The sequence below is a fragment of the Actinokineospora diospyrosa genome (assembly GCF_024171925.1).
Taxonomy (GTDB): domain Bacteria; phylum Actinomycetota; class Actinomycetes; order Mycobacteriales; family Pseudonocardiaceae; genus Actinokineospora; species Actinokineospora diospyrosa.
Genome location: NZ_JAMTCO010000001.1, coordinates 519,044 through 634,386 on the forward strand (window position 1 = coordinate 519,044; position 115,343 = coordinate 634,386).

General features: G+C 68.2%; 103 protein-coding genes and 4 tRNA genes (1 of these 107 cut by a window edge). 53 read left to right on the plus strand and 54 right to left on the minus strand.

The features are described 5' to 3' along the window. Positions 1-1,250 precede the first annotated feature (1,250 nt). The 5 genes from LV75_RS01970 to LV75_RS01985 form a co-directional block, all read right to left on the minus strand. Positions 1,251-2,006: an IS30 family transposase gene (locus LV75_RS01970; RefSeq protein WP_253884830.1), complete on the minus strand. Its 756-nt coding sequence runs from the start codon at positions 2,004-2,006 to the stop codon at positions 1,251-1,253. After that, positions 1,919-2,170 (minus strand): helix-turn-helix domain-containing protein, encoded by a 252-nt coding sequence (locus tag LV75_RS35775; protein WP_372504118.1) that lies wholly within the window; start codon positions 2,168-2,170, stop codon positions 1,919-1,921. The genes LV75_RS01970 and LV75_RS35775 overlap by 88 nt, the downstream gene beginning before the upstream one ends. A gap of 519 nt (positions 2,171-2,689) precedes the next feature. Next, positions 2,690-3,241 carry an NAD(P)-dependent oxidoreductase gene (locus LV75_RS01975; protein ID WP_253884831.1) on the minus strand — a complete coding sequence of 184 codons (552 nt, stop codon included), beginning with the start codon at positions 3,239-3,241 and terminating at the stop codon, positions 2,690-2,692. A 679-nt stretch (positions 3,242-3,920) separates the two neighbouring features. Then, positions 3,921-3,992: transfer RNA gene (locus LV75_RS01980), tRNA-Val, on the minus strand. Positions 3,993-4,042: 50 nt separating this feature from the next. Next, positions 4,043-4,423 (minus strand): TIGR02611 family protein, encoded by a 381-nt coding sequence (locus tag LV75_RS01985; RefSeq protein WP_301318557.1) that lies wholly within the window; start codon positions 4,421-4,423, stop codon positions 4,043-4,045. Positions 4,424-4,847: 424 nt separating this feature from the next. On the opposite strand from LV75_RS01985, the gene LV75_RS01990 reads away from it, so the two are divergent. From LV75_RS01990 to LV75_RS02005, 4 genes are all read left to right on the plus strand, one after another. After that, positions 4,848-5,273 carry an SsgA family sporulation/cell division regulator gene (locus LV75_RS01990; protein ID WP_018687187.1) on the plus strand — a complete coding sequence of 142 codons (426 nt, stop codon included), beginning with the start codon at positions 4,848-4,850 and terminating at the stop codon, positions 5,271-5,273. 112 nt (positions 5,274-5,385) lie between these two features. Continuing rightward, positions 5,386-5,458, plus strand: a tRNA-Gly gene (locus tag LV75_RS01995). Positions 5,459-5,514: 56 nt separating this feature from the next. Beyond that, a tRNA-Cys gene (locus LV75_RS02000) sits at positions 5,515-5,586 on the plus strand. Position 5,587: 1 nt separating this feature from the next. Further along, positions 5,588-5,662 (plus strand) — tRNA-Val (locus tag LV75_RS02005). A gap of 50 nt (positions 5,663-5,712) precedes the next feature. On the opposite strand, the gene LV75_RS02010 is transcribed toward LV75_RS02005, so the two are convergent. From LV75_RS02010 to LV75_RS02025, 4 genes are read right to left on the minus strand one after another with little or no spacing between them, the layout of a single operon-like run. Beyond that, a complete protein-coding gene (locus tag LV75_RS02010; protein ID WP_372504119.1) occupies positions 5,713-7,053 on the minus strand; it encodes a tyrosine-type recombinase/integrase in 1,341 nt (446 codons plus the stop codon). A gap of 35 nt (positions 7,054-7,088) precedes the next feature. Continuing rightward, on the minus strand, positions 7,089-7,418 hold the full coding sequence (locus LV75_RS02015) for a helix-turn-helix domain-containing protein (RefSeq protein WP_253838727.1): 330 nt from the start codon (positions 7,416-7,418) through the stop codon (positions 7,089-7,091). Beyond that, positions 7,415-8,308 (minus strand): TRM11 family methyltransferase, encoded by an 894-nt coding sequence (locus LV75_RS02020; RefSeq protein ID WP_253884835.1) that lies wholly within the window; start codon positions 8,306-8,308, stop codon positions 7,415-7,417. Before LV75_RS02020 ends, LV75_RS02015 begins: the two co-directional genes overlap by 4 nt. Next, complete coding sequence (locus tag LV75_RS02025; RefSeq protein WP_253884836.1) at positions 8,305-9,318, minus strand: hypothetical protein; 1,014 nt, start codon at positions 9,316-9,318, stop codon at positions 8,305-8,307. The genes LV75_RS02020 and LV75_RS02025 overlap by 4 nt, the downstream gene beginning before the upstream one ends. 487 nt (positions 9,319-9,805) lie before the next feature. Here LV75_RS02025 and LV75_RS02030 point away from each other — a divergent pair, with 487 nt between their 5' ends. The 10 genes from LV75_RS02030 (at position 9,806) to LV75_RS02075 (ending at position 22,511) form a co-directional block, all read left to right on the plus strand. Next, a complete protein-coding gene (locus LV75_RS02030) occupies positions 9,806-10,801 on the plus strand; it encodes a hypothetical protein (protein ID WP_253884837.1) in 996 nt (331 codons plus the stop codon). Further along, complete coding sequence (locus LV75_RS35370) at positions 10,792-11,202, plus strand: pilin (protein ID WP_308210832.1); 411 nt, start codon at positions 10,792-10,794, stop codon at positions 11,200-11,202. Before LV75_RS02030 ends, LV75_RS35370 begins: the two co-directional genes overlap by 10 nt. A 158-nt stretch (positions 11,203-11,360) precedes the next feature. Continuing rightward, on the plus strand, positions 11,361-13,658 hold the full coding sequence (locus tag LV75_RS02040; RefSeq protein ID WP_253884838.1) for a TrbL/VirB6 family protein: 2,298 nt from the start codon (positions 11,361-11,363) through the stop codon (positions 13,656-13,658). Next, positions 13,655-14,770, plus strand: coding sequence for a PrgI family protein (locus tag LV75_RS02045; protein ID WP_253884839.1), 1,116 nt, complete (start codon positions 13,655-13,657; stop codon positions 14,768-14,770). Before LV75_RS02040 ends, LV75_RS02045 begins: the two co-directional genes overlap by 4 nt. Continuing rightward, a complete protein-coding gene (locus LV75_RS02050) occupies positions 14,754-16,595 on the plus strand; it encodes a VirB4 family type IV secretion system protein (RefSeq protein WP_253884840.1) in 1,842 nt (613 codons plus the stop codon). Before LV75_RS02045 ends, LV75_RS02050 begins: the two co-directional genes overlap by 17 nt. A 50-nt stretch (positions 16,596-16,645) precedes the next feature. Further along, positions 16,646-17,398 carry a GP88 family protein gene (locus LV75_RS02055; protein ID WP_253884841.1) on the plus strand — a complete coding sequence of 251 codons (753 nt, stop codon included), beginning with the start codon at positions 16,646-16,648 and terminating at the stop codon, positions 17,396-17,398. A 41-nt stretch (positions 17,399-17,439) separates the two neighbouring features. Then, positions 17,440-19,830: a type IV secretory system conjugative DNA transfer family protein gene (locus tag LV75_RS02060; protein WP_253885010.1), complete on the plus strand. Its 2,391-nt coding sequence runs from the start codon at positions 17,440-17,442 to the stop codon at positions 19,828-19,830. A gap of 46 nt (positions 19,831-19,876) precedes the next feature. Next, positions 19,877-20,926, plus strand: coding sequence for a replication-relaxation family protein (locus LV75_RS02065; protein WP_253884843.1), 1,050 nt, complete (start codon positions 19,877-19,879; stop codon positions 20,924-20,926). After that, positions 20,923-21,870, plus strand: coding sequence for a C40 family peptidase (locus LV75_RS02070; RefSeq protein ID WP_253884844.1), 948 nt, complete (start codon positions 20,923-20,925; stop codon positions 21,868-21,870). The genes LV75_RS02065 and LV75_RS02070 overlap by 4 nt, the downstream gene beginning before the upstream one ends. Before the next feature lie 77 nt (positions 21,871-21,947). Continuing rightward, positions 21,948-22,511 (plus strand): P27 family phage terminase small subunit, encoded by a 564-nt coding sequence (locus LV75_RS02075; RefSeq protein WP_253884845.1) that lies wholly within the window; start codon positions 21,948-21,950, stop codon positions 22,509-22,511. A gap of 161 nt (positions 22,512-22,672) precedes the next feature. Here the strand turns inward: LV75_RS02075 and LV75_RS02080 are convergent, their stop codons facing one another. Further along, on the minus strand, positions 22,673-23,122 hold the full coding sequence (locus LV75_RS02080; RefSeq protein ID WP_301318450.1) for a Uma2 family endonuclease: 450 nt from the start codon (positions 23,120-23,122) through the stop codon (positions 22,673-22,675). A 602-nt stretch (positions 23,123-23,724) separates the two neighbouring features. Between LV75_RS02080 and LV75_RS02085 the strand changes: the two genes are divergently transcribed. From LV75_RS02085 to LV75_RS02100, 4 genes are all read left to right on the plus strand, one after another. Then, a complete protein-coding gene (locus LV75_RS02085; RefSeq protein WP_253884849.1) occupies positions 23,725-25,452 on the plus strand; it encodes a KAP family P-loop NTPase fold protein in 1,728 nt (575 codons plus the stop codon). 338 nt (positions 25,453-25,790) lie between these two features. Next, on the plus strand, positions 25,791-26,300 hold the full coding sequence (locus tag LV75_RS02090) for a Qat anti-phage system associated protein QatB (RefSeq protein WP_253885014.1): 510 nt from the start codon (positions 25,791-25,793) through the stop codon (positions 26,298-26,300). Next, positions 26,297-27,565 carry a hypothetical protein gene (locus tag LV75_RS02095; RefSeq protein ID WP_253884850.1) on the plus strand — a complete coding sequence of 423 codons (1,269 nt, stop codon included), beginning with the start codon at positions 26,297-26,299 and terminating at the stop codon, positions 27,563-27,565. The genes LV75_RS02090 and LV75_RS02095 overlap by 4 nt, the downstream gene beginning before the upstream one ends. Then, positions 27,549-28,313, plus strand: coding sequence for a TatD family hydrolase (locus tag LV75_RS02100; RefSeq protein ID WP_253884852.1), 765 nt, complete (start codon positions 27,549-27,551; stop codon positions 28,311-28,313). Before LV75_RS02095 ends, LV75_RS02100 begins: the two co-directional genes overlap by 17 nt. A gap of 222 nt (positions 28,314-28,535) precedes the next feature. On the opposite strand, the gene LV75_RS02105 is transcribed toward LV75_RS02100, so the two are convergent. The 9 genes from LV75_RS02105 to LV75_RS02145 form a co-directional block, all read right to left on the minus strand. After that, positions 28,536-28,841 (minus strand): hypothetical protein, encoded by a 306-nt coding sequence (locus LV75_RS02105; protein ID WP_253884855.1) that lies wholly within the window; start codon positions 28,839-28,841, stop codon positions 28,536-28,538. 156 nt (positions 28,842-28,997) lie between these two features. After that, complete coding sequence (locus tag LV75_RS02110) at positions 28,998-29,777, minus strand: M48 family metallopeptidase (protein ID WP_253884856.1); 780 nt, start codon at positions 29,775-29,777, stop codon at positions 28,998-29,000. Beyond that, positions 29,774-30,652: a DNA-processing protein DprA gene (locus LV75_RS02115; RefSeq protein WP_253884857.1), complete on the minus strand. Its 879-nt coding sequence runs from the start codon at positions 30,650-30,652 to the stop codon at positions 29,774-29,776. The genes LV75_RS02110 and LV75_RS02115 overlap by 4 nt, the downstream gene beginning before the upstream one ends. 22 nt (positions 30,653-30,674) lie before the next feature. After that, positions 30,675-31,961, minus strand: a complete 1,287-nt coding sequence (locus tag LV75_RS02120; protein WP_253884858.1) for a hypothetical protein — start codon at positions 31,959-31,961, stop codon at positions 30,675-30,677. 37 nt (positions 31,962-31,998) lie between these two features. Then, positions 31,999-32,391, minus strand: coding sequence for a hypothetical protein (locus LV75_RS02125; RefSeq protein ID WP_253884859.1), 393 nt, complete (start codon positions 32,389-32,391; stop codon positions 31,999-32,001). Positions 32,392-32,660: 269 nt separating this feature from the next. Continuing rightward, positions 32,661-32,972, minus strand: a complete 312-nt coding sequence (locus LV75_RS02130; protein ID WP_253884861.1) for a hypothetical protein — start codon at positions 32,970-32,972, stop codon at positions 32,661-32,663. Beyond that, positions 32,969-33,550, minus strand: coding sequence for a hypothetical protein (locus tag LV75_RS02135; protein WP_253884862.1), 582 nt, complete (start codon positions 33,548-33,550; stop codon positions 32,969-32,971). Before LV75_RS02135 ends, LV75_RS02130 begins: the two co-directional genes overlap by 4 nt. Positions 33,551-33,657: 107 nt before the next feature. After that, entirely contained in the window at positions 33,658-34,470 is an 813-nt protein-coding gene (locus LV75_RS02140; protein WP_253884863.1) for a class II glutamine amidotransferase domain-containing protein, read from the minus strand. Beyond that, positions 34,458-35,492, minus strand: coding sequence for an amidoligase family protein (locus LV75_RS02145; RefSeq protein WP_253884864.1), 1,035 nt, complete (start codon positions 35,490-35,492; stop codon positions 34,458-34,460). The genes LV75_RS02140 and LV75_RS02145 overlap by 13 nt, the downstream gene beginning before the upstream one ends. 1,702 nt (positions 35,493-37,194) lie before the next feature. Between LV75_RS02145 and LV75_RS02150 the strand changes: the two genes are divergently transcribed. Then, the gene (locus tag LV75_RS02150) at positions 37,195-37,623 is read left to right on the plus strand and encodes a winged helix-turn-helix transcriptional regulator (RefSeq protein ID WP_253884865.1); all 429 of its coding nucleotides are present in this window, start codon (positions 37,195-37,197) and stop codon (positions 37,621-37,623) included. Positions 37,624-37,640: 17 nt separating this feature from the next. Here LV75_RS02150 and LV75_RS02155 read toward each other — a convergent pair whose 3' ends face one another. The 11 genes from LV75_RS02155 to LV75_RS34710 form a co-directional block, all read right to left on the minus strand. Beyond that, positions 37,641-40,286 carry a BTAD domain-containing putative transcriptional regulator gene (locus tag LV75_RS02155; protein WP_253884867.1) on the minus strand — a complete coding sequence of 882 codons (2,646 nt, stop codon included), beginning with the start codon at positions 40,284-40,286 and terminating at the stop codon, positions 37,641-37,643. Positions 40,287-40,301: 15 nt separating this feature from the next. After that, the gene (locus LV75_RS02160) at positions 40,302-40,757 is read right to left on the minus strand and encodes a TadG family pilus assembly protein (RefSeq protein ID WP_253884869.1); all 456 of its coding nucleotides are present in this window, start codon (positions 40,755-40,757) and stop codon (positions 40,302-40,304) included. 2 nt (positions 40,758-40,759) lie between these two features. Further along, the gene (locus LV75_RS02165) at positions 40,760-41,200 is read right to left on the minus strand and encodes a TadE/TadG family type IV pilus assembly protein (protein ID WP_253884870.1); all 441 of its coding nucleotides are present in this window, start codon (positions 41,198-41,200) and stop codon (positions 40,760-40,762) included. Then, entirely contained in the window at positions 41,200-41,622 is a 423-nt protein-coding gene (locus LV75_RS02170) for a TadE/TadG family type IV pilus assembly protein (protein WP_301318452.1), read from the minus strand. The genes LV75_RS02165 and LV75_RS02170 overlap by 1 nt, the downstream gene beginning before the upstream one ends. Positions 41,623-41,630: 8 nt before the next feature. Continuing rightward, positions 41,631-41,816 (minus strand): hypothetical protein, encoded by a 186-nt coding sequence (locus LV75_RS02175; RefSeq protein ID WP_253884872.1) that lies wholly within the window; start codon positions 41,814-41,816, stop codon positions 41,631-41,633. Positions 41,817-41,834: 18 nt separating this feature from the next. Continuing rightward, positions 41,835-42,728 (minus strand): type II secretion system F family protein, encoded by an 894-nt coding sequence (locus tag LV75_RS02180; protein ID WP_253884874.1) that lies wholly within the window; start codon positions 42,726-42,728, stop codon positions 41,835-41,837. After that, the gene (locus LV75_RS02185; protein WP_253884875.1) at positions 42,725-43,612 is read right to left on the minus strand and encodes a type II secretion system F family protein; all 888 of its coding nucleotides are present in this window, start codon (positions 43,610-43,612) and stop codon (positions 42,725-42,727) included. The genes LV75_RS02180 and LV75_RS02185 overlap by 4 nt, the downstream gene beginning before the upstream one ends. After that, a complete protein-coding gene (locus LV75_RS02190) occupies positions 43,609-44,976 on the minus strand; it encodes a TadA family conjugal transfer-associated ATPase (RefSeq protein ID WP_253884877.1) in 1,368 nt (455 codons plus the stop codon). The genes LV75_RS02185 and LV75_RS02190 overlap by 4 nt, the downstream gene beginning before the upstream one ends. Next, positions 44,973-45,752, minus strand: a complete 780-nt coding sequence (locus tag LV75_RS02195) for a chromosome partitioning protein (RefSeq protein WP_253884879.1) — start codon at positions 45,750-45,752, stop codon at positions 44,973-44,975. Before LV75_RS02195 ends, LV75_RS02190 begins: the two co-directional genes overlap by 4 nt. Continuing rightward, a complete protein-coding gene (locus tag LV75_RS02200; protein WP_253884880.1) occupies positions 45,752-46,459 on the minus strand; it encodes a hypothetical protein in 708 nt (235 codons plus the stop codon). The genes LV75_RS02195 and LV75_RS02200 overlap by 1 nt, the downstream gene beginning before the upstream one ends. A gap of 100 nt (positions 46,460-46,559) precedes the next feature. Then, positions 46,560-46,688, minus strand: a complete 129-nt coding sequence (locus tag LV75_RS34710; protein WP_285469935.1) for a hypothetical protein — start codon at positions 46,686-46,688, stop codon at positions 46,560-46,562. Between the two features lie 97 nt (positions 46,689-46,785). Between LV75_RS34710 and LV75_RS02205 the strand changes: the two genes are divergently transcribed. Beyond that, positions 46,786-47,061 (plus strand): hypothetical protein, encoded by a 276-nt coding sequence (locus tag LV75_RS02205; RefSeq protein ID WP_253884881.1) that lies wholly within the window; start codon positions 46,786-46,788, stop codon positions 47,059-47,061. 307 nt (positions 47,062-47,368) lie between these two features. Here LV75_RS02205 and LV75_RS02210 read toward each other — a convergent pair whose 3' ends face one another. Next, positions 47,369-47,923 carry a hypothetical protein gene (locus LV75_RS02210; protein ID WP_253884882.1) on the minus strand — a complete coding sequence of 185 codons (555 nt, stop codon included), beginning with the start codon at positions 47,921-47,923 and terminating at the stop codon, positions 47,369-47,371. A gap of 283 nt (positions 47,924-48,206) precedes the next feature. Here LV75_RS02210 and LV75_RS02215 point away from each other — a divergent pair, with 283 nt between their 5' ends. The 3 genes from LV75_RS02215 to LV75_RS02225 all read left to right on the plus strand — a co-directional run bounded on the left by LV75_RS02215 (position 48,207) and on the right by LV75_RS02225 (position 50,300). After that, a complete protein-coding gene (locus LV75_RS02215) occupies positions 48,207-48,836 on the plus strand; it encodes a prepilin peptidase (protein WP_253884883.1) in 630 nt (209 codons plus the stop codon). A 124-nt stretch (positions 48,837-48,960) separates the two neighbouring features. Next, positions 48,961-49,464 carry an NUDIX hydrolase gene (locus tag LV75_RS02220; protein WP_253884884.1) on the plus strand — a complete coding sequence of 168 codons (504 nt, stop codon included), beginning with the start codon at positions 48,961-48,963 and terminating at the stop codon, positions 49,462-49,464. A 56-nt stretch (positions 49,465-49,520) separates the two neighbouring features. Then, positions 49,521-50,300 carry a transposase family protein gene (locus LV75_RS02225; protein WP_253884885.1) on the plus strand — a complete coding sequence of 260 codons (780 nt, stop codon included), beginning with the start codon at positions 49,521-49,523 and terminating at the stop codon, positions 50,298-50,300. A gap of 375 nt (positions 50,301-50,675) precedes the next feature. On the opposite strand, the gene LV75_RS02230 is transcribed toward LV75_RS02225, so the two are convergent. Next, entirely contained in the window at positions 50,676-50,900 is a 225-nt protein-coding gene (locus LV75_RS02230) for a DUF2188 domain-containing protein (RefSeq protein ID WP_253884886.1), read from the minus strand. A gap of 75 nt (positions 50,901-50,975) precedes the next feature. Then, the gene (locus LV75_RS02235; protein WP_253884887.1) at positions 50,976-51,221 is read right to left on the minus strand and encodes a DUF2188 domain-containing protein; all 246 of its coding nucleotides are present in this window, start codon (positions 51,219-51,221) and stop codon (positions 50,976-50,978) included. A 187-nt stretch (positions 51,222-51,408) separates the two neighbouring features. On the opposite strand from LV75_RS02235, the gene LV75_RS35780 reads away from it, so the two are divergent. The 3 genes from LV75_RS35780 (at position 51,409) to LV75_RS02245 (ending at position 53,030) form a co-directional block, all read left to right on the plus strand. Continuing rightward, entirely contained in the window at positions 51,409-51,792 is a 384-nt protein-coding gene (locus LV75_RS35780; protein WP_372504120.1) for a helix-turn-helix domain-containing protein, read from the plus strand. Further along, entirely contained in the window at positions 51,782-52,318 is a 537-nt protein-coding gene (locus LV75_RS02240) for an ImmA/IrrE family metallo-endopeptidase (protein ID WP_253884888.1), read from the plus strand. The genes LV75_RS35780 and LV75_RS02240 overlap by 11 nt, the downstream gene beginning before the upstream one ends. 244 nt (positions 52,319-52,562) lie before the next feature. Continuing rightward, complete coding sequence (locus LV75_RS02245) at positions 52,563-53,030, plus strand: hypothetical protein (RefSeq protein WP_253884889.1); 468 nt, start codon at positions 52,563-52,565, stop codon at positions 53,028-53,030. Between the two features lie 1,377 nt (positions 53,031-54,407). Here LV75_RS02245 and LV75_RS02250 read toward each other — a convergent pair. From LV75_RS02250 to LV75_RS02285, 8 genes are all read right to left on the minus strand, one after another. Next, a complete protein-coding gene (locus LV75_RS02250) occupies positions 54,408-55,235 on the minus strand; it encodes a class I SAM-dependent methyltransferase (protein WP_253884890.1) in 828 nt (275 codons plus the stop codon). Positions 55,236-55,251: 16 nt separating this feature from the next. After that, positions 55,252-56,166, minus strand: a complete 915-nt coding sequence (locus LV75_RS35375; protein WP_253884891.1) for a DUF2797 domain-containing protein — start codon at positions 56,164-56,166, stop codon at positions 55,252-55,254. 12 nt (positions 56,167-56,178) lie between these two features. Then, the gene (locus LV75_RS02260; RefSeq protein WP_253884892.1) at positions 56,179-56,874 is read right to left on the minus strand and encodes a dTMP kinase; all 696 of its coding nucleotides are present in this window, start codon (positions 56,872-56,874) and stop codon (positions 56,179-56,181) included. An 18-nt stretch (positions 56,875-56,892) separates the two neighbouring features. Further along, entirely contained in the window at positions 56,893-57,924 is a 1,032-nt protein-coding gene (locus LV75_RS02265; RefSeq protein ID WP_253884893.1) for a hypothetical protein, read from the minus strand. Continuing rightward, positions 57,921-58,739, minus strand: a complete 819-nt coding sequence (locus LV75_RS02270) for a hypothetical protein (RefSeq protein WP_253884894.1) — start codon at positions 58,737-58,739, stop codon at positions 57,921-57,923. Before LV75_RS02270 ends, LV75_RS02265 begins: the two co-directional genes overlap by 4 nt. Next, positions 58,739-59,356 (minus strand): GTP cyclohydrolase I, encoded by a 618-nt coding sequence (gene folE / locus LV75_RS02275; RefSeq protein ID WP_253884895.1) that lies wholly within the window; start codon positions 59,354-59,356, stop codon positions 58,739-58,741. The genes LV75_RS02270 and folE overlap by 1 nt, the downstream gene beginning before the upstream one ends. An 87-nt stretch (positions 59,357-59,443) precedes the next feature. Then, positions 59,444-60,148 carry a 7-carboxy-7-deazaguanine synthase QueE gene (locus LV75_RS02280; RefSeq protein ID WP_253884896.1) on the minus strand — a complete coding sequence of 235 codons (705 nt, stop codon included), beginning with the start codon at positions 60,146-60,148 and terminating at the stop codon, positions 59,444-59,446. Then, positions 60,145-60,819: a 6-carboxytetrahydropterin synthase gene (locus LV75_RS02285; RefSeq protein ID WP_253884897.1), complete on the minus strand. Its 675-nt coding sequence runs from the start codon at positions 60,817-60,819 to the stop codon at positions 60,145-60,147. Before LV75_RS02285 ends, LV75_RS02280 begins: the two co-directional genes overlap by 4 nt. A 226-nt stretch (positions 60,820-61,045) precedes the next feature. Here LV75_RS02285 and LV75_RS02290 point away from each other — a divergent pair, with 226 nt between their 5' ends. Beyond that, positions 61,046-61,579 carry a GntR family transcriptional regulator gene (locus LV75_RS02290; RefSeq protein ID WP_253884898.1) on the plus strand — a complete coding sequence of 178 codons (534 nt, stop codon included), beginning with the start codon at positions 61,046-61,048 and terminating at the stop codon, positions 61,577-61,579. Positions 61,580-61,609: 30 nt separating this feature from the next. After that, the gene (locus LV75_RS02295; RefSeq protein WP_253884899.1) at positions 61,610-62,335 is read left to right on the plus strand and encodes a GntR family transcriptional regulator; all 726 of its coding nucleotides are present in this window, start codon (positions 61,610-61,612) and stop codon (positions 62,333-62,335) included. A 7-nt stretch (positions 62,336-62,342) separates the two neighbouring features. Here LV75_RS02295 and LV75_RS02300 read toward each other — a convergent pair whose 3' ends face one another. After that, a complete protein-coding gene (locus LV75_RS02300; protein WP_253884900.1) occupies positions 62,343-63,701 on the minus strand; it encodes a helix-turn-helix domain-containing protein in 1,359 nt (452 codons plus the stop codon). 303 nt (positions 63,702-64,004) lie between these two features. Here LV75_RS02300 and LV75_RS02305 point away from each other — a divergent pair, with 303 nt between their 5' ends. Then, positions 64,005-64,346 (plus strand): hypothetical protein, encoded by a 342-nt coding sequence (locus LV75_RS02305; RefSeq protein ID WP_253884901.1) that lies wholly within the window; start codon positions 64,005-64,007, stop codon positions 64,344-64,346. A 537-nt stretch (positions 64,347-64,883) separates the two neighbouring features. Then, a complete protein-coding gene (locus LV75_RS02310; protein ID WP_253884902.1) occupies positions 64,884-65,927 on the plus strand; it encodes a DUF4238 domain-containing protein in 1,044 nt (347 codons plus the stop codon). 46 nt (positions 65,928-65,973) lie between these two features. Here LV75_RS02310 and LV75_RS02315 read toward each other — a convergent pair whose 3' ends face one another. The 4 genes from LV75_RS02315 to LV75_RS02330 are packed head-to-tail and all read right to left on the minus strand — an operon-like array spanning position 65,974 to position 70,475. Beyond that, on the minus strand, positions 65,974-66,843 hold the full coding sequence (locus LV75_RS02315; RefSeq protein WP_253884903.1) for a hypothetical protein: 870 nt from the start codon (positions 66,841-66,843) through the stop codon (positions 65,974-65,976). Next, positions 66,840-67,046, minus strand: a complete 207-nt coding sequence (locus LV75_RS02320; protein WP_253884904.1) for a hypothetical protein — start codon at positions 67,044-67,046, stop codon at positions 66,840-66,842. Before LV75_RS02320 ends, LV75_RS02315 begins: the two co-directional genes overlap by 4 nt. Before the next feature lie 40 nt (positions 67,047-67,086). Beyond that, positions 67,087-69,066, minus strand: coding sequence for a hypothetical protein (locus LV75_RS02325; RefSeq protein WP_253884905.1), 1,980 nt, complete (start codon positions 69,064-69,066; stop codon positions 67,087-67,089). Next, entirely contained in the window at positions 69,063-70,475 is a 1,413-nt protein-coding gene (locus LV75_RS02330; protein ID WP_253884906.1) for an AbiJ-related protein, read from the minus strand. Before LV75_RS02330 ends, LV75_RS02325 begins: the two co-directional genes overlap by 4 nt. A 623-nt stretch (positions 70,476-71,098) precedes the next feature. Between LV75_RS02330 and LV75_RS02335 the strand changes: the two genes are divergently transcribed. Genes LV75_RS02335 through LV75_RS02350 form a run of 4 tightly spaced genes read left to right on the plus strand, consistent with a single transcriptional unit; the run spans position 71,099 to position 77,269 of the window. After that, positions 71,099-71,764 (plus strand): TIR domain-containing protein, encoded by a 666-nt coding sequence (locus LV75_RS02335; RefSeq protein WP_253884907.1) that lies wholly within the window; start codon positions 71,099-71,101, stop codon positions 71,762-71,764. Next, a complete protein-coding gene (locus tag LV75_RS02340; RefSeq protein WP_253884908.1) occupies positions 71,761-73,410 on the plus strand; it encodes a tyrosine-protein kinase family protein in 1,650 nt (549 codons plus the stop codon). The genes LV75_RS02335 and LV75_RS02340 overlap by 4 nt, the downstream gene beginning before the upstream one ends. 11 nt (positions 73,411-73,421) lie before the next feature. Continuing rightward, positions 73,422-74,132: a hypothetical protein gene (locus tag LV75_RS02345; protein ID WP_253884909.1), complete on the plus strand. Its 711-nt coding sequence runs from the start codon at positions 73,422-73,424 to the stop codon at positions 74,130-74,132. After that, positions 74,129-77,269: an ATP-binding protein gene (locus LV75_RS02350; RefSeq protein WP_253884910.1), complete on the plus strand. Its 3,141-nt coding sequence runs from the start codon at positions 74,129-74,131 to the stop codon at positions 77,267-77,269. Before LV75_RS02345 ends, LV75_RS02350 begins: the two co-directional genes overlap by 4 nt. 58 nt (positions 77,270-77,327) lie before the next feature. Here LV75_RS02350 and LV75_RS02355 read toward each other — a convergent pair whose 3' ends face one another. Beyond that, on the minus strand, positions 77,328-78,296 hold the full coding sequence (locus tag LV75_RS02355) for a hypothetical protein (protein WP_253884911.1): 969 nt from the start codon (positions 78,294-78,296) through the stop codon (positions 77,328-77,330). Between the two features lie 233 nt (positions 78,297-78,529). Between LV75_RS02355 and LV75_RS02360 the strand changes: the two genes are divergently transcribed. Next, the gene (locus LV75_RS02360) at positions 78,530-78,706 is read left to right on the plus strand and encodes a hypothetical protein (RefSeq protein ID WP_253884912.1); all 177 of its coding nucleotides are present in this window, start codon (positions 78,530-78,532) and stop codon (positions 78,704-78,706) included. 105 nt (positions 78,707-78,811) lie between these two features. Further along, on the plus strand, positions 78,812-80,011 hold the full coding sequence (locus tag LV75_RS02365; protein WP_253884913.1) for a helix-turn-helix transcriptional regulator: 1,200 nt from the start codon (positions 78,812-78,814) through the stop codon (positions 80,009-80,011). A 37-nt stretch (positions 80,012-80,048) separates the two neighbouring features. Here LV75_RS02365 and LV75_RS02370 read toward each other — a convergent pair whose 3' ends face one another. Beyond that, the gene (locus tag LV75_RS02370) at positions 80,049-82,994 is read right to left on the minus strand and encodes an AfsR/SARP family transcriptional regulator (protein ID WP_253884914.1); all 2,946 of its coding nucleotides are present in this window, start codon (positions 82,992-82,994) and stop codon (positions 80,049-80,051) included. A 142-nt stretch (positions 82,995-83,136) separates the two neighbouring features. On the opposite strand from LV75_RS02370, the gene LV75_RS02375 reads away from it, so the two are divergent. The 3 genes from LV75_RS02375 (at position 83,137) to LV75_RS35785 (ending at position 85,491) form a co-directional block, all read left to right on the plus strand. After that, entirely contained in the window at positions 83,137-83,715 is a 579-nt protein-coding gene (locus LV75_RS02375; protein ID WP_253884915.1) for a vWA domain-containing protein, read from the plus strand. An 82-nt stretch (positions 83,716-83,797) separates the two neighbouring features. After that, positions 83,798-84,667: a hypothetical protein gene (locus tag LV75_RS02380; RefSeq protein ID WP_253884916.1), complete on the plus strand. Its 870-nt coding sequence runs from the start codon at positions 83,798-83,800 to the stop codon at positions 84,665-84,667. A gap of 377 nt (positions 84,668-85,044) precedes the next feature. Beyond that, the gene (locus tag LV75_RS35785; RefSeq protein WP_372504121.1) at positions 85,045-85,491 is read left to right on the plus strand and encodes a GNAT family N-acetyltransferase; all 447 of its coding nucleotides are present in this window, start codon (positions 85,045-85,047) and stop codon (positions 85,489-85,491) included. On the opposite strand, the gene LV75_RS02385 is transcribed toward LV75_RS35785, so the two are convergent. The 3 genes from LV75_RS02385 to LV75_RS02395 form a co-directional block, all read right to left on the minus strand. After that, a complete protein-coding gene (locus LV75_RS02385; protein ID WP_253884917.1) occupies positions 85,475-88,291 on the minus strand; it encodes an AAA family ATPase in 2,817 nt (938 codons plus the stop codon). The two genes, LV75_RS35785 and LV75_RS02385, sit on opposite strands and share 17 nt — an antisense overlap. A 139-nt stretch (positions 88,292-88,430) precedes the next feature. Then, positions 88,431-89,882, minus strand: a complete 1,452-nt coding sequence (locus tag LV75_RS02390; protein WP_253884918.1) for a trypsin-like serine protease — start codon at positions 89,880-89,882, stop codon at positions 88,431-88,433. Between the two features lie 135 nt (positions 89,883-90,017). Beyond that, complete coding sequence (locus LV75_RS02395) at positions 90,018-90,188, minus strand: hypothetical protein (RefSeq protein WP_253884919.1); 171 nt, start codon at positions 90,186-90,188, stop codon at positions 90,018-90,020. A 98-nt stretch (positions 90,189-90,286) separates the two neighbouring features. Here LV75_RS02395 and LV75_RS02400 point away from each other — a divergent pair, with 98 nt between their 5' ends. The 5 genes from LV75_RS02400 to LV75_RS02420 all read left to right on the plus strand — a co-directional run bounded on the left by LV75_RS02400 (position 90,287) and on the right by LV75_RS02420 (position 95,198). Continuing rightward, positions 90,287-90,565 carry a hypothetical protein gene (locus tag LV75_RS02400; RefSeq protein WP_253884920.1) on the plus strand — a complete coding sequence of 93 codons (279 nt, stop codon included), beginning with the start codon at positions 90,287-90,289 and terminating at the stop codon, positions 90,563-90,565. Beyond that, a complete protein-coding gene (locus LV75_RS02405) occupies positions 90,562-91,512 on the plus strand; it encodes a response regulator (RefSeq protein WP_253884921.1) in 951 nt (316 codons plus the stop codon). The genes LV75_RS02400 and LV75_RS02405 overlap by 4 nt, the downstream gene beginning before the upstream one ends. A gap of 321 nt (positions 91,513-91,833) precedes the next feature. Then, the gene (locus LV75_RS02410) at positions 91,834-92,787 is read left to right on the plus strand and encodes an acyl-CoA desaturase (RefSeq protein ID WP_253884922.1); all 954 of its coding nucleotides are present in this window, start codon (positions 91,834-91,836) and stop codon (positions 92,785-92,787) included. A gap of 117 nt (positions 92,788-92,904) precedes the next feature. After that, complete coding sequence (locus LV75_RS02415) at positions 92,905-94,329, plus strand: WGR domain-containing protein (RefSeq protein ID WP_253884923.1); 1,425 nt, start codon at positions 92,905-92,907, stop codon at positions 94,327-94,329. A gap of 458 nt (positions 94,330-94,787) precedes the next feature. Then, positions 94,788-95,198: an STAS domain-containing protein gene (locus tag LV75_RS02420; RefSeq protein ID WP_253884924.1), complete on the plus strand. Its 411-nt coding sequence runs from the start codon at positions 94,788-94,790 to the stop codon at positions 95,196-95,198. Here LV75_RS02420 and LV75_RS02425 read toward each other — a convergent pair. Together LV75_RS02425 and LV75_RS02430 are read right to left on the minus strand one after the other, a co-directional pair. Then, positions 95,185-95,964, minus strand: coding sequence for a TerC family protein (locus LV75_RS02425; protein WP_253884925.1), 780 nt, complete (start codon positions 95,962-95,964; stop codon positions 95,185-95,187). The genes LV75_RS02420 and LV75_RS02425 overlap by 14 nt on opposite strands. Positions 95,965-96,106: 142 nt before the next feature. Continuing rightward, positions 96,107-97,339, minus strand: coding sequence for an MFS transporter (locus tag LV75_RS02430; RefSeq protein WP_253884926.1), 1,233 nt, complete (start codon positions 97,337-97,339; stop codon positions 96,107-96,109). A 67-nt stretch (positions 97,340-97,406) separates the two neighbouring features. Between LV75_RS02430 and LV75_RS02435 the strand changes: the two genes are divergently transcribed. Further along, positions 97,407-97,985 carry a helix-turn-helix domain-containing protein gene (locus tag LV75_RS02435; protein ID WP_253884927.1) on the plus strand — a complete coding sequence of 193 codons (579 nt, stop codon included), beginning with the start codon at positions 97,407-97,409 and terminating at the stop codon, positions 97,983-97,985. 1 nt (position 97,986) lies between these two features. On the opposite strand, the gene LV75_RS02440 is transcribed toward LV75_RS02435, so the two are convergent. Beyond that, complete coding sequence (locus LV75_RS02440) at positions 97,987-99,753, minus strand: AfsR/SARP family transcriptional regulator (RefSeq protein ID WP_253884928.1); 1,767 nt, start codon at positions 99,751-99,753, stop codon at positions 97,987-97,989. Between the two features lie 156 nt (positions 99,754-99,909). Between LV75_RS02440 and LV75_RS02445 the strand changes: the two genes are divergently transcribed. The 8 genes in view from LV75_RS02445 to LV75_RS02480 are tightly spaced (at most 1 nt apart) and all read left to right on the plus strand, a layout consistent with a single transcriptional unit that may run on beyond the window. Then, positions 99,910-100,098, plus strand: coding sequence for an MbtH family protein (locus LV75_RS02445; RefSeq protein WP_253884929.1), 189 nt, complete (start codon positions 99,910-99,912; stop codon positions 100,096-100,098). Beyond that, positions 100,098-103,523: a non-ribosomal peptide synthetase gene (locus tag LV75_RS02450; protein ID WP_253884930.1), complete on the plus strand. Its 3,426-nt coding sequence runs from the start codon at positions 100,098-100,100 to the stop codon at positions 103,521-103,523. Before LV75_RS02445 ends, LV75_RS02450 begins: the two co-directional genes overlap by 1 nt. After that, positions 103,520-106,705, plus strand: a complete 3,186-nt coding sequence (locus tag LV75_RS02455; protein WP_253884931.1) for a non-ribosomal peptide synthetase — start codon at positions 103,520-103,522, stop codon at positions 106,703-106,705. Before LV75_RS02450 ends, LV75_RS02455 begins: the two co-directional genes overlap by 4 nt. Further along, the gene (locus tag LV75_RS02460; protein ID WP_253884932.1) at positions 106,702-111,192 is read left to right on the plus strand and encodes an AMP-binding protein; all 4,491 of its coding nucleotides are present in this window, start codon (positions 106,702-106,704) and stop codon (positions 111,190-111,192) included. The genes LV75_RS02455 and LV75_RS02460 overlap by 4 nt, the downstream gene beginning before the upstream one ends. Beyond that, the gene (locus LV75_RS02465) at positions 111,173-112,438 is read left to right on the plus strand and encodes an MFS transporter (RefSeq protein WP_253884933.1); all 1,266 of its coding nucleotides are present in this window, start codon (positions 111,173-111,175) and stop codon (positions 112,436-112,438) included. The genes LV75_RS02460 and LV75_RS02465 overlap by 20 nt, the downstream gene beginning before the upstream one ends. Continuing rightward, positions 112,435-113,940, plus strand: a complete 1,506-nt coding sequence (locus tag LV75_RS02470; protein ID WP_253884934.1) for a condensation domain-containing protein — start codon at positions 112,435-112,437, stop codon at positions 113,938-113,940. Before LV75_RS02465 ends, LV75_RS02470 begins: the two co-directional genes overlap by 4 nt. Then, a complete protein-coding gene (locus tag LV75_RS02475; RefSeq protein WP_253884935.1) occupies positions 113,933-114,841 on the plus strand; it encodes a TauD/TfdA family dioxygenase in 909 nt (302 codons plus the stop codon). Before LV75_RS02470 ends, LV75_RS02475 begins: the two co-directional genes overlap by 8 nt. A 1-nt stretch (position 114,842) precedes the next feature. After that, positions 114,843-115,343 carry the start of an amino acid adenylation domain-containing protein gene (locus LV75_RS02480; protein WP_253884936.1) on the plus strand. 945 nt of this gene lie beyond the right edge of the window, so 501 of the gene's 1,446 nt are visible here — the first part of the coding sequence; the start codon lies at positions 114,843-114,845; its stop codon lies beyond the right edge, outside the window.

Here is a 115,343-nt window from a genome sequence, read left to right on the forward strand (position 1 = left end):
CGCCAATTCCGGGCATGGGTAGAACAACACAAAGACGGCCTTCGTGTCCGATACAGATTCGACGAAACCATTTCACTGAGTCCGCTCGACCCAGATGTTGATCGATGAGTGGATCCGGAAGTGGTCCACGAACTCGGACCACCCAAGACCGCAGCCAGCGTCCAGACTGCTCACCTACCACCGTTCCTCGCCGACCTACTGCGACACCACCGCGAACGCAACCCCGACGCCCAGTCGTGTTCACCGGCGCCCACGACGGACTCTTATGCGCATTGGGGTCAGATCACGCTGCTCCCCACGTGCTCCCCGAAACGGTCAACACCCCACCAACGTGATCCGTTGACAGGACGCTGACCTGCAAATATACACAGTGGGCGATACTGGATCGAATCAGTGGCTCCTTCGGTGTGAAGAAATGTGCCACCGCCGTTGATCTGCGAACCCCTGCCCGTCAGTTGGGTCTTCGGTGTACTGAAGTCCGTAAGCGTTCGAGTGCGTTCGCTGCGGTTGTCACTCACTTTGTCGCTCACCGCTCACTGGACGGAGGAGGCTGCTGTTGGTCGGCGGCGAACCTCTTGCCGGTAGGGTTACGACATGGACAAAGTTAGCTACTTCGATGCTTGGGCTCGTTGGTTCGATGTCGACGACTCCCTAAAGCATGCGTACATGTGGGGAATGAAGATCGCCTGGTGGGGTCGCCTAGGAAAGGTTCTTGCGTTCGTATCAGGCGCATTTGTGGTCTTTGATCTGATTCGGGGTGAAACTATAAAAGAGAAGATGTCGGAGTCTTGGGTTAAGGATGAACGGAGAGAGATTCACGCTCACCTTATTTCCCCTTAGTCTTGTCTTTGGAATCCTATCTCAGGGATTACTGGTAAAACCAGGATTGGCCAAGACGCCGACTTTCCTGATCGCTATAGCAATTGTGCTAGCTGTCAACGCGTGGGTATTCTACGGGCTGGCTCATGACGTCAGGAAAACTCTTGCGAGGGGGGCAATTTCGTTCGATTCACCAAATCTTTCAGCCTGGTCCTGTTTGTAGTTGGGTTTCATTTTGACATGCTCTCCTCGTGAGATCGGCAGCACGAAAGTAGGCTGGATTTAAGTGGCAGTTGGCGAGGTTGGCAAGTTCGTGGACGTCCGTCCGGGTTCGGTCGCTCCCGAGGAGGTTATCACTCGCCTTATCGCTCAGTGTGAGAGCGAACTAGTCCCTACCCGCTTGCGCACCACAGCCCTAGCGCAGCTTGGTTTCAGGTGATGGGTGCGCCACCGTGGTTGATCAGCAGTTCGTTCATCTTCTCGGTGGGCGACGCCCACCCGAGGGTCCGTAAGAGCCCGTTGGTGTTCTCGTTCGTTCCTCGCTGCCAGGGCGAGTGCGGGTCGCAGAAGTAGACGGGCATGCCGGTGGCGATGGTGAACTTGGCGTGGTCGGCCATTTCACTGCCTTGGTCCCAGGTGATCGAGTTCTTCAGGAACCCGGGAAGGTGTGACATGCGGTGGGTCAACAACGCCGCGACCCGATCGGCGGCCCGGTCGTAGGGGACGCGTTGCAGCATCACGAACCGGGTCTGTCGTTCCACCAACGTCAGGATCTGTGATTTACAGGCGGAGCCGAGGATGAGGTCGCCTTCCCAGAAGCCGGGCACCGCCCGATCCTCGGCCTCTTTGGGGCGTTCGCTGATGGTGACCATGCCGACGATCGTGTCGTGACGTGCGGGTCTGCGTGACGGCGACACCCGCCGGGCCCGGCCCGACCGCAGCGCCTTGTACAGCAGCCTTCGGAGCTCGCCTTTTCCTTGGACGAACAAGGTTTGGTAGATCGTCTCGTGCGAGACCCGCATATCCTCGTCCATGGGGAACTCCGCTCGTATCTTCCTGGCGATCTGCTGCGGGGACCACAACAGCTCCAACCCGGCCATCACATAGTCACGCAACCGGCCAGCCGACTCCAACTTCCGCGGTTTCGGCCGAGCCAGTTTCTCTCCCGCTCGGCGCTCGGCCGCCACGGCCCGATATCCATCCCGCCCGCCATTGCGGGCCACCTCGCGACAACCACCGAATGATGCCGGCCCAGTATCAACGCAATCGACCGGAAAGACCGGCCCGACCGTAACTCCCGCGAGATCGTTTCCCGATCATGCGAACCCAACACGACATCACGCACAGACACAATCTCCGATCACTCCGACACGAAGATCATCCCACACCCGGCGCACTCACCACTGGAGACCAAGCAGTCACGGATGCGGCGGCAAGTCTCGGTACGGCAGCTAACTAGATCCAGCCCAACTTCCTCAGGTGTTCCTGCTCTTCTTGCCCGGCCGCGATTGCGTTGTGCGGCTTTGGTCCAGGCCCAATCCACTCGATCTGCTGAGGCCATAGCACCCCCACGGCATGCTGAAGCACAGGACCCAAATGTTCGGCGCACGTGCTCAACGTGGTGTCCGCTACGCGCTCGATTAGGAAGGAAGCTGGTTCCCAACACATCGTCTTTCCTGCTGGCCAGTCAAGGTAGGCTTCACATGGAAAATCATTCTTCATAGCAGGCGGCCCTTATCGTAATGGGAATCGAATGGTCGCGTCTACTCGCGGCTGTAACAGAGGGGGTCTCTCACCCCCGCTGTTACAGCCCATTGGAGGTGACAGGTGTGACACCGGCGCAGACACACTAGCGCGGCATCATGGCAGTTCAGAGGGCATCGGGTGACCGGCGTGACAGGTGTGACAGTGCGAACGCCTTGATCCGGGCGGCCGCAACCGAGTAACACAGGTCGTTGGTACCAGGAACGGTTCGAGCCGGGTGGGGGCTGATGGTGACGCCCAACTGCCTCCATAGCGGATGCTCGGCTGGCACGGGCTCAGGATCGGTGACGTCGAGGGCGGCTATCAGCCGCCGGTGCTGCAACTCGAACAGGAGGGCATTCGTGTCGACCACTTGTCCGCGGCCCGCGTTGACCAGTAGGGCACCACTGTCCATCCGCGCTAGGAAGTCGCGGTTAACCAGCCCCTTGGTAACCTCTGGCAGCGGAGTTACGACCACCACGACCTGGCGGCCTGGAAGCAGGTCGGCAAGCTCGCTAGTGGCGTGCACCCCCTCCCGGGCCGTGCGGCCCACCAGGGTCACGTGTGCGCCGAATGGTGCGAGCTTGGCCGCGGTCGCCTTGCCGATGTTGCCCGCGCCAACGATCAGGACCCGCCTGCCTGCAAGGGTTTCAGCGTTGAACTTGCGATGCGCCCACACGTGTTGCTCCTGGAATCTCACCAACGATGGCCACCGGCGAAGTTGCGTCAAGATGGCGGACAGAATCCACTCGGATACTGGGCCGGCGTGCGCATCACCAGCGTTGGACACCGGAATCCCTGCGGACACGTGCGGTGCCCACTCGTCAGCTCCGGCGGGTCGACAGTTGTACCAGTCGGAGCGCTGAGAGTTGGCGAGGCAGTCTGTGCTCTCTTGCTCTGCCCCGAGCGGTGTGTGGACGTGCTCAAGGAGCAGTGAGAGCGGCAGGTCAGCGCGAAGAAACTCGCCGGTGCCGACTGGGTTGAGGCCAGCCTGTTCTCACCACCGGGATCGGTACCGCACTCGACGCGCACAACCTCCGGCGGGCGTTCCGACGCATCGTCAAGGCCACCAAGCTCAACTCCAGGGATTGGACGCCGCGAGAGCTGCGCCACAGCTTCGTGTCGCCGCTGTCGGACGCTGGGACACCGATCGAGGTGAGTATCACGGCTAGTTGGACACAGTGGCCCTGCGGTCACGGACCGGATCCACCGCCACCAACTCCGACCGGTCATCGAGGAGGGAGCGCGGACCATGGACGGCATCTTCTCGGAAGAGTCTGCGGCTGAGTCAGTCACTATGTCACTCAGGAAGCAATCAGGCCCGGTTCGCAACCTCTGCGAACCGGGCCTGACCTGCGTGGGCGATACTGGGATCGAACCAGTGACCCCTTCGGTGTGAACGAAGTGCTCTCCCGCTGAGCTAATCGCCCGGTGCGGCCGGGGCCGCATCGACAGGGGAAAGAGTACAGGATGGTCTTGGTCAGGCGAACAGGGGGGACCCCAGCCAGGGCCAGTCCAGGCCGATCCAGCCGCCTACCAGGGCGAAGCCGTTGAGGAGCCAGATGGTGGCCACCACGATGACGCCGGTGAGGGCGAGGATCAGGAGGCGGACGGCGAGGTGCTGGCGGCGGAGCCAGTCGGTCCAGGCGTCGTACTTGGAGCGGGCGTAGGTGAGGGTGCGGTGGGCCCAGGAGAACTCCACGGCCAGGATCGCCAGGCCCGCGAACACCACCAGCCAGCCGGGGCCGGGGTAGGGGATCATGACTATTCCGGCGGCCAGGACCAGTCCACCGACCAGTCCAACCCCCACCCGCCAGACGGTCCGGGTCGTTGCGTTGCGGTTAGCCCAATCGGGGCGCATCGCACCTTTCTCGCGGGCCTCGTTCGTCACGTTGGTACCACCTCCCTCGCGCGCTTCCCCATTGTGCCGTTGGGCCGTTCGAGCGGCACGACCAATCGTCTTGACCCACCTGTGACCTGCGCGAAGGGTGGGTCACACCACAACGGTCGGGCAGCCCCGCAGGTCAGCGCGACATTGGCGCTGATGAGGAAAACAGGGAAGGAACATTCGTGCTCAGGGCGCTACCGGCGCGGCCGAAAACCAGCCAGTATGGAGACGCCTCACGCAGATTGGTCACGCTGCGCAGCGGCGCGACAGCCCTACGCACAGGGTAGTGGACCGGACGGGTGATGTGCACCTGATCCACGTCCCGCTCCCGGCGTGGTGCCGTCACATAGAAGGGACTCAGTCGTTTGGCTGGGAGGGGAGCAGAAGGGTAGCGACGATGCGAAACGATCACGTCACGCTGCGGTCAACCGCGGTGTTCGACCTCCTCGCGCCGAGGACCCCAGCGGTCCCGGTGAAGGTCGAGCTGCGTTACGACACGCGTGACCCGTACGCGGTCGTCGCGGCGTTCCGCACCGGCCGCGCGGGCTGGGTCGAGTGGGTCTTCGCCCGCGACCTGCTCGCCGACGGCCTCATCGCCGAGGCGGGGGACGGCGACGTCCGCATCCGCCCCGCCGTCGACGACCCCGAGGTCGTGGTGATCGAGCTCAGCTCCCCCTCCGGCCACGCCGTGTTCGAGGCCTCGGCCCAAGAGCTCGCCGACTTCCTCGACCGCACCTACGACGTCGTCGTCCCCGGTAACGAACACCTCTGGGTGGACGTCGACGAAGCCCTCACGCACTTGATCTCCACCGACCTGACCTGAGCGAACGCCGGGAACCGACCCCCGATTTGGAGCCGGGATCGGGCGTCCTATAGAGTTCTGCTCGCACCACGGCGGACGGGTTGGGGGTCCTGACCGGAAGCCGGGTGGGTGTGCGGATGTAGCGCAGCTGGTAGCGCATCACCTTGCCAAGGTGAGGGTCGCGGGTTCGAATCCCGTCATCCGCTCGGAAAGCGGTTCGGCCTCTGCGCCGGCCCCCCGGGGGCCAACCCCTTCGGGATCCGGCGGAGTGGCCGAGTGGCTTAGGCAAGGGCCTGCAAAGCCCTGTACGCGGGTTCGATTCCCGCCTCCGCCTCGGGCGATTAGCTCAGTGGGAGAGCACTACCTTGACACGGTAGGGGTCACTGGTTCAATCCCAGTATCGCCCACCAGTTATATACACTGGTCACAAGCCCCGTCCTCCACCTCGGAGGGCGGGGCTTCAGTGATCAAATGGGGTGGAAATGGGGTCGGTCGGATTTTTACCGTCCTGGACCCCAGCCTCCAGCCGCGCGAACACGGGCTTCAGATGCGGGAACCACGTCACTAGCTGTGACCTTTCCGAGGTCGTCAACGCGACCAGACTTCCCTCCCACCGAGCTTCCAACGCCTCGGTGATCTGCTTGCGCATGACCGCGGTCACATGGTCGTAGGTGCGGCCGATTCCCTTCATCTTCTGGCCCAACCGTGCCCGGCGGGCGACCTCGGGAACACCGTCCTCGGTTAGCCAGGTGGCGTGGCTGTGGCGGCCTTCGTGGAAGGTGAACCACGGCAGGATCGCCGGTACGTGATCAGCGGCGGCCGGGGCTTCGGGGTTCTTGCCGTCCCAGGCGGGTCGCCAGAAGCGTTGTCGGAAGTTGGACCGCCGCCAAGGTCGTCCCTCGGGGCTGGTGAAGGCGAACGCGTGGCGGTGGCTGCCGAGAAGCAGTTCGTAGAACACCGCGATACTCGGTGGCAGCTCCACTACCCGTGTACCGGCAGGCGTCTTGGTGCGCCCTTTCCGTGCCGAGAGCCCGCGGCGCCGTCGAGTGGTCGGTTGGGGCGCGGGTGCCGTGTCGAGCAGCGCCGCCCCGTACTTCTTCAACGTTCCGCCCACCTCCTTCAGCGGGGCTTGCACGCTGATCTCCTTGGTCTGGGTGTCGTACTCGTGCCGCTGTTGCCCGGCTAGCTCGCCCCAGCGAGCACCCGTGTAGACGTCCAGCAGGCAGAGGGTGAACCCGCCGACACCCAGACCCGACTCGTACAACCGCATCGCCGCCCGGAGTGCCTGCACCGGAGAGGCAACGAGTCGATCAGGCTCGTAGTCGCCCGAGGTCACCCGCACGCCGCTGCACGGGTTGGCCGGGATGGTCCGCTCCTTGACCGCCGCCTTCATGAAGGTCGAGAACGTGGCGAAGATCGACGACACCGTCGACTCCGCGTACTCCTCGTGCAGCTCCGAGACCCACTTCTCGATCTCGACGTAGCTGTTGAAGATCCCGATCAAAGGCCACTCGCCCCACTGCGGGATCAGATGGGTGTCCAGGTGCGACCGGTACTTCGCCGCCGTGCCCTCCGCGATCCGAGGCTTGATCGCGGCCAGGTACTCCTCGGCGAAGACACCGAAAAGCGTTCCGGCCTCGCGCGGATCGACCCACAGGTGCCGCCGGATCAGCGCCTCCTGCTCATCCGCAAAGTCCTGAGCCGCCTTCTCGGACGAGAAGCCCGACTGACTTCCCCAGGAACCGTCCGGGCGCTTGAATCTAGCGCGCCAACCGCTGCCGGTTGGTTCAGCGTGCGCCATCGGACCACCTTCCTTTCCTGTTTTTCATTGATCAGTCACCCGCTTCGACGGGTGCGGCTGTTGTGGCTCTGGCCAGCTCGCCGGATGATCTCGACGATGTCGTCCCGGCTGAACCTGTAGTGCTTGCCGATCCGGCGATGCGGAACGCGGCCGGTTGCGGCTAGGTCGCGCAATGTGCGCGGGGAAATCCGGAACAGGTCTCCGACCTGCTCGGCCGTAAGAAGTTCTTCCGCTTGAACGGGCGACTTCGGCACGAGAGCGCGGATTGCCTTCACCAGTTCATCAACGCTGCCCGCGAGAGTGCGGTCCTGGATGGCCTCGTCGCTATCTACTTTGGCCGGTGGATTCACTGCGTGTTCGGTCATGCAGCGGCTCCGACCGCGTCCAGGTCTGTACGGCCGATGTGTAGGAAAGGCGCTTCCCGAACCGCTGTGTTTCCGAGGTGGTGATGACCCGCGCCAGCGACCGCGGACACGGTCGCCAGTGCGGGCTGGAAGACCAGGATGTGGCGGTGGGCGGTCAGTGCGATGGGCTTGCCGCTGGGGTGGTTGTGGGCTCGGCGTCGTTTGGTGATGCCAGCTCGTGTGCGGACGCCGTCGTGGTGGAGAGCTGCGGTGAGCGCGACGGCGTGGTGGACGAGGACGAGTCCGGCAGCTTGCCCTGCAGCGAGGACGGCGGTGGGGAGATCGATAAGTTCGCCGTTCCGGTCGCGGGTGGGGGTGGCGACGATGGCGATGTGGCCGTCGGGGTGGAGTGCTTTCCGGGTGTGGGTGAGCGTGGTGGTGAGGTCGGTGGTTGCTGTCGAGCGAGTGGGGTTGCGGAGGGCGGTGATGGCGAGGGTGGCGGTTCCGCGGGTGCCCGCGGCGCGGATGTGGGTGAGGGCGGTGGCGGGGTGGTCGAGGATGCTGCCGTCGGACCAGGCGCCGGAGCGTTTGGCGGTGGTGATGTTGGTGCGGGCGAGTCGCCACGAGCGTGGGTTGGTGGTGAGGCCGAGGGCGGGGCGTCCATGGTGGAGGGCTTCGACGAGGGTGGTGGCGGGTCCGCAGTCGGGGTCGAGGACGAGTTCGCCGGGCCAGGTGTAGCGGGTGATGATTTCCGCGGCGATGGCGGGCGGGATGAGGTCGGGGTCGGTGGCGGTGCGGGGGTGGTAGCCGCCGTCGGCGAGTTGGGTGGCGAGGTCGGTCTGTCCGGTGAGCCAGACCGAGCCCCCGCCGGGGGCCGGATGATCGAACAAGTCGGGGGTGTTCGTGTTCATCGGGCCTCACCGGTGTTGGTCGTGGGGGTGGTGAACACGAGGAGGTCGGCGTGTTCGGTGGTGTCGGCGGGGCCCGCGGGGTCGAGGGTTCCGGGGCGGTGGCCGCGGCGCGCGGGCGCGCGTCGTGGAGCGGTCGTGAGGAGCACGACGCGGTCGAGCAGGAGCAGTCCGGCGCGGGTGGTCTGGGGGATGACCGTCGTGGCGGGGTCGATGAGTCGACCGCCGTGTCTGTGACTGTGGGTGATGACGGCGAGGATGCCGGTCGGGGTCAGCACGGGCGCCCAGTCGGCGGGTCGCAGCCAGTCGGTGGCGCTGGGCGGGACCGTGGTGATGATCAGGTCGTAGCGGTCGACGGACCTGTCGGTCTGATCTCCGGGGCGTTCGGTCTGGGGCTCGTCGTCGGCCCGAGCCGAGTTACCTCCACCAGTGCGGAGGAGGCCCGCAACGCGCGGTCCGGGTCCGCACTCGGACTCGCTCGGGCCATCCCCGGCGGAGGCTCGACGCGAGCTAGCGGCGCTGTGGCGGGTCGATGTCTCCGACCACGTCGTGAGGTCGGTAGAGGTCGGTCCGGCGAGGTGAGTCCGGGTGCCGCGGCCGAGCCGGAGGACGGTCCAGGCGGCTTCGGTCAGGCCCGACAACGGGCTCGGGCGGGACGGGCGCGGAACGCCGAGGTGGGCCGGGCCGGTCGGGTCGAACAGGTCGACGGTGCCGACGAGCAGGACTCTCTGGCCGGGTGTGGTGTAGGTGGTGACGATCTTGGCGGTGGCGGTCAGCAGCCACGGCGCCAGCCGCCCGAGATCACCCGTGGTGGCGGGGTGGGTCGGGCTGGAGGCGCAGGGCCAGACGGTCGCCGGGCGGGGCGCACGGACACGGACACGGCGTCGGTGTTCCGGTCGCCGCGACCCGGGAAGATCGGGAACGGCGTGGTTCCGACCGTCGGCTCGGGGTCTGCCTTCGGTCGGTGTGCGGCGCCAGCGCCGGGGGTGTTCGTTGTCGGACAAGGCGGTCATGAGGAGTCCTTTGCGGTGGGGTGTGTGAACGTCCCTGAACTCCGGAATCACGGCCGGTTTTGGACACGGAAACGACGAAAATCTTGAACTATTTCAACCACTGGTCACCTTGACCGCCCAAGCAGCGCTTAGCGCGCTCCCAGGCCGGCCGATCACGCCCGTGACAATCTCAAGATTCTTTACGACACCGACGAACGATCTTGCCCGGCTTGGTCGACTGGCGCGCTGGTGGGCACGTCGATGACGTACAGAGCGACTAGCAAGCTACTAGCGCCGCTGGTCAGCCCCACTAGTCGGCGCGGCCGGGAGGTCCTGCCCTCGTCGGCGAGGTGATCTTGCCCGGCCGTCCGCGGTGGTGGGACTAGTCGTTTGCTAGTCGGGCGCTAAGCGTCTGCTAGGCGATCGGTGGTTGTCGGCTAGCTGTTTGCTAGTAGTGGCCGTGGCTTGCTGGCGTCGTTGATTTCCTCTTCGACGCAAGGAGCCTCTGGTGTCACTCTCTCGACCTGGTTCTCGACGGCGCTCGGGTGAGCGCAATTCACTGGATATCGCCCGGGAGACATTCGCTGCGTTGACCGCCGGGCCCAGTCCGGTGTCGGTGGACTGCCGTGGGTTCCGCGGGTTGCCGGGGCGGTTGGTGCCGGTGGACGAGCTGCGGGACCTGCTGTTGGCGCGGCACTGCCCGCGGTCCACCCGGGACGCGATGTGGATGTACCTGGCGGGCCGCGCGCGCCGTGAGGGCGGCACGTGGACGGTGGTCGCCACGGGTGTCGCCCTGCCCGCGTTGACCTCGGTCGCCGCGACTCTGTCCCGGCGGTTCGCGGGTGACCCGAGCGAGATCCACGCGGAGGTGCTGCGCGGGTTCCTGTCCGCGCTGGCGGGCGTGGACCTGACCCAGCCGCGGATCATGGTTCGGCTCCGGTGGGCCGCCTACCGCGCCGGGCACCGCGCTCTGAGGGAGGCGCTGGACCGCCCGACCCCGGTCCCGGCCGGGCGCGGGTCGCGCCCACCGACACCGCCGTGGGGGCATCCCGATCTGGTCTTGGCGCGCGCGGTCGAGGCCGGGGTCCTGATCCGGCTCGAAGCCGAGGTGATCGGCGCGACCCGGCTCGACGAGATCCCGATCGCGGACTGGGCGCGCGAGCGCGGGGTCGGCGAGTGGGCCGCCTACAAGTTCCGCAGCCGCGCCGAACACCGCCTCGCCGAGTACCTGCGCGAGAGCACCGTCGCCACCGACTCGGCCGACCCGGTCGCCGACCTGGTCCTCACCCGGACCACCACCGAGCCGAAGCAGGACCCCGCCGACGCGGCCGGAGACGAGCCGCCGCACCCAGCCTCGCCGTCACGCGTGGTGACCGGCGGCGAGCGTAAGTCGGTCGAAAAAGTTGGACCCGGGCTGTCCAAAAACGACCCGAAATCCGGAGTTCAGGGCCGCGGCGAAAGTCCGCGCTCCATCGACTCCCCGGAGGTCCCCCGATGCGCTTGACCAACCCCACCAACACCCGCCCCACCAAGAGCCCAAGATCCACTCAGGACAGTGCACGCCCGACCGCGAAGCGCCGTCGCCTCGCCCGTGCCGCGGTCGTCGCGCTCGCTCTGCTCGTTCTCCTGGCCCCCGGTGTCGCGCACGCCGAGACGATGAACATCGCGCTGGCGGCGAGCTTCACCGACGTGCTCAACAACATCCGCAACTGGCTCATCGGGATCTTGGGCGGCATCGCCACAGTGTTCCTGACCCTCGGCGGTGTCCGTCGGAGCATGGCCGGGGGCGACCCGGGCGAGCACGAGAAGGCGAAGGACTGCTTCAAGGCCGCCGGTCTCGGCTACGGCCTCGCGGCGCTGGCGCCGCTGGTGGTCGAGGCGCTGAAGACCATCGTGGGGCTCTGACGATGGCCGATCCCGACAACCCCCCGAGCGCTGCCCCCGACGCGCGGACGATGCTCACACCACCGGCCTCGCTACGCGGACCCGTCCGTGGCCGACACCTGACACGGGCACTGCAGGGTCACGCTGGCACCCGCAGGCGGCGGTGGACGGCGCTGCTGGTGATCGTTCCCGTGGCGCTGGCAACGATCTTGCTGTTCTCCGCCGGGCAGGGCACCGCGGCCTCGTCGGCACCCGCGGTGAGTCTGGTCGCGGTCGCGCAGCCCGGTGGTCCCACCACTGCGCCCGACCCGTGCAATCCGTGGACCCCGACCTGCATGTTGCAGCCGCTGCCGACCTGCTCGCCGGACCTGCCGTTGCCGTCGGTCGATTGTGTTCAGCCACCGGCACCGAGCACCACGACTCGCCCGCCGTGCACTGGTCAGGACTGTATTCCCGACCCGACCGCGACCACCGCGCCGAGTGGCCCGAATCAACCAGGACAGCCCGGCACCGGCGAGCAACCCAGCGATGACTGCGGCATCACCGATATCGGCGCGTGCATTTCCGAGGCGATCGACGGGTTCTTCCGCGGAATCGTCACCGCCGCGTTGAACCCGCTACTCGACCTCCTCGGTCAGACGTTGTTGTCGACACCGACGCCGTCGTCGATTCCTCGGGTCGGGGAGCTGTGGGCGCAGTCCTGGGAAATCCTGCTCGCCTGCTACGTGGTCCTGGTGCTCATCGGCGGCATCATCGTCATGAGCTACCAGACCGTCCAAACCCGATACTCCATCAAGGAGATCGCGCCGCGGATGGCGGTCGGTTTCCTGATGGGCGCGTTGTCGCTGTTCCTGGCGACCAAGGCCATCGACATCGCCAACGGTCTCGCGGTCGCGATCCTGGACGGCGGCGTCGACCCCGGCTCGGCCGCGGGCACGTTGAAGACGCTGGTCATCAACAGCCTCACCGGCGGGCTGTGGATCATCCTGCTCGGGATGGTCCTGGCCGGGATCTTGATCGCGCTGTTGGTGACCTACGCGGTGCGGGTCGCGATCACGATCATGCTCATCGCCTCCGCCCCGCTTGCGCACATGCTCCACGCTCTCCCGCAGACCGAGAGCATCCCGCGTACCTGGTGGAAAGCCTTCGCCGGATGCCTGGCCATCCAGATCGGGCAGAGCTTCACCCTGGTCACCGGCCTGCGCGTGTTCCTCGCCCCGGGCGGGTTCACCGTGTTCGGCCCGACGGCGAGCGGGTTGGTCAACATCCTGGTCTGCTTGGCCCTGTTCTACGTGCTGTTCCGCATCCCGTTCTGGTGCCTGCGCCCCGCCCGCGGCGGTGGCGGCCGGTCGATGCTCGGCAGCCTGGCCCGCGCCTACGTCATGGGCAAAGCCTTCGGACTGCTCCGCGGCGGCAGCTCCGCTGGCGGGCGCCCGGGTCGACGTGGACCCGCACCGGTCGGCTACGGCAGACCGCGGCAAGCCGGTTCCGCGCGGACCAGCCCCGCCAAGGGCACGGCCCGTCTGCGTCGGGACCCGATCGAACGACTTGGTGCGCGGTTGACCGCGCAGCAGGCCCGGGAACGTCGCCGCGCCGGTCGACACACCGCGCCCGCGCAGCCGCGGTTCCTGCAATCCAGCCCCCAGACCCCGACCCGCGACCACGCCGCGTGGACACCGCACCAGGACGACACCGTGCTCACCTTCCGCCCCGCCACCCCCGACGACCCCGCCACCAGCACACCCCTGCCTCCGCCCACCACCACGCCGAAACCGGCCGGGTTCAGCGCCGAGGTTCCCGCCGAAGTCGCCCGCCGCGCGAACCGACCGGCCACCCCGCCCCGGTTCCGGCCGGAGCAGCCCTCGGTCGTGCCTCGCCCAGCCAAGGCCGACGGCGCACCCGCTGCGACCCGGTTCAGCACCGCCGTCCCCGACCAGGGGCGCGAGCGCCGCGGCCACACCGCCGAGGCGGCCCCGGTGCTGTTCCAGCCCCCGGGCGGCCAGGCACGCCTGTCCCATTCCCCCATCGGCCCCACTCGCCCGGCTCGCCGAGGCGCCGCACGCAGGAACCCGGCACCGCCTCCCGCCACCCCGGCGCCCTCACGGGCCGCGGCACCTGCACCGCCCAACTCGAAGCCCATCCGCCAAGCCCCCGCCGCACCGGCACGACCTGCGGCAACCACGGCCCGACGTACGCCCCAACCGACCAAGCCGCCAGCACAGACACCCACGCCCGCGGCCCCGCGGAGCCGACGGGCACCTGCCACACCTGCGGCAACCACGACCTGGAGCACACCCCAACCAGTCCAGCCCGCAGCGCGGGCACCCAAGTCCGTGCCCCGGAACCGGCAGGCGCCCGCGCCGCCCACCTTCAGTTCACCCGCTTCTGTCGCACCCACCCCGCCGCCACTGCACCCGGCACCCAAGCCCGCGCCCCGGACGACGTCGTCTCGCCCCACTGGAGGTGAATCCACATGAGCCAGGTCGTGCGTATTCCCGCTGATGTCGAGATGGCGGACAAGGTCCTCGGGCCGTTCACCGCTCGCCAGCTCCTGCTGCTGACCGTGCCCGGCCTGCTGCTGTATGTCGTCTATGGGGTCACGCGGTCCTGGTTGCCGTTGCCGATCTTCCTGGCGTTCGCCATCCCGGTCGCCGGGGCCGCGGCGCTGTTGGCCCTGGGTCGTCGGGATGGCATCGGCATGGACGCGTTCGTGTTGGCCGCGGTCCGGCAGCGGATGAGCCCGTCTCGCCGGGTCGCCGCACCTGAAGGGGTGCGCCCGGCACCGGAGTGGGTCACCGCGACGCAGGGGGACGACGCCGCGCCCGCGGTCTCGCCTGCGCCGCTGCGGTTGCCCGCCGAGGCGGTGACCGATACCGGGGTCATTGACCTGGGGCGGGACGGGTTGGCTGTGGTTGCGGTGTGTGGATCGGTGAACTTCAGCCTCCGTACCGGTACCGAGCAGGAAGCCCTCGTGGCCACGTTCGGCCGCTATCTGCACAGCCTCACTGCGCCCGTGCAGATCCTCATCCGTGCCGAGCGCCTGGACCTGTCCGGGCAAATCGCGGAGCTGCACGAGAGGGCGGGAGCGTTGCCGCACCCGTCGCTGGAGGCCGCCGCCCGCGAACACGCCGATTACCTCGCTCACCTGTCCGCGACCACCGACCTGCTGCGCAGGCAGATCCTCCTGGTGCTGCGCGAACCCCTGGGCGCACTCGCCCAGGCCGACACCGACGGCCGGTCCGTGCTCGCCGTCCTCGGTGCACAGCGGCGCAAGCGCTTGGCGCAGCAGTCCGAACAGGACGACGCGGTGCGCCGCGCCGCGGAGACGCGGCTGGCCCGCCGGTTGGCCGAGGCCGCCGAACTGCTCACCCCGGCGGGGATCACGGTGACGGCACTGGACGCGGGTCAAGCCACCAGCGTGCTCTCCGCCGCGCTCAACCCAGACTCGCTGCTCCCACCCTCCAGCGACCTCGCCGGAGCCGACGAGGTCATCACCACCGCCGCGGACAGCGACTGGGACGACCAAGCGCACGACGAGTTCGACACCGAAATCGATGCGGGGAGGTACGGCCATGACCAAGCGCACTAAGACCATGCGACAGCAGCCTGCCAGCAGTGCGAGTGCGTTCACCCCGGACGCCATCTCGGTCGGTGCCCGGCACCTGGAGGTCGGGGGCGGTGACTTCGTCGCGAGCTTCGCCATCACCGGCTACCCCCGCGAAGTTCACGCCGGATGGCTCTCCCCACTGTTGACCTACCCGGGCCGGGTCGACGTGAGTCTGCACATCGACCCGATCGACCCCGCCACCGCCGCGACCCGGCTGCGCAAGCAACTGGCCAAGCTGGAGTCCGGCCGACGGCACACCGCGGACAAAGGCAGGCTGCTCGACCCCTACGTGGAGGCCGCGACCGAGGACGCCCACGACCTGTCCCACCGGGTCGCGCGCGGTGAGGGGCGGTTGTTCCGGCTCGGGCTCTACCTGACCGTGCACGCGGCCACCGAACAAGCCCTCGCCACCGAGGTCGCCGCGGTCCGCTCCCTGGCCGCGTCCCTGCTGCTCGACGCCAAACCGACCACCTACCGCAGCGTCCAGGGCTGGGTCACCTGCCTGCCCATGGGCCTGGACCTGGTGGGCATGAAGCGCACCTTCGACACCGCCGCCCTAAGCGCAGCCTTCCCCTTCACCTCGCCCGATCTCCCGCCGCCGGACCCGACCTCGGTCGCCGCACCCGCGGGGGTGCTCTACGGCTACAACCTCGGCTCCTCGGGACTGGTCCACCACGACCGGTGGGCTCTGGACAACCACAACGGCGTCGTCCTCGGCCGGTCCGGCGCGGGCAAGAGCTACCTGACCAAGCTGGAGATCCTGCGCTCGCTCTACCGCGGCGTCGAGATCCACGTCATCGACCCCGAAGACGAATACGCCCGACTCGCACACGCCGTCGGCGGCACCTACGTCCACCTCGGCGCCGACGGAGTCCACGTCAACCCGCTCGACCTGCCCATCCACACCCGCGCCGACGGCAGACGCACCGCTCCAAGGGACGCGCTGCTGCGCCGGAGCCTGTTCCTGCACACGGTGCTGGCCGTGCTGTTCGGCGAGGAACTATCCGCGTCCGAGCGCGCCGCGTTGGACCGCGCGGTCGCGGCCACCTACCAGCAGGCCGGGATCACCGCGGACCCCCGCACATGGACGCGCCAGGCCCCTCTGCTCGCCGACCTCGCCGCCACCCTTGCCTCCAGAACCGAGCCGGGAGCGCACGAGCTGGCCGCGCGGCTGGCCCCGTTCACCGAGGGCGCGTTCTCCGGCCTGTTCGCCGGACCGACCACCACCCGCCCGGAAGGGCACCTGGTCGTGCACTCCCTGCGGGACCTGCCCGAGGAGCTGAAGCCGATCGGCACCCTGCTGACGCTGGACACGGTGTGGCGTCAGGTGTCCAACCCCGCCATCCGCAAACCCCGCCTGGTCGTGGTCGACGAGACGTGGTTGCTCATGGCCACCGAGGCAGGCGCCCGATTCCTCTACCAGATGGCCAAAGCCGCAAGGAAACGCTGGGCCGGACTTCTACTGGCCACACAGGACATCCTCGACTTCCTTCGGTCCCCACTGGGTAAAGCCGTCATCGCCAACGCCGCGACCACCGTCCTGCTCCGCCAAGCACCTCAGGCCATCGACGAGATCGCCGAGGTCTTCAACCTCAGCCAAGGCGAACGCCAGTTCCTCCTCGCCGCCGACCGCGGCCAAGGCTTGCTTTCCGCCGGCCTGCAACGAGTCGCGTTCCAGTCACTCGCCTCGCCCACAGAGGACTACCTGATCACCACCGACCCCGCACAGCTCGCCGCATTCACCGACGGCGATGCGGAGTCCGAGTACATCGACGTCGCCGACGACATCGAACTCGACGCCGCCTGACACCAGGCCACTTTCACACCACTCTGCTTGCTCACTCCCGGGAGAACTCCTTGCCACGCGACGCCGCCCCATCGCGGTTACTCACCCAGAACCGCCGCCTGCGCGCCATCGGCGTGCACAACTGGACCCTGCCCGCCTGGGCCGGGCGCCTGCCTGACGGGCGCACCTACAACACCTGCCCGTCCGCCGGGGTGTGCCGTCAGGTTTGCTACGCCCGCCACGGCACCTACACCTGGCCGGTCGTCCGCGCCCGCCACCAGGCCAACCTGGCGCTGTTGCTCGACGACCTGCCCGGGTGGGAAGCCCGGATGATCGCCGAACTCGGTCACCGCCGCTTCGCCGCGGGCGCGTGGGTGCGCATCCACGACTCGGGCGACTTCTTCTCCGACGACTACCTCACCGCCTGGCTGCGCGTCTGCCGCGCCCGGCCCGCGGTGACCTTCTACACCTACACCAAGGAGATCGATCGATTCCGCAGGCTCGTCGAACCCGACCCGCCCCCGAACCTGCGATGGGCGTACTCCCTCGGCGGCACCCAGGACGCCGCGATCGACCTGGATGCGGACAGGGTCGCCGACGTCTTCCCCGACGAAGCCGCCATCACCGACGCCGGATGGCACTCCCAGAGTTCATCCGACCTGCACGCGGTCCAAGGGCCGCGACTCGTCGGTATCCCGGCAAACCGCATCCCCTCAGCCGTGAACCGCATGAACCGCCGCAGGTTCAGCGACTGGCAAGCCGAATCAAGCACGGGACACCTGCGGACCGTCCCCACCGACAGTACCGAGCGGGAGGCCGCGTGAACTCCTGGATCGGGCGCTACCTGCGCGACCCGTTCGGCGCGATGCAGCTCGTGCTTGCCCACCTGCGGGCCTGGGCGATCGTGTGGGGGCCTATCGCCGGTCCCGCGTTGGTCATCGCGGTCACCGTGCTGGTCGCGGTCCGGCGGCGGATGCGCGAGCGGTTCCACCAACGCCTCGTCGCCGACGCCCGGGTGATCACCATCCTCGCGCCGCCCGTGGTCGACCCGCACGGCGCGACCGCCCTGTGGTCCAACCTCCTCGGCCTGATCCGCCCCGGCTGGCGCAGGGCCCTGCGCGGGCAACCACACCTCGCGTTCGAGTACCGCTTCCGCGCCGACCAGGTCGACATCCGCGTCTGGGTACCCGGTGTCATCCCGTCCGGCATGGTCGAGCGCGCGATCGAAGCCGCCTGGCCCGGCGCCCACACCTCCACCACCCCCGCGAACCCGCCGCTCACCCACGGCACCGAGACCATCGCCGCGGGCGGCGAGCTGCGCCTGGCCCGGCACGAGGGCTTGCCGTTGCGAGTCGATCACCCGGTGGACCCGATCCGCGCTCTGCTCGGTGCCCCGGTCGGCATGGCACCCGGGGAGCAGGCGTGCGTGCAGATCCTGGCCCGCCCGGTCGCCGGACGGCGAGTCACCCGCGCCCGCGTCCAAGCCCGCCGCCTGCACCCCGGACGCTCCACCAGCAGGGCAGGCCGCATCCTGGACCTGATCACCCCGGGCGCCCGCCACCGCCGATCCGGTGCCCGGTCGTCGAGCATCGTGGACGCACAGTCCCGGCTGGAGTTCGGCGCGCAGGACCGGGCGATCGTCGACAAGCTCCGCGGAGCCCAATGGGAAACCCGCGTCCGCTACGCCGTCACCACCACCGCCCCCAGCCACGACCCCGACACGGTCACCGCCGCCCGCGAGGTGATGGCCGGGCGCGCGCACGCCATCGCCTCGGCGTTCGCCGCCTACAGCGGCCACAACCGCTACCGCCGCGCCCGCCTCAACAACCCCGCCACGACGCTCGCCGCCCGCCGGATGAACCGCGGAGACCTCCTGTCGGTGCACGAGCTGGCCGCGCTCGCCCACCTCCCCACCGACGACGCCACCCCCGGCCTACAACGCGCCGGAGCACGAGCCGTACCTCCACCGCCCGGCATCCCCACCACCGGGGACCTGATCAAGCCAATCGGGCGCAGCGACTCCGGACACTCCCGCCCCGTCGGCCTGCACGTCGCCGACGCCCGCCACCACGTCCACATCCTCGGCGCCACCGGCTCCGGCAAGAGCGAGTTGATGGCCCGGATGATCCTCGCCGACGCGGAAGCAGGCCGCGGTGTGGTCGTCGTCGACCCCAAGGGCGACCTCGTCAACGACGTCCTCGCCCGGCTGCCCGAACACCTCGGGTCAAAGGTGACCCTGTTCGACGCCGATTCCCGTTCGCGCCCGCCGGTAATCAACCCGCTCCAGGGTGTCGACCGTGAGCGCACCGTCGACAACCTCGTGTCCATCTTCAGCCGCATCTACAGCTCATCCTGGGGACCCCGCACCGAGGACATCCTCCGCTCCGGACTGCTCACCCTCACCGCCATGCCCGGCACCCCCGGACTCATCGACCTGCCCGGCCTGCTCACCGTCGACTCCACCCGCGCTCGCGCCATCGCCCAGATCGACGACCCCGTCCTCGCCGGGTTCTGGCAGTGGTACGACAGCCTCTCCGAGTCCTACCGAGCACAAATCATCGCCCCGTTGATGAACAAACTCCGCGGCCTCCTGCTGCGCCCGTTCGTCCGTGCCGCCATCGCCGAGGGACAGTCCACAGTCGACTTCGACCAGATCCTCGACGGCGGCATCTGCCTGGTGCGCATCGGTAAAGACGCGCTCGGCATCGAAACCGCCCGCCTCATGGGCTCCATCGTCGTCGCCCAGGTCTGGCAGGCCGCCACCCGCCGCGCCCGCCTTCCCCAGCACCAGCGCCGGGACGCGAGCGTCTATCTCGACGAGGTCCACAACTTCATGAACCTCCCGTTCAGCCTCGAAGACATGCTCGCCGAGTTCCGCGGCTACCGAGTCGGATTCGTCTTGGCCCACCAGTTCCTGTCCCAACTCACCCGCGAACTCGAAGAAGCCATCAGCGCCAACGCCCGCACCAAAATCATCCTCAACTCATCCCCCGAGGACGCCCGCAAACTCGCCCGCCACACCGGCCCACGGGTCACCGAACACGACCTGTCCCACCTCGACGTCTTCCACATCGTCGCCCGCCTGGTCGTCAACGGTGCCGAGACACCGGCCTTCACCGCAGTCACCGAGAAACTGCCGCCCGCCATCCCCGGACGCGCCCGCGCCATCCGCGCCGCAGCACGCAACAACAACCAACCACCGGCAACCCGAACCGACGCTCCACAGAGAACTCACGATCCCCGCCACGCCACGTAAACCGACCACCTAGGAACACGTCCACATCACCTACCTGGAGAAACCTGTGATCACCAACGCGACACCCCAACGCGCCCTGCGCGGACACACGCCCACCCGCCCGAATCCCCGAGCCGCGGTCAGCGGCGAACACCACGCGGGGCTGGTCAGTCGACTCACCCACCGCGACCGGTGGCTCGCCCACATGCTGTGGGAGCACAAGGTCCTCACCACCCACCACGTCGTCGAACTGGCCTGGAGCGCCGCAGCCCGCCGAACGGCCAATCAACGGCTCCGCAAGCTCTACGAGTGGCGGGTCATCGACCGCTTCCAGCCGTTCGTCACCACCGGGTCGGCCCCCATGCACTACGTACTCGACATCGCCGGAGCCGCCGTGCTCGCCTACGAGAATGGCCTCGACCCCAAGGAACTCGGCTACCGCCACGACGCCGCGATCGGCATCGCGCACTCGCTGCGCCTGGCGCACACCGTCGGCTGCAACGGCTTCTTCACCGGCCTCAGCAACGCCAGCCGTACCAACCCCAACACCGGCCTACTCACCACCTGGTGGTCCGAAACCCGGTGTGCAAGGCACTGGGGCGACATCGTCCGCCCCGACGGCTACGGCCGCTGGGCCGAACACGGCATGGAGGTCGAGTTCTTCGTCGAGTTCGACTTCGGCACCGAGGCCCACCGCATCCTGGCCGCCAAGCTCCACGACTACCACCGCCTAGCGGTCAACACCGGCATCATCACCCCGCTGCTGCTCTGGCTGCCCACCGCACAACGCGAAGCCAACGCCCGCCGCACACTCGCCGACGCCCACGCCGCCCTGCCCCGGCCCGAACTCGTCCCCATGGCAACCAGCTCACCTCAGCAACCGGCCACCAGCGACGACCCCGCCGCCGACCGCTGGCTGCCCCTGTCCGCCACCGTCGGCTCCAGCAGGCGCGTCCGTCTCGCCGAGTTTGCTGGCAGGTGGCCCCGCCAAACGCCCGCCGCCGACCTGGTGCACCGCCTGACCACCGCCGTACCGAGCGCGACCCGATCACGCCTCGACAGCCCCTCACCCACACCACCGGACGGCCAAACCCGCCAGCAGTGGGGAGCCGCTTGAAACTGGCGCTCATCGGAGCTGCGGCTGTCATCTCCATCCCCGCGATCATCGGAGCCATCGGCAACGGCCTGGTCACCGCCCTGTTCGGTGGCGACGACCAGCCCAACCAGCAAGCCATCGTCGACATCCCGTCCGACTACCTCGATCTCTACCTCGCCGCCGCACCCACCTGCCCTGGGCTGAGCTGGAGCATCCTCGCCGCCATCGGCAAGATCGAAACCGATCACGGCCGCAGCCAACTTCCCGGCGTGCGAGAAGGAGAAGAGAACAACAAGGGTGCAGGCGGTCCGATGCAGTTCCTCCAAGCCACCTTCACCAGCGTCACCGCCCGCCACACCCTGCCCCCAGGAGGCGCCACCCCACCCTCCCGCTACAACCCCCACGACGCCGTCTTCGCCGCCGCCCACCTGCTCTGCGACAACGGCATCAACCGCGGCGACCTCAACGCCGCCATCTACTCCTACAACCACGCAGACTGGTACGTCGCCCAAGTCCTCGCCCAAGCCCAGACCTACTCCAGCACCATCGGCCGCGGCGCCGACACCTCACCAGCCTCCGCCGCCCAACAGGCCATCAACTACGCCACCGGACAACTCGGCCTGCCCTACCAATGGGGCGGCAACGGACCCGACGCAGGCGACGCCGGATTCGACTGCTCCGGCCTCACGACCGCCGCCTACGCCTCCGCCGGAATCACCCTTCCCCGAACCGCCGCCACCCAGTTCCGAGCAGGCCCCCGCGTACCCGAGGGTCAATCCCTCATCCCCGGCGACCTCGTCTTCTACGGCACCCCCAGCCGCATCCACCACGTCGGCCTCTACGTCGGCAACGGCCAGATGATCCACGCACCAGACTTCGGACAGAAGATCAAAACTGCTCCGTATCGCTGGCGAGGAGATGACTACGCCGGTGCTACTCGACCGCACGCACCAAGGCCGCTGTAGCTTCCGCAGCAAGATGACCAATCCCGTGCGGACTTGTGGGCAAGCGTGGACCCGCACCCAAGCCCACGTCGCCGCGCGTGCTGCACGGTGACCGCCCCGACCGGATCAACACCCGCGAGCCGGTCTCACCCGATGCCGAGGTCGAACCGCCGGACCGGCTGTCCGACTCGGCCCGCGCGATCCGGGACCGGCTCGCACCCGGACTGGTCGCCCGCAAGGTGCTGACCGTCTGGGGCGCCGACGCCTTCGCCATCCTGTGCCAGGCGGTGGCCCGCTACCGCGAGGCCACCACCCTCGGCACCGCCAACGACCTCGCCCTCCGACTACATGCCACAGGCGACCACCGGGCCGCGCGCGATCTCGACGAGGACACCCTCTGGCGCGCTACCGCCGCGTGCTGGGCGAGGACCACCCCGACATCCTGCGGACGGGGCGCAATCTCGTCTCGGTTCTCCGCGACCTTGATCAGCACGACCAAGCCGACGCACTACAAACATGGATCGACAACACCGCCAATCACGACGATCATGGACCAATCGCAGACCGGCAAGCACCACAGGACCATCTTGTTCGCGTCATCACGAACATCCGGTCATGCCGCAGACCGTGCGCACTACACAGGGCAGAGAACGCTCAAGTAGCGCGGAAACCGTCCACGGACGAGCCGCTCACATCGCACGGAAACACCAGGTCCAGCGATCAGGTTGCTCATGTTCGTCCGGAACGTACAGTCGACAAATAGGAATGGTGGCGATGTATATAACGAACTATCGCCAGTAAAGGTCGACGTCCTGTCACGCCGCTAATCGATATAAATAAGGTCCGCTGGATCGAATTCGACCACGACGGGATCGTCGATCCGTATCATCTCACCAGTCTTAGCTTTGCTCGCCAACTGGTACGTACCATCGATTAGTCTGTGGTAGTAGACGCAAGGAGAGTCAATGCCGGTTAGCTCCACGAGCAGGTAGTTAGGAATGCCCATTCGGGCATACTCTCGCCGCTTCTCAACCCAGTCTCGTCGCCTGCTCGACGGGCTCACGATCTCGACTGCAAGCTTGACCACCTCCGGTGGAACTGCCCGCAGAGCGAGATTGATTTTCAACTTGTGCACGACAGAGATGTCGCGCTGATAACGGGGTTTATGGTCGATTGCCAGATCAGCCATCACCAGGAGTTCCGGCGGACTTACCTTCGAGAGGAGTTCGTGGAGGCGAGACGCCACCAGTTGATGGAGAACCCTTGGACCCATATGTCCTTCTTACCACATGGTCACCCCTGCGGGGGTGTGGCTACCAGAGTCAGCCGGCTTCAACCCCTCGGGAGCGCGAATACGGCAGGGTTGATACTGCCACTTCATCAGTTGAATGACTATTATGCAACAGGGGCACACGCCTATGGTTTAATCGCGCCACTCCATCACTTACTTGACAGCTAGCGCAGCAGAATAGACACGCGAACGCTGCGGCTCGCGACTGGCAAGCGCAAAGAAACAGCACGCCAATCGCCGTCATCGAGATCGAAATCCACCGCCCCTCGAAGGTCGCCGGACTTGAGAAACAAGGACGCCATCGCTAGCTTGACAGCTGTGTCACCCGCTGACCGTCGCTCGTAAGAGCCGGACAATGCCAAACAGCTGGGGTTTTGTAGATTTTGTCAGCTTGCGGTGTTTGACGCGATGGTGCTGGTCCGGGGCCGCCAATATTTGTCGCCAACTTCTTCCGGCAGAGACCATCGGGCTCCCGCGCCGTCATGTGGGCGTGTCGCTCCGACTCCGAGCCGCGCCTGACTGCCATGCTCAGAAGATGAGGGGTGACCGAGTCTATGTCGGTCGCCGAGGATCATGGAGGTGCCGTGACGACCAGCCTTAACCCGGCCCGGATGGCCCTGTGGGATGACAACCCGTCGGCCGTTGACCTGCTGGGCTTCGACACGGTGGTCGCAGCTGTTGAAGGCGCCTTGGCGGTCGAGGGCCTAGACCCACTCACCATTGGTATCCATGCGCCGTGGGGCGGCGGGAAAACATCGGTACTCGGAATGGTTGAAGAACGCCTCAAAGGCCATTCGGGCTACGTAGTCGTCCGTACCGACCCATGGGAATATGACGACCACGACGATGTACGCGGCACTCTTATCGCAGAAGTCCTGCATGAGCTTGAGAAGAAATTCAAGGGCGATGGTGAGGTTGGCGCAAAAGTAAAGGACCTTGTGAAGCGGGTCAGTTGGTCCCGCGTCACCAAGGCCGTCGCCAAGGGTGCCATCACAATGCAATGGGATCCCGTAGAAGTAATCGAAGCTTTCAAGCCCAAAGCTCGTGAAACACCTGAATCAATGTCCGGCTTTCGGCCAGCGTTTGCGAACTTCTTGAAAGACAACCTGCCGCAGGTTAAGCGCGTGATTGTCCTCGTCGATGATCTTGATCGTTGTCTGCCGGATGCTGCGATGGCGACGCTGGAAGCTATCAAGCTGTTCCTGTCGGTGCCCAAGATGACCTTTGTCTTGGCGGCCGACCAGGAGATGGTCCGAGACGCCATCGCTGCGAGCCTCGATGCCAGCGGTCGGAGCGAGATCTTCGCGAATCGATACCTCGAAAAGATCGTCCAGCTGCCGATCTCCCTAGCGCGGCTGACAGCGGACGAAACCTCCAACTACGTCGCCTTGCTCCTGGCAGCAGGTTCCAGCCCCAACAATGAGACCTATACCAGCTTGGTTGAGCACTGCCGCGCACGCAGGCAGGCCGGTCAGACACCGCTCCTGGCAGACCTTGACCGGCTGGCTTGGCGACCGGATGAGTCCCTGCTCAAGCTGGCCGATCAGATCGCCACCGGACTGGCGTCCGACAAGGCCAGTAACCCGCGTCACGTGAAGCGCTTCCTCAACGCATTCGGTGTCCGAAACCAGATCGCCATGACGCAAGGGCTGACGATCGCGCCAGCCGTGCTGGCCAAGCTCTACCTTCTTGAAGATCGGTTCCTCAACGAGTTTGAGCACCTAGTGAGCCTGTCTGAGGCGGAACGCCAGGAGCTGATCGCGGAGTGGGAGGAGTGGGGCCGCAGGGAAACCGAAGACCGGCCAGGCAAGGTCAGTGAAGAGACACGAGACTGGGCTGCGGCCGAGCCGTGGTTGGCCGCGGAGCCGCTCGCGCCGTACCTCACGCTTGCCGCATCGCTCACCAGTCTGGTCGCTGGCGCTAACCTGACTGACGAGCAGGCGCAGCTGGTGGCCGACCTGTCCTCGCCGACGGAGACCATCCGGACCGACGCATTGGGCCGCATCGAGGGCAAGGCGCTCCCTGAGCAGCGAGCCGTCGTCGCCGGGCTATTCGGCCGCGTACGCAAGCTCGAAACCATCGTGGATCTTGTCAGCTCGCTGGTGGAGATGGCCAAGGCCCGGCCAGAGCTGGCGGACGAGATCGCCGATGGTATCCGGCAGAGCTGCTGGCATAGGCTCGAACTGCGCAATGCCCTCGAATTGGCCGAGAGCACCGTACCCGTCCTGAGCGGTCTCGCCGACCAGCTCGAAACCGACGAAAGCGTCGATCCTGCCGTTCGTGAGGCCGTCCGAATAGCGCGGGGACAGTAGTGGGTACCTCTGGATCGTACGGCGGCAGTGGCTCCACGAACTGGCAGAACGCCCGCCAGGCATTTGATGGTCTGGGCGGCGGAGGGGCCGGTACGGGATCCGATGCGCCACCACCGCCTCCCGACAACCCACAGCCTGCCCCAGATGCCGCAGCGGCAGCGGTCGCAGCCGCGATTGCCGCGGCACTGCTCGCCGATGACTCACAATCGCGACGACCCGCCAGTTCGGTTCCACTATCGACGCTATTGCCACGTGGTCGCGGGGGTGGCGGGAGCGGAGGAGGTACAACCGGCCGGAGCGGCACGTCTGGCCGAGCGGGAGGCGGATCGCGCCGGCAGGTGACGTCCGGCGCTCGTCGCGGGGGTGCCGCACTGGGTGGTGCGTACGCGCTTCGCCTTGGTGATGCCGCCGGCCTCCGCGAGCTGGGGCTCGATCTGGGCGAACTATCGCAGCTGTCGCCTCGTGTTCAGCTGGCCAAGATCATCGATGCGACAATCGGAGAGGCCGGTCACCCCGACGACTATGCCCTCAAGCGGGCTACCATCGAGCATCTCAAGTCGGTGCTACTGGCCGACACACCCCCACCGCCCGAGGTCAGCATCCGCAACTTCGTCGCGGAATGGATCTTTCAGCAGAGCCTGGTTGAACTCCAGGCTGCCCGAGCCACCCGTGGCCGCAACCAACAGCAGGTCGACAGGGCCGAACGCCAGCTGCGCGATTGGCTGAAGCGGCGCGTGCAGCGCATCGAGGTGTCGACGCAGGACCGACCGTCAGTGCAGAACCTGGCCGACATCACAGCCAAGATCACCGGTGAAGCGTTGCGACTGATCAAAGCGGGTACGCCATGAGCCAGTTTGAACTCCTGCCCACCGACGCCAGCCAATTCGATCCGGGCGCACGGCCCCTGTACTGGAGCCGTACGAGCGGAATGACGGGACCAATCAGCGGCAACCTCGACTGGAGCCTCACTCGGCTGGCAACGCCGCATCCCGTCGCAGCCGACCTGCTACGCATATGCGCTGGCGCCTACCTCGCGGACCGGCTGACCAGCCGAGGCCAGGCGTTCACCCGCACGATCGAGCTGACCGTGCATGTGACCGAGACGGCAGCCTGGACCGCGGACGCCGTCGAGCAGGTCGCGGACCTCCTGTGGTGGCTGACGGCCGACGACTGGACCATCCGAGTCGTACCCGCCGGGCCAAGCGAAGCTTCCGAGCTTCCTATCCAGCCGCCTGTCCGTGAGGTGGCTCTGCTCAGCGGCGGTCTCGATTCCCTGTGTGGCGCCGTGGATCAGCTCAACGACGGGACCAGCCGCCTCTTTCTGAGCCACGCGGACGGCACAACGGCCGTTAAGCACGCTCAGCGCCAGATCCGCGAGTGGCTTACCGAGCGCGCGACCAACCCGCCAGAGTTCCTGACCGTCACATTCACGCAGAACGGCGCGAAGGCGGAATCGTCAAGTCGGAGCCGGAGTCTGCTGTTCGCTGCCCTGGCAGCCGCCGCTGCGACCGCCCGTGGAGCGAGCCGTGTGGTGGTGCCAGAGAATGGCTACACCAGCATCAACATTCCACTCACGACAGCCCGTGGCGGTGCATTGTCAACGCGCTCAACGCATCCGACCACGTTCGCTCGCATCAACCGCCTTCTAGCCACGCTCGGCATCGGCGTCGCCATCGACGACCCCTACCTTGGGCTCACCAAAGGTGAACTCGTAGCGCAAGCAGTGGCCCATGTAGACCCGGCGGCGTTTGCCTCAGTCGTCGCCACCTCGCTGTCCTGCGGCAAGCTGGACGGGACGTACTACAAGGGCGGCGACCCCAACTACGGCTGCGGTCTGTGCGTACCGTGCATTGTCCGAAGGAGTGCAATATCCGCGGCTGGCCTCGACGATCGGACACCCTACTTGACTGACACTCTGCCAGCAGCTTCCCGTCCAAGGCTAATCAACAATCGCTCCGACGACGTCCAGGCGATCCAGGAGGCACTCCGCCGAGGCATCTCCGAAGATGAACTGCTGGCTTGCGGCCCCTGGCCGGACGACTTCGACCTCGACGCCGCCGTAGCCCTATGTGCACGCGGTCTGCAGGAGATTGCCCGTGTCCCTCTACCCTGACCTGCCCCGCCTCGACTGCCACGCCCACATCGCTCCCGACGTCACTACCGAGCAGATCCGACGACTCGGCGACTGCGTGGTTTACGCCGTCTCCCGCACCCTGGATGAGGGCTACGCCGCGCTGCGGCGACGCAACGACGATCGCCTGATCTGGGGTTGGGGTGCCCACCCAGCGGTGCCCGAGGCGCTCGACACCTTCACTCCGGAACGAGCAGCCACATTGACAAGCCGGCTGCCGCTCGTCGGTGAGATCGGCCTTGATCGCCGCGGTTCGAAGGAAAGACAGACCGCGGTATTCGCCGCTGCCCTACAGGCCGCGCAGGGGCAGCCGGTTCTGATCTCGGTACATAGCACCGGTCGCACGGCCGCCGTGATCGACACGGTTCGCACCCACACTCATCCCGGTCTCGTCCTGCACTGGTTCCTTGGCACCCCCACGGAAGTGGCCGCAGCCGTCGCCGCTGGTTGCTATTTCTCGGTCAACGCGGCGATGCCTATGGATGTTCTGCACCACATCCCTCAAGACCGGATGCTGCCAGAGACAGACTTCCCGGCCGGCCGCCGCACCGGTGGTGGTCGGATGCCAGGCGACACTGAGCCAGTCGAGGTCAAGGTCGCTGGACTACTCGGCGTGACGCCCTCGCACGTACGTCGGATGTTCTGGAAGAACCTGCGCGACATCTCAGTCGCGAGCGGAGCGTTGGAGCGCTATCCCGAGTTTGTGGCCGACATACTCCTAACACTCTAAGGCTGGCACTGCGAGCCCATACGTCAGCTTTTCGGGGATGCGAGTGAGGTTGAATACTGCTGCTCCGCCAGCGTATCGAAGCTACTTGTGGGCCGCGATTGGCCAATCGTAGCAGCGCGTTGATGAACTGTGTCTAGCGAAATCAGTTCGCCAAAACAGGTCCGCTTGCGTTAGATCAATCTTCAATCATAGAACATGGCTGCACAGCCTACTGGATCGGCGTCATTCGGAAGTCGTCGAGGCTTCATCATCGTCGTCCGACAGCTTGTAGTCACTTAGTAGTTTGTACAAGTTGGTGCGGTCCATATCCGAGGCGCGTGCGACTTGAGCTTTGGGCACGCTGTCGTCGATGGCGGCTGTCATCCGCCTATGCCGCGTGTCGCGGGCCTTCTTGAGCTTGCCTAGCTTCGCGACCCGCTGCTCTTGAAGCTCCGCTTCTTGATCACGAATCTGCTGGAGTTCGTCCTGGAGCCTTTGAATCTCGGCGGCGCTTTCCTGGAGCAGCTTGAGGTGTTCTGCCCTGTCCACGTCGTGCCTCCGAGTCTGCTGTGGGGTGAGTCGCACCGCTGTTCGACCACGTTGTACCACGGCGAAGACGACAACACCTCGACTCCACACCGGGTGGTGTCGTGCCAGGCTCACGTTCCTGGCACGACACCACCCGGACAAACCCACCGGCACCTTCTATGACCTGCCGCTCCAGTCGCCGAGCCACGCGTGACGGCCCACCTCTTCCAGCTCAGACTGGCGCAGTCGCCAGTCGGGCATCCACAGGCTCATCCGTCGTTGCCACGCGCGTCCGTGGGCCGTGCCTCCGGGCTGGGTGGCGTGGGCTTGTTCGTGGACCAGCACGTACTCGATCAGCCTGGTCGGCAGGCCGAACGCTGCCCAGTGCAGCGTGGTGGTGTGGACGGAGGGCGAGGTGTAGATGCCCCAGCGGCGGCGTCCGAGGTCGCGGACGGCGTAGCTGAGGCCGATGATCCGGCCGTCGACCTCGTAGCGACGACCCTCGCGACGCAGCCACGCGAGTCCGACCTGCCGGTACAGGCCGATGACCGCGCGACGCACCAGCTCCGGGCGCTGGTTCCGCGCGTACAGGACACCGTCCGCGGTGATCGCAGGGAGCTGGTCGACGCCCGGCGGTGGCGTTGTGACGAGACGGAGTCGGTAGCTGCGCCCGAGTAGGGCGAACTCCTCGCCGTCGACGAAGTCCTTCACCGCGTGGTTGGGAGCGAGACGCGTGGCCGTGTCGACATGCTCGGCGATCCGGTGGCGGTGCCGGTCGACGAACCGGGCGATGTCGTCCGGTTCGGCCGTCGGTGGGACCAGGATGACGACGGTGCCCCCGGGGTGGATTTGGATTGCCGCGGTGCGGCGTCGTGGGCGGATCGTCACGTCCATCCGCCATGCGGCGGGCAGGTCGAGCGCTGCTAGCGCGGTGTGGACGTGGTGGGGGTCTGTCATCGCAGGCCGTCCTGGTAGTTGATGTGTTCGACGGAGCTGGCCAGGGTCGCGGCGCCGGTGCGCAGCAGCTCGTGGACACCCACCGACGTGGCCGAGTTGATGGGGCCGGGTACGCCGTAGGTCCGGCGGCCGAACTCGTTGGCGGCTCGGACGACGGCGAAGGCACCGCTGCGCTGGCCCGCTTCGACGATCACGGTCGCCGCGGTGAGGGCGGCCAGCAGTCGGCACCGGGTGTGGAGTCGGACGCGAGATGGTCGCGCACCGATCGGGTACTCGCTGACCAGTAGCCCGCCGTTGTCGATCACGGACTGGAACAACCGGGCGTGTGCGGAGGGGTAGGTCTGGTCGACCCCGTGCGCCAGGACGACGATGGTCGGCCCGTTGGCTGCGAGCGCGCCGCGGTGGGCGGCGGCGTCCACACCGAACCCGCCGCCGCTGACGACGGTCACCCCTGCTTCGGCGAGGTCGTAGCTCATCTCCGCCGCGATCGTCTCCCCGTAGGGGGAGGCGGCGCGGGCGCCGGTGATGGTGACGGCCTGGTGGGTGAGTTCGGCAAGGGATGCGTCGCCGCGCGTCCAGAGGGCCAGCGGGGCGCCGCCACCTGGCAAGGCGGTGAGGCGGCCGGTGGGCCAGTCGTTGTCCTCGGGTGTGATGACGCGTGCCGTGCCCGCGTCGAGTGCGCGTAGGTCGTCGCCTATCTGCGCTCCCGGGCGGGTGATCTCGTTGAGGACCGCGGCGGGCGCGCTGCGATCCCAGATGTGTTCGACCGTTTCGACCACTCCGTGAACGGCGACGTACTGGTGAAGGGCAGGCGCCGGTGGTTCGGCGGCGCGGAGAAGAAACAGGCGGGCGCGTAGGTCGTCGAGGACGGTCATGATCGGTTCCTTGCTGGGTCTTTCAGGCCGCGACATGGCGGGCTCGATGTACGGCGGTGATGGCCGCCTCCGCGCGGTGTTCCAGCCGCGCGAGGACGGGGTCGGTGTGGGTGGCCCACGTGGCGGCGAAGGTGGACAGCTCCTTGTCCTGCGCGAGGGCGGGAGCGACGGTGTAGAACTCCTCCAAGGTGGGGTAGGTGCTCTCGCTGCGTCTGCGGAGCCAGAGGCGGGGGTGGATGTCGCGGTCGCCGTCGCGGACGGGTGCTCCGGCGATCTGTTCGTTCCTGGTCAACGCGATGCCGGAGAGTCGGCCGATCTCGGCCAGTTCGGTGTGGATGGTGCGGTGTCCCGCGAACAGGACCCGGTCGACGGATCGGATCGCGTTCGCGGGAGCGTGGTAGAGGCGGCGCACGCGGTAGATCGCCCACGGCATCGTCTTCATTCGCGCGACGGCTAGCGTGACGGGTTCGGTCACCTGGTCGCGGCGGAGCCGCGTGATGAGTGACCTACCGGGGCCGAACAGGCCCGAGCGCGGATTGAGGGCCAGGCACACGTACTCGTCGATGACGTGCTGCGCCGCTTCCTCGGGCAGGGCGGCGAACCGGGCGCGTTGTTCGGGCCAGCCGAGTCGGTTGCCTGCGTACGGGCAGTGGCGGCAGCAACTCTTCGGCCACACCACCCCCAGCTCTCGCAGGAGGTAGTCGACACAGTCCTGTCGGGTCCATCCCCACTCGTGAATCGGGTAGGTCGGGATGCGCCGTCCGCCCATGGAGTACGCGGCATCGCGTGTGATCCTGGCGCCTTCATCGGCGTTGAACCCGATGGCGTGGAGGTAGGGCTGGTCGCCGAACTCGCGGGCGCGCCAAGCGTCCAGCGGAGCGCCCTTGGCCTTCTGGCTACATTTCCGGACCCCTCCGAGCTGAGGCATGGTGCCGGTGACGCGGTTCTCGCGCGAGAGCTTGTAGACCCCATCAAGGTGCAGCCGGTAGGGCTGGCGGGTGTCCTGGAGAACTGCGACACCGTCCGCCCTCCTGGGGCCGCTGCGAGCAACCTCGACCAGACGGACGTGGTGCCGGCGCAGCAACGGCAGGATGTAGTGCTGCACGAGCCTGCCCGTGGTGCTCCACTCGTCGCCGGTTTGGGCGATGACGATGATCAGGTTCGAGAAGTCCGGAGCGATCGTGTCGGGCCGCGCAGCGGGGTCGGTGAGCATCCGCAGGAGGCCCGCTGTCGATTCAGCGCCCATCCCGTAGGACCAGACGTAGAACATCGGGTAGCGGCGGCTGACAGGGGTTCGTGTCTTGGTCATGCCGCTCTCCGCGGTGATGTTCGGTGTGGTGCAGCGGCTAGAGACTCGGCGGGAACCGCCAGGTGATGGGCCGGAGCCGCAGGGGTGTGGTGCCCGCGTAGGAGGCGGCGAGGTTCCCGTGGTCGGTGATCACGCGGTATCCGGCGATCCACACCGCGAACCACGGTTCCGCGGCGGCGCCGTGGCGAGCCGCCGCGTCGGGTGCGGACACCATGTTGGGGTCCAGCCGGGGCGCGGTGGAGCGGTAGTGGTTCAGGCGGCCGTTGATCATGGGGCAGGCTTGGATGGTGTAGGCCGCGCACCAGCGATGTAGGGCGGGTTCGCTGGAGCACTGGCGGGCCACGTCGGACATGCGCATCATCAGCACCGCGCGGTGTTCCAGCGGCAGGCCGCAGACCCCGCACAGCCGTCCGTGTAGGGCTTGGTCCACGCGGTCGCGATCGACCGATCCGAACAGGAATCGCCCGTCGGCTGTGCGGGGCGTGACCCAGGGAACAACCAGTCCGCCCACGGTGGGGAGCTGTCGCAGGGGCTCAGGGATGGGCGGTACGGCAGAGGCAGTCATGATCTTCTTCTTGCTGTGGTGTCGGGCGATCATGTGCGCTGACGCGGACGGGACCGGAGCGTGTCGGCTCAGGTCTGCGACCTGACCCCGGTGTTCGACACACCTGGGGCCAGACCGCAGAACGCGGACCTGTGTCAGTCGGGCCAGGAGGGTTGGAACTCGCGCGGTAGTCCCTCGAATCGCCACCGGCCGGAGATCTCGTGCCGACCGTCGTGCCATCGGACATGTGCGCGTGGCACGCAGTAGTTCGGCCCTGAGGTCGTTTCGTCGCCGCGCTGGTGGCCGCGTCGGGTGGCGGTGATCGTGATCTCGATGTTGCCGTGAGCCGTGTAGCCGGTCACCTTGGCGGGCACGAGACCGACCAGGTACGCGTCAAGGAACACCAGGTCCCCGACCCGCACCACGGTGGGCTCGACCGGCCCCTCGCCGCGATCGGGCGCGCTCACGGAGTTTCCTCCGCTCGCTGGTGGGCGAGCATGAGGTACACGACGGGGGACTCCCCTACGTGGTGCCGCTCTCCGGTGTCATCTGTCCAGACAGGACCATCGAACAGCGGGGCCGCGCCGTGCCTGGTGATGTGCGAGGCGAGCGCGGATAGCGTCGCCTCGAACCGCTCCCACGGCGGCAGGTAGCCCTGCGCTCTGCGCAGCAGCAGGTCATACCGCGCCCGCGTGCCCTCATCGAGTTGGTCGTACAAGCCCATGAGCCGGAACCGGGCGTCAGCGACCGGCGTGATGTGCTCGGACACGTGGAACGACCGGACGTGTTCCTCGGAGTTCAGGAACATGACCACCAGGTCGGTGTAGGTGCTGGCTTTCGGGTTGTTCCAATACAGGTAGTCCCGTCGGGGGTCGGTGGTCTGCGACATGAAGCGTTGCAGCCCCCGATGCTTGCCTCTCTTCCCGTTCTCGACCCAGTAACGGATCTGGCACCGCAACGTGCGTCCGTAGGGGTAGTCGTCGACCAGGTATGCGGTGTCCGGGCTGGTGTGGCCACGGAGAATGGTGACGCGCTGGATATCCATACTTGCGACTTTCTTTCTAGCGGCGTGTGCCGGACGCCCCACGCACGCGGCGTCCGGCACACGATTGCAACACTATGGGAGGAGCAGGGAGGTCCTATGAGGACTGGCTAGTGGGCGGCCCAATCGAAGAGGGACGGCGGCTGGTCGAAGGTCTCCCACACCTGGCCGCCCACATCGTCGGATCTGGTCGCCCAGCCGACGGGGAGGTAGCACACGCAGTGGCCGTCCAACTCTTCGCAGTCCATACAGGTTCCGCAGACCCGGCAGAAGCCGGTAACGAAGTCCACGGAGTCAAGTTCAAGGCATCCTGTGCACTGGCCATCCAACAGGAACGGGTGGTCCGAGACCGGTTCCGCCTGATAGCTGCCGTTCGAGTACCAAATGCCGCCATCCCACATCCCGCTGTCCTCACCGAGGATGTAGGCGGACCGGCGGTACCGTGGGTTCACGGTCAAGATCACGACCTTGTTGGACGCGCCTAGCCACCGTTGGAACGCCGTTCGCCCCTGCCGGGTGGTCAACGATCCGAACGGTTGGCGGGGTAGGAAGTCCTCCGCCGCGATCCGGGTATCGCACCGCCGGTCCCGGCCCCGCGGCCATAGCTCCGACGGAAGAACCCCGTTGTGGGCCAAGACCGTGCGGGAGTCGTCTCCCAGGGTGAAGGGGTGACAGTTCCGGGTGCTGGTCGTCCCGCCGGTCGACAGGCGCGAGTGGAACAGCGCCGGCCCGTCGGGGTGCTGCTCCCGGTCGCTCTGGAACTGTCGGATGAGGGCATCGGGTTTCATCCCGTGGCGCACGATCAGGTGCCGATCGGCGGTCACGATCGCGTAGCCGTGTCCGTCCTCGTTGGCCAACGCCCCCCGCTCCAGCGCGGCGACGTTGGGTTGGACACCCTCCGGGAAGAACGTCAGCAAGCACACGGCAGGGCCTCCATCTGGTCGGCCAGGTCGGGGTAGATGCCCTGTGCCGCAACCCAGCGAGCGAAGGACTCCCAGCCCCACCCGCCCCCGGTCGCGATGTCCCGAACGGTCAGGGCGCGGGTGTACTCCACCGACGCGGCTGCCAGTGCCAGCGCGGCTTTCACCTCGGTTTCGTTGACCGTGCCGGCGAAGATGCGCAGCTCGAAGGTGTGTTCGTTCTGCACGTTGATCGCCTGGTACCGGTTGGTGCACTTGCCGCCCTTGGCTGCGTGCTTGGCGTACCGGCGCCCTTCAGGAGAGAACGGCGCCCACTGGTTCGACTCTCGGCGCGCGATCTCGATGACCTCGGTTTGGTTGCGGTAGAAGAGTTTCAGCCACCGGAACACGTGAGCCGGTCCGTCGAACGCGGCGCGGCTGACGTGGACGTGCAGCCCGTTCCCGTCACCGCTCGCACCCAATGCGGCCAGTTCGTCCAACATGCCCCACGGAAAGTGGCCAATGGCCCAGTCGTAGGACATCGGGTGAGTCACGATCTCAAAGCCGCGACCGATCGAGCAGTCTTCCTTGAGGTAGCCCACCGACCCGAGATGATCAGTCGCGGTCTCGGCACAGTAGCCAAGATCCGGAGTGTTGATCTCCAGCTCGACCCCGAGGTACAGCGGTCCGGTGCCGTGAAACTCCGGCGCCGGACGGTAGTCGTAGCAATGGATGTAGTCGGACGCGTCGTCTGCCTGCTCCGGCTCGCACGACTCGCAGTAGTCGCCATTCCGGGTGAGGATGTAGCAGTTCTCGCACGACCAGTACGCGTCACTGCACGAGTCGCAAACCTCGCCACCATTGTCGGTCGAGCGCGAGTCCTCGGAGAGCGTGTCACATTCGACGCATGTCGACATGCCCCACGCGCACTCATCGCAGACCGAACGGTCAAAGTCCGTCTCAGTCAGCGACGATGCGTATTCATCGCATCGGCCGCACTTTTCATAGCCGGTGAGGCAATCGGCACAGACTTCGCTGCCGTCCATCGTGACGGTGGTGCAACCGGTCTCAACACCGCACCCGTCGCACTGGACTACGGGCACGGGCGGGGCGAAGGGTAGAGTTAACGTAGGCATAGCGGGCTTACTCCCGTGGTGCCAAGAGGCCGGTAGTGGGCGGCAACCCGCTACCGGCCTCGCCAACGCAAGCAAGGGGCCGAAACGCGCCCCCGACGACGGCGGGCAGCCAAGACACGGCGTGCCTGCCGGTCTGGCATCAGGCCAGACCCGTATATGCATGTGTTCGCCTAAGCAGGCGTGGCCACGCACGGTCACCTGCAAGGGAAGACCGTGCATGACCACGCGCACTCAGAAGTGCGTGAATCAAGAGATAGAGAAGTGACGTTGTGTCTAGCGCGCAATGCAGGGAACCATGCCCGTAAGGGTGTGGCGTGCTATGGGCACGTGAGAGCGAAGCCCTCAGCATCGAATGCCCAATGTCGGCAACCGCCTGAGACAACCCCGAACGCCCACGCATCGCGACGTCTGTCGGTGCTAGACCACCATGGAGTTATCTTGGGACACACCTGTAGTAGGTATGCGTTTATGCGCGCTACTCCGCTCTATAGCAAGAGCTTTACGTAGTGAAGCTGCAAGCGCAGTTACTACACACCCCAGACTAGGGATGCGCGTTTGGCTACGCGTCGTTCTTCACGCTGCTCTGCACGGTTTCGCTGCTGTCCGCACGGCCCAAGCCGTTGCCCGCGCTTTGCGGGACTTTCGTCGTCCGAACGTCAGAGGAAAGAGGATCAACCGGTTCGCAAGAGCTAGGGGGCAACGCCCCCGCCCTGTCGACTGGCCTTCCCGTTGACTCCGACTGTTGGGGTGACATGTAGAAGTCAACAGCAAGGGTCAACACTTTTCAACCCCACTCCTCCTCTCGTTACCTTTCCGTGACCAAGCGGCGGGGGGCCGCATATCGCGGACAGGGACGTCGTCGAAAGAGTCCGGCCGCCTAGCTGGGCGATCGAGCGACGCTGAGATGCCGGCCGTCGGCCGCAATGGTGTGAACGAAGGGCGGCAGACACAGAGGAACGGGCTTCTACGCCCGACAACAGTGCGCGTCGACGAAATCATCGAGCGGCAGCGAATCCTACGGGGCATTCCACGGGCCGCAAGTGCGCCATTCGGGGCCGAAACGCGGAGGTGCGCACGGGGTGGCGTTGCTGTTTCTTCCGGTGCTTTTTGCCGGAAGAAACAGCAACGCTGAAACCTGTAGACCCGCCAGGCGGCAAGCCGGAGCCGCGGACCGCGGACCGGCACATGCACAGCCAGGCCGACTTGCACCTACCCGGCTTGCTGCCGAGTTGGCCAACACGCGGGAGGATCTAGGACCCCCTCCCATCAGCGGCGACCCGACTTGCACCCTCCTCCCGCCTAGCGGGAGGAGGGACGGGCGCAGGCGTGGGAGGAGGAGGTGCGTGGACAACTGCCCGGATTCATACGGTTACGTTCCGTCGAGATTCCCCTGCGCCAGCCACTCTGGGAGAGCGAGCGTCTACACAGGTAGAGATTGTCCTCGGAAAGGATCATTATTCATAGTATGTTGGCGGCCACGCCCGGTGAGGATGCATCTCGCAACCTTGTTGAACCGGCGCCAGGGAGGAGATGTCGATATTGAGACTGTCACACTCGTCAGCGGTCGACCGATCGTTGAGGTTGAGCGTTTACTGATCACGGAGTGAGAGAGATGACGATGGGGGATGTGGATATTCTGCGTAGGTCGAGAGACCTCAAGCATATCCTGGAATACGATTGGCTGAGTGATGTTCTTGTCGCGCTCAAGCCTGGCCAGCTCAACTATTCGGTGTTGTTGAAGCGTATTCAGGCGGATGCGCCGTTCGATCCGTGGTCGGGGCGGAAGGCGGTCATCCAGCCGCGGAGCTTGGCGCGGACGCTGCAGCGAATGGTGGATAACGGGTTGATCGTCCGCCACGAGGTGGAGCGGACGTTCCCGCGGTCGGTGTCCTACGAGCTGACGCGGGCCGGGGACGACCTGCTGGCCGAGTTGAGCGCGCTGGCCGGATGGGCGGTCAGGCATGACGAGGTGATCGCCGAGGCGCGGACGCGGTACCGGCAGCGTCGAGGACTCGTCGACGACGGCAGCGAAGCCTGCTGACGCAACCGGGTACTCGGTCAGCTTGCCGCTGTGTCCGGTTGGGCGCGGCGTTGCTGGAGGAACCGCATCAGGTTGAGCGTGTCGGGGCTGGGGCGTTGGTCGATGTCGGCGAGCGTGGTGCGTAGCAGGGCGAAGGTGCGGGCGACGGCGTCGTGTTGGCCGAGGGTGGCCTGGAGGCGTGCGATCTGGCAGTACAGGGCTTCGTTGACCGGGTCGAGCGTGCGGGCTTGTTCGAGGGTGGCCAGTGCGGTGTGGGGCTGGTCCGCGTGGTGGAGTGCGCGCCTGCTGAGGGCGTCGAGGACGTCGCGGCGGAGGCGTTCGCGGACGGGCTCGATCCAGTCGGTGCCGATGTCGTGGGCGAGGTCGCCGCGGTAGAGGGCGGCGAGGTCGGTGTCGGGCTCGGGGTGGGCCAGCGCGTGCTGGAGCTGGTGGTAGTCGACGTGGACGAGGGCAGGGTCGAGTCGGTAGCGGCCGTCGTCGGTGAGCACGAGCTGGCCGAGCTGGTCGTCGCTGGCCTCGACCAGGCGTTTACGCAGGGTGGACACGGCGTTGTGCAGGGCGTTGAACGGGCGGGCGCGGGGAGCGTCGGGCCATAGGGCGTCGTTGAGGATGTCGCGGCGCACGCCGTCGGGGTGGATGGCGAGGTAGGCGAGGATTTCGCGGTGTTTGGGGCTGATGGCCGGGACGATTGCGTTGCTGGCGGTGTGCAGGCGTAGGTCGGTGTTGCCCAGCACGGTGAGCTGCCACCCGGCCGTGAAAGCGTCGAGTCGTTGGTGCGCGGGGAGAGCTGCCAGTGGTGGCGGGGTCGCGTGGGTGAGTGGTTCGGATGGTGGCCTTGTTTCGGTGGCGGGCTCCTCGGTGAGCTGGTCGGGCTCCTCGTCGTCGAGTTCGTCGGCTGCTTCGGTGAGGAGCTGGAGGAGGTCGGCGGTGTCGGTGGGGTCGAGGTGGTAGAGCCGGGTGCCGGTGAGCGTGGTGGCGGGGCCTGTGCTGGTGGCGCCTACGGTGCCGTCGGCGTGGACGCGCAGGGTGATGCCGGGTCGCCAGTGGCCGATGAGGATGGCCGCGATCCCCACGGTGGCGCCGAGGTCGATGATGTTCTGCGCGCGCCGATTGTTGTGCGGTGCGGGGGTGGCTAGCAGAACCAGGGGCGGTATGTCGGCCCGGTCGTCGGGGTGTCGGTGGGTGCGGCTCAGCAGTTCGGTCTCGGCTTCGTCGAGGACGTCGTCCAGGGTCGGCAGCATGCACAGCGAGGCAGGTGCCGCGGCAGGCGGGAGGCCGAGCAGGGCCAGGTCGGGCTCGGGGATCAGGACCCTCGTGGCGCGCCCGCGGTGCTGGGCGAGCAAGTGCAGCAGCATCGCCCGTGCGGTCGCCGCCGCGCCCGGCCCGGTCAGGCCGATTCCGCGGGTTCGCGCGAGGTCGATGGTGAGGTCCAGGCCGCGGCCTGGCGGTGCCGTCCGGGCTGTCGGCACGAGCACCGCCGTTGACGGTGCGGACTCGTCGGGAACCGCGGGCAGCAGGCCGACCTGGGCCTCGGCGGCGTCCGGCCCTGGAGACAAGTCGTCGTGGTGGGCGCGCATCGCGCGGACGACCGGGGCGATGGGGCGGGCGAGGTCCGAGCGGTCCCCGCTGCCGGGCCGGTACCGGCGTCGACGAGCCATCCGGAGCGCCACCACCAGTGTGCTGATCGCGGCGATCAACCCCAGGCTGACGTAGGCGCCGGTGGTCAGGGTGCCGACAGGTTCAGTCGACTCCGAGGATTCGAGGTCCGCAGGCGGGCGTTCAGGCGCGCGCGGAGTTGTTGCCGTCGTGTTGGGGGTGGAGGTGGGCCGAGTCTGGGTGGACGCTGTGGTCGTCGGCGTCGGAGGCGTGGTCGGCGTGTTAGGTGTCGTCGGCGCGGGCACCGGTTGCTCGGGGACAAGGGGCGGCGGGTCCACTGGCGTTGTCTGGGGCTGGATATCCAGCTCTTGGGCGGGGATGAAGGCGGTGATGATCCAGCCGGGTCGGATCACGCCGGGGTTGGTGAGGGCGCGGCCGTCGGCTTGGCGGACGCCGCGGTTGGTGGTGAGCAGTTCGGGCCAGCGGTTGCCGTCGCCCAGGAGGCGGTCGGCGACGCGCCAGAGGCTGTCGTGCACACCGTGTTGCGGGAGGCGCACGGTGTCGGCGATGGCCACCATGCCCGGCGGCGGCGCGACCAGCGGGACCGGCGTGGCAGGCGCCGGTTGGGTGGGGGTGGCCGCGGCGCTGATCGAGGTAGCGGGGGTCGCCAGGGCGGCGAGGGCGACGTGGGTGGGTGCCGCGGGCGTGCGGGTGACGAGCAGGGGCACCAAGAGGCTGCCGACCAGCACGACCGCGGCGGCGCGCATCGGGCCCGCGGTTGGGAGGTCGGGCAACGGCAGTCCGCGGAGCACGTCCCGGGCGGCGCGCAGGACGTCGAGGGTGAACAGGGCCCAGATCCACCAGGCGAGGCAGGTGAGGACGTCCAGGACGAGGCTGGTGCTCATCGGGGCCAGCAGGGTCCCGGTGATGTCGTTCCAGTTCGGGACCCGGGTGGGCAGGGGCCAGCCGATGTAGTGGGCCAGTGCCCAGGGCAGGCCACCGAGCACAAGCACCAGCACCGCGGCGGCGGCGACGCTGCGGGCGAGAGCGGACATCCGGTTGGTCATGGGTGGCCTCTTGAGTTACGCGTCGGCGCGGGTGACGCCGCGTTCGGCCTCGGCGGTGCCGGTCGCGGTCGCGGTGACTGTCCCGACGCCGAGGAGACCGAGCAGTTGGGTGGGGCGGGTGATCGTGACGGTCACGGTGACCCGGTTCCCGGCGACGGTCACCGTGCCGGAATGCCCTGTCGCGGCGAGGAAGTCCCGCGCGGCCTGGTTCGCGCGCGGGACGTCCAGGCGGAGCACGCCGCCGCGGTAGGCACCGAGGTCGACTTGTTGGGCTCCGGCGCGGGCGGCTTCCTGGGCTTGGCCGAGGGCGTCGACCTTGGCGGTGAGGGCGATGCCGCCGTCGAGGACGAGTCCGGCGACGAACAGGCAGGCGTTGACCATGACCACGGCGAACGCGGTGACGCGCCCGCGGTCGTCGCGGCGCAACCGGCGGGCGTTGGCGGCCAGCCTGCGGAGGGTGGGTGGGGGCATGGTCAGGTTCCGCGGTAGGTGTCGATGTTGGAGGTGTAGGTGGCGCTGACCGTGCGGTTGCCAGGAACGCCGAGCAAGCCGAGGTCGGACAGGCCGACCGTGCACGACACGGTGACGGTGACCGCCGCGCCGGGGCGCAGGCCCTGGGTGTCGGTGGCGACCGTGAGGTTCTGGCAGGTCACCCCGGCTTGGGCGAGCGCGGTCGCGGCGGTGGTGCGGGCGTTCTGGTCGGCTTGACCAGGAGTTCGGGAGATCGACGCTGAGCGCGCGGCCTGGTGCGCGGCGTCGGTCACCCTCATCTCGGAAGCGGCCAGCCTCCCGCAGAACACGACGAACAACAGCAGCGCCACGGCTACCGGCGTGAACACCGTCAGCTCTGCCGCTGCCGACCCGCGCTCATCGACGCGTAGCCGTTGCCACCGCGATCTCAGTCGTACGCGCATCAGCCCGCTCCTCGGAAGACCTCGACCGGACCGTGGGCCTCGGCGTGCACGGTCAGGGTCAGGAAGGGCACCACCTGCACGGCTGTACCGGTGACCGCGACCGACACGTCCGCGGCGGTCCGCGTGGACGTGACCGTGGTTCCGCCGAGGACGCCGCTGCCCAGCAGATCCAGCGCGCGCCGGGTCTCGGTGGAACCGGACTCGGCCGTGCCACCCGCCACGCGTGCGGCAGAGAGTCCTTGCGCCGCAGCACTTTGCGCGACATGACAGGCGTGCAAGTAGAGCCCGAACTGGATCACCGTGAGCAGCAACAGGATCAGCACTGGTGTGGCCATCACGAGTTCGACCGAGACCGCGCCGCGGTCATCCCGAGCGAGTCGCCGCAGGCGTGCCCGCAGAGTGTGGGGTGGGGTTGTGGTCATGGGCGGGGTCACATCGTGATGCCGTTCGCCTTCTCGGTCACTTTCGCGGCGAGGATGGCGAGCGCGGCGAGGGCCAGTACCACGAGCAGCGCGGTGACGAGGACGGTTTCGGTGCTGTATCCGTTCTCGTCTTCACGCAGGCGCTGCCAGTTGGCGCGGATGCGGGCGACAAGGACTGCCAGGTGGACGTTCATGGTTCTCCTAGTGGGTGATCAGAGTCCGATGAGGACGCGGGACATGGCGGGGAATCCGAGGAAGATCAGGAAGCCGAGGAACAGGATCAGGACGGGCAGGCTCATGCGTTCGGTCGCTGACTGGGCCTCCCCTTCGGCGTGGGTGAGTTCCCGAGTACGCATCCCGCTGGCCTTGGCAGCCAGGGACGCGCGGACCCGAGCGCCTTCGGTACCGGCCAGCGACAGCGACGCGGCCAGTTCGGACAGCTCGGAGACGTCGAGTTCCGTGCCGAGCTGCCCGAGACGGGCCCACGGTGTGGTGCGGGTCGCGGCGGCGGTGGTCAACGCGCGCCGGATCTGCGCGAACGCCCACCCGTTGCCCACCTTGACAGCGTCGGTGAGCGCGCCGTCGACACCTGCACCACCGGCGAGCAGGACGCGCAGCAGGTTGAGGTAGGCCCCCAGGGAGTGCCGGAACGCGTCTCGGCGACGGGCTGCCTCCTGCCGGACGGTGAGGTCGGGGACAAGGAGTCCGACGATGCCGAGGATGAGTCCGGTCAGGGCGGGCATCTGCCACGGCATCTGCATGTCGGCTACGAGCAGTAGCGCTTGGGCGAGGGTGGGCAGGATCAGGCCGGTGACGCCGTAGACGGCCATCTCGGCGAGGTGGTGCTGTGGGGACTTGCCGATCACCGCGAGATCCCGCCGCGCCCGCGGCGTCGGTAGGCCGAGCGAGGCCAAGGGCCGGACGAACGGTTTGCCGACTCGCAACCCCCACCCTGCGGAGTCCGCGGTAAGCAGCGGTGCTGGAGCGGGGGCCGCGGTGATCGCGGCCAGCGTCGCGTGCAGACCCTGCCGCGGCGGCGCGATCCAGACGACGAGGGACCACAGCCCGATGCCGAGCCCAACGCCGAGGAGCAGGCCGGTGATCATGGCTGGACCTCCGTCGCGCCAGTGGGGAGGTGGGTGAGACCGGCGAGGACCCGCGCGGCGGGCCGCAGTCGAGCGATGCGCCCGAGCCAGACGAACGACACGGCGAACAGGGCGCCGACGAGCAGCAGCATGAGCTGGCCGAACGCGGTGTCGTAGGGCTCCAGGTAAGAACGGTTGAACACCACCAGGCCGCCCGCGAAGGCGAGTGTGGTGATCAGGATGACCCGCACGCTGGTCCTGGTCCGCGCCCGCCCGGCTTCCACGCGCATCCGCATCGCGGCCTGCTCCCGCGCCTCGGCGGCGAGTTCGCCGAGCAGTTCGGCGAGCTGGCGGGCCTGGCGGTCGGCGGCGAGCACCAGTGCGGCGAGTACTAGGTCCGCGGTCGGGTCGGCCAGGTCATCGGCCAGCAGCCGCAGGGACGGGCCGAGCCGGTCACCGCGGTCCAGCCGCGTCGCCAGGTCCTCGATCTCGCCGCGGATCGCCTCGGGGGCGGTGGCGGCGGTGGCGAGGATGGCCTGCTCCAGCCCGGCCGCGGCGGCGATGACATCGCGCAGCATCTCCGTCCACGACGCGATCCCCTCGATCCGCGCTAGCGCCCGGTCGTGTCCGCGGGTGCCGCCGAGCACCTGCGGCAACCCGGCCACGGCCAGCGCGGTCAACGCCCCGCCGACCAGCCACCCGGTGACCATCCCCGCGACCAACCCTGCCAGCACCGCGGCGGCGAGCAGGCGAGCGTGGGCGTGCCGACGCAGTCCGGCGATCCAGAGCTGTGCCTTGGACGGGACGTCCGTGGCCTCAACCCCGCGGGCACCGGCAACGATCAACAACAGGCCGGCGGCGACACCGACGCCGAGGAGCGCGAGTAGTGCGGTGGTGGCGGTCATGGCTGCCACCACCCGTCCGGGTTGTCGAGCAGATCCGGCTCGAAACCGGCGTCCACCAACAGCTCCATGGTCTCGGTGCGGATCGGGGCACCGGGGACCGCGCGGCGGTCGCTGCCGGGCCGCCAAATCTCGTTCGACACGACTTGGGAGCCCTCGGCGTCGACGACTTCGCGGATGGAGGACACGACCCGGCGGTGGGGTTCGCCGCGGGGCTTGTCCAGGAACACCACCAGGTGCAGGGCGGAGGCGATGAGGATGTTGGTCTGGTGGATGTCCAGCCGCTCCGGGGACTGCACGGCGTAGGCGGCGAGCTTGGTGAACACGCCCTTGCTACTACTGGCGTGGATGGTGCCCATCGAGCCGTCGTTGCCCTGGCTCATGGCGTTGGTCAGCGGGATGACCTCGCGTCCGCGGACCTCGCCGACGATCACCCGGTCCGGCGACATCCGCAGCGCCTGCCACACCAAGTCGGCCAGGCTCACCGCGCCCTGGCCCTCGATGTTCGCCTCCCGCGCCTGCAACGCGACCACGTCGGGGTGAGCGTCTTCGTCGTCGCCGAACCCGAGTTCGGCCACGTCCTCGATCGTGATCAACCGCTCCTCGGGCGGGATCGCCGACGCCAGCCCGCGCAGCATCGTCGTCTTCCCGATCGCGGTACCTCCGGCGACCAGGATGTTGCGCCGCGCCCGGACCGCCGCGGCGAAGAACGACTCCAGCGCCACGTCCAGGGTGCCCATCTCCCGCAGCTCGGCCAGAGTGACCGTGCTGTAGCGGTGCCGCCGAATCGACACCGACGGCCGCTCGGTCACCGACATCACCGCGGAGACACGGGCACCGTCCGGGAGCCGGAAGTTCACGATCGGCGAGCCACGGTCGAACCGGCGCTCCTCCATCCCCGAGCGGGCGGCGAGATCCCGGATCAGGTCGATCAGATCGCTGTCGGTCGGCACGACCGGTGCCAGGCGGGCGCGGCGGCCGTCGGCGTAGCGGACGAACACCCGGTCCCCGTTGACGTTGATGTTCTCGATCGCCTCGTCATCCAGCAGCGGCTGAAGACCACCCATCCCCACCAGGTCGTCCACCACCGCGGCCGTGACCCGGGCCTCGACCTCGGGGGACAGCAGGGTGCCGCCGCGCTCCAGCTCGCCGTTGGCATAGGCGTCCGCGGCCTCCTGCACCAACGCCGCGGCCAAGATGCGGCGCTCAGGCGGGGTCATGGGCGTTCGACCGGCTGCGTCGTCCGCGCTGACCCGGTCACCGAGCTGCGCCGCCACGGCCAGGCGCAGCGACTCCCGCATCCGGCCGATGGCCTCGACCTCGCTACTCGGCTCGACATTCGTTCGCGCGAAGGTGGTCTCGGTCATGGGCGGGTTCCGTTCAGGTGGACATCGGGAGCGGGGAGATCGGCGGGCAGGTCGTCCTGCGGGGCGGGGGCTTGGGCGCGCAGGAGTCCTGCCAGGGACGCGGCGGCCTTGCCTAGAGCGGACCGCGACGGGGAGCGGCGCCCCGGCTGCCCGCCCAGCACCGCGGCACCACGAGGGTCATGAGGCAGCCGGGCGAGCACGGCGACCCCCAGCTCGCGCTCCACCTCGCGGGTTGGGTAGCCCTCGCCGACCAGCACCAGAGCGGGGTGCGGTGTCCACTTCGCCACGGTGTCGAGCTTCTGCGCGACGTGCGCCAGCTCGTCATCTTTGGACCGCGCCAGCAGCACGGTCACCTCGGCGGCGCGCAGCAGCGGCAGCGCCGGGGACTGGGCGTCGATCCGCCCGACATCGCAGATCACCACCTGCCCCGCCACCTCCGCCGCGGCACGCACCACCGACGACGACCCACCCGCCAACACCGCCAGCGCCGACCGGGCCTGCTCCGCGCCGACCGGCCCCGCCACCACCCGCAGCCCACCGGGCAACACCTGGGCGTGCTGGGCCAGCAGACCGGGGTCGCTGTCGCGCCGCGCCGCCGCGGCCAACGACTTGAGCCCCGGGTTCTCCTCCAGCCGCCACCGCGCCAACAGATCCCCGCCACCCGGATCGGCCTCGACCACGACCGGCTCCTCCGGGCCGGTCCACCGCGCGCCCAACGCCACCGACAGGGTCGTCGCCCCCGGAGAACCCTTGACCGAGCAGACCACGACCAACATCACCGACCACCCCCGACCGCGACCACCGACACCTGCGCCGCGGACGCGCCCGCCAACTCACGGGCACCGGCTTCCGGCAGCTCCAGCGACACCACCGTGGTCTGCTCGCTCTGCCGCGCCTGGACATCGGTCACCACCGCACGAACCGTGCGCGGCGCCGCTACCGACGCCGTCGAAGTCCCGGTGGAGGCTGGTGGGCTGATGAGCACCAGGACGTGCGTGCCGGGGGTCAGCGACGGCGGGAACTGCCCGTCCTTCAACCCCACCGCGGTGATCGCCGACCCCGCGGCAGGAACCTCTGCGGCGCCGAGAAGCCCTCTGCTGAGCAGCGTCCCCGCAGGCGCCGGGTAGGCCATCGTCGTCCCCACCACCGTGGCCGACTCCGACGCCGTCACCACGTCCAGTCCACTGTCGACGGACATGCTGACCTGCCGCAGATCCTGCCCCACAAGCACCTGACCGACCGTCACCGCCCGCGCCAACGCCAACACCGTGACCCGATTGCCCGCCTGCGTTGCCACGTACACCCCCGCACCCGCGCACACCACCACCAGCAGAACCCCGAGCAACAGATACGGCGCACGCCGCCGCCGCACGACCCCATTGACCCGCGAACCCGGCGCGGCACGTCCCGCCCGCCCGGTGCTCGACCAGCCACGCGGACCGGATCTCTCGTCCGCGGCCGACCGCGATGTCACAGTTGCCACCCGATGCCCTCCTTCAGGCACAGCTCCGCCCCGGCACGCATTCGGAGAAACAGCGCACCCAGCAAGAAGAATGAGATTGAGAACGTCTACACAGGATGGATCAGCGCGCGCCGAGAGCCTGGATCTCCACCACACGGAACGCCGTCGTGGTCGACGTGGTCAACTCGGGGAACGTCCCACCCGTTCCGGCACCCGCCCACGACACCGACCAATGAATCGTCGCGGTCACCGGATACCGCTCACTCGCCCGCCGAAAGGTGTGCCCACACGTCGGCGACGCCGCCCGCGGATCACCACCGAGCAACGGGTCACCAGGCCCGTTGCACGTGACCGTCGTCCCGTCACCCATCGACCAGGTCACCGCCGTCGGCCGCGCGGTCGCGGTCACCGACACCCCCGGCACCGACGCGGTCACCGACACCGGCACCCACGCACCGCGGTCCACCCACAACCAGGTCGGCAGGTTCACAAGCTGGTTCTGCGCCGGACTCGCCGAGACCGACGGCCGCGGCAACGACAACCTGTTCCGCGCCGTCTCCGCCAACACCCGCGGCGACACCGGCGCGGGAGCGGCATCCGCCACCCAGAACGGACCTTCCTGAAAGTCCGGTAAGCACGTCAGCAGGTACCAACCACCGCCCGTGGTCGGCTGCCCCGGCTCCGAGTAGTCGTCGACCTTGTCCCACCGGCACCCCGAGTAGTCCGGGCCAACCGCGGAATCATCGTCCCCGCCGGTCCCGGGAAGATGCACCGCTCCACCGTTGTGTCCGCCGCCCCCGGCGCTGACATCACACCCGGCGACGGGCACCTGCCCGCAGTCGGCACCACCCCAGCCATCGTCCGCTGCCGCCGCGGGCGCGAAGGCCACCGCCGTGGCGAGGGCCAATCCGGCGGCGGAGATCGTCAGCCTCAGCATGTCCCCACCGCCTGAACGGCGAACGAGGTGACCCGCCACGAGCCATCGTCCTGGCGCGTCGCCTCCGCGGTGATCGCCCGACGCCCGCCAGGGGTGTCGTCCTTCAGTTCGCCCGTGGTCTTGTACTTCAGCCAGTTGGTGCTGTCCCCGCAGTCCGCGATCTTCACCGTGTTGCTTTCCACGCTGGTGACCTGCGGATTGTTCTTCGGCTCGCCCTTGGTCACCACCTGGTTCGTGTGGTCGCGGTAGAGGCTGCGGGTGATCGTGCTCAACGCTTCGCCCTTGGCGTACTTCGCCAGCTCCACAGACTGCCAGTCCGAGGTCAGCCCGGCCTGCGCCATCGCACGCCACATGCCGAGGTAGGCGTCGGAGGCCGCGCGGCCATCCCGCTCGTCCGCCGACTCGGTAGTCGTCGTCACCGCGGTGCTCGGTGTCGAGCTTGTCGGCAGCCCGGCCGAGGTCGGCGGCGGATCGGCGGACGGGCCACCGCACCCCGCCGTCAGCACCACCACCGCCATGGCGACGGCCGCGATCGTCTTCGGAGACACAAGAACCCCCAGAGTGAGAGTTAGTTCGCCCCAACGGGCTCACCAGCATCGTCCTATGACTTCTACAGCCACTCACCCAGGGGACATCAACGTCTCCATGTGGAGTCGCACATGACGCAATGCCGCCAAAGCGCAGATACAACCCGAACGGCCTAACGGGCGACGTCATTTCTAGGTCAAACTACACCTAGCGTGACAATCCCGCGATCTATTGACTTGACGCTGCCACCATGGAGAATCCCAGTTCCATCATTTGGGTTACATCGAGAACCGGAGGGACACGGTGGAAGATTGGATCTTTATCGGAGTCTGGACACTGGTCGGAACAGTTGTAACCAACCCCGCCAACACCCTGGTGCGATCTCTTGGCGCTTCCACCTCAACTCCGGTCAACCACCGCCTAGTGACGGCCTGCGGCATGGCCGTCTATGCGCTACTCGCGGCCAGACTGGGTATGGGCGCGACGCTTGTTGCGTACTCGGTCCTGGTCTCATTGATCATCCCGCTCGCAGCCATCGACCTACGCGAGCATCGCCTACCCACCAAGCCCATAGTCGTCACCGCCGCGGCCATTGCGATCTTGTTCGCAGGTGCCACTGCGGCAAACAGGCAGCCGGAACCGCTCCTCCGCAGCCTCGCCTGCGCCGCCGTGTGCCTTATGGTGCTCACCACCGCATACTTGATCACTCCGGGATTCATAGGCGGCGGCGACATCCGACTCGTGGTTCTCCTCATGCTTGCCCTCGGCTGGACAGGATGGACGGCGGCGGTTCAAGGCATCGCCATCGGACTGCTAGTCGGCGCCGTGCACGCGCTAGTCCGTTTAGCCGACAGAGGACGAAGCGGGCCTCGTCATATTCCTCTGGGGCCAGCACTTGTTCTGGGAACACTCGGTTCGATTCTCATCAATTGATCAGTCCGCCCCCGTCATCCACAACCTGCTCAACGAAACTCGCCGATGCGGCCAAGCATGGTTGAGGGACGTGCCCCGAGATGGCCTGTGGGAGCCGGTCGCCTCGTCGGCATAGGGTTGGCCGGTGATTGATCAGAGGACGGTGGATGCGGCAGTCGCCGATGCTCGTATTGCCGTGATGGAGTTCGATGACGCCTATGCGTGGCTGGGCGCCCGTCCTGTCCTGACCGACCCGCTGTCGGCCGAGGTGTGGGTTACCGATCGGTCCTTCGAGTGTGTGCTTCTTGTGCGGCATCGTGTCCGCGGTTGGGTGCCACCGGGTGGCACGGTCGAGGCGGGCGAGACTCCGCGGGCGGCTGCTGCTCGGGAGTTGGTGGAGGAGACCGGTGTGCTCGGTGAGTTGCTGCCCCTCCCCGCGGCGGTGGCGGTGCGCTCGTTCAGGCCGGATTGGTCTCCCACGCTGGGGCTGACCTATGCGGCTGTGGTCGATCGTGATGTGCCGTTGGGCGGTGAAGCGGGTCAGCCGCCGCGGTGGGTCTCCTTGGATGAGGAGTGGGAGAGTGCGTTCCCGGAGGATCGGCACCGTATCCGCGCTTACGTGCGCCAGCTTGGAGTTCGACATGGCTAGAGGATGTCTCGTAACCCGGTGAGCGGGTCTGAGTGGCGGTGGTTGATCATGGTCGGGTGCAGGTGATCTCGGCGTCGCGGTCGGAGTGGATCAGCCCGTTCACCGGGTTGGAGCCGGGCCAGTTCCGCAAGTTGGTGCGGGTGGTGGCCGAGCGGGGTGGCGAGGAGATCGCCGATGGACGACCAGGTCGTCAGTGGCGGCTTGACCTGCCGGATCGGGTGCTGCTCGTGGCGACGTATTGGCGGACGAACCTGACGATGCGCCAGATCGGCCCGTTGTTCGGGGTGTCGCACTCCGCGGCGCATCGCGTGATCGACACGATCGGTCCGCTGCTGGCGTTGGCCCCGGTCCGGCGCCGTCGCATCGATCAGGTCGCGATCGTGGACGGGACACTGGTCCCGACCCGCGACCGGCGGCTGGCCGCTCCGTCGAAGAACTACCGTTACTCGACGAACGTGCAGGTCGCCATTGACGCCGACACCCGTTTGGTGATCGCCACCGGCGACCCGTTACCGGGCAACCGCAACGACTGCACCGCCTACCGGGACTCCGGCATCGCCGCCACACTCGCCGGTCGCCCGGTGATGGCCGATGGCGGCTACCAAGGCAACCCGGGTGTGATCATGCCCTTTCGCAAACGACGTGACGGGCAACCACTGGCCGACTGGCAGGAAGACCTCAACGCCGGGCATCGCAAGGTCCGAGCTCGCGTCGAGCACACGCTGGCCCGCATGAAGGTTTTCAAGATCCTGCGCGACTACCGCCGCGCCGCCCACACGCTCAACGACACCGCATCCGGCATAGCCAACCTGCACAACATCATCCTCATCGGCTGACGCGCCCCGGTCCGACTGCTCCAAGATCAGTTACGAGACACCATTTAGAGCGTGTCCTGCAAGTCAGCGTGGCCAAACGGCGATGACAACGGGTTTGGCCTTATAGGAGGCAGCTCGATCGACGATGCGATGAATTGCTTGTCCACCCACGAGCAGAGTCCAGTCTGCCAGCGGAAACGTGCCCGTTCTTGATCAAATACGGGAGGCGGACATCGAGCCTGACGCGACTGGGCCCATGTGTGGCTTGACTGCTCTGGGGCGATGGCAACCGCAGTCAGCTCGTAGCCTGCGCAAGTCGGTGGTGCGTTACAGTCGAAACGCGGCAGGGACCGCGCCGTCGCGAGCGGCGCGGTCCCTGCTTGTTTCTCGACTCAACTAGCCCCGCGGCGGGTACGGGTCGTCGCCGTAGGTCGACTCGTCCTCGATGGTGCCGTTGGCCCGCTTGATGATCAGCTGGCTGGGAGCGTTCGCCTTCGCGACCCTCCGACCGGCGTCGACGGCGTCTGCCTTCTTGTCGTGCCGTGACAGCACCTGGCCGCTGTGGGACACCTTCCACCTGGTCCCGTCCGGGGCGACCTCGTAAACCTTGCGTGTGGGCATCTTGTTTCCTTACATGCTCAGAGTCGTCCGACTCCAGTGGGCCGAGCCGCCGAGTGCGGTCTCGGAGAGGTGCGCCTAGCGCTTATCGCGCGGCGGAACCGGGTCGTTGCCGGGGGGGATGGTGTCGGAGTCGCGCACCTTGCCATCCGTGCCGTGGATGACCAGTTCTCCGCCTCCCGCGTTGTGGACGATCTCGCGCCCGCGCGAGATCGCCTCGGCCTGAGTGTCGTGGTGGCTGCTGGCTCGGCTGGCTCCGGGCTTCTTCACGTCCCAACCGCCAGCCTCGCTTGGTACGACGTGCCGGTCGTTGGCTCCTGCCACTGAACTGCTCCCATCTGTTGAGTATCACAAACCCTCCGTCTGGCGGAGTGCTGAACTGGACGCTACAGGTAGCCTCGATGTGGTTGCAACCGACCCCGTCGGAGGAGGCGTTGGCGCCGCTCGACCGCCTTGGCATGGCGTTTGTCAGGCAAACGTGCCATCATGTGCGCCACGGAGGCGGGCGAGCATGGAGTGGTCCAAAGGCGAACTTGATCGTTTCTACGCCGCTGTAGGAGCGAGGATTCGCCATGCGCGGAGTTCGGCGCGAGTGACCCAGACGGAGTTGGGGGAACGTCTAGGGCTCACCCGCTCGTCTGTTGCCAACATAGAAGCTGGACGGCAGCGAGTTCAGCTGCACGTGCTTGTACAAGCAGCCGTGGCGCTCAGCACTGAGTTGACCGATTTGGTGCACAATGCCGACGCTTTGAGTGATGGCGGCGAGGCTCGGACTGTAACTCCAAATGACAATCTGCACGAAGACGATTATCGGGCACTAGAGGGGCAGCCAGATACGACTGCTGATTTTGTGAGCACCGTCGTACGATGGGCGGGGAGTTCCGATGATGAGTGAATACCGCAAGCCGCGGGCAGTAAGCCTTGCCGAGCAACTTCTTAAAAAACATGGCGTCACATCGGCGCCCACGCCAGTGGAAGAGATTGCGGTAGCGGAGGGTATCAAGGTTGTACGAGCCCCGGCTAAGGGTACGGAGTCGGCATTCCTGATCCGCGATGGTCGTCGGACTATCATCGGCCTAAACAGTCGGACGTCTGCTCGTCGTCAACGGTTCTCGATCGCTCACGAACTTGGACATTGGCAGCTACACAAAGGAAAGCGACTTATCGTCGATCACTCTATTCGGATCAACAACCGTGACCACGTTTCCAGCGCGGGAACAGATATCGAAGAGATCGAAGCAAACAACTTTGCTGCCGCCCTGCTAATGCCAAGGCTCTTGCTTCAAGCCGCCGTGGATAGAGAGTTGGACGGTGAAGTCGCCAGCAGGGACTCGCTTGCGCTAACACTTGCACATGAGTTTGACGTCAGCACCGAGGCTATGAAGTTTAGACTTATCAACCTCGGCATATTTGTCGGCTAGGTGCGCATGGTCCTCCGCGGTTCGGCTCATCGAATTTATGCAAGTCGCGTAGTCGATATTTGCACCAACGGAGGACGCTCTTTGCCGATCGGGTCTGTTGCACCCCTTGTTCCTGGTTGACCTCCTCGCCTGTAGATGCTGTATAGCAATTTTCATAGACTCCTTTCATTATTGATCGATTCGTTCCATTCGTGAAGAGATCTCATGTTGTTGCGCTGCTGCGCGCGACTGCCATCCTCTGTTCATGACCGTCGCTGCCTTCGTCCTCTCATGTCTCGGCTTCGCTGTGGCCGTCCTAGCTGCCTGGTTCGCTCATGGCCAGAAGAAGGCGGCTGAGTCGGCTGCGGTCGAGGCCAAGCGATCGGCGGATGCCGCTGAAGCGGTAGCTGCTGTGGAGCGCGAGCGTCGAGCTGAGGAAGTCGCTGATGCTGCGCGTCGCCGCGTGGTGTTTGGGTTGCTGCAGTTTGGTGGGCGTCAGTTCGCCCTGCGCAACAGCGGGACCGACACTGCCTATGGCGTCCACGTCGACACTGGTGGCCTGGGTATCCAAGACGAAGTGGTCGACTTCGAGGAGTTCGAGGCAGGACATGAGGAGGCGTACATCTTCGCTAGGACGATGAACCCCGAGCAGGCCAGCCACATTGTAGTGACCTGGCACCTCCAGCCTGACCGCTCGGACGAGCCGCGGACCGTTAGGTTGCTCGGACCTTAAGTTGGGTTGCCTGCGGTGGTACGCAGGCCACAGGCGTGCGCCTCGTTAGTTCGGTGCCATACTGTGGTCGTGACGGCAATGAGGCAACTGGCTCCAGGGGAGCAAGAGCCTGTCGGTACGTGGTGGCGCGGTGAGGCGTCGGTATCACGTCGCTTTGGGGTGGACCCGGGCGCGGGCTACCGAGGTATGGTTGTCGGAGCACCCGGAACGGGCAAAAGCTATCTTTTGAGTAGGATCGCACATGAAGTCGCGCGGTCTGGAACCTCTCTCACGATTATCCTGGGTAGCTATAGTGCTCGAACCATTGCGTCGCTTGTCCATGGTGACTTGACCGCAGCGAATACCTTAGTCGGCGAGCATAAGACGCTGCCTTATATTGCTGACCTCCTTGCTGTCGATACTGCCCGCAAGGTGCCCGATTCGGGCATGTTTGACAAGATTGAAGCATTCTGGGGAGTTGTAGGCCGGAAGGTAAAGCCCGAACCTTTCAATGGTGAGCTTGAACTGCGCCTCCGTGGTATCCAGTTGGACTGGAACCTCTGTGATCTCTCAACGTTTCCGCTGCTCTGCTCACAAGTCGCCCATCTAAGTTCTCATGGTTCAGATATCGAGTGGATGGTTGACTGGTGCGAGCGGGTGGTAACCATCCGAGACTATGTCCGGGCTTTCCTTACGCGGCTTGAGCACTTGCTCCTCCTCGGCAGTCCCGTCGTACATGTCTTGTACCTCGTGCGAGCGAGCATCGGTCGGGTATGGCGTGGACTCGCGAAGCTCTGGCCCCCAGGCCGGTGTGTAACCGCCTGCGGGCAGGTAACGCGTGGTCCCAGTGCTCAGCGGATGACCTCATCGTCGGTCATGGTCGTCCGCGGTCGCCACGCGCTCACCTAGCGCGCCTGTTGGCTTCCGCCTCGTCGTGGGAGCTAGCAGTGGATACAGAGATTCTCAGGGTGTTGGTCACGCAGGGCACCACAGGTGCCTCCGTGGCGGCAGTGTTGTTCCTGATACTCAAGCACGGTCCACACGCGCTACAGACCGTCCTCGGTGAGGTTCGGAAGCACCGGCTGTTCCGCCAGGCGCTCTACGGCAAGTCTGAGAAGCTTCGCCAGCGGGCCCGGGACCTGCTGCGACTGGAGCTTCCTGGCTCGGACGAACCACCTCCGGAGGTTGAGGAGAGACCGCCCCCTTTACTGGATAGCGGGGATGAGCCACCCCCAGCTGCTAGTGCTCCATGACTCCACTAGTCCGAGACGCGACGTATCATCCGCCTCCAGTTGAGCGCGAACCTAAGGCAGTTGGCGCAGCTGATATGCCTGCGGCATTGAGGAAGCGGTGGGCGGGAACCCGAGCAGCGCGAGACCAGTGCAACTAGAGCTGCGTTCAGGGGCGCTGGGCGACGACGACCAGCCAGCTCGTTGCGGTCGGGGTCTCGGGTGTGGTCATGGCGTACGCCTTGGTCAGGATGTCCATTCGTTGGGCGTGGGTGAAGTCGCCCTCGGGGCGGGCGAAGATCGGGATGGACAGCCATGCCTTCTTCTCGGCCATGGTGCTGTGGTGGGCGGTGACCTCGGTGTCGACGAGGTCCAGTCCGGCGGCGGCCAGGTGGTTGGTGATCGTGTCGAGTGGCAGCTTGGGTGGTGGGGTGGCCGCGGTTGGTGGTGTGTAGCCGTGGTCCCGGGCGGCGACCTGGTTGATCAGGGTGTTGAGTGAGAGGCCGGTGCGGGTGGTGGTTTCGTCGGGGTGGCGGACGCCTGCGAAGCCGCCGCCGATGTTGAAGACGAATCGGCCACCGGGGCGGAGCACGTCGTGCACGGCAGCGAACACGGCGGGGACGTTCGTCTTCCAGATCGCGCTGTTGCAGATGACGGCGTCGGCCGGGCCAGGGACGTGGGCGCTGAGGTCTTCGGCGGGGGCGGTGACCCAGGTGAGGCGTGGGTCGGTCAGGGTGCGGCGGCCGACGCGTTGCATCGCGGCGGCGTTGTCCAGGGAGATGACCCGGGCCTGCGGTGGGGTGAGTTCGAGGATGGCTTCGCTGGTGGCGCCTGCTCCGCCGCAGAGGTCGACGACGAGGTCGCTGGTGGGGAGCTGGGCGCGGCGAGCGAGGTCGCGGCTGGTGGCGGAGTACATGGGGAACTCGCGGGTGAAGGCTGCGTACGCCTCGGCGGTGGTGTCTTCGTCCCAGCCGAGTACGGCGTCGAGGGGCGCCATGGTGGGCCTCGTTTCGTCAGAACAGGGAGCCTTGGACGGCGGCGGTGGGTGAGGTGAAGGGGCCGAGGGTGATGCGGCGGCCTTTGAGCGTGCCGAGGTCGAGGACGTAGTCCATCTCGTCGTCGCCGGACAGGGTGGTGAGCACCTGGGTGCCGATGCAGGAGGTGACGGTGACGCCGTGTTCGCCGTCCTGTAGGTCGTGGGGATACAGCGCTCGGGATCGACCGGCGGCGCGCAGTCGGTTGCCCTCGGCTGGCGGGACCCATTTCTCCAGCGAGGTCGGGTTGCCGGTCGCGGTGAGCATGTCGGTCACTCGGGTGACGTGCTGGGCATGGGCGGTGTGGGCGACGGCGAGGCTGGTGAGACTGGCCAGGGCCTTGAGTTTGGTGGTGGCCCGGACGGTCTGGGGCATCCGCAGGTCGCGGGTGATGGCGTCTTCGAGGTAGCGCACGGCGCGGCCGTCGGGAGTGGTGGTGAGGTAGGTGGCGACTAGGGCGCCCTGCTCGTTGAGGCGGGAGTGTTTGCGGGGTTCGGCGGCGGTGCCGACCTTGGTGGCTCCGTCGGCGAAGGTGGCCAGGTAGAGCCAGTGGGGTTGGTTCATGTACCGACGTAGGGCGTCGGGGACATTGCCGTCGCGGTGGTACTGGTGGGCGAAGCGGAACTCGTCCTGGCTGAGGCACCGCGGGCATTGGTCGCCCTGCCCGGCACGTGCGCGGTCGGGGCAGGCGAGGGCTTCCACGCGGACGGTGTCGACGAACCGGTACCGGCCGGTGCACCACCTGCCGGTACCGGTCGCGAAGCCGAGGCGTTGGTTCATGATCTCGGCGTAGACCAGTGGCCCGTCGGGGAGCGGGGCGAGGAGCAGCCGTGGGTCGCCGGTTGCCCAGGTGATGCCGTGGCACACGTATTCGCCGTCAGTCGGTCGGGTCACTGGTGGAGTCCTTCAGAGGGGGAGCTGGAGGCGGTCGGTGAGGGCTTGGGCGGCGGTGTGGAAGACCTGGTCGCGGTCCATGTCGGTGACGTCCATCGACAGCCAGCCGCCGCGGTCGGCGTGCTCGCGCAGGGTTGCCAGGACAGTGTCCTGGTAGCGGACGAAGTCCTCGTCGGCGCCACCGGAGTGGCCGGTTTCCAGGGAGCTGAACTCGCCCTTGCGGGTCAGCGCGGTGTGGGCGTCGATGTGCAGGAAGAACACCAGGTCGGGTTCGGTGAGGTGGGCGAAGACCTGTTCCGCCAGCTCGGTGGACACCTCGGGGTTGACCGCGTAGCGGGCGAGGATCTTGTGGTGGGCGTTGTCGAGGATGACGTGGGTGCCCGCGGCGAGCGCGGGCTGGATCACGAGCTTGTCCTGCAGGGTGTACCAGGCGGCGAGGGCGAGCAGCCAGTAGTGGTCGCCGCACTCCTGGGCGACTCGGGCGTCGCGGCGGTAGACCAGCGTATTGAGCTGGTCGACGTAGGCGGCCAGCTCCAGGTCCGCGGGCACGTCGGTGGTGTGCTTGCCGACCAGGATCGTCTTGTGGCCCGCGTCGTTGAGGGCCTGGTGCAGGCGCGCGGCGAGGGTGGACTTGCCCGCGCCGTCGATGCCGACGATCGTGATCTCCCGCCCTCGGGTCGGGGCGTTGGGCGTCGCTGTGCTCGGCATGGGCGTTCCTCCGTGGGGTCAGGCCAGGCGGGCGGTGATGATGTCGCGGATCTGGGTGATCAGGGCTGCGCGGCGCTGGAGCACGTCGTGGTTGCGCTCGTTGGACAGGTCGGCGGGGTAGTGCCGGGCGAGGTTGTTGGAGATGACGTGCAGGTAGCCGAACCCGATGTCCGCGTCGCGGGCGGCTGCGCCCATGGGGCCGATCTCCGGGTCGACGAAGGCGTGGTCGGCGTGCTCGGCCAGCCAGGCGCGGTTCTCCAGCAGGATCGACGGTGAGGTGACGTGGATGCCGGTGTGCACGCCCGGCTGGGAGGCGGCGAAGTCGTCGAAGAAGTCGTTCCAGGTGACCGGGGTGCCGTCGATCAGGCTGGTGTTGCCGGTGGCGAGCAGGGTGTTGGGCTCGATCTCGGGGTTCAGCGCGCCGACTTTGCCGACGTAGACGACGTCTCCCGCACCCAGCTCGGCCAGGCGCGTGACGACCCGCCCGGCGACGTCGCCCCAGATGCTGTGTTGGAAGCCGAGGAAGACCACGCGGCGGCCGTGGATTCGGGTGCGTTGCCAGGCGTAGCCGTGCCCGCGGTGCCACACCCCGTCCGAGGGGACGAGATGGGCCAGGCCCCAGCCGACGACCACCAGGTCGCCATCGAGGTCGAGGTCGAGCCGACTGACCGCGGCGCGGGACACCGCTGGGGTAGGCGGCTCGTAGCTGACGATGCTCGCGTCCTTGCCGACCATCGCCAGGTAGGTGGCGATGATCAGGCCGTAGTGGTGTACGTAGTCGATGCCGGGAAACGCTTTGACGATCAGGTCGCGGCCGTGGACCTCGGCGGTGGGGCGCTCGATGTTGAACAGCTTGCCGGTCTTCTCGTGGGTGGAGATGACCGCGCCGCGGTCGTAGCCGCCGATGACGTGAATGCTGTCCCAGTCGTGGTCCTGGATCAGGTGGTGCGCCTTGATCTGGAGGTAGCGCAGCAGGCGATCCGGGGGCATCGTGTGCCCGCCAGCATCGATGGGGTGCGCGCGCAGCGCCGTTCCGGTGAGCAGGCTCATCGGATGGCCTCCGGGATGCACACGGTGCTGCCCGCGGCCTCGCGGACGACGTCGATGTTGCGGCGGATCAGGCCGAACCGGTCTTCGGGGATGGGGCCAAGGTTCTCGATCCGCGGCGTCGGGCGCTTCTCATAGGGGCCGTCGGGCAGCATGGGAATGCCCATCGCGCCGAGGATGACCGGTGCGGCGCCGTCGACCGAGGCGATCCACTCGTGCTCGCGCTGCTCGACCAGCTCCAGGTGCCCGGTGCGGCCGAGGCCGAGCAGTCGGTAGGTGATCCGGTCCTCGACCAAGCCGTGATCTTCCAGGAACCGGGTCGCCGTCCACCGGGTCCGGCACAGCAGTTCCTCGGGCGCGGGCTTGCGCGAGGCGGGTAAGGCGATGGCGCCGACGTAGGCGCTGGAGGCGAAGTGGTCATAGGTGCGCAGCCACTCCTTGTCGGTGGCCGCGTGCAGCACCACGCACAGTCGGAACTCGTCGCTGAGGTCGTGGATCTCGCGGGCGGCCTCGTCGCTGGCCTGGATTGTGGCGGGGCCGTTGCCCATCACGTCGGGCAGGATGATCTCCTTCGCCCCGACCTCGCGGGCCGCGGCGACCAGGTCCGCGGCGGGCAGAGCGTGGCCGAGGTCGAAGACGCCGTTGTCGACGATGATCTCGGCGCCGCGCTGGGCCTCGCGGTGGAAAAACTCGCGGTACAGCGCGTCGGTCAGAACGCGTTGCGCGGCGACGTGGTGCACGCGGGCGGGTTCTTGGGCGACGAAGGCATCCAGGTAGTCCGGCGGGGCGATCACCGAGAAGTCGATGCTCTTGGCCATCAGGGGTTCCCCCACTGGGTCGCGACGACAGTGAGGAACTGTTGGGAGAGAATCGGATCGGTCTCGAACCGACCGCGGGCTTCCAGCGTGGTCGTGCGGGCCGACTCCATGCGGACGCCCCGCGCGCTCATGCACAGGTGCGTGCCGTGGACCGCGACCGCGACGTCGCTCCCGCCGATCGCAAGGGCTATGTCGTCGGCGACCTGCCGAGTGAAGCGCTCCTGCACCTGGAAGCGACCGGCATACCGCTGCGCGACACGGCCGAATTTCGACAGGCCGATCACCTGCCCGTCCGGCACATAGCCCACGGTGACGTTCAGGTTCATGGGCAGGAGGTGGTGCTCGCACAGCGACCAGACGCTGACGCCTCCGACGACGACCAACTGATCGCTGAGGTGCTGCTCGGCGAAGCAGGTCGGCACCGCCGCGTCAGGGGAGAAGAACTCGTTCCACCAGGCGGCAACCCGGGTCGGCGTGTCCGCCAGGCCCTCGCGGGTGGGGTCCTCGCCGATCGCGACCAGGAGCTGGCCGATCAGGTCGGTGACACGGTCACGGTCGACTCGTCCGGGCGGAGCCTGGCTCCCGTTGAGCGTTGTGCTGTCAAGGATGTCGGTCATGGCGAATGCCTCCTGTCAAAGGGCGTGCGTCATCGCGAATCGTCGAAAGGTGTTGCTGGTGCTGGGAACTGCGCGATCAGTTCGGGGTCAGCGGGCGCCGGTCAGGATGTGCAGGCGCGTGGAGACGTTCCAGCCGCGGGCAGCCGCGGGGCCGTAGAGCGCGTCCATACCGGCGAGAACAGCTTCGCGAGTCGTTCCCTCCGGCATCGCCCACACCGGTGCCAGGTGGTACTCCTCAACCAGCTTGGTGATCTCGTCGATGTCGTTGGCGGGGTCAGCGACGACGAACTTGAACACCGCGCGGCTTGTGGCGGCGAGCGCTCCGAGCGCCAAGGGCTTGATCCGGGCTGAGTAGTCCATGCCGGAGTTGGCGAGCTTGGGGCTCACCACCCACAGGTCGATCCGATCGGCTAGCTCCGGGACCGGCTCCACCGTGCCGTTGGTCTCGATCTGCACCCGCACGCCCGGCAGTTCGCCGGCAAGCGCGGCGATGGCGGGCTGCTGAAGCATCGGCTCGCCACCGGTGATCACCACCAGATCGACGGCACGTTCACGCACCCAGGACACCAAATCGGCGACAGGCACCCTCTCACTGACCTCGGAAGGCTTGTACCGGCTCCAGTCCCACGTCTCCGGGGTGTCGCAGAACCCGCACTTGAGGTTGCAGCGGGAGAACCGGATGAACACACAACGCTGCCCGGTCAACGGGCCTTCACCCTGGAACGACTCGAACTTCTCCGCGAGGATCGCCGTCCCCTCGGCACGTCCAGGCAGAAGGGGCAGAACGCTCATAGCGTGTCGCCCCGCTCCCACCGCTCGGTCCCGGCACCGGAGGCGATCTGTACGGACGCGAGGCGACCGTGGATCGTCTGCTCGACGTTGTCGAGGAACCACCTGGCCATGGCGGAAGCAGTGGGAAACGGGTCGGCGCCGACCTGGCGTGCCCGCAGGTACGTCCTGAACGGCTTCAGGTCACCGAAATCGGTGACGAAACCGAACTCGTCGAACTCGTCGGCACCCAGGATCAGCGTGATCTCGTCCTGGCCGAAGTCGAGGGTCTTCGAGATGGTCACCGTGTCGGTCGCGCTGTCCCAGCGGGCCGAGGTGGACGGGGTTTCCGAGACCGCCATCGCGACCAAGGTGATCGGTGCGGCCGTTTCGACGTGGGTACGGACCCATCCGACCAGGTGGTGGACGAGCAGTTCGCTCGTCGGATGGAAGGAGACCTGGTCGTTGATCAGGCGGTGGTCGAAGGTCGACGCCAGGTAGTCCCGGAACGGCGACCAGTCGACCTGGACGTCACCATCGACCTGCGCGGTGACGATGACCGTGTAGTTGTGCCCGTGGTTGCGTCGGCACTTGTGGCCCTCCGGTAGCAGCCTCAGCTCGTGGCTTGCGCTGAAGCCGAACGACTGCGTGATGGTGACCTGCCCAGCGGCTAACACTTCATGAGTGGTCTTCATGTACCCCTCCAGTCGACCTTGCGGGATGACCGCCTGCGGTGTTGGTGGCGGCCTGCGGCCCGAACCTGGCCGGTGACGAGCTGTAGCGATCCGGCTACCAGTCAACCTTACTGCGATATCCGAAAGGTAGCAAGATTGCGACTGGGTCGGACGTGGCCTTGCTGCCCTACGACTAAGGTCGACAGGTGTAAGCACCCGTCGACCGCGAGACCCGAGGAGGCGAGCGATGGCCGATACGAGACCGTGGACGAGCGTGTCGATGCCGTATGTGAGCGGCCACCGCGGTGACGCGTGGGCCGCCGAGGCGGCCGAACACGGCGGTTCGGGCACGCAGAAGCTGCTGGGCGTCGACGAGGTGGCCGCCCCGGCGATGGTCGCCGACATGCTCGGCGTCGAGCCTGGCGAGCGAGTGATCGCCCGCCGCCGCGTGATGTTCTTCGACGACCACCCAGTCGAGCTGACCGACTCCTACTACCCGCTGCCCATCGCCCGCGGCACCAAGCTGGCCGAACCGCGCAAGATCCGCGGCGGCGCCGTGGCCCTCTTGGTCGACCTTGGCCACCCGCCCCGGCGGCTCCGCGAGGATGTCAGCGCCCGGTTGGCCACCCCGGACGAGCAGGCCGTGCTGCACCTGGACGCCCCGGCCTGCGTGCTGCTGCTCGCCCGAGTCCTGCTGACCGACGACGATCGACCCGTTGAAGCGAGCGTGATGACGATGATCGCCGACGGGCGGCGGCTGCGCTACGAGCTGACACCATGACTGCGGCGACAACGATTCCGGGAGCCGGTCTTGCCTCCCACTCGTGACCCACGGCCACGCCATCAGCAGATCGCCGCGGAGATCCGCGACCTGATCATGCGCGGCGAACTGGTGCCCGGCGAGCGCCTACCCTCCACCTCGCAACTCGTCGAACGCTACGGCGCGGCCAACGCCACCATCCAACACGCGCTCAAAGCGCTGAAAGACGAAGGGTTTCTCGACAGCCACGTCGGCAAGGGCGTCTTCGTCCGCGACCGCCAACCCTTCGTCATCGACGCCGCGGCCTACATCACCCCCGAGCCGGGCCGCTTCCGCTACAGGCTGCTCTCCGTCGACACCGTCGTCCCGCCCAAGGACATCGCCGACGGCCTCCAGTTGGCTCCCGAGGGCACTGTGGTCGTCCGCACCAGGCTGTTGCTGCACGACGGGCAACCGGTGGAACTGTCCATGTCGTACTACCCCGGCGAGATCGCCGCGGGCACGAGCCTGGCCCAGGCCACGAAGATCCGCGGCGGCGCTCCTCGGGTGCTGGCCGACCTCGGCCACCCGCAGCACCATTTCGTCGACCGGATCTCCGCTCGACCACCCACGACCGAGGAGATCGAGGCACTGGACCTGCCGGACGGAACGCCCGTCATCCGGCAGTTGCGCGTCATCTACAGCCACCAGGATCGGCCGGTCGAAGCCTCCACCCTGATCAAGGGCGCCCACCTGTACGAGCTGCTGTACCGGCAGGACGCGGCGAACGCGCTGTGAGCCTTGGTCAGACCTGGATTTGGAGTGTTCGTCGCACTCGCTGGGCAAGGTCACGCACCCCAGGTGTCTTCCGGTGTGCGCGGGCGGCGTCGGCGAGGCGTTTGAGGGCGTCGTTGACTCGGTCGGAGCGGACGGCGCCGACGGAAGCGAGGGCGTCGTTGCCGAGAACTACGGCTTCGTGTGGGTCGTCGCAGGCCATCATCAGGGCGGCGAGATTGGCTTTGGCCAGTGCTTTGCCGCGGGAGTGGCCATCAGGGAAGCGGGCGATAGCGGTTTCGAGTCGCTGACGGGCTTGGTCGTGGCCGCCGCCGTTGAGGGCCAGGAAGAACAGCGCGCGTCCGGCGTCGCGGTCGAGATGAGCCTGGCTGTAGTGCGCCAGCCAAGTCGGTTCATCCTCGGGCGCAGCGTTGGCGAACAGGTCTTCAGCCTTGGCGACGGCAGTGCGGCAGTCCTCGGCACGCGACGCGCCGATCAGCCCCAGCGCGCGGGCGTGGCGGGTGTAGATCATCGCGCCGACCTTGGGGGTCAGTCGGTCAGCCCGTACCAGTGCTTCCTCGGCAAAGCTGAGAGCACGATCCTTGTGGTCAAGGTCGACTGATTCGTGATCGAGGTGGACAGAGAGGTTCGCGAGGCCGGAGAGTGCTTTGGCGCGCATAGCCCAGTCGCCGGATTCGGTGGCGCATCCGACGCCGAATCGGAAGGCTCGTTCGGCCTGGGGATGCAGGCCCGCGTCGAAGCACACGCCCGCGGCGGTGTCGGCGAGTTCGGCGACGGCGGAGAACCAGTCGCCGCGTACGCGGGAGTCGGCGAACGGACTGTCAGTGAGTTCCGCGGTCGCGGCGAGTTGGGTGATGACGGCTCGGGAGGCGAGCTGCCCGCCGTACTGGTGGTCTTGGCTGGCGAACATGCGAGCGAGTTCGCGTACCTGGTCGACGTCGGCTTGCCCGATCTGTCGTCCGTTGCCCGCCGCAGCTCGGGCTGCGAACTCGCCGAGAGGATCGGCGAAGGTCAGGCCAGCCACTGATCCGGCCAGCACCCGGAGGAACGCCTGCCGCTCCACGTCGTCCCCTCCTTCGAGGTAGCGAGGGCCTGTCATCTCCACGGTAACCGCGCGGGAGCGGGTGCTGAAGAAGCCGAGGTCACGGTCCGTGGCGATGCTCAGGACGGCGCGGAAGGCGGCCCGGTAGCCCTTGTTCGGCCAACGGTGAACGCCGCGTTCGAGCTTGCTGATGTAGTCGGCATCCATCGCGCCGGGCTTGTTCGTCGCCGTCTGGACCTGGGCGTTCGCTCGCTCGGCCAGTTGCTCCTGGGTCAGGTCCGCGGCCTCCCGTGCCGCGCGCAACCGGTCGTTCGGGGTGGGTGTCACCGGTCCTCGATCCGTGTTCGCCGCTGCGCTCAGTGTAACCGGCGGCAGGGCGCTGACCTGGTGATCTTGTCCAATCCTCCGAGTAATCCTCCGGGTGAGCGGCGGCTGAACGACCGGGCTCGCCTGCGGCCCTGACCTGCCCCCTGGGCTCTGTTCCACCGCTGATGATCCAGAGCGAAGCTCGGTGCACGGCACCCCGCGCCGGATGACGCGCTGGTGGGAACCCCCAACCTCGCCAGCGCCGCGTGTCTCCGGCGTGGGGTGTCACCCACCGGAGCCAGTGGACGCGGAGCACCCAGCATCGTGAACAAGCACATCACCACAGCGGATGCCCTGCGCCGTTTTCCCGAACTTGTCCATCTCCTGTCCATACGTGAAGCCGGGTGGAACTTCCACCTCCTGGAGGAGAACGACGAACTGGTCGCTGTCGCCGCCAGCTACAGCAACCAACAGTTCACCGACGCGATCTTCGTCTTCGATCGCACGCACATCCTGGCCAACCGCTTGCTGGACGACGGCGTCGTCTGGATGAAGGAAGGTAACGACATCCAGGAGATCGTCCAGGACGTTCTCGACCTCCCCGCTCCAGGGGAACCCGGCGCACCGTCTCTGGTAATCCGCTCCAGCGCGATGTGGATTCCGTGATGACCGCAGGTAGGCACACAGCGGGGTCGGGCAGGGTCTCGGTCGCCGAGCTGGTGGCGCGTGCGGTCGCGGCAGGCCGAGAACTGCGACCCCGACGGCGTGAAGCCGATGCTGCGACCGGCGGCCAGATGACGCACGGAGAAGACTTGGACTGGCCTACCGCTGTACTCCCTCGTGTCACTGGCGAGCCCAGCGATGGGGCAATCGCAACCAATCGTCCTGGACAGGAACGTCCACGTCAGGTTGCTCGACGCCCGCGGAATACAGTCATTCCCGACCCGGGTCGGCCAGTGTGGATTCAGCGCGACCCGGCCTTGTTGCAGCAGGTGCTGGACGGGTTGCGGCGACTGGCTTAGGTCGGAAAGCGGTAGGTCGGCAGCGGTTCCGTCAGCCATGACTCCTCGAAGGCCACTCCGGTGACGCGTTCCACCGCGGCGAGGCTGGCGGACTTGAGCGCTTATAAACCCAGCGATCTGGCCTTCGTCGCCCCTGTGCGCAGCCGATGAGCTTGGGCGATGAGTTCGCTAGCCTGAACGCATGTCACCGGTCGCGCGCAGGCATCACACCGTGCCGAGGTTCTACCTCGATGCGTTTGCCAGAGACGGTCAGATCGGAACTGTGGAGCTGCCCGGGGTCAAGCGCTTCGTCCAGTCCGTTCGGTACGCGGCCACCATGAACAACTTCTACTCCCTGGACACTCCAGACCCGGGAGACTCGGACACGTTCGAGGCGGCCCTCGGTGCGTTCGAGGGTGTGGTGGCTCCGATCATTCGCAGTGTGGTGCAGGAAGACACCTGGCCACTACCTCCCGAGCAACGGCGCGCCCTGGCCGAGTTCGCTGTCGTGCAGCACCTACGGGGTCCCGATCAGCGGCGGGCGATGGAGCAGATCATGGCCGCGACGACGAAGATCGAACTAAGTATCGCAGGAAGGGAACACCTGTTTGGCTATGCAAGAGAGCACCTGGGCCGCGAAGTCAGCGAAGCCGAAGCGGACATGCTCTGGGAACAGGTCATCAGCCCGACCGGTCCTCCGATCACCCTCTCGCCGCGGGGGCACATCGAGCAGATCATCGAGGCGGTGCCCGACTTCACCAAGTACATCCTGGGTCGCCCGTGGGTGCTGGTTCGGTTCGATCGCAAGAAACTGTTCACCTGTGACACCCCGGTGGCGCTCCTCCCCGACCCTCAGAGCCCTCCGGTCCAGGGCATTGGCCTGATCAATGCCTGGAGCCTCACTCTGCCCCTCGCCCGGTCAGTCGGCCTCATGATGATCGATCCGATTCCCTTCGTCGACCACCTGCGCTTCGAGGATGTCGCTCAAGGCCAAGCCGATACCCGCGAACCGCCGACTTCACGGCTCGCGAACATGTTCAACCACGCAACGGCCCGCAATGCCCGGCGCTGGATCTTCCACCACCCAGATGACAGCAGCCTCATCGGCAACGAGCTACCTCCACCTCGCACCACGGAGATCTCGTTTTCCGGTGCCAGCACGGACTTTGTGGACATGGGCGCACGTATACGCGCGAACCGGACCGATGGGCATGGCAACCCGGCGGCTGATGGCGGCCTGCTATAGCGGCTGCGGAGTGCCGTCCTGCGCCAGACACGGACACTCGATCGGATCAAGTCACTAGCCTCAAGCTTGTACACTCCGCAAGCGCAGCGAGACCATCATCGAAAACCAGTGAGTACACTTCTGTGTAGTAGTCATGGCGTTGGTCGAGTCGACTAGATAGCGAGAATTCGCACCTTTTGTCGGCACAGTAGTGGCCAGCCGTCGGCGAGACGCGGAACGGAGTGCCGTGGTTGTCCACGGTACAGGTGTGGACTTGGCCGTCGACCCGGTATTTCACGGACAGGTTGAAGGTGTGTGAGGTCGTGGCCGCATCAAATCGCAACGGTACGGCCAAGTAGCCGCCAGGAAGTACGGCCAGGGTGTGGCGGCCGAAGTACGGTTCGGGATCGTTGCCATTGTCCGCCACGAGGCGTGCTACGGGGATTGCGGTATCGAGGTGGAAAGTGATCGGATTTGGGTTCATCGCCCCGGCCTCCAGCCAGAACGCCACCCCGTCGATGATGGGACCGCGTTGTCGATCGACGACCTGGATGTCGCGCACCGCGACATCGACAGGCCCGGAGTTGTGCAGGCCCAGCATGATCTCAGCGGGGCAGGAGGTGTCAGTCAGTAGGTAGGCCCCCGCGGCCAGTTGCCGTGCGAGCAACTGGTCCATCGCCTCGGTGGTGCCGGGCAGATCCCGGCGCTCCGTCAGTGGTCGAGCTGCGGCGGCCTGGGCCCGCGGGAATGCGTGGAACCATCCGTGGCTCATTCCGTGCAGCGACTCCACACTTACACGAAGCGAATCTCCGGCGCCCTTGTCGGTAGGTGCGGTAGCCGGGTTAACCGTCAGCGGCCCGTGCACATCACCAGCGATCTGCACCGTGATCTGGCCCGGTCCTGGACCATCAACCCGCTGGCTGATCTCGCTGCTCACCAGATCACCCGCGGCTTGCTGGTGCCGCCGGCGAGTCCGGCCTCCACGCCTCGCTCAATGGCCATGATGCGAGTGTAGGAGCTACGTGCTGCGATACTCGACAACATGGCCTGCTGAATTGAGATCGAGCCGACCGGGTGAACGACCATTGTCTCCAACGCTGCGGGACCAAGGGTTGCTGCGCTGATGGCCAGGACGGGCACCGTATGAGGATGAAGCGTAGGGCGAGGCTGTGACGATGGCCTAGCCGCTGGAGCTCAAGTCACTCTGAGCCGCTGCCTCATTGGCACTGTGTGCGCGGTCAAGCAGTGCTACGAGCTTGTCGGTATCAAGCGGCCACTCCAGTACTGTCGCCGCATTGCGAAGCACGTTCAGGGCGGCAATGGCGGCGGCTGAGCTGACGAGGTCGGTCAGTGGTCCGGACGGCTGTTGCACCCGGAACGTCGGGTGGCCGTCGAACAGGTGCATTCCCGCGGTCTGCACTGCTCCGACACTTGTGAGGTCGGCCAGCAGCATCTCCATGCGAAGGCGCTGGTAGATGGTGCTGGAGCGGGGGTCGGTACTCGCCTCTGGGACCTTGAGGTCAAATCCTGCCGCAGCAGCGAGAACCTCCTGTTGTCGTTCCAAGGAGACGTCGGGATGGTGTTGGTCGACGGAGTCGAGCGCCAGACGCACCGCGATCCCCAAACCTGGACCGGTTGGGTCCGCCATCTCCTTGAATCGTGCGGAGAGGGTGACCAGCGCACGGAGAACTGGTAGTGCTTCGATCGGGTGGCCGAAGTCGATCAGCTTGCTGATGCTGTGGAAGAAGGCAACGGCTTGTCCGTAGAGCGTGAACGCGAACCGGTGTCCGATCGACCGGTCGGGGAGCAAGCCGTTGGCCAGACTCTCCTCGATCAACAACGCGGTTGCTCGGCGCAGCTGCAATGCAGGCGAGGCTGGCGTCATGCTGACGACCAATCCGTCGTCGGTCAGGTTGATCGGTGCTTGTCCGTCGACGGGCCTGCCGTGCACCTCGATGCGGTCGAGTTGGAAGCCAATGTCCGGATGGACGAGCAAGGTCATCTGTTCCCGGTGGTTCATCTCGACCGCTCGGCCATCGATTGCCGACTCGATCCCGGTGGTCCAGTGCAGTCGTGGGTACATCTCGCCTTCTGGGGCGGGGTCGGCGGCCGTGCCGATCAGACGACCGCGGATCACCTTGCGCAGCGATTGCACGTCCAGCGGTGTGGTGGCCAGGAGGCGTGTGGCGGTGTCCTCGGGGACTGCGAGGAGGTCGACGATGGTGCGGCGGATGTGGCCGAATGTGGCGTCGATGACCTGGTTCGCGTGCGTCGCCACCTTGTCCAAGTCCCACATGCCGTGTTCGAGTCCGTCGCTGGCGTCCTTGGTCGTCTTGTAGGCGTTGTTGTCTCCGTTGAACACCAGTGCTTCCCTGACCCGTGCCTGTAAAATCTCTTTCCAACGAGGCCGGTCCGGATCATCGGTGACTACCCCGAACTCGTGTGCCAGTTCCTGCTCGGACACTCTGCGAGTAGCCATGGCGTTGCGGATCACCGCCTTGGTCAGGGTTTCGGCGGCGATCCACAGGTGGTTGAGCGCCAACCACTCCCCGCCGAGGTACCAGCGGCGGAGGGCGAGTTCGTAGTGGCGCAACGCTCGGCTGAGCCGGGCGCCGTCCCGTGGCATCGTGCGCAGCGCCAGGCAAGCGGCGACGAGCGAGGGAACGTGGATCACCCTGCCCTGACCCACCACACCACTCTCGTCGGGCAGGTAGGTCTCCACAAACCCCCGCTCGCTGCGCATTGGGGTGCTGTCGAAGGCAAGGTGGACCTCCGGCTCATCCACCTGCACGTTCGCGACGAAGCCCGCCATCGTCACCAGCGGGCGCGCGACCATCGGGAACTTGCCTAGCGCGTCATCCAACGAGTTCGCCCAGCCGCGAACCTCGACGACCAGTTCGCGTGGCAGTCGTTGACCGGCTTCGACCGCCCAGCGCGTGAACATCCGCACCAGCAGGTCCGCTAGGCCCAACTCGGGCACCTTGATCGACAGTTCCCACACCTCGTCGGGCAGGAACTTCGCGGACGACTTGGCCCGCAGTACGACCACATATTCCGCGCGATCTCCGCCGACGCTGGAAGTCGACTCGGTTACCCGATCACCATAGGACGCAGCGCCATCCTCCGGTGAACCAGGCAGAGAAGGATTGGGTTTGGTCACAGGGTGCTCGGCGTGGGTGTCGGCACGGGAACGCGGTAGCAGGTGAACAGGTCGCGGAAGAACGCCTCGACCAGGCCGCGTGCGCGGTGTTCGTCTCGCAGTTCGTCGGCACCGAAGCGGAACACTTCGTAGCCCTTCAGTTTGAGGTCGCGATCTGCCTTCATGTTCGCCGCGTACGCTGCGGGATCCGGATAGCCGCCGGTGGCGTAGTGGTGCTGGCCGTCCACCTCGACCACCACGCGGACACTGTTCGGCAGCAGCAGGAGGAAGTCCATGCGGTGATGGCGGAAGGCTTGTGCACCCCGGGCGCGGACCGTCCGCGGGTCCCAGTGCAGCCAGATCTCGGGAAGCAAGGCAGGTAGGCCCGGGATGCACTTCTCGTAGATGGCGTTGTAGAGGTGGAAGAGCAGCCGTTGGGGGTGGTGGCCCGGGTAGATCGGCGAGTCCTCCGGGAGGCTGGCGAGCAGCCTGGTGTAGAGGGTGCGCTTGGCCTCCTCGTCGGTGTCGTGGCCGCGGGTCTCCCTCCACCAGTCCTGCAAGTCTCGCCAGCGGAGCCCGTCCGAGCCGACCGGGAGGTCGTAGTCGATGAGCCCGTCGGTGTCACCGACGATCTCGATGTCGTTGTCGAGTGCGTCGACGATCCGAAGGTCGGGCTTCCCCAGAGACGCGAACAGCAAGTTCTTCGGCCTGCCCCGGGTCGAGCGGGCCACCACGAGCGTGAACACGGGGTAGCCGCCGCTCTCGCTGGTCTCCCTCAGTTCGAGACCGATGCCGCGCAGGTGCGGCTGGACCGCGGCGACGAACCCGCGCTGAACCTCCTCATCCGGCACGTTGGCCGAGGAGGCCAGACCTTCCAGGAACAACCCGAACCGCCGATCCGACGCCTCGTACGCACCAACCCGGGTGAACAACTCCCCGGCATCCCAGTCGTCATTGCGGCCCATGTGCTGCTCCAGCTCACGGCGCAAGCTCCGGCCGGTACCGAACAGCTCACCGAACGGGTCGCTGTCCAGCACCCACAACCCATCGAGCAACCGCTCCAACCGCCCGAACTCCCGGAACAGTTCGACCCCGCCAAGCGAGCGTGCGATGTCCCGGCGTGCCCGTTCCGGTACGGGAGGATGCCCCTCCAACGCCCAGAGGGCGTCCTGCACCAGGTTCCGTCGGGCGGCATCCATCACACCAAGAGCCAGCACGGTCCGCGCGACACCCGGCAGATCAACATTGGCGACCGCGTCAAAGCTCGCCGTCGCCCTATCGATCTTCTTGTGCTCCGGACCCAGCTCGGGCTCCGGCAAGCCACGAGCAACACAGGCAGCAGGAAGCTCCTTGTGAGACCAGGCGCAGACCTCGCCCGGCAGGTAGCTGAGCACTTCCCGCAGCACCTTGAGCTGGGCAACACTAGACATTGACCAAGTCTGGCAGAGGACACCGACACCCCCGCAGACATCCGGCCTTCACCGTATGTGATCGTGTTCAGCCTAGTCTGAGATGCAGTGCCGAGGTGATCAGATGGGGTTTCCGTGGGGATCGCAACCCGCCGGAACGGGTCGAAACTCGTAGCTGCCCGCAGCAAACGTTGCGCTGACCTGGAGAAGCTCACGTTTCCCCAGGTCAGCGCGCCGTCAGGCAACCTTGACACGGTAGGGGTCACTGGTTCAATCCCAGTATCGCCCACCAGTTACCTACACTGGTGACAAGCCCCGCCCCCTTCATGGGGGCGGGGCTTCAGTGTTTTCCCGGAGCGGTTGAAGCGCGACTCCTATCCGGCCTTCAGTGCGTTATCAATCTGCGCACGCATGCCCTTCATTGGGCACAGGAGTTGGTCAAGGCGGGTGTGGGGTGGCTGATGGAGCACCTCGACTTCGTCCCGGGAGCTGCTTGAGGTGCGGTCGATGCCGCAGGCCAACGGTGCTCAGCCACTATCGCTGTTGTAGCTCGCCACAAGTTGTCCATTTTTTGACCACTATCGCTTCGGCTGTCCTCTTCTACGTCTATTTGCACCTCGCAGAGATTGTCTATCATTTCGCCCGTGACCGGCTACAGGTACGACGTGTTCATCAGCTATAGCCGCAAGGGCTGCGCGCAGCAGTGGCTGCTGAACCACTTCTACGAACGCTTGATCGACTGCCTTCTCGGCGAGATGTCCTATACGCCGAGGGTGTACATGGATCGGTTGTCCATCGCCAAAGGGTCACATTGGCCTTCCGATCTCCAGCAGGCCCTGCTGCACAGCAAGACGATCGTACCGCTGTTCACCCCGCCTTACTTCCGTTCCCCCTGGTGTATGGCGGAGTTCCACAGCATGCGAGAGCGGCAGCAGAAGCTCGGAATCGGCGGGGGACGCATACCCCAGGGGCTGATCTACCCGGTCCTGTACTCGGATTCCGACAACTTCCCGCCTGAGGCCCGTGAGTTCTCCTGGTGGAACTTCAAGGACGTGTCCAACCCGGATCCGGTGTACCAGATGACGCGCGACTACCCCCGCTTCCACGACCGGGTAGCAGAGTTCGCGGCCGACTTGGCGAAAGTGCTGGAACAGGTGCCGCAGTGGGAGCCAGACTGGCCGTTGGTGGTCACCCCCGACCCGGTGCTCATGCCTCCACCGCTGATTCCCAGGTTCGGTGATCCGGCACAACGCGCCCAATCACTCCCGGCTACCGACCTCGATGGCGCCGAGAGGATGGCTGAGGAATGACCGGCACCGTCATCACCTTCTACTCCTACAAGGGTGGGGTTGGACGAAGCTCAACGCTGTCCAACGTCGCGGTGCTGCTGGCGCGGTGGGGCCGCAAGGTGCTGATCGTGGACTGGGACCTCGAGGCGCCCGGGCTGCACCACTACTTCGGCCGACTTCTGCCCACGCCCCCGGAGAGCGGCGTGATCGATCTCGCCAACGACTTCCTCGGCGGCGCGAAGGCCCCTGGCAAGCACATCGTCCCGATCGACATCGGCGAGGGCACCCTTGACCTGTTGGCGGCGGGTGGGCTGGATCCCGCCAATCCCCGCCGCACGCACCCCGCTTACCGCAGCCGCATGCAGCGGATCGACTGGGCGGACCTCTACGCACAGGGTTTCGCGACCTTCTTGGAGCGGTGCCGAGAGGAGTGGACCGACAACTACGACTTCGTGCTGATCGACAGCCGGACCGGGATCTCCGATACGGCGGGCATCTGCACAGCGCACCTGCCGGACCGGCTCGTGGTCGTCTTCACCGCGAACGACCAGAACCTGATGGACGTCGTCGACGTCGCGCAACGCGCTGACATCGCCAGGGACAGGTTGCCGTATGACCGCCCCCCGCACATGGTGTTGCCGGTCCTCTCGAGGTTCGACGGCCGGGTCGAATACCAGCAGGCCGAGGAGTGGCACCGCAGGTGCACCGAAGCCGTCGCGCCGCTGTTCGGCAATTGGCTGGCCACGAGCGTGCCGGAAGAACTGATGCTGCGGCACCTCACGGTCCCGTACGTCTCCTACTGGAGCTTCGGCGAGCAGATCCCGGTCCAGGCGGAGCAGACGCCGTCCCCGGACCAGATCTCGTACGCACTGGAAACGGTGGCGGCGGTGATCGGCCAGCAGTTCGACCGCACCGACCTGCTGGCCGACAACCGGGACGCCTATGTCGCCGCGGCCAGGTCGAGGCGTCGGGAGTTCGACCTCGACCTGCTGGTGTCCAGCCCGCGCTCGGCCCAGGCCGCCGTGACCGAGCTCATCGACGAACTGCGCGCGCTGGGCTTGCGCGCGGACCGGTCACTGTCGGCCAACGTGGAGTTCCTCGACCACCCGCGGGAGCCTGCCAAGCACCTGTGCCTGATGGTCGACGGCGAGGTGAGCCGGTGGCAGACCACGGAGGCCGAACGGTTCCTGCGGCACGCTCTCGACCCCGACGGGGACGAACGGCAACTGTTCTGCGTGCTGACCCACGGCACGGACCGGGCGCAGCTGCCGGGGTTCCTGCGCAACCTGCGACCGCTGGAACTGGCGCCGCGCACCCGACCGGTCGACGTGGCCCGCGAGCTGCACGACCTGATCACCGGGAAGCCGGTTCCGGCGGAGACCCCGGACCGAGAGGTCCTCCACCAAGCGGCGGCCGCTCTCCGCGCGCTACCGGACGAGATGCCTTACGCGGGCCGCTTCGCGCTCGTCGAGCAGGTCGTGCGCGACATGGCCGCCGCGCTGGACCGCGACGAGCTGTCCTTGCTGCGCGACCTCGCCACCGATGTGGAACTGCTGGGCAAGACCCGCACCGACGGCGAGCGGGTCGCGACACCCGCGGGCCTGCGCGCCGCGATCGACGCGCTCCTGGACCGGATCGACCGCCGCGGCCAGGCCTTCACCGACTGAGAGGCGGCACCATGCCGAAGAAGTACGGGGCCAACGAGCAGGCCACGCTGATAGCCCTCATGCTCGCCAACGAGGAGATCACCAACACCGAGCTCAAGGCGCGGCACGGCGTGACGCTCGACAGGGCCGGTCGCGAGCGGCTGAACCGGGACGGCCTGCTGGTCAGCCACACCACGAGCACCCCGTTCGTGCACCAGATCACCGCGGCGGGCATCGCCTGGTGCGAGCGGGAGATGGCGCACATCGAGCCGACCCCGAAGTCGGGTGGTCTGGCCCGGGTTGTGTTCGTGTTCGCCAGGACCGTGATCGAGCGCCTGCTCCAGCAGCACTCCATCCTCGGCTTCCTGCACCCGGCCGCACCGCGCCCGCCCGAGATGCACCTGGTCGAGCTGCGCCCGACCGAACCTCGCGCGGCCGCGCTGGAGTCGGCAGATCCGGGGCTGGCCGCGCTGGAGCCCGCCGCGCTGGAGTCGTTGATCCGCAGGGTGTACGAGGAGCTCTCGGTCAAGCCCCAGGACTGGGTCCGCCTGGCCAAGCTCCGCCCCGAGCTCAACGGCGCGGCCAAGTCCGAGGTCGACGAGGTGCTGCTGGCGATGGTGCGGGCGGGGGACACCCACCTGGCCCCCGACTCCAACCGCAAGGTCCTCACCGAAGCCGACCACGCGGCGGCTGTCCGGATCGGCGGCGAGGACAACCACCTGATGGCGGTCGATGAGTCATGAGCGAGGAACTGCGGGAGGCGCTGGCCGCGCTCCGCTTCAACTCGGCCGAGACCCCGGACGACGTCTGGCACACCTCACCGTCCCACGTGGAGGACCTGCACCTCAAAGCGCGGGACCGGATCGGGGCCAGTCTCCGCGACGCCAAGGCGAGCACCGGGCCCAGCCCGATCGGGTTGGTGTTGCAGGGCCGCAAGGGTGTCGGCAAGACGCACCTGCTCGGCTCGGTCCGGAACATGGTGCAAGCGGTGGACGGCTACTTCTTCCTGGTCGAGCTCAACACGGGCACGACGTTCTGGGACGACGTGGCGAGTGCGATGCGCTCCGAGCTGCACCGGGGAGACGACGGCGGCCAGACGCAGATCAATCGGTTCCTCCGGCAGGCCTGCGCGGTGGCCGAGGTCCCCGCCGAGGTGGCGAGCGCGGTCCTCGGGGACGCGCCGCTGAACCCGGGACACCTCAAGGACTTCGTCGCGTGCCTGCGCAAGGTGGACCCCAGGATCGCGGTCGAGTGCGGTGACACGATCCGCGCGCTGGTGCTCTACGCCTCGGAGCACGCTGACGTCGGCTGGGCGTACCTGACCGGGTCGGCCAGCGGCGAGTTCGGCAACTGGGGATTGCCGACCCCGAACACCGCGGCCCGGCAGTTGGTGCGGGACATCTCTCGCGTCCTCGCGCTCACCGGTCCGTGCGTGGTCGCCATCGACCAACTGGACACGCTGGTCAACATGGCCCAGGACGTCACCGGTGAGCGGGTGACCGACGCCGAGCTCGGCCTGCAGCTCGCCCTGCTCGCCGACGGGATGATGCAGCTGCGGGAGACGACGCGGCGCACTCTGTCCATTGTGGCGTGCCTGCCCAACACCTGGAAGATGCTGCACTCGGTCGCGAGCGACTCGTTCGGCGACCGGTTCACCGAGATCCCGATCCTGGGGGCCATCAACGACCCGCGCATCGGGCGGGTGTTCGTCCAGCGTTGGCTGGGGGTGGTCTACCAGGGGGTCGGGTTCACCCCGCCGCACCCGACGTGGCCGGTCGCGCCCAGCGCGTTCGGCGACGAGTCCTGGGGCGCCTACACCCCCAGGCAACTGCTGATGCGCGTCCACGCGCACGCCGAGTCGTGCCTGCACGGTGAGATCCGGGAACTGGCCGACTTCGACGAGAAGCATCGGGCGGCGGTGGTCGAGCAGGTGGTCCCCACCCTCGATTACTTCACCGAGCTCGACGCGCAGTACGAGCGGCTGCGCCGCGAGGCCGACATCTCCGCGGCCGCGCTGAAGCAGCACAACGAGGACGCCCTGATGCCAGAACTGCTCCACGCGGGACTGCAGTCGTGGATCATCGAGTTCGGCAACGACGACATGCGGTGGTCGAGCGAGATCCTGCCCGGTGGTGACGAGGTCCACGCCACCCTGCACCGGATCACCGACGAGCAGCTCGACGTCACGCAGCGCTGGTCGTTCCGGTTGATCGCCAGCGGTCACGGCAACGGGGTGCTCAAGCGCCTGCGTTCCGCCCGGTCGGCGGCCGGGGTTCAGCAAGGGGTGGCCAACCGGTTCCTGGTGATGCTCGGCAACGGGACGCAGGGGTGGGCCGGGGCCGTCACCAGGCACGAGGTCGCCGCCATCGTCGGCGTGGGCGGCAAGCGGATCGAGATCACCGACGACGACCTGCGCACGTTCAGCGCGCTCAGGTCGATGCTGCCCCAGCGGTCTCACCGGCTGCTGACCTGGTTGGTCGCGCGCAAACCCGCGAGCACCAACACGTTCCTGCGGGAGATCCTGCCCACCTCGACCAAGCCCCCCGCAGGTCACCAGGAGACCCGGCCCCCGCCCGCCGGGCAGCGACCACCACGACCAGAGGAGATCGCGCTCGGTACGGGCGGCGAGATCCTGATCGAGCTGGAGTCGTTGCGCAAGCACGTGATGATCATCGCGGGCAGCGGGAGCGGGAAGACCGTGCTGCTGCGGCGCATCGTCGAGGAGTGCGCGCTGCGCGGGGTGTCGGCCATCGTGCTCGACCCCAACAACGACCTGGCGCGGTTCGGCGACGCCTGGCCGGATGCCCCCGATGGCTGGAACCCGGGGGACGCCGACACCGCTGCGGACTACCTCGCCAACACCGAGGTCGTGGTGTGGACCCCGGGCCGGGAGAGCGGTCGTCCGCTCGGCTTCCACCCGCTGCCGGACTTCGCCGAGGTCAGCGCGGACACCGACGAGTTCGCCGCGGCGCTGGAGGCCGCGGTGGCGCGGTTGGTGTCGCGCGCCAAGGTCGACGGGCGGACCAAATCCGCCGAGCGCGGGAAAGCGGTGCTGCGCGAGGCCTTGCGGCACTACGCGCGCACCGGCAAACGCGACCTGGCCGACTTCGTCGAACTGCTCGCCGAACTGCCCGAGGGCGTCAGCAAACTGAGGACCGGCGCGGCGACCGCGGCCGACCTGGCCGAGACGCTGCGGGCCGCGATGGTGAACGACCCGCTGCTCGGCGGCGCGGGTGCGCCGACCGACCCCGGGATGCTGCTGACCCCGTCCCCGGGCTACCGGGCACGGCTGTCGGTGATCAGCTTCATCGGCTTGCCGTCCGAGGAGCAGCGGCAGGGCTTCGTCAGCCAGCTCCAGCTGGAGATCTTCGCCTGGCTCAAGCGCAACCCCGCCGGGGACCGGCCGCTCGGCGGGCTCCTGGTGATGGACGAGGCGCAGACGATCGCCCCGTCGGGGAGCACCACGGCCAGCACGCAGAGCACCATCCTGCTCGCTTCCCAGGCGCGCAAGTACGGTCTGGGCCTCGTGCTGGCCACCCAGGCGCCCAAGGGCGTGCACAACCAGGTCACCGGCAACGCCACGACCCAGTTCCTCGGCAGGCTGAACAACGCGACGCAGATCGCCGCGGCGAACGAGATCGCCAGGGCGAAGGGCAGTGCCGTCGCCGACATCGCCAAGCTGGACAGGGGCGAGTTCTACGTGACCGGGGACGGGATCGGGCTCCGCCGGATGCGGACACCGCTGTGCTTGAGTCACCACCCACCGAGCCCGCTGCGGCTGGAGGAGGTGCTCGACCGCGCTCGGGACCCCGACGACAACGGCAACCCCGACGGCAACGGCAACGGCAACGACGACAGCGACGGCAACGAGGAGGAGTGACCCGCGAACGGGACGTGCCCCGCACCTGTGAGGTGCGGGGCACGTCCCGTTCGCGGTCTCAGCGCGCGGACGTGGCGGTGAGCACCGCGTTGACCCGCTTCCAGAGCACGGCGAACAGCTCGTCCTTGCGGTAGACCCGCGTCTCGGAGCCACCGCCGAGCAGCGACAGGTCCCGCAGCTCGAGCAGGGCGCCTGCCTTTGCGTCGTACACCGGGCGGGCCCAACCGTTGCTGCACGCGCTGCCCGCGTCGTGCCTGCCGACGACGAAGTTCACCGTCTCGTCGCCGCCGATGCCGCCCCGCTGGATGTCCAGGGCGTACACGGTGTCGCCCGCCTGCTCCACCCGGACGGCGATCCGGGCGTCACCGATGTGCACGGTGCCGGTGAACCGGCTCGCGTCCAGGCCGGGCATGGCGGCCGCGAACTGCTCGCCCAGGTAGCGCAGGACTGTGTCCTGCTCGGCGTAGCGGCTGAAGGACACCGGGGTCCCCGAGACCTCGGCACGCGCCTTGGTCCGGCTGACGACGTCGGCGACCAGTGCCCGACCGATGCCCGAGGTCTCGGCGAGCTCGACCCTGGTGGCCAGCGAGTCGACGAACCGCTCCGGCCTGCTGGCCTCGGCGCGCAGGTAGGTCACGTGCGGGTGGATCAGGTCGGCCGGCACGGAGACGTCGCCGACCAGAGCGGGCAGGACGTGCTCGTCGCCCGCCTTGACCGCGCGCAGGGCGGCCTCGGTGAACGCGTCGATCGTGGACACCAGGGGCACGAAGTACCTGATCCGCGCCTTGGGCAGGTCCCCGCCTTCCTTGCTCGCCCACCAGTCGTGGGTGTGCTCGGGTCCGTGCAGCACGATCAGGCCGCGCTGTTCGCACGCCCGCACCAGCTCGTCAGCGGTGTTGCTCTGCTCGTCGGCGAAGGAGATGGCGAGGTCGTAGTCCTGTTCGGCACTCGCCGCGGCCGGACCGTCCTGGCTGTCGTACGTGGTGCCGTCGTGGCTGGTTGGGGCGTGGCTGGTTGGGTCGTTCACTCGATCTCCTCGGTGCTCGCCCGCCTCCGGCGGGCCGTTGGGTGGACGGGCGCAGCATCGGGGAAGGTCGTCGACCAGCCGTGGATGATTCGTGGATGCCCTGGTGGACCGTTGCCCACCGGTCTGGGCAACGGGCAACACCTTGTTGGCAGTGGGCGCGGCGCTGAATCCTGGTGATGGGGATCGGGACTTCCGAAAACCACATCCCACACCTTTCGCCAGGAGGATTCGCCATGTCCAAAACCATGTCCACTTTCGCCGCCTCGCTGTGCGCGATCCCGGTCGCGCTGGTCTTCGCGGTGGGCGCGTCGGTCACCGCGGGCTCGACCAGCCTGTCCGACGAGGAGCCGAAGAACCCGCCGACCACAACGACTACGGTCACCACCGAGGGCAACCCCTGGCACGGCTGAGCGCTACCGGCGAATTGCCCACCGGATTTCGTCGGAAAGCCGGTGGGCAATTGCGCCCAACATGACACGAGTGCTGTACTCAAGTCGGCCGAAATGGGAGGAACAGTGGCTGAGCCCTTTGCCGAACAGTTGCGGCAACACCGCGCCGCGGCCGAGTTGTCGATCGGCGCGCTGGCCAAGCGGGTCAACTACAGCAAGGGGTACCTGAGCAGGGTCGAGCGGGGGCTCAGGGCGCCGAACGAGACCCTCGCCAAACTCTGCGACGCCGCCCTCGGCGCGGGCGGGGAGTTGATCGCGGCCGCTCGCGCCGACCGCGACCAGCGCGCCGAGACCCTTGCCCTGGACCGCAGGCAGGTGCTGACCGCGGGCACGGTCCTCGGCCTGGCGCTCATGGGCGGTCCCCGGCCTGCGCTCGACGACCGGGTCATCGACGGCATGCGGACCTCCTTCGAGCACCTGCGGGTCCTCGGCGCGCAGGCGAGCCCGGTGATGGTGCTGGAGCCCCTCGTCGCCCACGTGCGCACCGTGCACGCACTCGCCGCCGAGAACCCCGAGCCGACGAGGGCGAGTCTGCTGCTGCTCGCGGGGCGGATGGCCGAGTACACGGGCTGGATGTACCAGGAGTCGGGGGACGACCAGAGCGCGCTGTGGTGGACCAGGCACGCCGCTGAGTTGGCCCGTGCCGGTGGCGACCAGGAGATAGCGAGTTACGCGCTGGTCCGTGAGGCGGGTCTGGCCCTCTACCGCCACGACCCGATCCGCACGATCGACCTGGCTCGGCAGGCCCAACACATCGGCACGCCCAGCAGGCGCACGCTCGCCATGGCCGCGCGCCGGGAGGCACAGGGGCACGCCCTCGCGGGCGACCTCGGCGCCTACGAACGCGCGTCGGACCGAGCCGCCGCGCTGATCCAGGCGGCCACCGCGGACGATCGGGCGTACCCGGTTCTCGGTACGACCGCGCCGGAACCGGTGGAGCTGGCCAGGGGGTGGTCGCTGTGCGACCTCGGCAGAGCGGCCGAGTCCGCTGCCGTGCTCGACCGGGCGATGGTGCTGGTACCGGCTGCGTCCCGCCGCTCGCGCGCCCGCTTCGGGGTGCGCCGCTCCCTCGCCCACGCCTTGTCGGGGGAGGTGGACCAGAGCTGCGTGACTTTGTTCGAGGTCCTCGACGACGCGGCGCACGTCGACTCGGCGACCGTGCGCATGGACCTGCGGGAGGTGGCGAGGACGCTGAGCCGCTGGCGCAACCACCGCGCGGTCCGGGAGGTCTACCCCGACCTGAGCCGCGTCCTGCACCAGGTCTGAGGTACCGGGATGGACCCCGGCGGATCGCGGTGCGCGCTCATCGCGATCCGCTCGGCCGGTGGCAGGGGCAGTCGAGTGTGTCCCGTTGTGCTCGGACGACCGCGGCTTCCGGCTGTCCGAGCGCGGCGAACCCGGCTTCGGCCATCGTCCACTGCGCCGAGGCTTCTTCGTGCTTGCCCGCGGCGTGCAGAACGCGGGCGAGACCGTAGTGGGCGCGCGCCTGGTGGATCCGGTCGCCGTCGCCTCCGACGAGGTCCAGTGCGGCCTCGTAAGCGGCGTGGGCTTCGGCGATCTCGCCCATGGCCAGCGCGGTCTCGCCCCGGTCGCAGCGGAGCTGGGCGTGCAGGTCGGCGTCGATGGTCCGCTCGGCGACGGCCCGCGCCCGAACTTGGTGGTGCACGGCCTCAGCGAACCTGCCCTGCACGCGGTGCACGTTGCCGATGTAGTTCAACGCATAGGCCTGCGTGCAGGTGTCCCCGGCTTCCAGCGCGCTCTCGTAGGCCTCGACGTGGTTGTCCAGCGCTTCCTCGGCCAGGCCGAGCTGCAGCTGGACCGAGCCCAGGTTGTTCAGCGCGTGCGCCAGACCCTGCGCGTGGTTGACCGCGTGCAGCAGGGGCACCGCGGCCTCGTTCTGCCGCAGGGCCAGGTCGAGCTCGCCGCGCAGCTGGCTGAAGTGGCCTAGCATGCTCAACGCGTGCCCCTGACCGCGCAGGTCGGCGCATTGCTCGTACTTGGTCAACGCGCTGGTGAAGTACTCGACCGCCAGGTTGTGCTCACCGAGTTCCGCGACCGGGATCGCCAGCGCGCAGAGCGTCGCCGCCTCGCCGGGGGCATCACCGAGCCGTCGCCAGCGGGGCAACGCCTGCTCGGCGAGCGCCCGTGCCTCGGTCAGCCTGCCGAGCCGGTTGTACGCGGTGGCCATCCGGAGCAACACATGCGCCTGACCGTAGTAGTCCGGTTCGCCGAACACGATCTCCTTCGCCCGGCCCATGGTCGAGATCCAGTCCTCGATCTGGCTCGTGGTGTGGAAGTAGCGCCACATGAGCACGGCCATCCGCCAAGCGTGTCCCGACTTGCCGTTGTCTGCGGCGTGACCGATGGCGGCGACCAGGTTGCCCTGCTCGTCCTCGACCCAGCGCAGTGCGTCGCGCGGATCGGTGAAGGTGAGCGCGGCGGCGCAGTCGCGGTGCGCGGTCGGCTGGAGGTGCCGGTCGAACGGGTAGGCCGCGCTGACGGCCGAGGTCAGCGAGACGAGGTAGAAGTCGAGCAGCCGCAGCAGGGCGGCCTCCGCCTCGGTGGGGGTGACGGGGGAGTGCTCGGCGGCGGCGAATTCCTTGAGCGGGTCGAGCATCTGGTACCGCTCGGTGGTGACTTCCTCGATCAGGCAGACCTCGTGCAGGTAGTCCAACGCGGTGCGGGCGGTCGCCACGTCGCAACCCGCCAGCGCGGCGGCACCCTTCACGTCCAGTTCCGGCCCCGGAAGGTGCCCGAACAGCCGGAACATGCGCTGCCGTGCTGGGTCGAGCAGCTGGTACGACATCCGCAGCGCGGCCGCGAGGTCGTCACCGTCGTTGCTCCACGGGCCGCTCTCCTCGAGCAGGTCGAGCAGGTGGTGCAACGGCCAACTGATGTGCCTGCGGAACAGCGCGGCGACGACGAGTATCGACATCGGCAGGTGGCCGCAGCGCCTGACCACGGCGGCGAGTTCGTCGGGGTCGCCGGGCAGGCGCTGCGATCCGACCAGCGCGCGGAAGAGTTCGACAGCCGCGCCCGCGGGCAGCGGGGCCAGCCGGATGTGTTCGCCGGCGTCCACCCCGCCCATCCGCCTGCTGGTCACGATGGCGAAGCAGCCGGGCGCCTGGGGCAGCAGGGGCTGGACGTGCTCGGCCGACTCCGCGTTGTCCAGCACGACGAGCCGCTTGGTGTTGTGCAGCATCGACTGGTAAAGCGAGTACTTCCGCCCTGCGGTGGCGGGCACCCGCTCGGCGGGCATTCCCATCTCCACCAGCAGTTGGGCCAACGCGTCCTCGGTCGTCGTCGTGCGCACGTTCGGCGTGTGCCCGTTGAGCCGCACCAGCAGCTGCCCCTGCGGGAAGCGGTTGCGCATCCGGTGCGCGGCCTCGATGGCCAGACCGCTCTTGCCGACGCCCGGTGCACCGCTCAACCAGAACACGCCGCGGTCCGCCGCTGCTGCGGCCTCGATCGCCGCCAACTCGTACTCGCGGCCGGTGAAGCTCCTCGAGCGCGGCGGCAGCGAGCTGACCGGTTCGCCCTGCTCCGTGAGGGCGGCGAGGTTGCGCAGCACCGGGCCCGGGAGTTGGTCGATCTCCGCGAGGGCGGCTTCGGTCTCGGTGAAGACCCGCCACGCGGCCAGGTGGTCGTCGTCGGCGAGTAGCGCCCGCATCAGCAGTGCGGCGTAGCGCTCCCGGACCGGGTCCATCCGCACCGCATCGCGCAACCGGTCCCGCGCTGACCTGTGGTCGCCCGCGTCGAGCTCCAGTTGAGCCAGATCGCCGACCGCGTCATGGAAGGCGTCCTCGGAGAAGACGACGTCAGGCCCGCCGACCCGGTCGATGTCGATGTCCTCGAGGAACCGACCGCGCCGCAGGGCGACCGCCTCGCGCAAGAAGCCGATCGCCTCGGCGCGATCGGTGGTGCCCCGCGCGGCCTCGCGCAACCGGTAGAACCTGGTCGTGTCGACCTGGTCATCGGCGACCCGCAACGCGTACCCGGTCGGGGTCTTCTCGATATCGACGTCGTCGGCGTCGCGGAAAGCCGTGCGCAGCTTGCTGATGTAGCCGCGCACCAGGTTGACCCGCTCCGGGAGGCTGGGCCAGATGATCTCTGTCAGCCGTTCGGGGGACAGTGGCCGGTTGGCGTGCAGCAGTAGCACCACGAGGAAGAACCGCTGCTGCTGGTCACCCAGGTGCACCGGCCTGCCCTCGTGCCACGCCTCGAACGGGCCGAACATCCGAAAGTCCACTCAGCGCCTCCACGCGTGCGAGATTGTTCTCTGCCGAACACATCGCGCAATCGGCCGTCCGGGTATCGGGGCGTCAGCATTTCGTCCACTTCTGGTCGACACCGGCCGGAGACGATCACACCACCGGGACGGAGGAGAGCGGATGCGCACCGAGGTGTTGCCGTGCTATGTGGTCTGTGACCTGTCGTCGTCGATGGCCGACCACGTCGGAGAGTTGAACCTGGGCTTGCGGGAGTTTCGCGCCGCGGTGTGCGCCGACGCCCCCGCCGCGGCACGAACGCGGGTCGGGGTCGTCGGGTTCGCGGGCATTCCGCGGTTGCTGCATCCGTTGCGCCCCATAACGGAGCTCCCGGAGCTGACCGTGCCCCGCCCCAGGGTGGGCACGAACTTCGGACTCACGTTCACGTTCCTGCGCGAGACCATCGAGCGCGATGTGCGGGCGTTGAAAGCCGACCAATCCCTTGTGCGCAGGCCAGTGGTGTTCTTCGCCTCGGACGGCAGGCCGACGGACCCGACGACGTGGCCCAAGGCCTACGACGCGCTCGCCGACCCGAGGTGGCCGACCCGTCCACGGGTGGTCGCCTACGGCATCGGGGTCGCCGACCGGCGGACGCTCGGCCGAATCGGTGTGTCCGGTGTGTTCCTCGGCCAGGACGGCATCCCCGTCGCGACGGCCCTGGGCGTGTCGGTCACGCGGCAGGCCACGCCCGAGCACGTCTGAGGCATCCACCATCTGTCCACTTCCGGTCCACACGGCAGGCGCAAGCTGCGCGGGGCGAGAGCGGTCCACGAGGGAGACGAAAATGATCGGTCATGTGAACCTGGTTCGCGAACTGAAGTCGCTGCGCAAGGGCCGGGGCGTGCTCGCGAGCGGTCTCGAGGACCGGGTGGGTCCCGCGCTGCGCGCGGCCTGCGAGATCGTCACCGGTGACGACAAGCCGGTGATCCGGCGCAAGGTGGTGGCCCGGCTGACTGAGCTGGCCTGCCGACTGCCTGACGACCTCGCCGAGGTCGCACGCGTCGCCTTCGCACTGAAGACGGAGGCGCGGCACGCGCTCTACCAGGACCGCGTCTCCTGGGCGGCGAACGAGGACAACTGCGACACCCGCACGATCCGCCGCCGCGTGGACGAGGCGATCGATCACCTCGCCGAGCTGGCGGAGATCGCTCTCGTTTCCGCTCCGCAGGCCGAGTGGCACGCCACTGAACTGCACGTTGTGCTGTCCCTGGACGGTCCACGACCCGAGTTGCTGGAACTGCACCGCGTCACCGCTGCCGAGGACGGCTTGGTCGAGCTCGACTTCACGACCACGTGCCAGACCCAGGAGCCACGTGTTCTCTACGGTGGCACCCTTCTCGCGGACAACCGCCTGCGTCTACCCGCGCCGGTTCCCAGAGGCATTTCGCACACTTTCGCGGTCCGCGGGCAGCTCGCCGCCGCACCTTCCGCCTTGGTTCTCGTGCCTGCTCACCCATACGCGGTACTGGACCTGCGCGTGCGATTCGCTCAATCCGCTGTTCCCGGCGAAGCGCGGGCGATCCGTGGGCTCTCCCGAGACGGTTCGGGGGCATTCAGCACGACACCACTGCGGATCGACGAGGCGGGGGAGATCCACCTCCGCTTCACCAACCTCACCGCAGCTCTGCCGCACGGCGTGCAGTGGGCAGACTAGCCCGCTGGTCGCCAGGACAGTTACCTGCACTCAGTGGCGCGTCGCTGTGTTCTTCTTCCCGGGTGGCGCCCGGGGACCGCGTCGTGACAGCCTCCCCAGGCGGCAACAACCGTGCCTGGAAGGCAGATCGGGAGCAGCACCGTCCACCACAAGTCCAAGGTCGACGCGACAAGCGCACTCCAGATGCACCCTCGTGCAACAGCTTCGTGGCGGGCACCCTGATCGGTTATGCCGTAGGCCGGGCTGCTGGAACTCCCACCGCCCAAGTATCTCCTTGGCTGGCATGATGGTCAGATGAACGCGAAAATGATCGCTCTGGTCCAGGGGTATCTGCATTCTTGGAGTGAAGGCTGCGATGTGGTCACCGGGGTTGTCCGATGACGACGGTTCGGGTGGTTGGGGTGGCTGATCTTGATGTTGTTGTTGAGTTGATCGCTGAGCACGCGGAGTATGAGCGGGCTGCTCCGCCCGCGGCGGGGTTGGGGGAGCGGTTGGGGGGATTGTTGTTTGGGCCGTTGGCTCGGCTTCGGTGCTTTGTTGCGGAGACTGACCAGGGGGTTGTGGGGTATGCGACCTGTGTGGCTGAGGTGTCTACGTGGGATGGTGGGGAGTACTTGCACATGGACTGCCTGTACCTTCGGCCCGGAGCTCGAGGGCGGGGTGTTGGTCAGCTCTTGTTCGAGGCGGTGCGGGAGCAGGCGAAGGTGTTGGGGTTGAAGGAGATCCAGTGGCAGACGCCGGGGTGGAATGAGGGGGCTGTTCGTTTTTACGGCAGGCTGGGGGCTACCGCGGTGGAGAAGGTTCGGTTCACTTTGTCTGGGTGACGTAGGCGGCGCGGGAGGGGGCGCCTTGTTTGCGGAGGATGTTGGCCACGTGGTCCTCCACCGTGCGGCGGGAGAGGAAGAGGGTTTGGGCGATCTCCCGGTTCGTGCGACCGTCGGCTAGGAGGCGGGCTATTTCGGATTCTCGGGGGGACAGGGACTGGCCGTAGCCGCGGCGGCCGCGGGTGGAGCGGAGGGGGGTGCCTGCTTGGCGGGCTTGGTGGCGGCAGCGGGCGGCGGCGATTACGGCGCCGAGTTCTTCGTAGGTCTTGGCGAGATCTAGGAACGAGTGTGGTGCGCCTAGGAGTGCGGCGCGTTCGGTGAGTGTTGCGGCCAGGTAGGGGAGGCCGAGGCTCTGGTGTTCGGTCGCGGCGGCCGTGTACAGGGCAGCGGCGTCTTGGGCGGTGGCCGCGGCCAGGTGGGCTCGGGCGGTGGCGAGGGCCGCGCGTAAGTACGGGCTGTCGAGGGTCGTAATGCCGGTTGTGGTTTGGGCTATGAGCCTGCGGGCGTCGTCTAGGCGGTTGGCGGCGGTGTAGGCGAGGACGGCTGTGGGGACTAGGTCGCCTGCCCAGGCCCAGACCCGTTGGTGGCGAAGGAGAGCGACGCCCGCGTCGGCTTGGGTTCGGGCTGCGCGGGTGTCTCCTCGGTCCAGGGCCAGAGTGGTCATCGCGGCGATGGCGGAGAGGGCTACCGGGGCGACGGCGGATTCCGGGTCGGCGATTCCTGTTTCGCGCAAGCACTTCTCGGCGCGCGCGGTGTCACCTGTCGCGATCGCCAGCCAGCCCTGGACCAAGCGCATCTCGCCCGCGACCGGCAGTGAGCCCGCGTTGGCCTCCGCGATCGCCTCCGCGCGCTCGTCGAGTCCGGCCCAGCGCCCGCTCAGCCAGTCGAGCCGGACCTCCGTGCCTAGGCCGGTACTGCGCACGTACGGCGCCGACTCGACCCCGCGCAGCCCGTCGGCGATCAGGGCTCTGGCGTGCTCGTAGTGGCCGAGCCACGCGCAAACGTCGGCGAGGTTGCACCGCGCGCGGCCCAATTGGCTCAGGTGTTCGAGGTCGTGCGGGTCGACCGCCGACGGCAGGAGGTCTTCCAGGTCCGCGGCGCTGGCGTCGCCGAGGGTCAGCCGTGATTGCAGCGTGCTGGCCAGCAGCGCGGTGCGCGCCGGGCCCTGTGGCATCGCCGCGATGCGGTCGAACACCAGTCCTTGCCAGCGGCGGCACTCCTCGACCGTCCGGTTGCCCAGGTAGGGCATGCCGAAGATCGCGACCCCGCGCAGGCTCCACGCCTCGGCGACCCCCGGGGTGCGCACCGCTGTCCGGATCTTGATGTCGGCGCGCGGCAGGTCGCCCGGCGCGCGCATGAGCAGCAGACCCAGGCCGATCGCGACCTCGGCGCGCACCCGCTCGGGCAGCCGCTGGTCGGTGAACAGCCGTTCCAGCACCGGGATCACCTCGCGGTGGCCGCTGCCGCGCAGTCCGTGTCCACACAGGATCGTCACCAGCCTGGCCAGGTCGGCCGCGGGCAGCGCGGGCTCGGCGACCAGCTCGGTCAGCCAGCCCAGGGCCGTGTCGTCGCGACCGGCGGCCATCGCCTCTTCCGCCGCGCGCACGCCGTGGCGCACCCACTCCCGCACCGCGCCCGCTCCCCGCGCGTGCGTCGCCAACTGGTGTGCGGGCCAGTCTTGACCGAGCACCGCCAACGCCCGTTCGTGCAACCGCTGCCGCTCGCTGCCCGGCAACGACTCGTACACCGCCTGGCCCGCCAGCGGGTACCGGAACCCCACGCTCGAGCCCGTTTCGACCAGCACCGCGCGGCGCAGCAACCGGCCGATCTCGTCACCGTCCACTCCGGCCACCGAGCACAGCACCGACGCGGGTACCGGCAGCCGCAACACCGCGGCCGCGCGCACCGCCGCGGCCGCCGGGCCGCTGAGCCCCCGCACCTGGTCGGCCATCTCCTCGCGCACCGACCACGGCACCGGGATCCGGGCGAGCACCCGCTCGGCCGCGTCGTCGTCGGCCCGCCTGAGCGTGCCGGGATCGCGCACCGCGCCGACGAGTTCGGTCACCGCGAACGGCAACCCCGCTGTGCGCCGCCACAGCGCGTTCACCACGGCGTCCGACACCTCGCCGACGACCTCCGCCGCGAGACGGCCGACCCCGTCGCGCCCCAGCGGCTCCACCACGACTGTCGTGCGGGTCATGCGCCCAGCGCGCGTCCCGAGTGGACCGCCCGCTCCAACCTGCTCCGGTCGGTAGGTGAGCACCAAGGTGAGTGCCGCGGGCGGGTTGTTGACCATCGCGCGCAGGACCCGCAGGCTCCACTTGTCCGCCCACTGGGCGTCTTCGACCACCAGTGTCACGCGGCCCATGGCGCCGATCACCTCTCGGAAGCCCGCGGCCGCCGCGGGTGCCGAAGCGTCCGATAAGGACGGTGGAAGTCTGTCGGCGAGTTCGGGCAGCAGGGCCCGGATCGCGCCTGCGGCGGGGCTGAGCCTGCCGAGCTTGCGCGGATAGGCGCTCAACAGGTCCACCACCACGCCGAACGGCGTCTGGTGCCGCGACGGGTCGCACCGGCGGGCGGCGACCCAGTGCTCGATCCCCTGCCGTCGAACGAGTTCGGTGACCAGCATGCTCTTGCCGACCCCCGCGATCCCCTCGACCAGCACCAGCGACGGCGGCCACTTCGCGGCCTCGGTCATCGCGGCGAGTTCGCGGTCCCTGGCCACCAGCGCCGTCGTGGCGGGGCGGACCCAGACGCCGGGCGCGCCGCACTCCGTTCCGCGATCGGCCTGGTAGCCCATGTGCCGGAGCATACCGACACCGAATGGCCGCCGGTACCCATCCTTTCCCACCACCACAACGATCTCCGCGCACGGCGAACGGGCGGTGCGGCCGGGGATCGCCCGGCCGCACCGCCTTCCTCCGCTACCCTGCCGAGGCTCAGGTCACGGTGAGCGTGAACTCGGTTTGACCGGTCTTGCCCGCCGTGTCGGTCGCCGTGATGACGACCTTGTAGGTGCCGGGTTGGAACGGCGCGAACAGCGACATCTGGCTGCTGCCGCCCGGGTTGACGCTGAAGGGGAAGAACATCGGGGCGAAGCTCAGGCCGGTGGCCGACAGCTTGCTGGCGCCGGTCCCGCCCGCCACCGTGATCGTTGCCTTGACGCTGCCGCCCCGGCTCACCGTCGCCGAGGACGGTGTCGCGGTCGGCTTGGGACCGTCGGTGGAGCCGCCGTCCCCGACGGTGAGCGTGTAGACCGCGGTCTTGGTCCCGCTGGTTCCCTTGGCTGTCACCGTGATCGGGTAGCTGCCCTTGGCCGCGCTCGCCGCGACGTCGAAGGTGACCTTCGCCGACTGCCCGGAGTTCACCGACTCCGGCTGGAACTTCACCGCGACACCGGAAGGCTGCCCGTTCGCCGACAGGTCCAACCGCTCCGGCTGGTCACCGGCCGTGGTCGCGACGGTCGCCGAGATGTACTTGCCCGGGTCCACGCGCCCCGACGACGGGGTGAGCGCCACGGTGAACTTGCCGTCGCTCGGGGGAGTGCCGCCGATCTCCGACCTCGCCCAGTCGCCCATCTCGTTGGTCAGCCGCGCCATGATGCTGTAGCGGTCGCACCCGCTCGAACCCCACGACACCACCCCGACGATCACGCCGTCGACGGTGAACGGGCCGCCGCTGTCACCGGTGCAGGTGCCGGTGCGGCCGTCGTTGTACCCGATGCACACCATCAGGTCCGGGTTGACCCGGGTGTTGAACACCTGGCAGTTGTTGGCGTCGTTCACCGGCAGCGCCGTCTTGTAGAGCACGCCGGACCCGCCGTTGGCCGAGGTCCGCCCGTAGCCGACCGCGGTGCCGTTCTTGCCCGGCTGGGTCAGCGCGGAGTCACCGGAACCGGCCACCTTCGCCCACTGGCTCTCGGGCACCGGCAGGTCGTCCTCGGTCGTCACGACCGCGACGTCGTAGCCGGTCTGCCAACCGCCGGTGCCGCTGTACTTCGGGTGCGCCTTGAACGAGAGCAGCTTCGTGCGGAAGGTCTCGTCCCCGGTGGTGTTCAGGTCGTCGTCGCCGTAGAGGTAGTGCTTCGCCCCGGTCGCGTCGATCATGCAGTGCGCGGCGGTGATGATCTTCCGCTTGCCCACCACCGACGCGGTGCAGGACTGGCCCTGCGGTCCGCCGCCACCGGCGCGCATCCCCGCGATGACGAACGGGTTCTCCCGCACGGTGGTCCGCTGCCCGTTGACGACCTGGGCGCTACCGCCCTCCACCCGCAGCTGGTCGGTCGGGGTCGCCGCGACGGCGGGCTGCTCCGCCGACGCCGCGTTCGCGACCGGCACGGCCACCGCGGCCAACACCACCGCTGCGGCGAGCACAAGCTTGTGCTTTCTCACTTCGATGTCCTTCGGTTGCAGGGAATCGAACGGTCGGGGCCCGGTGACCGGACCACCGGCGGGGACATCCGCGGTGGCCAAGGGGACTATCGGGTCCGGCCGCGGGCGAAACAACCGTGGAAATCGTGGGTAGCGCTAGCGGTCCCGGCGGCGGCGGCCGAGGACGCTGGACAGGGCGCGCAGGATGGCCGGGCGTTCGGCGGGCCTGGTCCCGCGCAGTGCGGCGCGGACGATCAGGTACCGGGTGAGACAAGTTGAGACAACGGAGACCGCTGCCCCTGAGCTGACCAGCTCAACCACGCCCATCAGCACCCCTTCCTCCGGTGAGTTGATCGTGGTTCACTCGTAGAGAGAATCGCTAGAGCGTGCGACAGGTTCTGACAAACTCGGACAGGGGAGGGCCGGTGCCTATTCGCAGGCCGGTGGTGGCCGACCCCGCGTTGGCCGCCCTGCTCGCCGAGTTGCGCCTCGTGCACGTCGCCGCGGGGGAGCCGACGGTGCGGGACCTGGCTGTGCGCAGTGGCGGTCGGATCAGCCGGGACACCGTGCACCGGGTGCTCGCCGCAGACCGGGTGCCGCGGTGGCGCAACCTCGAGCTGGTTGTGCTCGCGCTCGGCGGTGACGTCGACCGGTTCCACGAGCTGTGGGTGGCCGCGCGGGCCGCCGAGGTGGAGCAGCGGTGATCACATTCGGTGAGCCGCCCGGCGAAGCGGGGAAGGCCCTCTTCGCGGCGCTGCGGGAGCTGTACCTGGCCGCGGGCGCGCCGACCGTGCGCGCCATCGCCGAGCGGACCGAGCTCAGCCGCGACACCGTGCACCGCGCACTCACAGCGGACAGGGTTCCCAGGTGGTCGACACTGCAGGACGTCGTCACAGCGCTGGATGGCGATGTTGAGCAGTTTCGACAGCTGTGGGCCACCGCGATGGGAACGGCTTCTTCGCCCGTCGGGTCGGGCGAGTCCACTCCATCGCACCAGCCCGACACCGGTGCGATCCGAGTGGCGTTGGTCGACGATCACCCGGTCATGGTGGATGGCCTGCAGACAATGTTGGGGGCTGCGGGCTTCGACATCGTGGGTACCGCCCTTGACGGGCATGCCGCGGTGGCCATGGTGCTGGCCACCCAACCGGATGTCGTCCTCATGGACGTGGTCATGCCGAATGGGAACGGCATCGATGCCACTGCGGAGATCGTTGCCCGCCTGCCGGACGCCCGGGTTCTCATGTTCACCATGGACTCCCGCGAGGAGACCTTTAGGGCCGCGGTTCGCGCGGGGGCCCGAGGATTCCTCTTCAAGGACACGCGGGTCGCGGAGCTCAGTGAGGTGATTCGCGCCATCTCGGCTGGCCAGACTCACTGGGGGCATCCTGCCGCGCCGCGGCTATTGGACGAACCGAAGCACGGCTTCACCGAGCGTGAGCTGACAGTTCTGGAGCTCATCTGCGGCGGGCTGTCCAGGACCGGCATCGCGGACGAGTTGGGGATCAGCGTGCGCACCGTTGACTCGCATTACGCCGCCATCGCGAACAAGATCGGGACGCGGAACCGGGTGCGGATGGCGCTCTACGCCATCGAGCACGGGCTCGTCGCCCCGCCGGTCAAGCACTCCGGCAACGACTCCGGCCGGTGAATCGGGTGTGCCCGCGTGGATTTCACGCTGATCGCACGGGCTCTCTGCTTCGGGACGTCGGAGGCCTGGTCGGGGCGTGAATCCGGCCGCACTCCGCGTCGCCATGCGGTCACCGGGACCGGGGCCGCGTACCGTCAAAGGGGACAAGAGGTGGTGGCCCAGGCGCGACACCGGTCGGGTGGATCCCGGCGGTGCCCGGCCGCCGCCCGGTTCGATCGAGTTGGCCGAGGACGGCCGCGGCGGGCGATCCCGAGCGCACCCGAACCCCCAGCTCACCCGGCCATGGCGGCCGCCCCCAGTACGCCACCCCGAAGGCAGGACATGACCACGATCACACCCACCATCGACGAACCCCGCCCGACGGCCAAACCGGTCCTCGGTGCCCCGGCGGGCCGCGCGGAACTGGTGACCATCCGGCTCTTCCTGATCATCCCGTTCCTCGCGCTGCTCGCCGTCGTCCCCGCGGTGTGGGGGTGGGGGATCGGCTGGGCCGACGTCGCCGTCGGTGCCGGGTTCTACGTCGTGTCCGCGCTGGGCATCACCGTGGGTTACCACCGCTACTTCACCCACGGCGCGTTCAAGGCCAACCGCGCGCTGCGGGTGGCCCTCGCGGTGGCCGGTGGGCTGGCCGCGCAGGGCTCGGTGATCACCTGGGTGGCCGACCACCGCCGCCACCACGCGTTCTCCGACCGCGAGGGCGACCCGCACTCGCCGTGGCTGTTCGGCACCTCGGCCGCCGCGCTGGCCAAGGGCTTCTGGCACGCGCACATGGGTTGGCTGTTCGGCACCGACCGCACCAACGTCGACCGCTTCGCCCCCGACCTGGCCGCCGACGCCGACATCCGCGCGGTCGACCGGCTGTTCCCGCTGTGGGTCCTGATCAGCGTCGGCATGCCCGGTGTGCTGGTCGCGCTGATCACCTGGTCGTGGTGGGGGCTGCTGACCGGGTTCCTGTGGGCCGGGTTGGCCAGGGTCGCCTTCCTGCACCACATCACCTGGTCGGTCAACTCCATCTGCCACATGGTCGGTGACCGCCCGTTCGCCAGCCGGGACAAGTCGGCCAACTTCTGGCCGCTGGCGATCCTGTCCATGGGCGAGTCGTGGCACAACCTGCACCACGCGGACCCGACCTCGGCGCGCCACGGTGTGCGCCGCGGGCAGCTCGACATCTCCGCCCGGGTGATCTGGATCTTCGAGAAGTTCGGCTGGGCGCGCAACGTGCGGTGGCCGGACGAGCGCCGGTTGGCCCGGTTGACGGTCGCCCCGACGGAGTAGCGGTCGGGCGCAGCGCACCCCGGACCCCCTCCCCGGGGTGCGCAATGGACGGTCAAGAACTGTCGGTGCCCCTCGATAGGGTGATCGAGAAGTTCACGGAGAGGGGAACCCCAGTTGATGTCCGCCACGACCTACCTCGAGCTGTCCGAGACCGGGGGCGGTGCGCACAAGTTCTACGAGGTGCGCGTCGAGGACACCGAGGTCACCATCACCTACGGGCGGATCGGGGAGCAGGGCCAGGTCAGGACCGCGTCCTTCGCCGACCACGCCAAGGCGCTCAAGGCGGCGGAGAAGAAGGTCGGCGAGAAGGTCCGCAAGGGCTACGCGGCGGCGGTCAAGGGCGAGCGCCAGCGCAGGCCGGTCAGCAGGCGCGAGATCGTCAGCACCCGTTCCACCGCGCGGCAGGCCCCGGTGCTCTGGCGCTTCGCCTCCGGCGCACCGGCGTTCGGGATCTTCATCGGTGAGGACCGCGCCTGGGTCGGCAACGAGAACGGCGACGTCTACACGCTGACCCACGACGGTCGCGTCACCGGCCGCTTCGGCCTGCCGGACTCGGTCAAGTGCATCGTCGCCGACGACTTCTGGGTCTACGCCGGGTGCGACGACGGCAACGTCTACGACCTGGGCGCCAAGGTGCCGCGCGTGGCCTACGAGATCGCGGGCGACGTTGACATCTACTGGCTCGACATCCACGACGGCGTCCTCGGGGTGTCCGATCGCCACGGTGGCGTCACGGTCGTCGACCACGAGGACGAGTTCCAGTGGTCGCGCCCCAGCACCGGCGACAGCGCCTGGATGGTCCGCAACGCCGCCGAGGGCGTGTTCCACGGCGACTCCAGCGGCGTCACGCACTACTCGACCCGCGGCGACCGCGTCTGGCACACCGACACCTCCGGCAGCGTGCTGTTCGGTTGGCAGGAGCGCACCGAGGTCTTCGCGGGCACCAGCCGCGGCTGGGTGCACCGCTTCGCCAAGTCCGACGGCCGGGAGAAAGCCGCTTACCGCTGCGACGCCGCCGTGTTCTCGTGCGCCACGTCGCCGGATGGGGAGTTCGTCTTCGCGGGCGACAACCAGTCCTCTGTGTACTGCTTCGCCGCGGACGGCACGCGCCTGTGGAAACTGGGCACCGGCTGCGGTTCGGCGTACTCCATGCAGTACCGCGACGAGCGGCTGTACCTGGTGACCACCGATGGCTCACTGGCCTGTGTGGACGCCAGCCCGGCCGCGGTGCACGCCGCCGAGCAGGGGCAGCTGCCCACCCGCCAGGACATCAAGGCGGGCAGCCTCGACCGGGTCGAGGCCACCGCCGAGGTCGAGGTCATCACCCACAGCACCCCGGCCGACGGCGTCGTCGTCGAGTGCGTCCAGCACAACGGCCGGGTCCGGGTGCACGTCGTCTCCGAGGGCTACGACTCGTCCTGGCTCGTGCAGTTCCCCAAGAACATCCGCGTCCCCGGTGCCCGCTACGTGGTCTCGGAGGTCCTCACCTCGGCGAGCGGGGCGTTCTACCGCGCCCGGGGCGAGATCAAGCGCATCCGGTAGTCGGTTCGGGTGCACTGGGGCCGATCGGCCCCAGTGCACCGTTCCAGCATTCGGAAACCACAACCCGGTGGCCGTGAGTGTGACGCGCCCCGGTGGGTGTCGGCGCGTTCGCGAGGGGCGGTGCCGCCGCCGAGGAGCGCCGGGCTATGTGGACGGGGACTTCGCGAGCTCTCGGCCGCCGGGGCGCTGACCTCGGGATCGGCGCCGATCTCCCGGATCAGCCGCCACCCGGGCCGGACCGGGATCTGCCCCGGGGCGTGGTCGTCGAGCGGACATCCCGCCGGTGGTTGGCTGCTGCCGGGTCCGCGGACCACGATTCACCCCATCGGCCTAGGTCGCGCCCGGTTCGGTCCACTCGGGATTGTCTACTGTAGACGGTCCAACTCTGGGCCGTTCGGGTGTTTCCCCGGTGCCGCGTGGCCCGGGTCGCCGCCGTGGAGCATGATGGGGCGCCGGTTGTGGCTCCCAGCGTTGTTGACGAGGTGTTGGTGGACGGCGTCGAGATCGATGTGTCGGTGACCGAGCGGGCCGCGGTGGTGCGGGTCGTGGGTGACGTCGCGGCCGTGGACGTGGCCGGGGTGCGCGAGCGGCTGCTGGCGGCGTGCGCGCTCGCCCCGGAGCCCAGGGTCGTGGTGCTCGACCTGACCCGGGTCGCGCTGCTGTCGGCGCACGGGGCGCGGGTGGTGACCCGGTTCGTCGGGGCGTGCGCGCGCGGGCAGGTGCGGGTGTGCCTGGTGGTGGCGGTCGACGGGATCGCGCACCGGGTGCTGCGCATCGCCGGGGTGAGCGAGCGGGTGCCGACGTTCCCGAGCGTGGCCAAGGCCGAGGAGGTGATCGAGCGCTCGCTCGCCGCGCTCAGTCGTCCTTGACCTGCTCGTCCGGCTTGGCCTGCTCATCCGGCTTGACGTAGGTCGGGTGCAGGTGCACCGGCTGGCTCCGCTTGGCCTTGGCGCGCAGGTTGAGGAACTCGACGAAGATCGAGAAGGCGATCGGCCCGTACACGTAGCCCTTGGGGATGTGCTGGTCGAACCCCTCCGCGATCAGGCTCCCGCCGATGAGCAGCAGGAACGACAGCGCCAGCATCTTCACCGTCGGGTGCCGGTTGACGAACTCGCTGATCGCCCGCGCCGACACCAGCATGATGATCATCGCGACCACCACCGCGGCCACCATGATCCCCAGTTCGTCCACCATGCCGACCGCGGTGATCACCGAGTCCAGTGAGAACACCACGTCCAGCACCAGGATCTGCGCGATCACCGAGGCGAACGAGGCGGCCCGCCGCTGGGTCTTGTGCTCGGCGCCCTCGAGTTGCTCGTGGATCTCGAAGGTCGCCTTGCCGAGCAGGAACAGCCCGCCGAGCAGCAGGATCAGGTCGCGCCCCGAGATCTCCTGGCCGAGCGCGGTGAACAGCGGCGCGGTCAGGCCGACCACCCAGGACAGCGACGCGAGCAGCAGCAGCCGGGTGATCAGCGCCAGCGACAGGCCGACGACCCTGGCGCGCTGCTGCTGGTGGGCGGGCAGCCGCCCGGCCAGGATCGAGATGAACACGATGTTGTCGATCCCGAGCACGACCTCCAACAGCAGCAGCGTGCCGAAGGCGATCCAGAGTTCGGGGCTGAGCATCCAGTCCATGCGCTGAATCGTCCTCCCGCGCGGCGATCGGGGTACGGCGCGCGCACCCGATCGGCCGGTGTTCCATTCGTCCGGTTTAGTGCAAGCTACCCGATTAGGTGACCCCGTGCGTGGCTCGTCACGGTGGGTGTCGCGCTCCGGACTACTGGGCGACCACCACCTCGGGTCGGGGCGCCGGGCGCCGGGCCCAGACCTGGCGGAGGTGGGCGATGCCGGCGGCGACCGCGATGAGGACGGCCGCGGTGGCGAACGTGAGGTGCAGGGCCGTCGCGATCGTGGTGGGTGCGGCGGTGGTGATGGCCGAGGTGCCCGCGGCCAGGGTGAACACCGCGCCCATGGCGGAGGTGCCGAGGATGAGGCCGATCTGGCGCGACAGCGCGAGCATCCCGGAGACCGCGCCCCGGCTGGTCGCGGGCGCGGTCGTCATGACGGCGGTGCTGTTGGCGGCCTGGAACTGGGCGAAGCTGGCGGTGATCAGCATGATCGGCCCGAGGTAGCCGGGGATCCCGAGGCTCGCGGGCAGCGCGGCCATCGCCACGCACCCCACGGCCATCCCGCCCAGGCCCAGGACCGTCGTGCGGTGGGTGCCGAGCGCGTCGACGACCCGGCCCGCGGGCAGACCGCTGAGCGCCGCCACGACCGGACCCGCGGCCAGCACGATCCCGATCAACGCGGCGTCGAGGCCGAGCGCGCCGGAGAGGTAGAACGGGCCGACGACCAGGGTGGACATCAGCACGGTCGTCGCGATGGAGCTGATGGCGAGGTTCGCGACGAGCTTGCGGTCGCGCAGGACCGCGGTGGTGAGCTTGGTCCGCGGCGCCCTCGGCGAGTCCGGCAGGTGGCGGCGGGCGAGGACGTACGCGACGACCCCCAGCGCGGTGCTGACGAGGAAGATCGACCGCCAACTCAGGGTGGCGATCAGCAGCCCGCCCAGCGGCGGCCCGAGCGCGGTGCCCACGGCCGACACCGTCCCCAGCAGACCCATGGCGGTGCCGATCCGCTCCCTGGGCACGGCCTCGCTGACGAACGCCATCGACAGCGCCATCATGATCGCCGCGCCCGCGCCCTGCCCGACCCGCGCGGCCACCAGCAGCCACAGCGTCGGCGCCGCCGCGCACGCCGCGGACAGGGCGGTGAACAGCGCGATCCCGACGAGGAACAGCCTGCCGCGGCCGGTGGTGTCCCCGAGGTACCCGGCGACGACGGTCAGCGCCGTGATCGCGATCAGGTAGCCGAGCACGACCCACTGCACCTCGGCGAAAGTGGCGTTGAACACCTGGGCGAGGGCGGGGGCGGCCACGCTGGCGACGCTGGTGCCCAACGACGGCAACAGGATGGTCAGGGAGAGGGCGGCCAACGCCCAGCGCTTCGTCATGCGGGCCAGCGTGCGCCCGGTCGGCAAATTTCACCTAAGTCTCTTGCCGCTATGGCAAACTGGAGCCATGGTTACCGACGACGACGCGGTGCTGGCCGCCGTGGGGCCCCGGTTGCGGGCGCTGCGCAAGAGCCGGGGCACCACGCTGACCCAGCTGGCCGAGACCACCGGCATCTCCGTCAGCACCCTGTCGCGGCTGGAGTCCGGCGAGCGCAGGCCCAACCTGGAGCTGCTGCTCCCGCTCGCCCGCGCCTACCAGGTCCCGCTCGACGACCTCGTCGGCGCGCCCCCGGTCGGCGACCCGAGGGTGCGGCTCAAGCCGATCAAGCACGCCGACGCGGTGATCGTGCCGCTGACCCAGCACCCGGGCGGGCTGCAGGCGTTCAAGATGGTCATCCCGGCCACCCGCAGCGCCCCCGACCCGCGCACCCACTCCGGCTACGAGTGGCTCTACGTCCTCAGCGGCACCCTGCGCCTGGTCCTCGCCGAGCACGACATCCTCGTCAAGACCGGCGAGGCGGCCGAGTTCGACACCCGCCTGCCGCACTGGTTCGGCTCGACCGGCGCCGCGCCGGTGGAGATCCTCAGCCTGTTCGGCCCGCAGGGCGAACGCATGCACGTGCGCGCCAAGCCCCGCGGCGAGTGAGTCAGTCGGGCTGGCGCGGGGTCAGGGCGGCCAGCCTGCTCAGGGCCGCGCGGCGGTCGGTGGGGGTGTCGGTGCGGGTGGCCAGGCGGGCGGCGTGCGCGCGGACCAGGTCGTGCATGCGGTAGCGGCCGGGTTCGTGCTGTTGCAGCAGGTTCGCGTCCAGCAGCTCCTCCAGCCCGCCAGCCGGGTCGTCGACCTGGGTGAGCGCCGCCGCGGCCGTCGCGTCGAGGTCGGGGCCGGGGTGCAGGCCGAGCAGCCGGAACATCCGCTGCTGGCGGTGGTCCAGGTGCGCGTAGGACACGTCGAACGCCGCGGTGACGCTGCGGTCGCCCGCGGCCAGCTCGGTGAGCCGGTTGCGCTCGTCGCGCAGGCGCTCGGCCAGGTGGGCGACCGTCCAGGTGGTGCGGTGGCGCAGGCGGGCGGCGGCGACGCGGATCGCCAGGGGGAGCCGGGCGCACAGCTCGACCACCTCGGCCACCAGCGCGGGCGCCGCGGCCCGGTCGGACATCCGGTCGAACAGGGTGACCGCGTCGGCCGGGGGCAGGACCGGCAGCGACAGGGCCACCGCGTCGTCGAGCCCGGCCAGCCTGCGCCTGCTGGTGACCAGCACCAGGCAGTTCGAGCCGCCGGGCAGCAGCGGCCGGACCTGCGCCTCGCCTGCGGCGTTGTCCAGCACCAGCAGCAACCGCCGCTCGGCCACCGTCGCGCGCCACAGCGCCGCCCGCTCCTGGAACGCCGCCGGGATCCGCGGCAGCCCGATCGCGCGCAACACCCACTCCAGGGCCTCGCCGGGGTCGACCGGCGCCCGGTCGCCGGTGAACCCGTGCAGGTCGACGAACAGCTGCCCATCGGGGAAGCGCGCCGCCAGCCGGTGCGCGGCGTGCACGGCGAGCGCGGTCTTGCCCACTCCGGCCATGCCGTCGATCGCGGTGACCGCCGCGGTGGACCGCAGCAGCGCTGCCAGTTCCTCGTCGCGCCCGGTGAACGTCGCCGGGGCCGCCGGGAGCTGCGCGGGTCCGGTTGCGACAACGGGCGTAGGCGGTCCACCGGACAGGACCTCGCGTTGGGCCTGCCGCAGGGTTTCACCCGGCTCTATGCCTAACTCCTGCACCAACCGCCGCCGGGTGCGCGTGAACACCGCCAGCGCCTCGGCCCGCCTACCGGCCTTCGACAGCGCCAACATGAGCAGCCCGACCAACCGCTCGCGCACCGGGTGGTCCACCACCAGCCCGCTCAGCTCGGTGACCACCGATTCCTGCTCGCCCAGCACGATCCGCAGCTCCGCCCGGTCCTCGACCGCCTGCAACCTGGCTTCTTCCAGGTGCGACGCCGCCGCTTCCCGCACGCCGTCGACGACCCCGGTGAGCGCCGGTCCGCGCCACAGCCCCAGCGCGTCGCCCAGCAGGCGGACGGCCCTGGCGCGGTCACCGCCCGCGCGGGCCGCCCTGGCCTGGGCGACCAGGCGCTCGAACCGGCGCAGGTCGACCGACTCCGGGTCGACGCTGAGCACGTACCCGCCCTGCCGCGCCGCCAGCACCGTGGCGCCCACGTCGAGCACCGCGCGCAGCCGCGACATCCGCCGCCGCACCGCGCCGCGCGCGTCGCGCCGCTCGCTGGCGGTGAGCTGGTCGACGAAGTACTCCAGCGGCACCACCCGGTTCACGTTGACCAGCAGCACCGCCAGCGAGCTGCGCTGCACGGACCCGCCGATGGCCAGCCGCCCGCCCGCGCGCCACGCCTCGACCGGCCCCAGTACGCGAAAGTCCATCACAAATCCCCCCAGGAGCGTGACGAGTCGAAAGTCTAGAACACCGCAACGCCGCGACGGTCCGATAAATGTCCTCCCGTTGTCCACACTTCGCCCTAGCGTCCTCTTCGGTCCGGTTGGTGGACCGTGTGGACCAGTTCCTGGGAGGAATATCCGGTGTCCGACGAATTCGTGGTGGTTGTCAACGACGAGGAGCAGTACTCCGTGTGGGCCGCCGGGCGCGAGCTGCCGGCCGGGTGGCGCGCGAGCGGCTTCTCCGGTCCCCGGCAGGCCTGCCTGGACCACATTGACCAGGTGTGGACCGACATGCGGCCCGCGAGCGTACGCCGGGCGGCCCAGGCATGATGTCCCGATCAGAGGGCTTTGTGTCCTCAGTAGACCTTGACATTCCACTTTCCACGGACCGGCCGGATTCAATCGCCGTCGCCGACGCGTCCGGGGCGCGGATCACATACGCGCAATTGCGCGACCGAGTAGCCCGGTTGGCCGCTTATTTGCGGGCCCGCGATATCGGTTCGGAAACGGTGGTCGCGCTCGCCATCGCGCCTTCGGCGAACACCGTCGTGGCTTTGCTCGGCGTCCTGGCCGCCGGGGCCGCCTACCTCCCGCTCGACCCCGCCGACCCGGCTGACCGCCTACAAGCGTTGATCCAGGACGCCAAGGCCCGGCTGGTCCTCACCGAGGGCACCACCACCGTCGACGGCGTCGCGTCGGTGTCGCTGGCGGCCGCGATCGAGGCCGCCCCCGAGCAGTCGCCGCAGCCTGCGTCCTACCAGCCGGACAGCCTCGCTTATGTCTGCTACACCTCGGGTTCCACCGGGCGCCCCAAGGGTGTCGGCGTGACGCGCGCCAACCTCGCCGCCTACCTGGAGCAGGTCCTGGAGGTCCTGGACCCGCGTCCCGGCGACGTGTTCAGCCTGGTGCAGCCGTTCACCTTCGACTCCGGCGGCACCATGGTGTTCCCGGCCCTCGCCGCGGGCGCGACGCTGTGGGTGGTGCCCGCCGAGCGGGCGGTCGACGCGGGCTGGCTCGCCGAGCACCTCGCCGGGGTCGACTACCTCAAGATCACCCCGTCGCACCTGGCCGCGCTCCAGGACGCCGCGACCATCCCGCTGCCGCGCAAGGCACTGCTCCTCGGCGGCGAGCCGTCCCGCTGGGCGTGGTTCACCGGGCTGGCCGGGCCCGGTCGCACGGTGATCAACCACTACGGTCCGACTGAGACCACTGTTGGCGTGGCCGCCCTGATCGGTGACACGGCCGTGATCGAACCCGGCCGCGACACCCCGCTCGGCCCGGCGATGCGCAACGCCGTCCTGCACCTGCTCGACGACAACGGCGACCCGGTGCCCGACGGTGAACCCGGCGAGATCACCATCGGCGGCCCGCAGGTCAGCCGCGGTTACCTGGGGATGCCCGGGCGCACCGCCGCCGTCTTCGTGCCCGACCCGTTCAGCGCCCGCCCCGGCGCCCGGCTCTACCGCACCGGTGACCGCGGCGCGCGGCGGCCCGACGGCACCACCGAGTTCCTCGGCCGCACCGATGCCCAGGTCAAGATCCGCGGCTTCCGGGTGGAGCCGGGCGAGGTCGCCGAGGTCCTGCGCGGCCACCCCGCCGTCACCGACGCGGTCGTCGTCCCGTGGCGCGGCGGGCTCGCCGGGTACATCCGCACCCACGAGCCGGTTGAGCCCGACGACGTGCGCGCGCACGCCGCGGCAACGCTACCCAAGTACCTCGTGCCAGATGCGATCACTGCTCTGGACGCGTTTCCCCTAACGCCTCACGGCAAGCTCGACACAGCACGCTTACCCGAACCGGTTCTGCCCACTGAAGACACCGGCCCGCGCTCTAGTACCGAAGAGGCCGTGGCTCGGCTGTTCGCGGACCTGCTTGGCCTACCGCAGGTCGGCTCCAACGACGGCTTCTTCGCCCTCGGTGGCCACTCGCTGCTCGTCGCCAAGCTCTTGTCCCGCCTGCGCGCGACGTTCGAAGTGGAGATCCCCGCGAGGCAGATCTTCGAGGCGCCAACTGTCGCCGGGATCGCCGCGCACGTCGACGCCGCCCGTACCCGCGGCGGTGCCCAACTCCCGCCGGTCGCCCGCGCGTCCCGCACCGCGCCGTTGCCCGCCTCGCATGGCCAGCAGCGCCTGTGGTTCCTCAACCAACTCGACCCGACCAGCCCGCTCTACAACACCAACCTCGGCGTCCGCGCGCTCGGCGAGCTCGACACCGCGGTGCTGCGCGAGTGCGTGCTCGACCTCGTCGCCAGGCACGAGGTGCTGCGCACCCGCCTGGTCGCGGGCCAGGACGGCCTGCACCAAGTGGTGGAGCCGAGCCCGGTGGTGCCCTTCGACCACGTCGACCTGTCCGACACACCCGAACGCGACCGCGAGGCCGAGCTCCGGCTGCTGATCGCGGCCTCGACCGAGCGCCCGTTCGACCTGACCGCCGAGGTTCCGATCCGGGTGCTGACCGTCCGGCTGGCCGACGACGAGCACCTGCTGCTGCTCACCATGCACCACGTCGCCACCGAGGGGCCGTCGATGCGCATCCTGCATCGTGAACTCGGCGACCTCTATGCCGCTCGAGTCCGGGGTGACCTGCCCGCGCTGCCCGAACCCGCCGCGCAATACGCGGACTTCGCTGTATGGCAGCGGGATCTCCTTGCCCGCGGCGCCTACGCCCGTCAGCTGGAGTTCTGGCGGGAACGTCTGGCAGGCCTACCGGCCCGCGTCGAGCTGCGCACGGATCTAGCGCGCCCCGACGAGATCAGCCCCGCCGGGGACCGGGTCCGGTTCGAGCTGTCCGCGGACCTGACCGGGCGGCTGCGCGCGCTGGCCGCCGCGGAGGGCGCGACGCTGTTCATGATCCTGCTCGCCGGGTTCCACCTGGTGCTGGCCGAGCGGACCGCGCAGCGCGACGTGGCGGTCGGCATCCCGGTCGCGTTCCGGCCCCGCCCGGAGCTGGAGGGCACGGTCGGCTTCTTCGGCAACACGCTGGTCCTGCGCACCGACGTCGACCGGGGCCTGGGGTTCCGCGCGTTGCTGCGCCAGGTCCGCGCGGTCACCCTCGACGCGATCGCGCACCGGGACCTGCCGTTCGAGGCGCTGGTCGAGGAGGTCCGGCCGCGGCGCCGGTTCGGCGACACGCCGCTGGTGAACGTGATGATGATGGTCGCCGAGGAGGAGCGGCCGCCGGTCGTGCTCGACGAGGTCACCCTGCAGGCCGAGCCGATCGACACCGGCACGGCCAAGGCGGAGCTGGTGGCGCTGTTCGAGGTGGTCGCGGGCGGGCTCACCGGTGAGCTGGAGTTCCGGACCGACCTGTTCACCACCGAGGGCATCACCCCGCTCGCGGCCCGGTTCGAGCAGGTCTTCACCGAAGTGCTGGCCGACCCGGACGCCCCGATCGCCGGGATCGTCAGCGCCGACCCGACGCTGCCGGTCCCCGCCGAGGAGGTCGAGGTGGCGGTCGACGAGGACTACGTCGCGCCCAGGACCGACCTGGAGGCCGAGCTGCGCGCGCTGTGGATCGACCTGATCGGCAACCCGGACATCGGCGTCACGGACCACTTCTTCGACGTCGGCGGCCACTCGCTGCTCGCGTCCCGGGTCGTGGCGTGGATCGGGAAGCGGTACGGGGTCACCGTCCCGCTGCGCTGGTGCTTCGACAGCCCCACGGTCGCCGACCTCGCGCTGATCGTGCTGGTGGGCCAGTTCGCCGCCGACGACGCGGCCGAGGACCTGCTCGCCCAGGTCGAGGCCGACCGATGAGCGCGCTGGAGCGGCTGGCCGCGCTCGGTCCCGAGCAGCGCGCCGCGCTCGAGCGCCGACTCCGGGCCCGGGCCGACGCCGCGCCCGTGGTGGTCGCGCCGGTGCTCGCGGAGGCGCCGCTGTCGCCGGGGCAGCGGCGGATGTGGTTCCTCGACCAGCTAGGGCCGCTGTTCCCGGCGTACGTGATCGTCTCCGCCTGGCGGGTCGAGGGCGCCGTCGACCGGGCGGCCCTGGGCGTGGCGCTCGGGATGGTGGTGGACCGGCATCCCGCGCTGCGCACCGTGTACACCGAGGTCGACGGGGAACCGCGCCAGAGCGTCCGGTCCGCGGTCGTGTCGATCACCGTGGTCGACCTGACCGGGTTGGCCAGCGAGGAGCGGCAGGCCGAGGTGCGGCGGATCTCGGACCGCGAGGCCCGGGAGCGCTTCGACCTGAGTGCGGGTCCGCTGCTGCGGGCGCACTTGCTGGTGATGGGGCCTGACGAGCACGTGCTCGTGCTTAGCGCGCACCACATCGCGTTAGACGGCTGGTCGCTCTCGCTCGTCGTGTCTGATCTGTTGACCGCCTACGCCGCCGTGGTCGCGGAGATCCCGGTCGACTGGCCTGAACTGACCGTCACCTACGCCGATTTCGCCGCCCGGCAAGTGGATGAGTCACCGTACTGGCGGGCCGCGCTCGACGGCATGCCGCAGACGTTGGCGCTGCCGACCGACCGGTCGCGTCCCGCCCAGCCCACGTACCGCGGTGGCCAGGTCACCTTCTGGTTCGACGACGACCTGACCGCGCGGCTGCACGCGGTGGCGCGCGCGGAGAAGGCGACGCTGTTCACCGTGCTGCTGGCGGGGTGGCAGGCACTGTTGTCCCGCTACACCGGGACGACCGACATCCCGGTGGGCAGCCCGGTGTCGATCCGGCCGGACGCGGACTTCGACGGTGTCGCCGGACTGTTCCTCAACACGCTGGTGCTGCGCGGCGACCTGTCCGGCGACCCGGACTTCCGCACGGTGCTGCGCCGCACGACCGACACCGTGTTCGCGGGCTTCGAGCACCGCGACCACCCGTTCGAGCGGCTCGTCGACCAGCTCGCCGACAGCCGCGACCTCGCCAGCAACCCGCTGTTCCAGGTCATGCTGGTGCTGCAGAACACCCCGGCGCCGCTCACCTCCGCGGCCGGGCTGCGGCTGGCCCAGCTCGACCTGGCCCCGCGCACCGCCAAGTTCGACCTGAACCTGCAGATCACCGAGGTCGGCGGGCGGCTGCGCGGTGAGCTGGTCTACGCGGCCGAGCTGTTCGACGCCGACCGGGTCCGCCGGATCACCGACCACTACCGCGCGCTCCTCGCGGGTGCGGTGGCGGACCTGTCCGCGCCGGTGTCCGGGCTGCCGCTGCTCACGCTGGAAGAGGAGGCGCTGATCGGTGCGTGGAACCGGACCGGGGCCGCGCTGCCGGGGGCGCGGTTGCCCGACCGGATCGCCGAGGCAGCGGCCCGGTGGCCGGACCGCCCCGCGATCAAGGCGGACGGGAAGTGGTTGACCTACCGGGAGTTCGCTGATCGCGTGGGTGAACTCGCGGCGCGTTTGGTGGAGCTGGGGGTGCGGGTCGACACGGTGGTCGGGGTGTGCCTGCCGCGCGGGCTGGACTTGGTGGTGGCGTTGCACGCTGTTCAGGCCGCTGGCGGGGCGTACTTGCCGATGGATCCGGAGTACCCCGAGGCCCGGTTGCGGTTGCTGGCGGAGGAAGCGGCACTGGTGATCACGGCTGAGGGGGTCGGTACCGCGCGGGAACCGTTGCGCGAGCCGGTTCCGACGCCGGATGACGCGCTTGCGTACGTGATCCACACATCCGGGTCGACCGGGAGACCCAAGGGCGTTGGGGTGTCCCACGGGGCGATCGCGAACCGGATCTCGTGGATGCAGGAGTACTTCCCGATCGGGGAGGGGGATCGGGTTCTGCAGAAGACGCCTGCGGGGTTTGACGTGTCGGTGTGGGAGTTCTTCTGGCCGTTCACCGTGGGTGCGGCTTTGGTGGTCGCCGAACCCGGTGGGCATCGGGACACCGGGTACCTCGCGGACCTGATCTCGCGGGAGCAGATCACGGTGCTCCACTTCGTACCGTCTATGTTGGATGCCTTTCTGGACGAACCCTCGCTTGCTACCCGTGCTTCTTCGGTGCGACGGGTGTTCGTTTCGGGGGAGGCGTTGTCGACCGATGTCGCGGCTCGGTGTCTTTCGGCGCTGCCCGCGGCTGAGTTGCACAACCTGTACGGGCCGACGGAGACAGCGGTTGACGTGACCTGGCAGGCGGTTCGGGGGCTGGACCTCCGGCACGGGGTGCCGATTGGAATGCCAGTCGCCAACACTTCGATCGAGATTCTCGACGCGTGGTCGCGGCGTGTTCCCCTTGGTGTGCCGGGGGAGTTGTGTGTTGGGGGCGTTCAGCTCGCTCGTGGGTACCTGGGGCAACCGGGTCTGACCGCTGACAAGTTCGTCCCGAATCCCTATGGGCCGTCGCGTCTCTACCGCACGGGCGATCTCGCCCGGTGGACTAGCGGTGGGGTGGAGTACTTGGGGCGGCTTGACCAGCAGGTGAAGGTGCGCGGGATGCGCGTCGAACCGGGTGAGGTCGAGGCGGCCCTGTTGGCCCTGCCGGAGATCCGTGCCGCCGCTGTCATCGCCCGCGACAACCGCTTGGTCGCGTATCTGGTGGCTGACGCCGAGGTTGACTGGGCGGCGCGGCTGAGGGAACGGTTGCCCGCTCAGCTCGTGCCGGACCTGTTTGTTAGTCTGGATTCACTTCCCTTGACAGCTAACGGGAAACTCGACAGATCCGCTCTGCCGTCGCCGCAGCCGGTGGTCCAGGTCTCCGGGGTGCTCACTGACCGCGAGAAGGTGGTGGCCGCCATCTGGGGAGATGTCCTCGGTGTGGGGGCCCTGGGGCCTGACGATGACTTCTTCGCTGTCGGCGGGGATTCGATCCGCAGCCTCAAAGTCATCTCCCGACTCCGCGCGGCGGGCTTCACGGTGTCGTTGGCGGACCTGTTCCGGGCTCGCACTGTTCGTGATCTCGCGGCGCACCTGACCGAGTCGGGCTCGCGCGAGGTTGCCGCTTTGGGCGCGTTTGACCTGCTCAGCCCGGAGGACCGCGCGCGGCTCGCCGGCAATGGAAAGGAAGGGGCGGCATGACTGAGTCCGTAGTGGACGCCTATCCGCTGGCCGCACTTCAGGCCGGGATGCTCTACCACGCCGAGTACCGCGAGGGAACCGCTGCCTACAACGACGTTCTAACGCTGACTCTCGCTGGTCGGTTCGATCGGTCGGCGTTGAGTGACACCCTGGCTGATCTGGTCGAACGGCATGCCGTGTTGCGGACCTCGTTCGACCTGACTGGGTTCTCTGAGCCGGTTCAGCTGGTACACGCCACCGCTGTTGTGCCGCTTGAGGTGCTTAATGGTGATGTGCTCGCGTGGCGGGAGCGCGAGCAGTTCCGGCCACATGATCTCGGTGCGGCGCCGCTGTTCCGGGCTACCGTGCATGTGTTGTCCGACAATGAGTTCTCGTTGTCGTTGAGCTTCCACCACGCGATCCTGGACGGGTGGAGTCTCGCGAGTCTGGTCGCCGAGTTGATCCGCCGGTACGCGGCTCGACTCGATGGGGAGGTGCTTCCGGTTGTCGCACCGGTGGACACGTTCCGCGACTTCGTGGCCGCTGAGCGGGCGGCGATCGCCGATCCCCAGGTCCAGGACTACTGGCGCGGTGTGCTCGACGGCGTCCCGCTGAGCCAGGTCCCCTCGCTGCCCGGCTACCCGACCGACGGACCCCTGGTCAGCGATCGGCACGTGATCGAGTTCTCCCCGGACCTGCAAGCCTCGATCGCGGCGGCCGCTGCCGAGCTGCGGACACCGGCGCGCACACTGCTCCTCGCGGTGCACCTGCGCGTCCTGGGCCTGCTCACCGGGTCCCCCGAGGTCGTCACCGGCATGGTCACCCACGGCCGCCCCGAAACCGAGGGCGGCGCCGAGGTCGCCGGACTGTTCCTCAATACCGTCCCCCTGCGGGTGCGCGTCGACCAACCGAGCTGGGCCACTCTTGTGTCTGAAGTGGACTCCGCGATGGTCGACCTGGTGCCGCACCGCCGGTTGCCCCTGTTCGAGATCCAACGCCTCGCCACCCGTTCCCCGGTCTTCGACACCGCCTTCGACTACCACGACTTCCACGTCTCCTCGGCCCCCTCGACGTCCTCGGTGCGCGTGCTGCGGCAAGCGCACTCCGAAACCACCGACATCCCCTTCACCGCCATCTTCGCCCGCGGCGGCGGCGAGGCCGGACTGACGTTGTCGTACCACCGGACGCGGTTCCCGGCCTCGCAGATCGAGGCCATTGGTGAGTACTACCTCGCCGCCATTGCCGAACTTGCCGCCGACACGCGGTCGGATCCGCGCCGCACCGGGCCTCTTGTGCGCCGTGACTTGCCGTCGATCGCTGCCTGGAACGGGACGGCGGTGGATGCGCCAGCTGCGGTGACGCTGCACGGGTTGGTTGCGCATTGGGCCGCTTTGACGCCGGACGCGGACGCGGTGATCGACGGTGCGCAGCGGCTTACGTTTGATGAGCTTTGGAGGCGTGTGGCTGCGCTGGCTGAACGGCTGGTCTCGATCGGTGTTGATCGGGAGGTGGTGGTCGCGGTTGGGATTGCGCGCTCTGCTGACGCGCTGGTGGCGATTCTGGCCACGCTCCAGGCCGGCGGCGCCGTGTTGCCGCTCGACATGGACCATCCGCCGCTTCGGCTGCGGGACTTGATGGCTGACGCGGGTGCCCGTGTTCTGCTCACCGCCACGTCGGCCGCTACGGCAGCCGTTGATCCGCTGCCCCTGCTTGCTGCTCTCACGGCTGCCTCGTCTGGGGCGCCTATGTCCGCGGTGACTGGGTCGGCTGCAGCCCCGCTGGCGCCCGCCTCTGCCGCCGGTGTCTTGCTGGACTCGTCTGGGTCCGTTGTAGCGGGTCCGGTCTCTGCTGCTGGTGACTCGATCGGGTCGCCTTTGCCTGCAGCGGGTGGGCACGGTTGGGACGCTGTTGGCGCGCTGGGCTCGGCCGTTGTGGGTGGAGCGGCTGAGGCCGTCCCGGCTGCGGGTGGGTCGCTCTCCGGCTCGGTTGGCTTGCCTGCGCTGGCCTCTGGTGTGAGTCGCTCGGCTTCGACCGCGTCCGAGCTATCCGTGTGGTCGAGTTCAGCCGCTGATGCCCTGCCTGTGCCCGTCCCGGCTGATCCTTCTCCTCTTCCCGCCGATCTCCCCGCACCGCTCGCCGACCTGGGCACTTTCCCCGACGGCGGTCTCTCAAGGGTCGAAGCTTCACCCGTTCCAGCGACAGAAGTTATCCACATGTCGATCTTCGGGGCGCTTTCCCAAGATCCACTGTCGGTGGAGCCCGGTAGACTGGCACCGGGGTCGCCCCCCGGAGAGGGTGGGGGCCGGGCTGGGGTCGGTGGGCGCGCGCGGGGTGGTGGCGGTAGGGCTGCCGGGGGTGTGGTGGGGGATGTCGGGGGAGTTAGGGCTGCCTTGGGTGGGGATGTGGCGGCGGTGCTGTTCACGTCGGGGTCTACGGGGCGGCCTAAGGGGGTGTTGCTGACGCATCAGGGTGTTACGCAGTTTTGTGCGTGGCATGGGAAGTACATGGGGCTTACGGGGGCGGACAGGGTTGCGCAGCGGTCGCCGCTTAGTGTGGATGGGACGTTCATTGAGTTGGCGATGGCGTTGGGGGTTGGGGCTGCTGTCGTTGTTGTGCCTACGGAGGCGGTGATTGATCCGGAGGCGTTTGAGGGGGCCTTCAAGGACATCACGGCTACGTATTTGGTGCCTAGTTTGCTTGCGCCGTTGGTTGCGGCTGGGGCGGTTGGGCGCACCGGGCTTAAGCATGTGGTTTCGGGTGGGGAGTTGTTGGCTCGAGCCGTGGTGGAGGGGTTTGGTAGTCAGACCACTGCGACGTTGCACAACATCTATGGGCCTACTGAGCTGGGGATGGCGGCTAGTCAGTGGGTGACAGACCCGGGGAACCCGGATGGGCCGGTGCCGATCGGGGGGCCTGGGCCGGGGACCGAGCTGCACATCCTGGATGACAAAGGGGAAGTGGCGCCTATAGGCACGCCAGGGGAGGTGTATGCCGGGGGGCCGCAGATCGCGCGGGGGTACTTGGGGAACCCAGGGCTGACGGCGGATCGGTTTGTGCCTAGTCCGTATGGGCCGCCTGGGGCTCGGCTCTATCGCACGGGGGACCGGGCGCGGTGGTTGCCGGGTGGGGTGTTGGAGTTCGCCGGGCGCCGGGACAACCAGGTCAAGATCAATGGGATTCGGGCGGAGTTGGGCGAGATCGAGGTCCGGCTCGCCGAGCATCCACGGGTGCTCCAGGCCGCCGTGGTGCTGCCGCCTGGGCGGGGGCTTACCGCCTATGTCGTGTGGGCGGGGGAGCAAGAAGGGGCGGTCGCTGATATTCGGGCGTTCTGCGGTGAAAGGTTACCGGCGGCGCTGGTGCCAGGGCGGTATGAGTTCCTGGACGAGATTCCGGTTCTCGCGAACGGGAAAGCGGATCGGGCGGCGTTACCCGAGGTGACCGGGGGTGGTGCCGATTTCCAGCCACCGAGGGACTTTGTGGAGTCTCGGTTGGAGGCGTTGTGGGAAGAGGTATTGGAACTCCCGGCGATCAGCATCAGGGATGACTTCTTTGCGCTGGGTGGTCACTCGTTGCGCGCGTTGCGGTTGGTCATGCGACTGCGCAAGGACTTCGGTCGCGAAGTGCCGATCGAAACCCTGATGACGCACCCGACGATCGAGCAGCTTGCGGTTTTGCTTCGTGCCCCGGGGCAAATGGCGCCCACGACACCTGTTGTGCCGCTGCGCAAACAGGGCGGCGACCCGCCGGTGTGGTTCGTGCATGCATTGGGCGGTCAGGTCTTCCGGTATCGCAAGCTTGCCGGGCTCCTGGGCGACGATCAGCCGTCGTACGGGATTCCAGCACGGGGTTTCGCGGCGGAGGACCTGCCGTTGGAGTCTGTTGCCGCGATGGTGGACGAGTACGTCGAGCGGATCCTCGCGACGACGCCGGATCAACCCGTTGTGCTTGCGGGGTTCTGCGTTGGTGGGAACCTGGCGCTCGAGGTCGCTCGGGAGTTGCGGGCTCGGGGCGTCACCGTCCCCTTGGTCGCGGTGTTCTGGTCGCAAGCGGTCGACTCGGTGTCGCCGCACTTGGCGGATGACACCAGTTTGATGCTCAGCGCGCTCGCCGGGGCGCCGATCGGGATCGACCACGAGACGCTCGCCGCGCTACCGCCGCGGGAACGGCTCGCCGCGATCGTCGAAGGGGCCGCCGCGGCGGGGGCACTCGACCCGGCGGTGACGGATCTCGACCAGGCCGAGCGCATGCTGCGGGTCTTCCGCGCGAACGCGAACGCGCTGCGCGGGTACCGGCACGCGCCCTACGACGGTGATTTCGTGCTGCTCAAGCCCGAGCAGGACGGCGACAACGCGCAGGGCCGGGCGCACGGCTGGGACGAGGTCATCACCGGCGAGCTCGACGTTGTCGCGGTGCCGGGAAGTCGTTACGACACAGCGGAAGAACCACACGTGCGGGGAACCGCGATGGCGTTTCGGGAGGTGCTCGACCGTGTCCACTCAGGTCGCTGAGCGGGGCTTGTGGCGCAACCGGGACTTCCGGTTGCTGTGGGGCGGGCAGAGCCTGTCCCTGATCGGATCGCAGATCACGCTGGTGGCCATGCCCCTGGTGGCCGTCACCCTCCTCGCGGCGTCACCGGCGCAGCTTGGGGTGCTCTCGGCGCTGGAACGGCTGCCGTTCGTGTTGATCCTGTTCGTCGGCGTCTGGGTCGACCGGGTGCGCAGGCGGCCCCTGCTGATCGCGACCGACTTCGCCCGCGGTGCGCTGCTCGCCTCGGTGCCGGTCCTGTTTCTCACCGACGGGCTGACGCTCGCCTGGTTGTGCGTCGTTGTCGTGCTCGTCGGGATCTGCCAAGTCGTGTTCGACGTCGCCGACCTCGCCTACCTCCCCTCCCTTGTGGACAAAGACCAGCTGACTGACGCGAACAGCAAGGTCCAGCTGTCGATGTCAGTCGCGCAGGTCGCCGGACCCGGCCTAGTGGCGTTGCTGCTGGGTTGGTTCTCCGCGGCCGTCGTGATCGTCATCGACACGGTGACCTACCTGGCCTCCGGCATCGCCTGCCTGCTGATCCGGCACCGCGAGACCGTTCCCGCCCGGCCCGAGGGCAAGCGCGAGCCGGTCCTGCGGGCGATCCGCGATGGCGTGCGGTTCGTGTGGGGCCAGCCGCTGCTGCGGCCAACCCTGCTGGCGACGGCGTTCTTCATGTTCTTCTGGACCGGTATCCAGACGCTCTACTACCCCTACGCCTACCGGGAATTGGGCGTGCCCGCGAGCCTGATCGCGCTGATCCTCGCTGCGGGCGCGCCCGCCGCGATGGTCGGTGCGGCGCTGGGCCCAAAGCTGGTCGACCGGATCGGGCTGGGGCGGATGTTGCTGATCTCCGGGATCTTCGGCAACGGCTCGTTCCTGCTGCTGCCACTGGCAACCACGCCGACGTGGCTCGCCGTTGTCGTGCTGGCCTTCGCGCAGTTGCTGTTCGGCGTCGGCATGCCGCTCGGGGTGATCGTCACCATGACCGTCCGCCAAGCCGTCACCCCGGATCACCTCCAGGGCCGGGTGGCCGCGACCTTCCGAGCGTTCGGGTTGGGACTGTCCCCTTTGGGTGCACTCGCTGCCGGGTTCGCCGCCGAGCCGCTCGGGATGCGTGCCACGATCGCGGTCTGCGCGGTCGGAATGCTGATACCGCTGGTGTTCCAGTTCCTCTCCCCGCTGGTGCGGCTGCGTGAGGTGCCGGAGACCGCGCAGGTGCAGGCATGACCGTGCGCGACGCCCTCGGCGAGATCTGGGCGGATCTGCTGGGCGTGGCGGAGATCGGCGCGGAAGCGGACTTCTTCGACCTGGGCGGCCACTCGGTCACCGCGACCCGGCTCACCGCCCGCGTCCGGCAGCGGTTCAACGTCAGCCTCCCGGTGCGGGCCGTGTTCGACCACCGCACCCTCTCCGAGCTGGCCGACCGGATCGACAGTTCCCCTGTCCTGCCGCCCGAACGGCGGCCGCAGCGGGCGATGTCGGACATCCAACGGCTGCAGTGGTTCGCGGAGACGCTGTCCGACGGGCACTCGCCGTACACGATCCCGCTCACCCTGCGGATCCGCGGCCGACTGGACACCGCCGCTCTCCGCCGAGCGCTGCGGGATGTGGTGGCCAGGCACGAGGTGCTGCGGACCCGGTTCCCGGAGCGCGACGGCCTCCCCGTGCCCGAGGTCGATCCGGCGGACCGGTTCGTCGTCGGGATGGTCCGCGGCAGCGCGGACAAGATCGACGGCTGGCTGCGCACCCAGGCGCGGTTGCCGTTCCGGCTCGGCGTGGAACTGCCCATCCGGGCCACGATCTGCCGCTTCGCCGCCGACGACCACGTCCTGTCCGTTGTCCTGCACCACATCGCGGGCGATGGGTGGTCCCGGCCGCTCCTGCTCGACGATCTGGCCGCCCTGTACGCCTTCCACCGCGGCCACGGGCCCGCCCCCGCACCGCCGCGCCAGTACACCGAGGTCATCCCCGACGATCCCGGGGAGGCCGACGTGCGCTGGTGGGTGGATCGGTTGCGCGGCGCCCCGAACCGCACGACCTTCGGCGGCGTCCGGCCCGCCACCCTGTCCGACGCGGGCGACAGCGTCGACCTCCCGGTCGAGGCGCTGTCCGACCGGGTGCGGGCCGCCGGTGCCACGCCCTACGCCGTGGTCATGGGCGCCCTGATCACGCTCCTGTCCTGGGCCGCGGACGAGACCGACGTCGTGGTCGCGACTTCCGTGGCGGGACGCGACAACCCGGACGCCGAGTCCGTCATCGGCTGCTTCATCAACACCGTCGCGATCCGAGTTGATGTGGCGGGCGATCCCACGGCGCGGCAGGTGTTCGAGGCGGTCGCGAGCTCCACGGTGGACGCATTGGACCACCCTGGGGTGTCTTTCGACCGCATAGTCCGGGAACTCGGCGGTGAGCGCGACCCCGCGTACCGACCGCTGTGCCAGGTCATGCTCACCATGCACAACGAACCCGGACCCCGTCCGACCCTGGCCGAGTTGGATGCCGAGTGGGTCGAGGTCGACAACGGCGGCGCTAAGTGTGACGTTTTCGTCGACCTCATCGACGACGGCGGTCCCCTGCGCGGCCAGCTCACCTACCGAACCCAGCTGTACGACAAGGCGTTCGCGACTGACCTCGCCACCCGCCTGTGCGCCCTACTCGACTTGATGGCCACCGAACCCAACACCCGGCTCTCGGCCCTACGCCGCCGCTTGGAGGACTCTGATGCCTGACCTGCTACGGCATGGCGGCACCACGCTCGCACTGTATGAAGTGGACACACTGCCGCACGTCGAAACCGCGTTGGCCCAGCACGGAGCCGTCCTGGTCCGCGGCCTCGGGATCACCTCACCCGACGGCTTCGGCTCCGTGGTGCGGACATTCGGCGAACCAGCGACCAGCTACCGGGGCGGCAACACTCCCCGAGACGTCGTCGCCAGCGGTGTCTTCACCTCCACCGAGTACCCGCCCCGCTACCCGATCTCCCAGCACAACGAACTCTCCTACGCCCAGCAGTGGCCCGATCGCCTGTTCTTCGCCTGCCTCGTGTCCGCGGAGTCCGGCGGCGCGACCCCGGTCTGCGATGGCCGGGCACTGCTGGCGGACCTCGATCCCGTTGTCCAGCAACGGTTCATCGACCTCGGCGTGGAGTACCGTCAGCACCTGCACGGCGGGTTTGGTTTCGGGAAGTCCTGGCAGGACACCTTCGAGACCGCCGACCGGGCCGTGGTCGAGCGGTTCCTCACCGCCTCCGACGCCGAGTTCAGCTGGACCGCAGACGGTGATCTCCGAGTGTCCCAGCGGCGCCCGGCTACCCGGGTCCACCCGCGCACCGGCGAGCAGGTCTGGTTCAACCAAGCCGAGCAGTGGCACGTGTCGAACCTGCCGGGCGAGGACGCCGACCTGCTGCTGGAAGCCGTTGGGGGCACGGACAACCTGCCGCACAACGCCTACTACGGCAACGGCGACGCCATCAGCGCGGCCGATCTAGCAGCGGTGCGCGAGACGACCCGGCGGCACACGCTTGCGGTGCCGTGGCAGGCGGGGGACCTGTTGATCGTGGACAACATGCTGGTCCAGCACGGCCGCGAGGCCTACACCGGCGACCGGCGCGTACTCGTGGGGATGGTCTGACATGGCAGGCATCAGCGCCCGGTTCGAGCGGTGGGCCGCCCGGACCCCGTCGGCCACCGCGGTGGTAGCGGTGGACGGGGAGTTGACCTACGCGCAGCTCGACGCCCGCGCGTCCCGGTTCGCCGCTCGGTTGACCGAAGCGGGTGTGGCGCCCGGGGATGTGGTCGCCGTGATCATGGACCGGTCGCTCGACCTGGTCGTGGCGCTGCTCGCCGTCCTCAAAGCGGGTGCCGCGTACCTGCCGCTCGACCCGGCCGACCCCGCGATCCGCCGCGCGGCCATGGTCGCCGACGTCCAACCGGTGCTCGCGGTGTGCGACGGCCCGGGACTGGCCGTGGCGACCGATCTGCCGAAGGTGAAGTGCGAGCCCGACGGTGACCCGAGTTTGGTCGGCGTGCCCGGCGTGGACGGCGACCTCGCTTACGTCATGTTCACGTCCGGGTCCACCGGGCGGCCGAAGGCGGTGGTGGTCGGTCAAGACAACGTGCTCAACCTGGTCACT

Excerpts from the sequence above, each read along its gene's own strand:
- LV75_RS01985 (WP_301318557.1), bottom strand. The coding sequence starts at position 4,423 with ATGCGCCCCGATTGGGCTAACCGCAACGCAACGACCCGGACCGTCTGG.
- LV75_RS01990 (WP_018687187.1), top strand. The coding sequence starts at position 4,848 with ATGCGAAACGATCACGTCACGCTGCGGTCAACCGCGGTGTTCGACCTC.
- LV75_RS02010 (WP_372504119.1), bottom strand. The coding sequence starts at position 7,053 with ATGGCGCACGCTGAACCAACCGGCAGCGGTTGGCGCGCTAGATTCAAG.
- LV75_RS02015 (WP_253838727.1), bottom strand. The coding sequence starts at position 7,418 with ATGACCGAACACGCAGTGAATCCACCGGCCAAAGTAGATAGCGACGAG.
- LV75_RS02020 (WP_253884835.1), bottom strand. The coding sequence starts at position 8,308 with ATGAACACGAACACCCCCGACTTGTTCGATCATCCGGCCCCCGGCGGG.
- LV75_RS02025 (WP_253884836.1), bottom strand. The coding sequence starts at position 9,318 with ATGACCGCCTTGTCCGACAACGAACACCCCCGGCGCTGGCGCCGCACA.
- LV75_RS35370 (WP_308210832.1), top strand. The coding sequence starts at position 10,792 with ATGCGCTTGACCAACCCCACCAACACCCGCCCCACCAAGAGCCCAAGA.
- LV75_RS02045 (WP_253884839.1), top strand. The coding sequence starts at position 13,655 with ATGAGCCAGGTCGTGCGTATTCCCGCTGATGTCGAGATGGCGGACAAG.
- LV75_RS02050 (WP_253884840.1), top strand. The coding sequence starts at position 14,754 with ATGACCAAGCGCACTAAGACCATGCGACAGCAGCCTGCCAGCAGTGCG.
- LV75_RS02060 (WP_253885010.1), top strand. The coding sequence starts at position 17,440 with ATGCAGCTCGTGCTTGCCCACCTGCGGGCCTGGGCGATCGTGTGGGGG.
- LV75_RS02080 (WP_301318450.1), bottom strand. The coding sequence starts at position 23,122 with ATGGGTCCAAGGGTTCTCCATCAACTGGTGGCGTCTCGCCTCCACGAA.
- LV75_RS02095 (WP_253884850.1), top strand. The coding sequence starts at position 26,297 with ATGAGCCAGTTTGAACTCCTGCCCACCGACGCCAGCCAATTCGATCCG.
- LV75_RS02110 (WP_253884856.1), bottom strand. The coding sequence starts at position 29,777 with ATGACAGACCCCCACCACGTCCACACCGCGCTAGCAGCGCTCGACCTG.
- LV75_RS02115 (WP_253884857.1), bottom strand. The coding sequence starts at position 30,652 with ATGACCGTCCTCGACGACCTACGCGCCCGCCTGTTTCTTCTCCGCGCC.
- LV75_RS02120 (WP_253884858.1), bottom strand. The coding sequence starts at position 31,961 with ATGACCAAGACACGAACCCCTGTCAGCCGCCGCTACCCGATGTTCTAC.
- LV75_RS02135 (WP_253884862.1), bottom strand. The coding sequence starts at position 33,550 with ATGGATATCCAGCGCGTCACCATTCTCCGTGGCCACACCAGCCCGGAC.
- LV75_RS02145 (WP_253884864.1), bottom strand. The coding sequence starts at position 35,492 with ATGGACGGCAGCGAAGTCTGTGCCGATTGCCTCACCGGCTATGAAAAG.
- LV75_RS02150 (WP_253884865.1), top strand. The coding sequence starts at position 37,195 with ATGACGATGGGGGATGTGGATATTCTGCGTAGGTCGAGAGACCTCAAG.
- LV75_RS02155 (WP_253884867.1), bottom strand. The coding sequence starts at position 40,286 with ATGACCAACCGGATGTCCGCTCTCGCCCGCAGCGTCGCCGCCGCCGCG.
- LV75_RS02160 (WP_253884869.1), bottom strand. The coding sequence starts at position 40,757 with ATGCCCCCACCCACCCTCCGCAGGCTGGCCGCCAACGCCCGCCGGTTG.
- LV75_RS02165 (WP_253884870.1), bottom strand. The coding sequence starts at position 41,200 with ATGCGCGTACGACTGAGATCGCGGTGGCAACGGCTACGCGTCGATGAG.
- LV75_RS02170 (WP_301318452.1), bottom strand. The coding sequence starts at position 41,622 with ATGACCACAACCCCACCCCACACTCTGCGGGCACGCCTGCGGCGACTC.
- LV75_RS02175 (WP_253884872.1), bottom strand. The coding sequence starts at position 41,816 with ATGAACGTCCACCTGGCAGTCCTTGTCGCCCGCATCCGCGCCAACTGG.
- LV75_RS02180 (WP_253884874.1), bottom strand. The coding sequence starts at position 42,728 with ATGATCACCGGCCTGCTCCTCGGCGTTGGGCTCGGCATCGGGCTGTGG.
- LV75_RS02185 (WP_253884875.1), bottom strand. The coding sequence starts at position 43,612 with ATGACCGCCACCACCGCACTACTCGCGCTCCTCGGCGTCGGTGTCGCC.
- LV75_RS02190 (WP_253884877.1), bottom strand. The coding sequence starts at position 44,976 with ATGACCGAGACCACCTTCGCGCGAACGAATGTCGAGCCGAGTAGCGAG.
- LV75_RS02195 (WP_253884879.1), bottom strand. The coding sequence starts at position 45,752 with ATGTTGGTCGTGGTCTGCTCGGTCAAGGGTTCTCCGGGGGCGACGACC.
- LV75_RS02230 (WP_253884886.1), bottom strand. The coding sequence starts at position 50,900 with ATGCCCACACGCAAGGTTTACGAGGTCGCCCCGGACGGGACCAGGTGG.
- LV75_RS35780 (WP_372504120.1), top strand. The coding sequence starts at position 51,409 with ATGGAGTGGTCCAAAGGCGAACTTGATCGTTTCTACGCCGCTGTAGGA.
- LV75_RS02240 (WP_253884888.1), top strand. The coding sequence starts at position 51,782 with ATGATGAGTGAATACCGCAAGCCGCGGGCAGTAAGCCTTGCCGAGCAA.
- LV75_RS02245 (WP_253884889.1), top strand. The coding sequence starts at position 52,563 with ATGACCGTCGCTGCCTTCGTCCTCTCATGTCTCGGCTTCGCTGTGGCC.
- LV75_RS02250 (WP_253884890.1), bottom strand. The coding sequence starts at position 55,235 with ATGGCGCCCCTCGACGCCGTACTCGGCTGGGACGAAGACACCACCGCC.
- LV75_RS02260 (WP_253884892.1), bottom strand. The coding sequence starts at position 56,874 with ATGCCGAGCACAGCGACGCCCAACGCCCCGACCCGAGGGCGGGAGATC.
- LV75_RS02265 (WP_253884893.1), bottom strand. The coding sequence starts at position 57,924 with ATGAGCCTGCTCACCGGAACGGCGCTGCGCGCGCACCCCATCGATGCT.
- LV75_RS02270 (WP_253884894.1), bottom strand. The coding sequence starts at position 58,739 with ATGGCCAAGAGCATCGACTTCTCGGTGATCGCCCCGCCGGACTACCTG.
- folE (WP_253884895.1), bottom strand. The coding sequence starts at position 59,356 with ATGACCGACATCCTTGACAGCACAACGCTCAACGGGAGCCAGGCTCCG.
- LV75_RS02280 (WP_253884896.1), bottom strand. The coding sequence starts at position 60,148 with ATGAGCGTTCTGCCCCTTCTGCCTGGACGTGCCGAGGGGACGGCGATC.
- LV75_RS02285 (WP_253884897.1), bottom strand. The coding sequence starts at position 60,819 with ATGAAGACCACTCATGAAGTGTTAGCCGCTGGGCAGGTCACCATCACG.
- LV75_RS02290 (WP_253884898.1), top strand. The coding sequence starts at position 61,046 with ATGGCCGATACGAGACCGTGGACGAGCGTGTCGATGCCGTATGTGAGC.
- LV75_RS02310 (WP_253884902.1), top strand. The coding sequence starts at position 64,884 with ATGTCACCGGTCGCGCGCAGGCATCACACCGTGCCGAGGTTCTACCTC.
- LV75_RS02330 (WP_253884906.1), bottom strand. The coding sequence starts at position 70,475 with ATGTCTAGTGTTGCCCAGCTCAAGGTGCTGCGGGAAGTGCTCAGCTAC.
- LV75_RS02340 (WP_253884908.1), top strand. The coding sequence starts at position 71,761 with ATGACCGGCACCGTCATCACCTTCTACTCCTACAAGGGTGGGGTTGGA.
- LV75_RS02345 (WP_253884909.1), top strand. The coding sequence starts at position 73,422 with ATGCCGAAGAAGTACGGGGCCAACGAGCAGGCCACGCTGATAGCCCTC.
- LV75_RS02350 (WP_253884910.1), top strand. The coding sequence starts at position 74,129 with ATGAGCGAGGAACTGCGGGAGGCGCTGGCCGCGCTCCGCTTCAACTCG.
- LV75_RS02360 (WP_253884912.1), top strand. The coding sequence starts at position 78,530 with ATGTCCAAAACCATGTCCACTTTCGCCGCCTCGCTGTGCGCGATCCCG.
- LV75_RS02375 (WP_253884915.1), top strand. The coding sequence starts at position 83,137 with ATGCGCACCGAGGTGTTGCCGTGCTATGTGGTCTGTGACCTGTCGTCG.
- LV75_RS02380 (WP_253884916.1), top strand. The coding sequence starts at position 83,798 with ATGATCGGTCATGTGAACCTGGTTCGCGAACTGAAGTCGCTGCGCAAG.
- LV75_RS35785 (WP_372504121.1), top strand. The coding sequence starts at position 85,045 with ATGACGACGGTTCGGGTGGTTGGGGTGGCTGATCTTGATGTTGTTGTT.
- LV75_RS02385 (WP_253884917.1), bottom strand. The coding sequence starts at position 88,291 with ATGGGCTACCAGGCCGATCGCGGAACGGAGTGCGGCGCGCCCGGCGTC.
- LV75_RS02395 (WP_253884919.1), bottom strand. The coding sequence starts at position 90,188 with ATGGGCGTGGTTGAGCTGGTCAGCTCAGGGGCAGCGGTCTCCGTTGTC.
- LV75_RS02410 (WP_253884922.1), top strand. The coding sequence starts at position 91,834 with ATGACCACGATCACACCCACCATCGACGAACCCCGCCCGACGGCCAAA.
- LV75_RS02415 (WP_253884923.1), top strand. The coding sequence starts at position 92,905 with ATGTCCGCCACGACCTACCTCGAGCTGTCCGAGACCGGGGGCGGTGCG.
- LV75_RS02425 (WP_253884925.1), bottom strand. The coding sequence starts at position 95,964 with ATGGACTGGATGCTCAGCCCCGAACTCTGGATCGCCTTCGGCACGCTG.
- LV75_RS02430 (WP_253884926.1), bottom strand. The coding sequence starts at position 97,339 with ATGACGAAGCGCTGGGCGTTGGCCGCCCTCTCCCTGACCATCCTGTTG.
- LV75_RS02435 (WP_253884927.1), top strand. The coding sequence starts at position 97,407 with ATGGTTACCGACGACGACGCGGTGCTGGCCGCCGTGGGGCCCCGGTTG.
- LV75_RS02440 (WP_253884928.1), bottom strand. The coding sequence starts at position 99,753 with ATGGACTTTCGCGTACTGGGGCCGGTCGAGGCGTGGCGCGCGGGCGGG.
- LV75_RS02450 (WP_253884930.1), top strand. The coding sequence starts at position 100,098 with ATGTCCCGATCAGAGGGCTTTGTGTCCTCAGTAGACCTTGACATTCCA.
- LV75_RS02455 (WP_253884931.1), top strand. The coding sequence starts at position 103,520 with ATGAGCGCGCTGGAGCGGCTGGCCGCGCTCGGTCCCGAGCAGCGCGCC.
- LV75_RS02460 (WP_253884932.1), top strand. The coding sequence starts at position 106,702 with ATGACTGAGTCCGTAGTGGACGCCTATCCGCTGGCCGCACTTCAGGCC.
- LV75_RS02470 (WP_253884934.1), top strand. The coding sequence starts at position 112,435 with ATGACCGTGCGCGACGCCCTCGGCGAGATCTGGGCGGATCTGCTGGGC.
- LV75_RS02475 (WP_253884935.1), top strand. The coding sequence starts at position 113,933 with ATGCCTGACCTGCTACGGCATGGCGGCACCACGCTCGCACTGTATGAA.